At 65.1% G+C, this 83555-nt stretch carries 88 protein-coding genes (2 of these 88 cut by a window edge); 41 read left to right on the top strand and 47 right to left on the bottom strand.

Annotation, left to right across the window (positions count from 1 at the left end):
• Positions 1 to 106, top strand: partial view of a lipopolysaccharide biosynthesis protein gene (locus NUH86_RS14265; RefSeq protein WP_267250112.1) — the end only. The gene continues 1382 nt to the left of window position 1, outside the view; only the last 106 of its 1488 coding nucleotides appear in the window; its start codon lies beyond the left edge, outside the window; it ends in the stop codon at positions 104 to 106.
• A 6-nt stretch (positions 107 to 112) separates the two neighbouring features.
• Here NUH86_RS14265 and NUH86_RS14260 read toward each other — a convergent pair whose 3' ends face one another.
• Entirely contained in the window at positions 113 to 541 is a 429-nt protein-coding gene (locus NUH86_RS14260; RefSeq protein WP_267250111.1) for a CBS domain-containing protein, read from the bottom strand.
• Positions 542 to 615: 74 nt separating this feature from the next.
• Here NUH86_RS14260 and NUH86_RS14255 point away from each other — a divergent pair, with 74 nt between their 5' ends.
• A complete protein-coding gene (locus NUH86_RS14255; protein WP_267250110.1) occupies positions 616 to 915 on the top strand; it encodes a hypothetical protein in 300 nt (99 codons plus the stop codon).
• On the top strand, positions 908 to 1285 hold the full coding sequence (locus NUH86_RS14250; RefSeq protein ID WP_267250109.1) for an acyl-CoA thioesterase: 378 nt from the start codon (positions 908 to 910) through the stop codon (positions 1283 to 1285). The genes NUH86_RS14255 and NUH86_RS14250 overlap by 8 nt, the downstream gene beginning before the upstream one ends.
• A gap of 100 nt (positions 1286 to 1385) precedes the next feature.
• Here the strand turns inward: NUH86_RS14250 and NUH86_RS14245 are convergent, their stop codons facing one another.
• The 4 genes from NUH86_RS14245 to hisS all read right to left on the bottom strand — a co-directional run bounded on the left by NUH86_RS14245 (position 1386) and on the right by hisS (position 5766).
• The gene (locus NUH86_RS14245) at positions 1386 to 2168 is read right to left on the bottom strand and encodes a DUF4167 domain-containing protein (protein WP_267250108.1); all 783 of its coding nucleotides are present in this window, start codon (positions 2166 to 2168) and stop codon (positions 1386 to 1388) included.
• A gap of 319 nt (positions 2169 to 2487) precedes the next feature.
• The gene (prmC, locus tag NUH86_RS14240) at positions 2488 to 3318 is read right to left on the bottom strand and encodes a peptide chain release factor N(5)-glutamine methyltransferase (protein WP_267250107.1); all 831 of its coding nucleotides are present in this window, start codon (positions 3316 to 3318) and stop codon (positions 2488 to 2490) included.
• Positions 3319 to 3397: 79 nt separating this feature from the next.
• Entirely contained in the window at positions 3398 to 4489 is a 1092-nt protein-coding gene (gene prfA / locus NUH86_RS14235) for a peptide chain release factor 1 (protein WP_416365329.1), read from the bottom strand.
• The gene (gene hisS, locus NUH86_RS14230; RefSeq protein ID WP_267250106.1) at positions 4489 to 5766 is read right to left on the bottom strand and encodes a histidine--tRNA ligase; all 1278 of its coding nucleotides are present in this window, start codon (positions 5764 to 5766) and stop codon (positions 4489 to 4491) included. Before hisS ends, prfA begins: the two co-directional genes overlap by 1 nt.
• A 142-nt stretch (positions 5767 to 5908) precedes the next feature.
• Here hisS and NUH86_RS14225 point away from each other — a divergent pair, with 142 nt between their 5' ends.
• Positions 5909 to 7828 carry a M61 family metallopeptidase gene (locus NUH86_RS14225; RefSeq protein WP_267250105.1) on the top strand — a complete coding sequence of 640 codons (1920 nt, stop codon included), beginning with the start codon at positions 5909 to 5911 and terminating at the stop codon, positions 7826 to 7828.
• Positions 7829 to 7869: 41 nt separating this feature from the next.
• Positions 7870 to 8403 (top strand): inorganic diphosphatase, encoded by a 534-nt coding sequence (ppa, locus tag NUH86_RS14220; RefSeq protein WP_267250104.1) that lies wholly within the window; start codon positions 7870 to 7872, stop codon positions 8401 to 8403.
• 225 nt (positions 8404 to 8628) lie between these two features.
• Here the strand turns inward: ppa and NUH86_RS14215 are convergent, their stop codons facing one another.
• Positions 8629 to 8991: a response regulator gene (locus tag NUH86_RS14215; protein ID WP_267250103.1), complete on the bottom strand. Its 363-nt coding sequence runs from the start codon at positions 8989 to 8991 to the stop codon at positions 8629 to 8631.
• A gap of 77 nt (positions 8992 to 9068) precedes the next feature.
• On the opposite strand from NUH86_RS14215, the gene NUH86_RS14210 reads away from it, so the two are divergent.
• The 9 genes from NUH86_RS14210 (at position 9069) to NUH86_RS14170 (ending at position 17094) form a co-directional block, all read left to right on the top strand.
• Positions 9069 to 9365 (top strand): DUF3572 domain-containing protein, encoded by a 297-nt coding sequence (locus NUH86_RS14210; RefSeq protein ID WP_267250102.1) that lies wholly within the window; start codon positions 9069 to 9071, stop codon positions 9363 to 9365.
• A complete protein-coding gene (locus NUH86_RS14205) occupies positions 9362 to 10033 on the top strand; it encodes an HAD family hydrolase (protein ID WP_267250101.1) in 672 nt (223 codons plus the stop codon). The genes NUH86_RS14210 and NUH86_RS14205 overlap by 4 nt, the downstream gene beginning before the upstream one ends.
• Complete coding sequence (locus NUH86_RS14200) at positions 10030 to 10491, top strand: RidA family protein (RefSeq protein ID WP_267250100.1); 462 nt, start codon at positions 10030 to 10032, stop codon at positions 10489 to 10491. Before NUH86_RS14205 ends, NUH86_RS14200 begins: the two co-directional genes overlap by 4 nt.
• Entirely contained in the window at positions 10475 to 11200 is a 726-nt protein-coding gene (locus NUH86_RS14195; protein WP_267250099.1) for a glycerophosphodiester phosphodiesterase family protein, read from the top strand. Before NUH86_RS14200 ends, NUH86_RS14195 begins: the two co-directional genes overlap by 17 nt.
• The gene (locus tag NUH86_RS14190; protein WP_267250098.1) at positions 11193 to 12338 is read left to right on the top strand and encodes a GNAT family N-acetyltransferase; all 1146 of its coding nucleotides are present in this window, start codon (positions 11193 to 11195) and stop codon (positions 12336 to 12338) included. Before NUH86_RS14195 ends, NUH86_RS14190 begins: the two co-directional genes overlap by 8 nt.
• A gap of 421 nt (positions 12339 to 12759) precedes the next feature.
• The gene (locus NUH86_RS14185) at positions 12760 to 14049 is read left to right on the top strand and encodes an RsmB/NOP family class I SAM-dependent RNA methyltransferase (protein WP_267250097.1); all 1290 of its coding nucleotides are present in this window, start codon (positions 12760 to 12762) and stop codon (positions 14047 to 14049) included.
• Positions 14050 to 14093: 44 nt separating this feature from the next.
• Positions 14094 to 14579: a diguanylate cyclase gene (locus tag NUH86_RS14180; protein WP_267250096.1), complete on the top strand. Its 486-nt coding sequence runs from the start codon at positions 14094 to 14096 to the stop codon at positions 14577 to 14579.
• An 89-nt stretch (positions 14580 to 14668) separates the two neighbouring features.
• Positions 14669 to 15331 (top strand): ribulose-phosphate 3-epimerase, encoded by a 663-nt coding sequence (gene rpe / locus NUH86_RS14175; protein ID WP_267250095.1) that lies wholly within the window; start codon positions 14669 to 14671, stop codon positions 15329 to 15331.
• A complete protein-coding gene (locus tag NUH86_RS14170) occupies positions 15328 to 17094 on the top strand; it encodes a heparinase II/III family protein (RefSeq protein WP_267250094.1) in 1767 nt (588 codons plus the stop codon). The genes rpe and NUH86_RS14170 overlap by 4 nt, the downstream gene beginning before the upstream one ends.
• Before the next feature lie 91 nt (positions 17095 to 17185).
• Here NUH86_RS14170 and NUH86_RS14165 read toward each other — a convergent pair whose 3' ends face one another.
• The 3 genes from NUH86_RS14165 to NUH86_RS14155 all read right to left on the bottom strand — a co-directional run bounded on the left by NUH86_RS14165 (position 17186) and on the right by NUH86_RS14155 (position 18970).
• Complete coding sequence (locus tag NUH86_RS14165) at positions 17186 to 18085, bottom strand: UTP--glucose-1-phosphate uridylyltransferase (protein ID WP_267250093.1); 900 nt, start codon at positions 18083 to 18085, stop codon at positions 17186 to 17188.
• Positions 18086 to 18169: 84 nt separating this feature from the next.
• Entirely contained in the window at positions 18170 to 18598 is a 429-nt protein-coding gene (locus tag NUH86_RS14160; RefSeq protein ID WP_267252149.1) for a hypothetical protein, read from the bottom strand.
• A 198-nt stretch (positions 18599 to 18796) separates the two neighbouring features.
• Entirely contained in the window at positions 18797 to 18970 is a 174-nt protein-coding gene (locus NUH86_RS14155) for a DUF1674 domain-containing protein (protein WP_267250092.1), read from the bottom strand.
• A 105-nt stretch (positions 18971 to 19075) separates the two neighbouring features.
• Here NUH86_RS14155 and htpX point away from each other — a divergent pair, with 105 nt between their 5' ends.
• Positions 19076 to 19963 (top strand): zinc metalloprotease HtpX, encoded by an 888-nt coding sequence (htpX, locus tag NUH86_RS14150; protein WP_267250091.1) that lies wholly within the window; start codon positions 19076 to 19078, stop codon positions 19961 to 19963.
• A gap of 115 nt (positions 19964 to 20078) precedes the next feature.
• On the opposite strand, the gene NUH86_RS14145 is transcribed toward htpX, so the two are convergent.
• Positions 20079 to 21542 (bottom strand): PLP-dependent aminotransferase family protein, encoded by a 1464-nt coding sequence (locus NUH86_RS14145; protein WP_267250090.1) that lies wholly within the window; start codon positions 21540 to 21542, stop codon positions 20079 to 20081.
• Positions 21543 to 21631: 89 nt separating this feature from the next.
• On the opposite strand from NUH86_RS14145, the gene NUH86_RS14140 reads away from it, so the two are divergent.
• Together NUH86_RS14140 and NUH86_RS14135 are read left to right on the top strand one after the other, a co-directional pair.
• The gene (locus NUH86_RS14140; protein ID WP_267252148.1) at positions 21632 to 22234 is read left to right on the top strand and encodes a YczE/YyaS/YitT family protein; all 603 of its coding nucleotides are present in this window, start codon (positions 21632 to 21634) and stop codon (positions 22232 to 22234) included.
• 119 nt (positions 22235 to 22353) lie between these two features.
• A complete protein-coding gene (locus NUH86_RS14135) occupies positions 22354 to 22860 on the top strand; it encodes a DUF1993 domain-containing protein (RefSeq protein WP_267252147.1) in 507 nt (168 codons plus the stop codon).
• 163 nt (positions 22861 to 23023) lie between these two features.
• On the opposite strand, the gene NUH86_RS14130 is transcribed toward NUH86_RS14135, so the two are convergent.
• Positions 23024 to 23506, bottom strand: coding sequence for a hypothetical protein (locus NUH86_RS14130; RefSeq protein ID WP_267250089.1), 483 nt, complete (start codon positions 23504 to 23506; stop codon positions 23024 to 23026).
• Positions 23507 to 23591: 85 nt separating this feature from the next.
• On the opposite strand from NUH86_RS14130, the gene gyrB reads away from it, so the two are divergent.
• Genes gyrB through NUH86_RS14115 form a run of 3 tightly spaced genes read left to right on the top strand, consistent with a single transcriptional unit; the run spans position 23592 to position 27167 of the window.
• Complete coding sequence (gyrB, locus tag NUH86_RS14125) at positions 23592 to 26099, top strand: DNA topoisomerase (ATP-hydrolyzing) subunit B (RefSeq protein ID WP_267250088.1); 2508 nt, start codon at positions 23592 to 23594, stop codon at positions 26097 to 26099.
• Positions 26092 to 26664 (top strand): DNA-3-methyladenine glycosylase I, encoded by a 573-nt coding sequence (locus NUH86_RS14120; protein WP_267250087.1) that lies wholly within the window; start codon positions 26092 to 26094, stop codon positions 26662 to 26664. The genes gyrB and NUH86_RS14120 overlap by 8 nt, the downstream gene beginning before the upstream one ends.
• A 29-nt stretch (positions 26665 to 26693) precedes the next feature.
• Complete coding sequence (locus tag NUH86_RS14115) at positions 26694 to 27167, top strand: membrane-like protein (RefSeq protein WP_267252146.1); 474 nt, start codon at positions 26694 to 26696, stop codon at positions 27165 to 27167.
• A gap of 167 nt (positions 27168 to 27334) precedes the next feature.
• Here NUH86_RS14115 and NUH86_RS14110 read toward each other — a convergent pair whose 3' ends face one another.
• Positions 27335 to 29746 carry a ligase-associated DNA damage response DEXH box helicase gene (locus NUH86_RS14110; protein WP_267250086.1) on the bottom strand — a complete coding sequence of 804 codons (2412 nt, stop codon included), beginning with the start codon at positions 29744 to 29746 and terminating at the stop codon, positions 27335 to 27337.
• Between the two features lie 216 nt (positions 29747 to 29962).
• Here NUH86_RS14110 and NUH86_RS14105 point away from each other — a divergent pair, with 216 nt between their 5' ends.
• Positions 29963 to 31288: a cystathionine gamma-synthase family protein gene (locus NUH86_RS14105; protein WP_267250085.1), complete on the top strand. Its 1326-nt coding sequence runs from the start codon at positions 29963 to 29965 to the stop codon at positions 31286 to 31288.
• A complete protein-coding gene (locus NUH86_RS14100; protein ID WP_267250084.1) occupies positions 31285 to 32214 on the top strand; it encodes a 2-hydroxyacid dehydrogenase in 930 nt (309 codons plus the stop codon). Before NUH86_RS14105 ends, NUH86_RS14100 begins: the two co-directional genes overlap by 4 nt.
• Before the next feature lie 4 nt (positions 32215 to 32218).
• Here the strand turns inward: NUH86_RS14100 and NUH86_RS14095 are convergent, their stop codons facing one another.
• Positions 32219 to 32893, bottom strand: a complete 675-nt coding sequence (locus NUH86_RS14095) for an HAD family hydrolase (protein WP_267250083.1) — start codon at positions 32891 to 32893, stop codon at positions 32219 to 32221.
• A gap of 99 nt (positions 32894 to 32992) precedes the next feature.
• Between NUH86_RS14095 and NUH86_RS14090 the strand changes: the two genes are divergently transcribed.
• From NUH86_RS14090 to NUH86_RS14075, 4 genes are read left to right on the top strand one after another with little or no spacing between them, the layout of a single operon-like run.
• On the top strand, positions 32993 to 34102 hold the full coding sequence (locus tag NUH86_RS14090) for an MlaE family lipid ABC transporter permease subunit (protein ID WP_267250082.1): 1110 nt from the start codon (positions 32993 to 32995) through the stop codon (positions 34100 to 34102).
• A complete protein-coding gene (locus NUH86_RS14085; RefSeq protein WP_267250081.1) occupies positions 34102 to 34950 on the top strand; it encodes an ABC transporter ATP-binding protein in 849 nt (282 codons plus the stop codon). Before NUH86_RS14090 ends, NUH86_RS14085 begins: the two co-directional genes overlap by 1 nt.
• A 3-nt stretch (positions 34951 to 34953) precedes the next feature.
• Positions 34954 to 35916, top strand: coding sequence for an MlaD family protein (locus tag NUH86_RS14080; RefSeq protein ID WP_267250080.1), 963 nt, complete (start codon positions 34954 to 34956; stop codon positions 35914 to 35916).
• A 7-nt stretch (positions 35917 to 35923) separates the two neighbouring features.
• The gene (locus NUH86_RS14075) at positions 35924 to 36538 is read left to right on the top strand and encodes an ABC-type transport auxiliary lipoprotein family protein (protein WP_267250079.1); all 615 of its coding nucleotides are present in this window, start codon (positions 35924 to 35926) and stop codon (positions 36536 to 36538) included.
• Between the two features lie 49 nt (positions 36539 to 36587).
• Here the strand turns inward: NUH86_RS14075 and pepN are convergent, their stop codons facing one another.
• From pepN to NUH86_RS14040, 7 genes are all read right to left on the bottom strand, one after another.
• Entirely contained in the window at positions 36588 to 39185 is a 2598-nt protein-coding gene (gene pepN / locus NUH86_RS14070) for an aminopeptidase N (RefSeq protein WP_267250078.1), read from the bottom strand.
• A gap of 87 nt (positions 39186 to 39272) precedes the next feature.
• Positions 39273 to 40172 carry a ParB/RepB/Spo0J family partition protein gene (locus NUH86_RS14065; RefSeq protein ID WP_267252145.1) on the bottom strand — a complete coding sequence of 300 codons (900 nt, stop codon included), beginning with the start codon at positions 40170 to 40172 and terminating at the stop codon, positions 39273 to 39275.
• Positions 40173 to 40186: 14 nt separating this feature from the next.
• A complete protein-coding gene (locus NUH86_RS14060) occupies positions 40187 to 40969 on the bottom strand; it encodes a ParA family protein (protein WP_267250077.1) in 783 nt (260 codons plus the stop codon).
• Positions 40966 to 41607, bottom strand: coding sequence for a 16S rRNA (guanine(527)-N(7))-methyltransferase RsmG (gene rsmG, locus NUH86_RS14055; protein WP_267250076.1), 642 nt, complete (start codon positions 41605 to 41607; stop codon positions 40966 to 40968). The genes NUH86_RS14060 and rsmG overlap by 4 nt, the downstream gene beginning before the upstream one ends.
• Entirely contained in the window at positions 41604 to 43454 is a 1851-nt protein-coding gene (gene mnmG / locus NUH86_RS14050) for a tRNA uridine-5-carboxymethylaminomethyl(34) synthesis enzyme MnmG (RefSeq protein ID WP_267250075.1), read from the bottom strand. The genes rsmG and mnmG overlap by 4 nt, the downstream gene beginning before the upstream one ends.
• A 58-nt stretch (positions 43455 to 43512) precedes the next feature.
• Positions 43513 to 44793: a tRNA uridine-5-carboxymethylaminomethyl(34) synthesis GTPase MnmE gene (mnmE, locus tag NUH86_RS14045; protein WP_267250074.1), complete on the bottom strand. Its 1281-nt coding sequence runs from the start codon at positions 44791 to 44793 to the stop codon at positions 43513 to 43515.
• A gap of 21 nt (positions 44794 to 44814) precedes the next feature.
• Positions 44815 to 45075: a DUF6489 family protein gene (locus tag NUH86_RS14040; RefSeq protein WP_267250073.1), complete on the bottom strand. Its 261-nt coding sequence runs from the start codon at positions 45073 to 45075 to the stop codon at positions 44815 to 44817.
• A 161-nt stretch (positions 45076 to 45236) separates the two neighbouring features.
• Between NUH86_RS14040 and NUH86_RS14035 the strand changes: the two genes are divergently transcribed.
• The 3 genes from NUH86_RS14035 to NUH86_RS14025 all read left to right on the top strand — a co-directional run bounded on the left by NUH86_RS14035 (position 45237) and on the right by NUH86_RS14025 (position 48066).
• Positions 45237 to 45932, top strand: coding sequence for a dienelactone hydrolase family protein (locus NUH86_RS14035; RefSeq protein ID WP_267250072.1), 696 nt, complete (start codon positions 45237 to 45239; stop codon positions 45930 to 45932).
• Between the two features lie 15 nt (positions 45933 to 45947).
• Positions 45948 to 46916 carry a quinone oxidoreductase family protein gene (locus NUH86_RS14030; protein ID WP_267250071.1) on the top strand — a complete coding sequence of 323 codons (969 nt, stop codon included), beginning with the start codon at positions 45948 to 45950 and terminating at the stop codon, positions 46914 to 46916.
• Between the two features lie 130 nt (positions 46917 to 47046).
• Entirely contained in the window at positions 47047 to 48066 is a 1020-nt protein-coding gene (locus NUH86_RS14025; RefSeq protein ID WP_267250070.1) for a phytanoyl-CoA dioxygenase family protein, read from the top strand.
• Positions 48067 to 48085: 19 nt separating this feature from the next.
• On the opposite strand, the gene NUH86_RS14020 is transcribed toward NUH86_RS14025, so the two are convergent.
• Both NUH86_RS14020 and rho read right to left on the bottom strand, forming a co-directional pair.
• Complete coding sequence (locus NUH86_RS14020) at positions 48086 to 48808, bottom strand: YjbE family putative metal transport protein (protein ID WP_267250069.1); 723 nt, start codon at positions 48806 to 48808, stop codon at positions 48086 to 48088.
• 90 nt (positions 48809 to 48898) lie between these two features.
• Positions 48899 to 50155, bottom strand: coding sequence for a transcription termination factor Rho (rho, locus tag NUH86_RS14015; RefSeq protein ID WP_267250068.1), 1257 nt, complete (start codon positions 50153 to 50155; stop codon positions 48899 to 48901).
• Between the two features lie 258 nt (positions 50156 to 50413).
• Between rho and NUH86_RS14010 the strand changes: the two genes are divergently transcribed.
• Positions 50414 to 51370, top strand: a complete 957-nt coding sequence (locus NUH86_RS14010) for a retroviral-like aspartic protease family protein (RefSeq protein WP_267250067.1) — start codon at positions 50414 to 50416, stop codon at positions 51368 to 51370.
• A 65-nt stretch (positions 51371 to 51435) separates the two neighbouring features.
• Here NUH86_RS14010 and NUH86_RS14005 read toward each other — a convergent pair whose 3' ends face one another.
• From NUH86_RS14005 to NUH86_RS13980, 6 genes are all read right to left on the bottom strand, one after another.
• Positions 51436 to 53508 carry a transglycosylase domain-containing protein gene (locus NUH86_RS14005; RefSeq protein ID WP_267250066.1) on the bottom strand — a complete coding sequence of 691 codons (2073 nt, stop codon included), beginning with the start codon at positions 53506 to 53508 and terminating at the stop codon, positions 51436 to 51438.
• Between the two features lie 110 nt (positions 53509 to 53618).
• Entirely contained in the window at positions 53619 to 54023 is a 405-nt protein-coding gene (msrB, locus tag NUH86_RS14000) for a peptide-methionine (R)-S-oxide reductase MsrB (protein WP_267250065.1), read from the bottom strand.
• A gap of 45 nt (positions 54024 to 54068) precedes the next feature.
• Positions 54069 to 55094 (bottom strand): DNA polymerase III subunit delta, encoded by a 1026-nt coding sequence (gene holA / locus NUH86_RS13995; protein WP_267250064.1) that lies wholly within the window; start codon positions 55092 to 55094, stop codon positions 54069 to 54071.
• The gene (lptE, locus tag NUH86_RS13990; RefSeq protein WP_267250063.1) at positions 55091 to 55600 is read right to left on the bottom strand and encodes an LPS assembly lipoprotein LptE; all 510 of its coding nucleotides are present in this window, start codon (positions 55598 to 55600) and stop codon (positions 55091 to 55093) included. Before lptE ends, holA begins: the two co-directional genes overlap by 4 nt.
• 63 nt (positions 55601 to 55663) lie before the next feature.
• Positions 55664 to 58180 (bottom strand): leucine--tRNA ligase, encoded by a 2517-nt coding sequence (leuS, locus tag NUH86_RS13985; RefSeq protein ID WP_267250062.1) that lies wholly within the window; start codon positions 58178 to 58180, stop codon positions 55664 to 55666.
• An 80-nt stretch (positions 58181 to 58260) separates the two neighbouring features.
• Positions 58261 to 58710 carry a DUF3576 domain-containing protein gene (locus NUH86_RS13980; protein WP_267250061.1) on the bottom strand — a complete coding sequence of 150 codons (450 nt, stop codon included), beginning with the start codon at positions 58708 to 58710 and terminating at the stop codon, positions 58261 to 58263.
• A gap of 241 nt (positions 58711 to 58951) precedes the next feature.
• On the opposite strand from NUH86_RS13980, the gene NUH86_RS13975 reads away from it, so the two are divergent.
• Entirely contained in the window at positions 58952 to 59674 is a 723-nt protein-coding gene (locus NUH86_RS13975; protein WP_267250060.1) for a hypothetical protein, read from the top strand.
• Between the two features lie 261 nt (positions 59675 to 59935).
• Here the strand turns inward: NUH86_RS13975 and NUH86_RS13970 are convergent, their stop codons facing one another.
• Positions 59936 to 60496, bottom strand: coding sequence for a thiamine phosphate synthase (locus NUH86_RS13970; RefSeq protein WP_267250059.1), 561 nt, complete (start codon positions 60494 to 60496; stop codon positions 59936 to 59938).
• 23 nt (positions 60497 to 60519) lie between these two features.
• On the opposite strand from NUH86_RS13970, the gene NUH86_RS13965 reads away from it, so the two are divergent.
• A complete protein-coding gene (locus NUH86_RS13965; RefSeq protein ID WP_267250058.1) occupies positions 60520 to 61251 on the top strand; it encodes a YggS family pyridoxal phosphate-dependent enzyme in 732 nt (243 codons plus the stop codon).
• On the opposite strand, the gene NUH86_RS13960 is transcribed toward NUH86_RS13965, so the two are convergent.
• Together NUH86_RS13960 and pdeM are read right to left on the bottom strand one after the other, a co-directional pair.
• A complete protein-coding gene (locus tag NUH86_RS13960; RefSeq protein WP_267250057.1) occupies positions 61229 to 63985 on the bottom strand; it encodes a TonB-dependent receptor in 2757 nt (918 codons plus the stop codon). The two genes, NUH86_RS13965 and NUH86_RS13960, sit on opposite strands and share 23 nt — an antisense overlap.
• 218 nt (positions 63986 to 64203) lie before the next feature.
• Positions 64204 to 64863, bottom strand: a complete 660-nt coding sequence (gene pdeM, locus NUH86_RS13955; RefSeq protein ID WP_267250056.1) for a ligase-associated DNA damage response endonuclease PdeM — start codon at positions 64861 to 64863, stop codon at positions 64204 to 64206.
• Positions 64864 to 64916: 53 nt separating this feature from the next.
• On the opposite strand from pdeM, the gene NUH86_RS13950 reads away from it, so the two are divergent.
• Positions 64917 to 65765, top strand: a complete 849-nt coding sequence (locus NUH86_RS13950) for a rhodanese-related sulfurtransferase (protein WP_267250055.1) — start codon at positions 64917 to 64919, stop codon at positions 65763 to 65765.
• 64 nt (positions 65766 to 65829) lie between these two features.
• On the opposite strand, the gene NUH86_RS13945 is transcribed toward NUH86_RS13950, so the two are convergent.
• The 4 genes from NUH86_RS13945 to NUH86_RS13930 are packed head-to-tail and all read right to left on the bottom strand — an operon-like array spanning position 65830 to position 67874.
• Entirely contained in the window at positions 65830 to 66093 is a 264-nt protein-coding gene (locus NUH86_RS13945) for a hypothetical protein (protein WP_267250054.1), read from the bottom strand.
• Positions 66094 to 66097: 4 nt separating this feature from the next.
• On the bottom strand, positions 66098 to 66832 hold the full coding sequence (locus NUH86_RS13940) for a M48 family metallopeptidase (protein ID WP_416365328.1): 735 nt from the start codon (positions 66830 to 66832) through the stop codon (positions 66098 to 66100).
• Complete coding sequence (locus NUH86_RS13935; protein ID WP_267250052.1) at positions 66789 to 67214, bottom strand: YcgN family cysteine cluster protein; 426 nt, start codon at positions 67212 to 67214, stop codon at positions 66789 to 66791. The genes NUH86_RS13940 and NUH86_RS13935 overlap by 44 nt, the downstream gene beginning before the upstream one ends.
• Positions 67215 to 67217: 3 nt before the next feature.
• Positions 67218 to 67874 (bottom strand): SCO family protein, encoded by a 657-nt coding sequence (locus NUH86_RS13930; RefSeq protein ID WP_267250051.1) that lies wholly within the window; start codon positions 67872 to 67874, stop codon positions 67218 to 67220.
• 47 nt (positions 67875 to 67921) lie between these two features.
• On the opposite strand from NUH86_RS13930, the gene NUH86_RS13925 reads away from it, so the two are divergent.
• Positions 67922 to 68557, top strand: a complete 636-nt coding sequence (locus tag NUH86_RS13925; protein ID WP_267250050.1) for an ankyrin repeat domain-containing protein — start codon at positions 67922 to 67924, stop codon at positions 68555 to 68557.
• Positions 68558 to 68872: 315 nt separating this feature from the next.
• On the opposite strand, the gene NUH86_RS13920 is transcribed toward NUH86_RS13925, so the two are convergent.
• From NUH86_RS13920 to NUH86_RS13870, 11 genes are all read right to left on the bottom strand, one after another.
• Positions 68873 to 69376 (bottom strand): MmcB family DNA repair protein, encoded by a 504-nt coding sequence (locus tag NUH86_RS13920; RefSeq protein WP_267250049.1) that lies wholly within the window; start codon positions 69374 to 69376, stop codon positions 68873 to 68875.
• Between the two features lie 100 nt (positions 69377 to 69476).
• On the bottom strand, positions 69477 to 70124 hold the full coding sequence (locus NUH86_RS13915; protein ID WP_267250048.1) for a cell wall hydrolase: 648 nt from the start codon (positions 70122 to 70124) through the stop codon (positions 69477 to 69479).
• Between the two features lie 172 nt (positions 70125 to 70296).
• Positions 70297 to 70635, bottom strand: coding sequence for a DUF1491 family protein (locus NUH86_RS13910; RefSeq protein WP_267250047.1), 339 nt, complete (start codon positions 70633 to 70635; stop codon positions 70297 to 70299).
• On the bottom strand, positions 70625 to 71128 hold the full coding sequence (locus NUH86_RS13905; RefSeq protein WP_267250046.1) for a PaaI family thioesterase: 504 nt from the start codon (positions 71126 to 71128) through the stop codon (positions 70625 to 70627). Before NUH86_RS13905 ends, NUH86_RS13910 begins: the two co-directional genes overlap by 11 nt.
• Complete coding sequence (locus NUH86_RS13900) at positions 71088 to 71555, bottom strand: PTS sugar transporter subunit IIA (RefSeq protein WP_267250045.1); 468 nt, start codon at positions 71553 to 71555, stop codon at positions 71088 to 71090. The genes NUH86_RS13905 and NUH86_RS13900 overlap by 41 nt, the downstream gene beginning before the upstream one ends.
• A gap of 119 nt (positions 71556 to 71674) precedes the next feature.
• A complete protein-coding gene (gene hpf / locus NUH86_RS13895; protein WP_267250044.1) occupies positions 71675 to 72271 on the bottom strand; it encodes a ribosome hibernation-promoting factor, HPF/YfiA family in 597 nt (198 codons plus the stop codon).
• Between the two features lie 94 nt (positions 72272 to 72365).
• Positions 72366 to 73058 carry a DNA polymerase III subunit epsilon gene (gene dnaQ, locus NUH86_RS13890; RefSeq protein ID WP_267250043.1) on the bottom strand — a complete coding sequence of 231 codons (693 nt, stop codon included), beginning with the start codon at positions 73056 to 73058 and terminating at the stop codon, positions 72366 to 72368.
• A 33-nt stretch (positions 73059 to 73091) separates the two neighbouring features.
• On the bottom strand, positions 73092 to 73685 hold the full coding sequence (coaE, locus tag NUH86_RS13885) for a dephospho-CoA kinase (protein WP_267250042.1): 594 nt from the start codon (positions 73683 to 73685) through the stop codon (positions 73092 to 73094).
• 19 nt (positions 73686 to 73704) lie between these two features.
• Entirely contained in the window at positions 73705 to 74526 is an 822-nt protein-coding gene (aroE, locus tag NUH86_RS13880; protein WP_267250041.1) for a shikimate dehydrogenase, read from the bottom strand.
• On the bottom strand, positions 74523 to 75116 hold the full coding sequence (locus NUH86_RS13875; RefSeq protein WP_267250040.1) for a Maf family protein: 594 nt from the start codon (positions 75114 to 75116) through the stop codon (positions 74523 to 74525). The genes aroE and NUH86_RS13875 overlap by 4 nt, the downstream gene beginning before the upstream one ends.
• A gap of 2 nt (positions 75117 to 75118) precedes the next feature.
• Positions 75119 to 75940: a pyruvate, water dikinase regulatory protein gene (locus NUH86_RS13870; RefSeq protein ID WP_013848129.1), complete on the bottom strand. Its 822-nt coding sequence runs from the start codon at positions 75938 to 75940 to the stop codon at positions 75119 to 75121.
• A gap of 288 nt (positions 75941 to 76228) precedes the next feature.
• On the opposite strand from NUH86_RS13870, the gene hemE reads away from it, so the two are divergent.
• Together hemE and NUH86_RS13860 are read left to right on the top strand one after the other, a co-directional pair.
• Positions 76229 to 77290 carry a uroporphyrinogen decarboxylase gene (gene hemE / locus NUH86_RS13865; RefSeq protein WP_267250039.1) on the top strand — a complete coding sequence of 354 codons (1062 nt, stop codon included), beginning with the start codon at positions 76229 to 76231 and terminating at the stop codon, positions 77288 to 77290.
• Positions 77291 to 77294: 4 nt separating this feature from the next.
• A complete protein-coding gene (locus NUH86_RS13860) occupies positions 77295 to 77735 on the top strand; it encodes a CopD family protein (RefSeq protein ID WP_267250038.1) in 441 nt (146 codons plus the stop codon).
• 35 nt (positions 77736 to 77770) lie between these two features.
• Here NUH86_RS13860 and panC read toward each other — a convergent pair whose 3' ends face one another.
• Complete coding sequence (gene panC / locus NUH86_RS13855) at positions 77771 to 78616, bottom strand: pantoate--beta-alanine ligase (RefSeq protein WP_267250037.1); 846 nt, start codon at positions 78614 to 78616, stop codon at positions 77771 to 77773.
• 109 nt (positions 78617 to 78725) lie between these two features.
• Between panC and NUH86_RS13850 the strand changes: the two genes are divergently transcribed.
• From NUH86_RS13850 to ispG, 5 genes are all read left to right on the top strand, one after another.
• Positions 78726 to 79532 (top strand): division plane positioning ATPase MipZ, encoded by an 807-nt coding sequence (locus NUH86_RS13850; RefSeq protein ID WP_267250036.1) that lies wholly within the window; start codon positions 78726 to 78728, stop codon positions 79530 to 79532.
• Positions 79532 to 79969: a DnaJ domain-containing protein gene (locus NUH86_RS13845; RefSeq protein ID WP_267250035.1), complete on the top strand. Its 438-nt coding sequence runs from the start codon at positions 79532 to 79534 to the stop codon at positions 79967 to 79969. The genes NUH86_RS13850 and NUH86_RS13845 overlap by 1 nt, the downstream gene beginning before the upstream one ends.
• Positions 79970 to 79988: 19 nt before the next feature.
• Entirely contained in the window at positions 79989 to 81368 is a 1380-nt protein-coding gene (gene pgmG / locus NUH86_RS13840) for a phosphoglucomutase/phosphomannomutase PgmG (RefSeq protein ID WP_267250034.1), read from the top strand.
• 414 nt (positions 81369 to 81782) lie between these two features.
• Positions 81783 to 83087 (top strand): OmpP1/FadL family transporter, encoded by a 1305-nt coding sequence (locus NUH86_RS13835; protein WP_267250033.1) that lies wholly within the window; start codon positions 81783 to 81785, stop codon positions 83085 to 83087.
• Between the two features lie 116 nt (positions 83088 to 83203).
• Positions 83204 to 83555 carry the 5' end (the start) of a flavodoxin-dependent (E)-4-hydroxy-3-methylbut-2-enyl-diphosphate synthase gene (gene ispG / locus NUH86_RS13830; protein ID WP_267250032.1) on the top strand. 794 nt of this gene lie beyond the right edge of the window, so only the first 352 of its 1146 coding nucleotides appear in the window; its start codon is at positions 83204 to 83206; its stop codon lies beyond the right edge, outside the window.

Below are 83555 nucleotides of genomic sequence, written 5' to 3'. Positions count from 1 at the left end.
CGCCCTCGTCTTTCTGGCCGCACTGACGCTGTGCGCGCGCGGGACGCTGATGGAACTGGTCGCGCTGATCGTGCGGCGAGCGCCGCCGGTGCAGGCGCCCGCCTGAAACGGATCAGGCCGTCTGGATATAGTCGCGCAGGGAGGCCGCCTCCGATTCGATGCTGTCGATGCGGAACTTCACAAGGTCGCCGATCGATACCAGCCCGACCAGCGCGCCGTCGACCACGACGGGCAAGTGCCGAATGCGCCGCTTCGTCATCAGCGACAGGCAGTGGATGACGGGCGTCCGTTCATCCGTGGTGATGGCCGGGGCGGTCATGATCTCGCCCACCGGGCGTTCCAGCACCGCCGCGCCTTCCCGCGCCACGCGATAGACCAGGTCGCGTTCGGAGAAGATGCCGACCACCTTGCCGTCGTCCACCACCGGCACGCAGCCGATCCGCCGCTGGGCCAGCAATTGCACCACGGAAAGGACCGTGTCGCTCGATTGCGCCTGGACGACATCCTGTCCCTTGCGTTGCAAAATCACCGCGATCGTCATGATCCATCTCCCTCCCTGTCGACCAAATGCCTCAGTCCCTTGATGATCCCACTTTCACACCCCAAAGGAAAGGGATGACGCGCAAACAAGCCCTCGATGATCCGGAGATCGCAAGAACCGCCTGGCGGCGATTCCGCCGCATCATGGGATGGATGGCGCTGGGCGGCGCGCTGTGCGTGGGGGCGGCGTTGCTGTTCCTGCGCTGGTGGGCGGGGCCGATGCCGATCCACATGGTCATCGCGACCATATTGGGAGTCTGGTTGACCTTCATGCTGGGGACGGGTCTGATGGCGCTGGCATTTCTGTCCAGCGGGACCGGACATGACGAACAGATTCTGGACAGGATGAAAGACGAGGTTTCCACAGATGACTGAACAAAGGAGCGAAGTGGTGTTGCGGGTGGTGCCGCACATCACGGACATCAACGCCAACGGGCATATCTTCGGCGGCTGGGTGCTCAGCCAGATGGATATAGCGGGCGGCATCGTCGCCACGCGGATCGCGCAGGGGCCGGTCGCGACGGTGGCGATCGAAAGCATGACATTCATCGCCCCGATCCTGCTGGGCGATATCGTGTCGGTCTATGCCCATGAGGAGCGGCGGGGACGGTCGTCGGTCGCCATCCGGATCGATGTCGTCGCGACGCGGGGGCGGCAAGCCACGAAGGTCGAACTGACAAGCGGCCTGTTCACCTTCGTCGCCCTGGACGAAAAGCACCGGCCGCGTCCCCTGCCCACCGCCTGATCGCTCGGCGGCGCTGCCGAAGGCATGAAAAAGGGGACGGCGCGATGGCGCTGTCCCCCTTTTTTTTCACGCTCATCCCGCCATCGGGGCGGGTGGAGCCTTATTCGGCGGCTTCGGCCGCGGGCCGGGCGCGGCGGGTGCGCTTGCGCGGCGCTTCCGCGACAGGTTCGGCATCATTGTCGGCGCGCCCGATCGAGGGCGGAAGCACGGCGAGGTCCAGGCCGCGCTGTTCCCCCTCGTCCGTCGCCGCCGCCTTGCGCGGACGGCCGCGGCGGGCGCGAGGCTCCGCTTCGGTCTGCGGTTCCGGGGCGACCGGTTCGGCGGCCATCTGGGGCCGGGCCTGTTCCATGCCTTCCTCGGCCACCATTTCGTCTACCGGACGTTCCCGGCGGCGGTCGCTGCGATCATTCCGCTCGTTGCGATCGTTGCGGTCGCGCCGGTTGCGGTCGTTTCGACCCTCGCGATAATCGCGCGGCTCGTCGCGGCGGCGTTCGAAGTCCTGGGCGCGGTCGGGCGCTTGATCGACGCGAACATCCTCGCCGCCTTCATCGCCGGCGTAGAAATCGTCGAAATTCTCATCGAAATTCTCATCGCGGGGACGGAAGCGCTGTTGCTGCTCCTCCTGCCGGGCGCGGTTGTCGGCCAGGACACGGAAATAATGGTCGGCGAATTGCAGATAATATTCCGCATTCACCCGATCACCCGCCATCTGGGAATCGCGCGCCATATTCCTGTATTTTTCAAGGAGCTGGGCCGCATTGCCGCGTGCGCGGTTGTCGATCCGGTTGCCGTTGTCACCACCGCCCCGGTTGCCACCATTGGGACGTCCGCCATTATTGTTCCGGCCGCGATTCCGGCGGCCGGCCTGCCTGTTGTTGATCAAGAGCTGATCCTTGCGTTCACTTTGCCATCATTCACTGAAAACACCGTTCAGTCGCCATCCTTCAACACGGCCTGACCATCAGGGCCGGATAAGGCTCCGCCGGGCAGAGACCGAGCGATCGGTCTATGCCCTTGACCTGCCAGAGGCGCCTGCGCAGCAGCGCCGTCGTGACTTTGAAGGAGCGGGAAAACGGCCTTTTCTCGGCTACGCCCCACAGAGCAAATCCTCAGGATAGTGCCGTCCCTAAGCCCCATGTAGTGGCTTCCAGGGCATAAACCAAGCAATTTTAGCTTGTGCAGGCGCAAATCCGTTCATCCGGTCAAATGGGGGGAACCGGCGTTGCGACCAAACAGCGGTCATGCCCCGCCAGATCCCGGCGCGCCGCAACGCTAAGTCCTTGATCGGCAAGCAGGGCGGAGACGGAAAGGCGCTGGTCATAGCCGATCTCCATCGCGGCCATGCCGCCGGGCGACAACAGGCGCGGCAGCATGGGGGCGATGCGGCGATAATCGTCCAGCCCCTCCGCTCCAGCGAATAGGGCGCCGCCGGGTTCATGGAGGACATCGCCCGAAAGCGGGACGTCGCGGGCGATATAGGGCGGGTTGATGAGGATCAGGTCGAAGGGGCCGTCCAGCCCTTCCGCCCAGTCGCCGAGCCGGAAACCGGCGCGTTCGCCAAGGCCCAGGCGATCGGCATTGCCCTGCGCCACGGCAAGGGCGGCGGGGGAAATATCCACCCCCGTCCCTTTCGCCAGCGGCCATTGGCTGAGCGCGGCGAGCAGCAGCGCGCCGGAACCGGTGCCGAGATCGAGTATATGGGCGGGCCCCTTCGCGCCGAAATGGTCGAGGGCAGCCTCGATCAGCGTTTCGCTGTCCGGGCGGGGAATGAGGACGTCGGGCGTGACATGCAGGCTGATCGTCCAGAAATCGCGGGTGCCGGTGATATAGGCGATGGGTTCGCCGGTCAGGCGGCGTTCGATGAGGCTTTCGAAACCCGGCGGGACGCTGAGGTCGCGCTGGCGCATCAGCAGGTCGTTGCGGTCGATCTGGAGCGCGTGGGCAAGGAGCAGTTCCGCGTCGAGGCGCGGGGTGGCGCTGACAGGGGCCAGGCGTTCGGTGGCGGCGCGGAGGGTTTCGGGGATTGTGGTCATATTTTCCCGTTCCGCTGGCTCGCTTCGCTCGCTACCCACCCCCGGCCCCTCCCCGGAAGGGAGGGGAGGAAGGGAAGGGTCACGCCACGCCGTCCAGTTGGGCCAGGCGGGCGGCTTCGTCCTCCGCCACCAGCGCGTCGATGACTTCGGACAGGCCGGTCCCCTCCAATATTTCGGGCAGGCGGTGCAGCGTCAGGTTGATGCGGTGGTCCGTCACCCGGCCCTGCGGGAAATTATAGGTACGGATGCGCTCCGACCGGTCGCCCGATCCGACCATCGCCTTGCGCGCCCCGGCCTGTTCGCTCTGGGCGCGCTCGCGTTCCACTTCGTAGATGCGGGCGCGCAGCACCTGCATCGCCTTCGCCTTGTTCTTGTGCTGGGATCGCTCATCCTGCTGCGTCACCACGATGCCGGAAGGAAGGTGCGTGATGCGCACGGCGGAATCGGTGGTGTTGACATGCTGCCCGCCAGCACCCGAAGCGCGGTAGATGTCGATCTTGAGGTCGCCGTCGGCGATCTGGACGTCGACCTCCTCCGGTTCCGGCAGCACCGCGACGGTCGCCGCCGATGTGTGGATGCGCCCGCCGCTTTCAGTGACGGGGACGCGCTGGACGCGGTGGACGCCGCTTTCGAACTTCAGCTTGGCGAAGACGCCGACCCCGGTGACGCTGGCGACGACTTCCTTGAAACCGCCCACTTCGGATGCGTTGGCGGAGAGGAGTTCCATCTTCCAGCCCTGCGCGTCGGCATAGCGCTGATACATGCGGAACAGGTCACCCGCGAACAGGGCGGCTTCGTCGCCGCCCGTGCCCGCCCGGATTTCCAGCATGGCCGGGCGGGCGTCGGCGGCGTCCCTGGGCAGCAATTGCAGCGCGAGGGCGCGTTCGGCGTCGGGCAACTGACTCTTGATCAGTTGCATTTCCTCCTGCGCCATTTCGCGCATCAGCGGATCGGAGTCCGCATCCTCGCCGCCCGCCATAAATTCCAGCGCGCTCAGTTCCTGGCGGAGACGGCGGACCTCATGGGCGGCCTTCGCCACCGGCTCGATCTCCGCATATTCTTTCGACAGCCGCACAAACTCCTCCGGCGCGAGGTCGGCGCGCGTCATCGACGCCTGCACCTCGTCCCGGCGCGCCTCGATCTGCGCGATGCGTTCGGCGGAGATGTGCATCAGAGGGCCGTCAGCTTCCCGATCAATGCATCCAGGGCGACGGCTTCCTGCTCGCCCGTGCCGAGATTGCGGACAGCCGCCTCGCCCCGCGCCAGTTCATCGTCGCCCAGGATCACCGCCCAGGCCGCACCCGAAGCATTGGCCCGCTGCATCCGCTTCTTCATATTGCCGCGATAGCCCATGTCGCAGGCGACACCGGCACGGCGCAGATCGGCAACGATGCCAGTCGCCTTGACCTCGGCCGCTTCGCCCATGGGGATGACGGCAACGGTGGGGCCAGAAATCTCCGGCGAATCCACCAGCATCGCCAGCCGCTCGATCCCCGCCGCCCAGCCGACCGCCGGGGTGGAGGGGCCGCCGAGATTCTCGATCAGCCCGTCATAGCGCCCGCCGCCCAATACCGTGCCCTGCGCGCCGAGGCGGTCGGTGATGAACTCGAACGCGGTGTGGCGGTAATAATCCAGACCGCGCACCAACCGGGCATTGCGTTCCCACGCCACGCCCGCCGCGTCGAGGCCCGCCGTCACCTTTTCGAAGAAGCTGCGCGCTTCGTCGGTCAGATAGGCGTCGATGTCCGGCGCGCTGTCCGCCACCGGGCGGTCGCGGGGATCCTTGCTGTCCAGGATGCGCAGCGGGTTGCGGTGCAGGCGGTCGATACTCTCTTCCGACAATTCGCCGCGATGCGCCTCGAAATGAGCGATCAGCGCGGCGCGCCAGGCTTCGCGGCTTGCCGCGTCGCCCAGCGTGTTGAGGTTGAGCGTCACGCCCTCCGACACGCCCAACTCGCGCAGCAACTGGTCGGCCAGCACCAGCAATTCCACGTCCGCGCCCGGCTCGCCCGCGCCGATGATTTCGGCGTCGAGTTGGTGGAACTGGCGGAAACGGCCCTTTTGCGGGCGTTCGTAACGGAAGAGCGGACCGTGGGTCGCGACTTTCAGCGGCGCATATTGCTGCCAGCCTTCGGTGATATAGGCGCGGGATATGCCCGCCGTGAATTCCGGGCGCAGGGTGATGCTGTCGCCGCCGCGATCCTCGAACGTGTACATTTCCTTCGAAACGACGTCCGTGCTTTCGCCCAGCGAGCGGGCGAACACCGCCGTCGATTCGAAGACGGGCACCTCCACCCGCTGGAACCCGTAGAGCTTCCGCACCCTCTCGAAAGTCGCGACGACATGCGCGAAGCGTTCCTGGAACGCTTCGGCGGTGCCGCCCAGCATATCCTGCGTGCCGCGCACAGCATTGGGGGTCTTTGGACGCGGCGTTTCTGTCTTGGCCATGGGGCAGCGCCTTTAACGATAAAGATGGATCAAGGAAACGCGCTTTTTCATTGTAAAATAGTTGGGGGTGGACGCGGCCGTTTCAGGTCGCCATTCTGCTATTATACGGTCGTTCGACCGCAAAGCATTTTCGGAGACGTTCATGATCCGCAGCCTTGCTGCCGCCTTATTCCTTTCCACGGCCATTTCGGGACCGCTGATCGCGCAGGATGCGATCCGGTCCAGGCCCACCGCGCTGGCGGTCGACAATGCCGCGCCCATGCCGAGGGATGCCCCCTATCCCGGCGGAACGATCCGGCTGGAGGTCGACGCCACCGATACGGTGCAGCGCATCTTCCGCGTGAAGGAAACCATTCCCGTCGCCGCCGCCGGGCCGATGACCCTGCTGATGCCGCAATGGCTGCCGGGCAATCATGCGCCGCGTGGGGCGATAGAGAAGCTGACCGGCCTCAGCTTCACCGCCGACGGCAAGCCGCTGGCGTGGAAGCGCGATCCGCTCAACGTCTATGGGTTCGTGATCGACGTGCCGCAGGGGACGAAGCAGGTCGTCGCGACCTTCCAGTTCCTCTCCGCCACACAGCCCAATCAGGGCCGCGTGGTGGTGACGCCCAAGATGCTGAACATCCAGTGGGAATCGGTGTCGCTCTATCCGGCGGGCTATTATACGCGCCAGATTCCGATCCAGGCGACCGTCACCTATCCCGACGGCTGGCAGGCGGCGACGGCTTTGCGGGGGAAGAAGACGGGATCGACCGTCGCCTATGAGACGACCGATTATGAAGCCTTGCAGGATTCGCCGGTGTTCGCGGGGCTTTATTTCAAGCCGGTCGACCTTGGCCATAATGTGACGCTCAACATCGTCGCGGACGATGCCGACGAGCTGGACGCCAAGCCGGACCAGATCGCGAAGCACAAGAAGCTGGTCGACGAAGCGGGCGCGCTGTTCGGTTCCTATCATTTCGATCATTATGACTTCCTGTTCGCCATCACCGACGAGATGGGCGGCATCGGGCTGGAACATCACCGTTCTTCGGAAAATCAGGTCGAGCCGGGCTATTTCAAGAAATGGGGCGATGGCGACGCGCTGCTGGACCGCAACCTGCTGCCGCATGAATTCACCCATAGCTGGGACGGCAAGTTCCGCCGCCCGGACCTGCTTTGGACGCCCGATTTCAACGTGCCGATGCAGGATAATCTGCTCTGGGTCTATGAGGGGCAGACGCAATTCTGGGGCTATGTGCTGGGCGCGCGGTCGGGACTGTTTTCCAAACAGGAGACGTTGGACGCCTATGCCCATATCGCCGCCAAGCTGGACACGGCGCGGGGGCGCGAATGGCGGCCGATGGAGGATACGACCCACGACCCCATCATCTCCGCCCGGCGGCCCAAGGGCTGGTCTAGCTGGCAGCGGTCGGAGGATTATTATAATGAAGGGCTGATGATCTGGCTGGAGGCGGATGCGATCATCCGCCAGCAGAGCAAGGGCGCGAAGGGGCTGGACGATTTCGCGCAGGCATTTTTCGGCATCAATCCCGGCGATTGGGGGCAGGTCGTCTATAATCGCGGGGACGTGATCAGGACGCTGAACGGCATCGCGCCCTATGACTGGGCGGGCTTCTTCCAGAAATATGTGGACGGCACGACGAAGGAGACGCCCAAGGGCGGCTTCGCGCTGGGCGGCTACAAGCTGGTCTATGGCGACACGTCTGGCGCCATCACCAAGGCGGCGGAAGGATCAGGCAAATTCACCGACCAGAGCTTCGGCATCGGCCTGATCGTCAAGAATGACGGCGAGATTTCGAACGTCGTCTGGGACAGCCCAGCGTTCAAGGCGGGGCTGGCCATCGGATCGAAGATCGTCGCGATCAATGGCGACGAATATTCCGGCGAAGTGTTCAAGGCGGCGATCAGGTCCGGAAAGCCGCTCCAGATCATAGTGAAGCAGGACAAATATTATCGCACTTTGAGCCTCGCTTATTCCGGCGGCCTGCGCTATCCGCGCCTCGAAAAAATGGGAGAGGGTGAAGGCAGCCTGGACCGGCTGCTGAAACCGAAAACATAATCACCCACGAAGAGCAACGCGTTTACAAAGGCTTGAAGTCCATGAATATCGAACTGATTCCGGTCGGCGACGATCCGCCCAACAGCCTGAATGTCATCATCGAGGTTCCGGTCGGCGGCGAGCCCGTCAAATATGAGTTCGACAAGGCGTCGGGCGCGCTGTTCGTGGACCGCATCCTGCACACGCCGATGCGCTATCCGGCCAATTACGGCTTCGTGCCGCACACGCTGTCGCCCGACGGCGATCCGCTGGACGCGCTGGTGATCGCGCGCTCGCCCTTCGTGCCCGGTTCGGTCGTGCGCGCCCGTCCCATCGCCGTGCTGAACCTGGAAGACGAAGCCGGCGGCGACGAGAAGCTGGTCTGCGTGCCCGACAATAAGACTTTCCCTTATTATCACAATGTGGATGAGAAGGACGACCTGCCCGGCATCGTGATGGAGCAGATCGAGCATTTCTTCACCCACTATAAGGATCTGGAAAAGCAGAAGTGGGTGCGCATCGGCACCTGGGGCGGCGCGGAAGACGCCAAGCGCATCACCCTGGAGGCGATCGAGCGTTACAAGGCGAACAAGTAAGGCTGGTTGAGATGGTGAAAAGGGCCGCGTGGATATCCGCGTGGCCCTTTTTTTGTGCGGTTGGGGTGAGATTATCCTGTTCCTCCCCATCGGGAGATGGGGAGGGGACCGACCGAAGGCTGGTGGAGGGGAAAAGGCACGACCTGCGAAATTTCCCCTCCACCACTCGCTGCGCGAGCGGTCCCCCTCCCCATGCTTCGCATAGGGAGGATTTGGTGAGGGGGATTATAGCAGCGCGTTCACCTGCTCCACGAAGCGCAGCACCGAAATCGGCTTGGACACATAGGCCTGCGCCCCCGCCTCCCTTATCCGTTCCTCGTCGCCATGCCCGGCATAGGCGGTGACGGCCATGATCGGCACCGACGCCAATTGCGCGTCCGCCTTCAGGGACACGATCAGGTCCAGCCCGCTGATATGCGGCAGGTGGATGTCGGTGATCACCAGGTCCGGATGGAAGTCCCGCGCCTGCGCCAGCATGTCGCGCCCATCGCGCAGCGGCAGCACTTCACGCCCGTGCGCGCGCAGCAGGTCGCAAAAAAGTTTGAGATTGAGTTCGTTGTCCTCGACAACGAGCACGCGCTTTGCCACCACTCACCCGCGTTTGGAGAAATCCGCAACCATCATGGAAGCGCGCTTCCTAAGCCCGCCCCTTTCCGAGATCAATCATGCGTCCCGACATTAACCATGGCAAGCAACATAGTCCACGCGATACGCGAGAGCCATCCGTGCTGGCGCTGATGGCCCTCGCCTGGACGCTGGCGGACGACCGGCGGGCCGACCGGCTGCTGGCGCTGACCGGGCTGGACGCCGATGCATTGCGGGCAGGCGTGGACGATCCGGCGATATTGGGCGCGGTGCTGGCCTTCCTGGCCGATCATGAGCCGGACCTGATCGCCTGCGCCGAAAGCATCGACAGCACGGCGCAAGCCCTGATTGCCGCCAAGGAGTCCCTCATCGCATGAACCGCCCGTTGATCATCACCGATTGCGACGAAGTGCTGCTGCACATGGTCGTCCCTTTCCGGGAGTGGCTGGAGGAAAGCCATGATATCCATTTCGACATGCGGGACCGCGGCTTTGGCGAGGCGCTGCGCCACAAGGACAGCGGCCAGCCGGTGGAGCGCGCGCTGGTCTGGGAATTGCTGCTGGGCTTTTTCGAGACGCAGATGCATCGGCAGAAACCCATAGCCGGGGCGGTGGAAGCGATGGGCCGCCTCAGCCGGATCGCGGACATCGTCGTCCTGACCAACATCACCGAGCGGCATCACCGGCAGCGCGAGGAGCAACTGGCGACCCATGGCCTGCATATGCCGGTGCACTGGAACCAGGGCGGCAAGGGCGAGCCGCTGGCCGCCATACTGGCGGAGCGCCAGCCCGGCATCGCCCTGTTCATCGACGATCTGGGGCAGCATCATGCCTCCGTCGCGGAGCATGCGCCCCATGTCTGGCGTCTGCATATGGTGGGCGAGCCGGAGATTGCCGACAAGATTTCCGCAGCCCCCGACGCCCATGCGCGGATCGATGACTGGGCCGCCGCCGAAGCCTGGATCGCCGCCCGGCTGGCCGAGGGGCCAGCACCCGATATTTCGGCGCCTGAAACCATTTCGACCATCCATGGAGCATCCACATGAGCATCGAAGCCCGCCTTGCCGAATTGGGCATCGCCCTGCCCGCCGCCGCCGCGCCGGTGGCCGCCTATGTCGCGGCGGTGGAGGCGAACGGCCTGCTGCATATTTCCGGGCAAATCTCCCTGTCCGACGGCCAGTTGATGACGGGCCGCCTGGGCGAGGACCGCGACCTGGACTATGGCGTCAAGGCGGCGCGGGCCTGCGGCCTGAACCTGATCGCCCAGATGAAGGCGGCGCTGGGCAGCCTGGACCGGGTCGAACGGATCGTGAAGCTGGGCGCCTTCATCAGCAGCACGCCCGAATTCACCGACCAGCCCAAGGTCGCCAACGGCGCGTCCGAACTGATGGTGGAGGTCTTCGGCGACGCGGGCAAGCATGCCCGCAGCGCCGTGGGCGTGCCGGTGCTGCCGCTGGGCGCGGTGGTCGAGATCGACGCGATCGTCCTTGTCCGCCCGGCCTGACGCCTTTCCCTTCCTGACCGAGCGGCCCTTCGCCCATCGCGGGCTGCACGGGGGCCGGGTCAGCGAAAACGGCATGGCGGCCTTCACCGCCGCCATCGCCGGCGGTTTCGGCATCGAATGCGATGTCCGGCTCAGCCGCGACGGGGTCGCCATCGTCTTCCACGATGCTTCGCTGGAACGCATGACCGGGGAGAGCGGTGCGGTTGCCGACCATGATGCTGCCGCCATCGACCGGCTGATGCTGCCCGACGGCGGCGGCGTTCCGCGCCTGCGCGCCTTGCTCGACCTGTGCGGGACGGATATTCCCCTGCTTGTCGAGATCAAGGTCGACGGACGGCATGTCGCCCCGATCTGCGCGGCGGTCGCCGACGACCTGGCGCGGCGGCCCAAGACGCTGGCGGCGGTCATGTCCTTCAATCCCGTGGCGATGCGCTGGTTCAGGCGCCATCGGCCCATGGTCGCTTGCGGGCTGGTCGTCACCGGACAAGACAGGCGCGGCTGGCGCGGCGCAATGGGGCGCGCCCTTGCACTTTGGGCGGCGAAACCCGATTTCATCGCCTGTGATATTCGCGACCTGCCCTCACCCCTGTCCATCCGTGCCCGCCGGAGGGGCATGCCCGTGCTGACATGGACCGTGCGCGGCGAGGAGGAGCGCGCCCGCGCCGCGCTGCACGCGGACCAGATCATCTTCGAGCGGTCGCATGACTGAGTGCGTGGCGCGCCTGGCCCAAAGCGTGGCCGAATTGCCGCGCGATGAGTGGGACACCTGCGCCGGGAGCGCCAATCCCTTCATGAGCTGGGATTTCCTGGCCGCGCTGGAACGATCAGGCAGCGTCGGCGGCCATAGCGGATGGCAACCCCTTCCCCTGGTGATCGACGGACCGGATGGGCGGATCGCCGCCGCCGCGCCGCTGTACGGCAAGACCCACAGCCAGGGCGAATATGTGTTCGACCATGGCTGGGCCGACGCCTGGGAACGGGCGGGCGGCCAATATTATCCGAAAATCCAGATCGCCTCGCCCTTTTCCCCCGTGCCCGGACCCCGGCTGCTGCTGCGCGACGATGGGCTGGCCCCGGCGCTGGTCGCGGGGATAGAGGCTGTGGTCGAGCAGAACGGACTTTCCTCCGCCCATGCGACCTTCGTCGCGCCGGAACAGGTGCCGCTGTTCGAGGCGGCGGGCTGGCTGATCCGGGAGGATAGCCAGTTCCACTGGACCAATCGCGGCTATGGCGATTTCAGCGACTTCCTGGCCGACCTGTCGAGCGCCAAGCGCAAGAATATCCGCAAGGAACGCGAACGCGCCGTCGAGGGGCTGGAGATCATCCATCTGACCGGCGCGGCGCTGACCGAGGCGCATTGGGACATTTTCTGGACCTTCTACCAGGACACCGGCTCGCGCAAATGGGGGCGGCCCTATCTGACCCGCGCCTTCTTCTCCATGTTGGGGCAGGACATGGCCGACCGGGTCATGCTGGTGCTGGCCCTGCGTGAAGGGCAGCCTATCGCGGGGGCGCTCAACCTGATCGGCGCGGACACGCTTTACGGGCGCTATTGGGGCTGTACCGAGGACGTGCCCAACCTGCATTTCGAGCTATGCTATTATCAGGCGATCGACATCGCCATCGCCCGGGGGCTGAACCGGGTGGAGGCAGGCGCCCAGGGGGGCCACAAGCTGGCGCGGGGCTATGTGCCGGAACCGACCTTTTCCGCGCATTTCATCCCCAATGCCAGCTTCCGCCGGGCCATAGCCGATTTTCTGGAGGCCGAGCGGCAGGGCGTGCGGAGGGATCGGCTCTGGCTGACGGAGAGGACGCCCTTCCGCAAGGGCGAGGCGCGGTTGGGTTGAGGCCGGGGCGCGTGTGCGGCTTGGGTTCGAATGGGTGGAGAGCGGGCGTTCCAAATCCCTCTCCCTTGAGGGTCGGCCAGAGGCACGTGACTCTGGCCGAGGTTGCGCAGACTTGGCAGCTTGCTGCCTTAGTCGTAGCTGGGTGAGGGGAGCGAACAGGTCGATCATGCCCCCGGCATGATCTAAGGGCTGCGGGGCAGCCCTTACCTGTTCGCTCGATCCTGCGGATCGCGCGGGCCAAAGGCCCGCTCCCCCTCATCCAACTGCGCCTAGGCTCCTTCGTCGCCGAGGCTCCGTATCCTTCTCCCTCAAGGGAGAAGGAATGTCTTGGATTGGTCATAATCCAACCGCCACACCCCGACCTGACGCCCATGAACCGAACAAAGGTTACTTTCGCCCCATTTTGCCGTAGGCGCTCCCCATGCCTCGCCCATCCCGCCAAGAAGACGTCCCCGGCCTCCCCGCCCGCCGTGCAGCGCTCCGCCTGCTCGATGCCGTGCTGCGCCGGGGCGACCCGCTCGAACTCGCGCTGCACGGCGCGGCCCAGGGGCTACCCCCGGCCGACCGCGCCCTTGTCCACGCCATCGCCGCCGAAACGCTGCGCCACCTGCCCGATCTGGACGCCCTGATCGACAGCGCCACGCGCCAGCCGCTGCCCCATGACGCCAAGGCCCGCATGGTCCTGCGCATCGCGCTGATCCAGACCATCGCACTCGGCACCGCCCCCCATGCCGCCATCGCCACCGCCCTGCCGCTGGTCGACGGCGGCCCGCGCAAGCTGGTCCATGGCGTGTTCGGCACCCTGACCCGCGCGAACCCGACCCTTCCCTCTCCCCCCACCCTTCCGCCCGAAGTCGCCGCCCGCTGGGCCGGCCAATGGGGCGAGGCGATGCCAGAGGCCGCCGCGCAGGCCTATGCCCAACGCCCGCCCGTCGACCTCAGCCTGCGCGACGCCAGCGAAACCGCGCATTGGGCCGAACAACTCAGCGCCCGCAGCCTCGCCCCCGGCCATGTCCGCCTGCCCGAAGGCGCCAATATCCCCGACCTGCCCGGCTTCGGCGAAGGCGCCTGGTGGGTGCAGGACATCGCCGCCTCCATCCCCGCCCGCCTGCTCGGCAAGGGGGATGGCCGCCGCGTCCTGGACCTGTGCGCCGCGCCGGGCGGCAAGACGATGCAGCTCGCCGCCGCCGGATGGCGCGTCGCCGCCGTCGACCAGTCGAAAAAGCGCCTCGAACGGCTTGGCGAAAATCTCGGCCGAACCGGTCTTTCCGCAGAGATCGTCCAGGCCGATCTTCGCACATGGACGCCGGACAGCCCCGCCGACGCCATCCTGCTGGACGCGCCCTGCACCGCCACCGGCATCTACCGCCGCCACCCGGACGTGCTCCACCGCATCGGCCCGCGCCAGATCGCGGAACTGGCCGAACTGCAGGCCGAACTGCTGGATCGCGCCGCCCCATGGCTGACGCCCGGCGGCACGTTGATCTACGCGACCTGCTCGCTCGAACAGGCGGAGGGCGAGGATCAGGTCGCCCGGTTCCTGAGCGCCCATCCCGATTTCGCGCCGCTCCCCGCCAATGCCGCCGAACTGCCCGAAGGCATCGCCCCGACCGCGCAGGGCTGGGTGCGCACCTTGCCCGAAACGCTGGCGGAACAGGGCGGCACGGACGGCTTTTTCGTTGCGCGGCTCGTGCGATCCACTAAGCCTTAACCACAGCGCCCTATGGTGCGGCGCCGCCCCAGGAAAGACTCGCCTTGCGACCTACCGAGCCTCTACCCCTGCATCATAGCTGGCCGCTCTACGCCCTGCGCGAGCATCTGGCGCCGGTGATGCTGGACGACCGGCTGGCCCGCGACGACCAGGCGCTGGCGGAGCGGGGCCTGGGCCTGTGGCACTGCGATCTGGCCGACGACAGTCTGAACTGGACCGACGGGGTCTATGACATATTCGGGCTGGAACGGGGCAGCGTCGTGCCCCGCGCCCTTGCCGTCTCGCTCTATGCGCCGGAAAGCGGCGCCGCGATGGAGCGGTTGCGCGCCTATGCCATCCGCCACCGGCGCGGCTTCACGCTGGACGTGGACATCCGCCAGGCGGACGGCGGCGAATGCGCCATGCGCCTGATCGCCGCCCCCATAGTGCAGCAAAATCAGGTGGTTGCCCTGCATGGCGTCAAGCAGTTCCTGCCCAGGGGTACCGGCCCGTCCAGGGGGCTGGACCCCACGCTGTTCATCCTGTCCTGACCGCCGCTGTCCACAGCCCGCAAAAGCCTGTGAATAACGTTAATAGGACGTTGCCCTGGCCACCGGCCAAGGCTAAGGCCGAAGGTCAAATGACCAGCCCTATCCTGATCTCGCCCTCCATCCTGTCCGCCGATTTCGCTCGCCTGGGCGAAGAGGTCCGCGCCATCGACGAAGCGGGCGCCGACTGGATTCACATCGATGTGATGGACGGCCATTTCGTGCCCAACATCACCATCGGTCCCGGCGTGGTGAAGGCGTTGCGCCCGCATACCAAGAAGACCTTCGACGTCCATCTGATGATCTCCCCCGTGGACCAGTATCTGAACGCCTTCGCCGAAGCGGGGGCGGACATATTGACCGTCCATCCCGAAGCCGGTCCCCACATCCACCGCTCCATCCAGCATATCAAGTCGCTGGGCGTGCAGGCGGGCGTGGTGCTGAACCCCGGCACCCCGGCGAAGATGCTGGATTATCTGATCGATGACGTCGACCTGATCCTGGTGATGAGCGTCAACCCCGGTTTCGGCGGCCAGAGCTTCATCAACAACCAGCTTCGCAAGATCGAGGCGATCCGCAAGATGATCGAGAAGTCGGGCCGCGACATCCGTTTGCAGGTCGATGGCGGCATCGATTTCACCACTGCTCCGCTCGCCATCGAGGCGGGCGCCGACGTGCTGGTGGCGGGCACAGCGACCTTCCGCGGCGGCCCGACCGCCTATGCCGGCAATATCCGGACGCTGCGCGGCGGGTGAGCGACCGCCGCCGCCTTTCCCCCCATTCCGTCCCCCAAGAGGCCGGACCCGGCCCGGAAGACGGAATCGAGCAGGGCAAGCGGCTCATCCGCATCGCGGATGACAAGGGGCTTTCGCTGGCCCAGCGCATCGCCAACCATTTCTATCTGCTCAGTTGGAAGACACCGATTCACGGCCGCCGGCTGAAGGGCAAATATCCACTCAAGCTGCTCGCCGTTCCGGACGACGAGATTCCCGGCAACGCCCATGCGGGCCAGGCGATCCGCGCCGGTTATTTCCTGTTCCGGGGCCTGAAACAGCCGCTGGGCAAGCTGGATTTCGCCAATCCGGGCCTGACGCCCGGCTTTAGCGATTATCTGCACGGCTTCCACTGGCTGCGCGACCTGGCCACCGTCGCCACCCGCGAACAGGCCGCGCCCCTGGCCGAGGGCGTGATGCGCAAATGGCTGGACGCCCATGCAGAGACGCCCAGCGAACCTGCCTGGCGCGCCGACAATGCGGGCTGGCGCCTGCTCTTCTGGTCGGCCCATGCGCCGCTGATCCTGTCGTCCAGCGACCTCGTCTACCGTTCGCTGGTGCTGAACTGCATAGCCCGCACCGCCCGCCATCTCGATAGGGGCGCGGACAAGGCGCCGATCGGCCTGCCCCGGCTCGTCGCCTGGGGCGGCATCGTCGCGGCGTCGATGCTGCTGCCCGGCGGCGCGGCGCGCAAGCTGTTCGGGGAAGCGGGCCTGAAACGCGCGCTCGACAGCGGTCTTCATGCCGATGGCGGCATCATCTCCCGCTCGCCGCTCGACCAGTTGGAAGCGATCATGCTGCTGACCATGGTGAGCGCGGTCTATGAGGTGCGCCGCGAACAGACACCCCCTTTCCTGAAGGACGCGCTGGCCAAGGCGGTTCCGGCGCTGCTGGGCCTGACCCATGGCGACGGCGGCCTTGGCAACTGGCAGGGCGCGGGCGCGATCGACCCCGCCACCATCGAAGCGGTCATCCGCGCCAGCCGGGTGCGTGCCCGCCCGCTGCGGCAGGCCAATGGCTGGGGCTATCAGCGCCTGGCGGCCGGGGGCACGGTGGTTCAGGTCGACGCCGCCCCGCCGCCCGTCGCGCAACTGGCCGATGCGGGCTGCGCCTCCACCGGCGCGATAGAGATCAGCGACGGCCAGCAGCGGCTGATCGTCAATTGCGGCGGCGCGGCGCTGGAAGGCGCGTGGATGCCCCGCGACCTGTCGCAGGGCCTGCGCACCACCGCCGCGCACAGCACGCTGGTGCTGGACGACAGCAATTCCACCGCGCTGCTGCCCGACGGGACATTGGGCAAGGGCGTGACGGAGGTTGAGATCAACCGTCAGGAAACCGAAAGCGGCAGCCGCCTCGACCTTTCGCATGACGGCTATGTCCGCCGCATGGGCTATGTCCACCGCCGCCTGCTGCTGATGAGCGGCGACGGCAAGGAAGTGCGGGGCGAGGATATGCTGACCCCCGCCGCCCGCCGCCGCAGGCCGGTGAAACTGCCCGTCCATCTTCGCTTCCATCTGGCCCCCGGCGTGGAACCCACCCCCACCGCGGACGGCATGGGCGCGTTGCTGCGCATCGACACGGGCGCGACCTGGCAATTCCGCGCCAATGCGGGAAAGCTGGCGATCGAGGAAAGCCTCTGGACCGATGCCGAAGGCCGCCCCCATGGCACGCGACAGTTGGTCGTCACGACCGAAGCGCTGCCCGGCGGATCTACGATCGGCTGGCTGTTCAAGAAGGTCGGCTGACGGCGGACGTTGGCCGGTTTTGGGTGGATTTCCGTCGTTCCCCCTCCCGCAGGCGGGAGGGGAATATCTTGGTTTGGCCAAAAGCCAGCGCTCAGGCTGCGGCGGCGATGTCGCTGACGCCCAGTTCCGCCAGCGCGAACTTCCGGATATGTTCGCCCAGATCTTCCCGGCCCAGCGCCAGCGCCAGATTCGCCTCGATATAGCCCGCCTTGGACCCGCAATCGAACCGCCGCCCGTCGAAGGTCACGCCGTGGAAAGGCTGCGTCCCGATCATCGACGCCATGGCGTCGGTAAGCTGAATCTCCCCGCCCGCGCCCTTTTCCTGCGTCTCCAGGATTTTCATCACTTCCGGTTGAAGGATGTAGCGGCCCGGCAGGATCAGGTTGGACGGCGCCGTACCCGGAGCCGGCTTTTCCACCAACCCCTTCACCTCGGTCAGCGCGCCGTCGCGCTTGCCCGGATCGATCACGCCATAGCTCGGCGTGTCCGCCATCGGCACTTCCAGCGCGCAGACCAGGTTGCCGCCGACCCGCTCATAGGCGTCGACCATCTGCTTCAGGCAACCGCTTCCGGGCTTGCCCTTCATGAATTCGTCGGGCAGCAGGATCGCGAACGGTTCATCGCCCACGATGTCGCGCGCGCACCAGATGGCATGGCCCAGGCCCAGCGGTTCCTGTTGGCGCAGGAACACCGCGTTACCGGGCAGCAGGCGCGTGCCGTCCAACGCCGACAGGTCCTTGCCCCGCTCGCGCTGGGTGGCCTCGGCCTCGAACGCCATGTCGAAATAATCCTCGATCGCGCCCTTGCCGCGACCGGTGACGAAGATCATCTGCTCGATCCCCGCCTCCCGCGCTTCGTCCACCGCATATTGGATCAGCGGGCGGTCCACGACCGGCAGCAATTCCTTGGGCACCGATTTGGTCGCCGGAAGGAAGCGCGTGCCAAGACCCGCGACAGGGAAAACGGCTTTGCGAATCGGTTTGTAGGACATGAGGCTCCTGTTTTTCGCTAGGCGCGCGGAAAGGCTTCGCTCTCCGCCGCGTAAAGATCAAGCATGGAAGATGGCTTACCCCGTTCAGACGGCCAGCAGGCGCTGCGCCACCCCTTCGAGGGAGTCGATCTCCGCTTCGAGTTGTTCAAGCGAGACATGCGTCTGGTTATTCCGCGCATCGCGGCACGTAAAGCCGCCGGGCGCGGGCTGCTGAAAGCCGCCGACGATGAGCGACCGGAACCGGTCGATCCTCTGCATGTCGCGCTCGATATTCGATATTTCCATCAACGCGCCGGCATTGCGCCGGTCGCGCATCGACACCATGGTCCGCAATTCGGTCATCAGCTTCGTCATCCCCGGACGAGTCCGGGCGCCCACGGTCCGCACATCCCCCATGGCTTCCCGCATCGTCGCGATTTTTGCCTCCAGGCTCTGTTCCAGCATCGTCCAGGCACAGACCAGACGACCCACTGCACACAGAAGCGCCGCATCCTCCGGCGCGTAATCCGACACTGATCTGGGATTGACCTCAGCAACCACGTTCACTTCATCCGCGCCCCGGTATATTCCTGCTTTCCGCTCGAACGGAACCTGCCCGTTTTGCAGCGCAAAAGGCTAGGGGTGCGGGGCGGGGCCGCTCGCAGCAGCGGCACAGGCCATCGCCAACTGTGCCCAAACAGCGATGAGCCGTTGATGCGCCTTGCGGCCGGATCAAAAATCGATAGCGATTCCCTTGCGTTCCCAGTCGCCATAGCGAACCGGGCTCAATTCCTCCTTATGGGCGGAGGGCTGGTCGATCGGGTCGGGCTGCGGCACCGGCGGGCTTTTCGACAGGTGCGCGGGCGGCTTCACATGCGCGGGGCGCTTGCCGTTGAAGGTTCCCATCGATCCATCCTTTCGATTGCGGGCGCGTCATCGCCACCCCATATTCAGGGCCACCCCATATTCGGAGTCAGGCCGCTATCTGGGCCGCAAAGGAGATTTACGCAAGTGAGTGGTTTTCGCACGGTGATGCTGTTGTCGGCGCTGACGGCGCTGTTCATGGCATTGGGCTATACGCTGGGCGGCAGCGGCGGGGCGGTGATCGCGCTGCTGGTCGCGGCGGGCATGAACCTGTTCACCTTCTGGAACGCCGACAGGATCGTGCTGTCGATGCACCATGCGCGGGAAGTGGACGCGGCCAGCGCGCCGGAATATTACAATCTGGTCGCGGAACTGGCCCGGCGCGCCGGACTTCCCATGCCGCGCGTCTACCTGATCGACGAGCCGCACCCCAACGCCTTCGCCACGGGCCGCGATCCGGAACATGCCGCCGTCGCCGCCACCACCGGGCTGCTTTCGATGCTGAGCCGGGATGAAGTGGCGGGCGTGATGGCGCATGAACTGGGCCATGTGCGCAACCGCGACACGCTGATCATGACGATGGTCGCGACCATCGCTGGCGCGATCTCCATGCTCGCCAATTTCGGGCTGTTCTTTCGCGGCGGCGACAATGAGAACGGCCATGGCAATATCGCCGCGACCCTGCTGGCGGTGATCGTCGCGCCCTTCGCCGCGATGATCGTGCAGATGGCGATCAGCCGGACCCGCGAATATGGCGCGGACAAGGCGGGCGCGGAAATCAGCGGCAATCCCCGCGCCCTCGCCTCCGCCCTCGCCAAGATTTCCGGCCGGGCGGAAACCATCCCCAACCCGGTGGCAGCGCGCAATCCCGCCGCCGCCCAGCTCTACATCGTACCGGTGCATGTGAGCGAACTTTTCTCCACCCACCCGGCGACGGAAAAGCGGATCGCCGCGCTGGAGGACATGGCGCGCAGCACGCCCGCCACCCCCCGGACGCGCAGGTCCAGCGCCCTCGATCCCCTTCGCCGCGATTAGCAGGCCTGCCGCCTAGAGCGATTTCCAGTCAGATGGCATCATCTGACGTTTAAGAAATCGCGGTAAAACAAAGGAATAGAGCGGTCGATCTGATTCAATCAGATCGAGAACCGCTCTAGATCAGGCGGTCGGCCTCCAGCGCGGCGGCCAGCGAATCGCGGCCACGCGGCAGGCGCGCGTGAAGCCGCGCATCGGCCTCGGCCAGCCGCTCGACGCCTGCCGTCAACTGCTCTTCCGGCAGGGTGAAGGGCAGGCGCAGGAAGCGTTCGAACGCCCCGCTGACGCCGAAGCGCGGTCCGGGAGCCACGCGCACGCCGTGGCTTTCGGAGATGGCGGCCAGCGCCGTCGCCTCCCCACGCGGCAGTTCCGCCCAGAGCGACAGTCCGCCAGCGGGCGATTCCACGCGCCAGTGCGGCAGATGCCGTTCGATCAGCCCCAGAAGATGATCGCGACGCCCGCGCAGCATCTCCGCCCGCGCGCCCAGCCCCTCATCGCTGTCGATCAGATGCGCGACGGCAAGCTGCTCCACCACCGGACTGGCCATGTCCATCGTCGTGCGCAGGCGGCCCAGCGCCGCGACGGTCTGCGGATCGGCGCGAATCCAGCCGACGCGCAGCCCGCCCCAGAAGATCTTGCTGGCCGAACCCAGGGTGATGACCTGCCGCCCCGAAGGATCGTGCACCGCGACGGGGGGCGGGGGCATATTGTCCAGCCCCATCGCCGCCATCGTCTCATCGATGATCAGCGGCGTGTGGGTGCGGGCGGCGGCGGCCACCAGCGCGCGGCGCGTGGCCGGGTCCATGCTGCGCCCGGTGGGATTGTGGAAATCGGCGATGATATAGGCGAAACGCGGGCTGGTCTGGCGGAAGGCCGCCTCCATCGCGTCGATATCCCACCCCTGTATGGGCAGGCCCACCGGAACCGGCACGATATGGGCGCGCTGCAACGCCTGGATCGCGTTATGATAGGTGGGATGGTCGATCACCGCCCGGTCGCCCGGTCCCGCCAGCCAGTGCAGCAGCAGCGACAATCCCTGCTGCGCGCCGTTGGTGACGATGATCTGATCCGGACTGGTCGGACATCCCCGCCGCTCATAATAGGCCGCGACCGCCCGGCGCAACGGCGGCAGGCCCAGCGGATCATAGCCCAGTTCGCCCAGAAAGGCGGGCAGGGCCTGCACCGCCGCCTGATAGGCGCGGCCGACGCCCGGCGCGGCGGGCAGCGCGGCATGGGTCCAGTTCAGGATATTGCCGTGGCTGACCGTGTCGATGTCCGGCAGATCCTGTTCCATCCGGCCCGGCGGCAGGCGTGTGACGCTGCCCGAACCCTGACGGCTTTCCAGGAACCCCTCATCGCGCAGCCGGTCGAAGGCGGCGGCGATGGTCGTGCGGCTAAGGCCCAGCGCGGCGGCCAGTTCCCTTTCCCCCGGCAGGCGGACGTTCAGGCCGACGCGCCCGTCCAGCACCAGCATCCGCAACGCCTGCGCCAATTGGCGATAGGCGGGTTCGGCGCTGTCCTCTGCGCGCCAGGCGCCCAGCAGGCGAAGCAGGGAAGGTGGCCGCAACAGGGAAGTGGACATGGCAATCAATTCCAATCCGAAGAATGAAGAGGCCAATTATCGAATAATGGCTGTTTTGTAAAAGGCCATTTTGGGTGATTTCCGCACCCATGATGATGCACCGCCGCCTGTTTCAGCTTTTCTGGGGCCTGGGCCTCTATGGTTTTTCCATGGCGCTGATGCTGCGCGCCAATCTGGGGCTGGACCCCTGGGACGTGCTGCATCAGGGGCTGGCGCCGCGACTGGGGCTGAGCTTCGGCATGACCGTCAATCTGGTCGGGGCGGCCGTGCTGCTGCTCTGGTGGCCGCTGCGCCAGAGGCCCGGCATCGGCACGGTCTGCAACATAGTGGTGATCGGCACCGCGGTGGACTTGAGCCTCCTGGTCCTGCCGGTGCCGGAGGGTTATGGTCTGCGCTTTGCCTGGCTGGCGGCGGGGATCGTCCTCAACGGCATAGCGGGCGGCGCCTATATCGGCGCGGGCCTGGGTCCGGGGCCGCGCGACGGGTTGATGACCGGATTCTGCCGCCGCACCGGATTGCCGGTCAAATGGGTGCGCACCGGGATAGAGATTGGCGTGCTGGCGATCGGCTGGCTGCTGGGCGGCACGGTCGGCCTGGGCACGCTGCTCTATGCCGCGACGATCGGCTGGATCGTCCACCACGCCCTGCCCTTCTTCACCATCGCGCCCCGCGAGCGCGCCGCCCTGACCTGATCCGGTTGCCCCCTGACCGGCCGGCATGGAGTTCGCCGGCCGGTCCTTTTATTCGGCAGGGGATCGACAGGGGCTATCCTCCCATGAATATGGGTCCACCCAACCATGAGGAGAAGCCGGTGGCAACCGACCTGTACGACCTGACCGTTCCCGTCTTCCTGCGCGGCCTCCGCAATCTGTCGGCGATCCTGGACAAGGGCGCCGCCTTTGCCGCCGAAAAGGGGATCGATCCGCTGACGCTGACGCAGGCCCGGCTGATCCCCGACATGGCGCCGCTGACCGCGCAGGTGCAATATGCCAGCGACACCGCCAAGGGCACATTGATTCGCATCGGAGCGCTCGACCCGGTGCCGATGCCCGACACCGAACAGAGCTTCGCCGATCTGCAGGAGCGGATCGCCAAGACCATCGCCTTCGTGGAATCCGTGCCCCGCGAACGGATCGACGGACGGGAGGATGTCGAGGTGACCCTCAAGACTCCGCGTGGCGATTTCAGCTTCACCGCCCGCAACCACGTGCTGGGCTTTGCCCTGCCCAATTTCTATTTCCATGTGACGACCGCCTATGCGCTGCTGCGGCAGGCAGGCGTGCCGTTGGGCAAGATGAATTATCTCGGCGGGATTTAGCGACTACCAAAGGAGGGGATGAGCAATTGCGGACCTTCAATCCTCCCCACGCAAAGCGTGGGGAGGGGGACCGTGCGAAGCGTGGTGGAGGGGAAGTTGCGGAGGTCGTGCCCCATTCCCCTCCACCGCCTGACGGCGGTCCCGGATAGGTCCGCACTCTACCCTAGCCCGCGATCAGCCTGATCGCGGCGCTCGATACCCAGCCGCTGAGGCAGGGGCCGTCATAGGGTCGCTTGCGGTCCACAGGTTCTGCGACGCCGCAATCGGCTGGTTCGACCGCATTGTCCGCAGGGGGCGATGGCGCGATCACCACTCCCAACCATTTCTGATCGAGGCTGCGGGTGCAGACCCAGGCGCGACCGCCCTCCCCCATGCGGGCGATTTCCCGCGCATCGGCGAATGGGGCGGCGCGCACCGCCAGCCCCCTGGCGCCGACCCCCACCGCCTGCCCCATCGTGCCGCATGCGTCGAGGCGCTGGCCATCCTCCCCGATCGTCACCGGGCGGGCCAGCGTCGATTCCAGCCGGGTGTCGGGCACCTCCTCCCGCGCCGCGCCAGCCAGTGAACTGTTGGGCAGTTCCTCCAGCACGTCGCTGCTTTTCGAACAGGCGGCGAGCATCAGGACCAGGGCAAGAACAATGCGCATAGCTGCCTGATAGACCCTGCTTTCCATGGGCGGAAGCCGCCATGTTTCGCTTTAGTTTCGTGGCCGCTTTCCCTATATGCTCGATATGAGCGAGGAAAGTCAGAACAACCCCAACAGCAACGCCTATGGCGCCGACAGCATCAAGGTTCTTAAGGGACTGGATGCCGTGCGGAAACGGCCTGGCATGTATATCGGCGACACCGACGACGGTTCGGGCCTGCACCATATGGTGTTCGAAGTCAGCGACAACGCCATCGACGAGGCGCTGGCCGGGCATTGCGACCGTATCCTGATCACGCTCAACCCCGACGGGTCGGTCAGCGTGGAAGATAATGGCCGCGGCATCCCCACCGGCATCCACAAGGAAGAAGGCGTGTCGGCGGCGGAGGTCATCATGACCCAGCTCCATGCCGGGGGCAAGTTCGAGAACACGTCCGACGACAACGCCTATAAGGTGTCGGGCGGCCTGCACGGCGTGGGCGTTTCGGTGGTGAACGCGCTCAGCGAATATCTGGACCTGAATATCTGGCGGGACGGCAAGGAGCATTATATGCGCTTTGCCTATGGCGACGCCGTGGCGCCGCTCAAGGTGATCGGGGACGCTCCGGAAGGCAAGAAGGGGACGAAGGTCACCTTCCTCCCCTCGACCGAGAAAGTGCCCGGCGACGGCGGCACCTTCAAGAATCATACCGAGTTCGATTTCGAGAAGCTGGAGCATCGCTATCGCGAGCTGGCCTTCCTGAATTCGGGCGTGCGGCTGTTCCTGGCGGACGCCCGGCATGAGGAAAAGAAGGAAGTCGAGCTGTTCTACGAAGGCGGCATCGCGGCCTTCGTGAAATATCTGGACCGCAACAAGACTCCGCTGATGCCCGATCCCATCGCGATTTCGGGCAGCCGCGACGATGTGACCATCGACGTCGCGCTGGAGTGGAACGACTCTTATTATGAAAATGTCCTCTGCTTCACGAACAACATTCCGCAGCGGGACGGCGGCACGCATCTGGCCGCCTTCCGCGCGGCGCTGACCCGGACTCTGAACAATTATGCCGACAAGTCCGGCATGTTGAAGAAGGAGAAGGTCTCGCTGACCGGCGAGGATATGCGCGAGGGGCTGACCGCCATCGTGTCGGTGAAGCTGCCCGATCCCAAATTCTCGTCCCAGACCAAGGACAAGCTGGTTTCCTCCGAAGTCCGCCAGCCGCTGGAAAGCCTGATGGCCGACAAGATGGCGGAATGGCTGGAGGAAAACCCCCAGCACGGCAAGATGATCGTCCAGAAGGTGATCGACGCCGCCGCCGCGCGCGAGGCCGCGAAGAAGGCGCGCGAACTGACCCGGCGCAAGGGGGTGATGGACATCGCCTCCCTGCCCGGCAAGCTGGCCGACTGTCAGGAACGCGACCCCGCCAAGTCCGAACTGTTCCTGGTCGAAGGCGACTCGGCAGGCGGTTCGGCCAAGCAGGGGCGCAACCGGCATAACCAGGCGATCCTGCCGCTGAAGGGCAAGATATTGAACGTGGAGCGCGCCCGGTTCGACCGGATGCTCTCTTCCAAGGAAGTCGGCACCCTCATCCAGGCGATGGGCACCGGCATCCGCGACGATTTCAACCTGGAAAAGCTGCGCTACCACAAGATCGTCATCATGACCGACGCGGACGTCGACGGCGCGCATATCCGCACGCTGCTGCTGACCTTCTTCTACCGCCAGATGCCGCAGATCATCGAGGCGGGGCATCTCTATATCGCCCAGCCGCCGCTCTACAAGGCGACGCGGGGGCGTTCCGAAGTCTATCTCAAGAACGAAGCGGCGCTGGAAAATTATCTGGTCGACAATGGCGTTGATTTGATGGCGCTGGAAACGACCGAAGGCATGCGTTCGGGCGAGGATCTGCGCCATCTGATCGAACATGGCCGGCGGATGCGGGCGGTGATGCGCTATGTGCCGCGCCGCTATAATCCGGCGATCATAGAGGCGCTGGCGATCAACGGCGCGCTCGATCCGGAACTGAGCCAGGAGGCGCAGGCGCAGCGGCTGACCAACAGCGTCACGTGGATGGACGCCCAGGACGAAGAGGGAAGCTGGAGCGGCCGCATCGCCGAAGAAGGCGGCTTCCATTTCGAACGGCTGTGGCGAGGCGTCACCGACCATCACATGATCGAGGCGGGTTTCATCGGATCGGCCGAGGCGCGCAAGCTGCACAGCATCGCCGCCGAGGAAGCGGACAGCTATCGCACCACCAGCCGGCTCGTCACGGCCAAGGCGGCGGCCGCCGCCGAGGAAGCCGGGGACGACGATCTGCCGGTCGTGTCCAAGGGCGCCGTCACCGTCACGCGGCCCAGCGAATTGCTGGAGGCGATTCTGGCGTCCGGGCGCAAGGGGCTGGCGATCCAGCGCTATAAAGGCCTGGGCGAGATGAATGCCGAGCAATTGTGGGAAACCACGCTGGACCCGGACAATCGATCCATGCTGCGGGTCGAGGTCGAGCAGGCGGACGTGGCCGACGAAATCTTCACCCGCCTGATGGGCGACGTGGTCGAACCGCGGCGCGAGTTCATCCAGGACAATGCGCTGAACGTCGCCAATCTGGATGTCTGATCCGGTGGAACCGGTCCGTTGTAGCTGGGCCGGGACCGACCCGCTCTATTGCGCCTATCATGATGAGGAATGGGGCGTGCCGGAGCGGGATTCGCGCATGCTGTGGGAAACGCTGATGCTGGAGGGGTTCCAGGCGGGCCTTTCCTGGATCACCATCCTGCGCAAGCGGGAGACGTTTCGCGCAGCCTTCGCCGGTTTCGATCCGGACAAGGTGGCGGCCTTTGGCGAAGGCGATGTCGAGCGGCTGATGGGCGATCCCGGCATCATCCGGGCGCGGGCGAAGATAGAGGCGACGATCCGGGGCGCGCGGATTTTCTGCGAGATGCGCGAGCGGGGTGAGGATTTCTCCGCCTATGTCTGGGGCTTTGTCGGCGGCGATCCGATCCGGAACGACGGCTTGACCTTTCCGGCGAAGACCGATCTGTCCGAGGCGATTTCCAAAGACCTCAAGAAGCGCGGCTTCAAATTTGTGGGGCCGACCATCGTCTATGCCTGGATGCAGGCGGTGGGGATGGTGAACGATCATGCCGCGACCTGTTTCCGGCAGGATCAGGTTCTCGCGTGAGACGGCTTCCACTTCTTGCCTTCGCCCTGATGGTGGCGGGGTGCGGCGGCGAGAAGGAAGTGCCCGCCGCCAATGTCGCGCAGCCCCAGGCATCGGCACCGATCGTCGTTCAGAACGAAACGGAGAACCAGGCTGCTGGGAATGTTTCGGAACCGGTTTCGCGTGAAGGGGCGGCCCGGCCTGCGCCCGCCCCTGCCCCCGAACGGCCGGACGGCGACCGTTATCGGGCGATCGGAACCGAACCCTTCTGGGCGGTGACGGTCAAGGGATCGACCGCTACGCTGGATCGGCCGGACAAGGCGCCGGTCCGCTACGCCGTCTCGCGCCATGACGATAAATGGGCGATCCGTTATCTGGGCGATGGCTTTTCCATGACCATCACCGAAGGCCCATGCAGCGACGGAATGAGCGACGCCGTCTGGTCCGACCGCGTGGCGCTGGCCTTTGGCGAGGGAACGCTGAACGGATGCGGCGGATTGCGGGACGATCAAGGGACGCCTTGAGGACGGAAATGGGCATCCCAAGACATTTCTTCTCCCTTGAGGGAGAAGGATACGGAGCCTTATCGAGCGGAGCGAGGTTAGGCGCAGTTGGATGAGGGGGAGCGGGCCTTCGGCCCGCGCGATCCGTTGGATCGCAACCCCCTCACCCAGCTACGACCAAGGCAGCATCAATCCGCCCGCATCGCCTCCGCCACCAGCGTTTCGGCTTCGATCAGCAGCGCGTCCTCCACCTCATGCTGGGCGACCTGTTCGCGGCCGATGAGGATCAGCACCGGCACGGCAAGCGGACTCACCCGATCCAGATCGATATGCAGCATGGTGGAGGAAGCACGGTCGATCAGGTCGCCCAGACGGCCCACATCGGTCATCCTGGCGCGGGCATCGGCCCAGGCGGCTTTCAACAACAGATGGTCGGGCTGATATCTGCGCAGCACGTCGTAGATGAGGTCGGTGGAGAAAGTGACCTGCCGCCCGGTCTTGCGCTTGCCGGGATGCTGGCGCTCGATCAGGCCGGATATCACCGCCACGTCGCGGAATGCCCGCTTGAGCAGGCTCGACTGTTCGACCCAGTCGATAAATTCATGGTCCAGTATGTCGGCGGAAAAGAGGCTGGCCGGGTCGGTGACGGGCTTCAACCCATAGACGGCCAGCGCATAGTCGTTGGAGACGAAGCCCATCGGCATCAAACCCTGCGCGTCCATGCGCCGGGTCAGCAGCATGCCGAGCGACTGGTGCGCGTTCCACCCTTCGAAACTGTAGCAGACGAGATAGTGACGCCCCTCATGGGGAAAGGTCTCGATCAGCAATTGCCCCGGTTCGGGCAGGGCGGAACGATATTTCTGCATTTCCAGCCATTCGCGGACATCCTCCGGAAAGCGGCTCCATTGATCGGGTTCGGCCAGGAAATGGCGCACCCGGTCGGCCAGGCGCGTCGACATCGCCATGCGGGTGCCGCCCCAGGTGGGAATGCGCGCCTGTTTCGACGTGGCGCGGACGACAAGGTCGCTGGTGTCCATCCGCACCGCCTCCAACGCCATGCCGGAGAAGAAGAAGCTGTCGCCGGGCCGCAGCGTGGCGGCGAACCCCTCCTCCACCGTGCCCAGCTTGCGCCCGTTGGCGAAGCGCACGTCCAGCACCGGCTGATCGACGATGATGCCCGCGTTCAGGCGGTGTTGCTGGATGAAGCGGGGATGGGATACGCGCCAGGTGCCATCGGGATCATGGGTCAGCCGCTTGAACCGGTCATAGGCGCGCAGGGCATAGCCGCCGCCCTCGATGAAATGAAGGACGTTGGCGAACGCCTCCTCCGTCAGCGCGCCATAGGGCATGGCGGAACGGATTTCGGCCAGCAACTCCTCTTCGCGAAAGGGCGCGGCGCAGGCCAGGCCCATGATATGCTGGGCAAGAACATCCAGGCTGCCGGGGCGGAAATCGTCGGTGTCGCGTTCCCCCGCTTCGACCGCGTCCAGGGCGGCGCGGGCCTCCAGATATTCGAAGCGGTTGCCGGGGATGAGGATGGCTTCGCTGGGCGTGTCCAGCCGGTGATTGGCGCGGCCGATGCGCTGGAGCAGGCGTGACGATCCCTTGGGCGCGCCCATCTGGATCACGCAATCGACATTGCCCCAGTCGACGCCAAGGTCGAGCGAGGCGGTGGCGACCAGGGCGCGCAGCTTTCCCACCGCCATCGCCGCCTCGACCTTGCGCCGCGCCTCGATCGACAGGCTGCCATGGTGGATGGCGATGGGCAGGTTCGCTTCGTTCACCGACCAGAGCGACTGGAAGATGAGTTCGGCCAGCCCCCGCGTGTTGCAGAAGACCAGCGTGGTGGCGCGGCGCTCAATCTCCTCCATCACCTGCCGGGCGGCATATTTGCCGCTATGGCCGGACCAGGGGATGCGCCCCTCCGGGATCAGAATGGCGACATGCGGATCGGCGCCCTGCTCGCCCATGACCGGGGTGACGGCGTCTATGTCGCCGTCCGGGGCCAGCCAGGCGCGATAGGCGTCGACATCCGCGACCGTGGCGGACAGCGCGACGCGGCGAAGGCCGGGATTGATCGTCTGCAACCGGGAAAGCGACAGGTTGAGCAGGTCGCCGCGCTTCTGCGTGGCGAAGGCGTGGACTTCGTCGATGATGACGGTCTTCAACCCTGGGAACATCAGGAAACTGTCGGGATAGCTCAGCAGCAGCGAGAGCGATTCAGGCGTGGTGAGCAATATCTGCGGCGGGCGGGCGCGCTGGCGCGCCTTGCGGTCGGAAGGGGTGTCGCCGGTGCGGGTTTCCACCCGGATCGGCAGGCCCATTTCCTCTATCGGCGTGAGAAGGTTGCGGCGGACGTCGACCGCAAGAGCCTTGAGGGGCGAGACATAGAGGGTGTGAAGACCGTCCGCCGGATTTTCGATCAGGTCGGCAAGGGTCGGCAGGAAACCGGCGAGCGTCTTTCCTGCGCCGGTCGGGGCGACCAGCAGCGCGTGCCTGCCGGACCGGGCGGCGGTCAGCATGTCGGTCTGGTGGCGGCGGGGCGTCCAGCCGCGGGCGGTGAACCAATGCTCCAGCAGTTCGGGTAGGCGTCGGTTCATGGGGAGAATGTAGGCGGAAAAAGGGTGAAGACCATCCCCTTCAACGCCTTTGCTCCCCCGAAGGCCGGAAGCCGGTTCGAACCGCTGTGTAATTTAAGTTTGATCATGTGAAATAATCTTATCGAACTTCTCTGGCCCCTTCCCCTCGAAAAGCGTTACACTCCTTCCCATCGGAGCGGCGCAGCAGATGCCGCCAAAGACTTGCAGGAGAATATAATGACCGGCGAAACCGAAGCCGACCTCACGGGCGTCGAACCCACCCACAACCGGCGGCGCCCCAAGCAGCCGATCATGGAGATCGAAGGCCGCAAGCTGAAACCCGCGACGCTGATGATGGGGCATGGCTATGACCCCACCCTGTCCGAAGGATCGCTGAAACCGCCGATCTTCCTGACATCCACCTTCGCCTTCGAAAGCGCGGCGGCAGGCAAGCGGCATTTCGAAGGGGTAACGGGCATCAGGCCCGGCGGGGCGGAGGGACTGGTCTATTCCCGCTTCAACGGCCCCAATCAGGAAATTGCCGAGGACCGGCTGTCGGTCTGGGAGGAGGCGGAGGACGCCCTGCTCTTTTCCAGCGGCATGTCCGCCATCGCGACGACGCTGCTCGCGCTGGTGCAGCCGGGCGACGTGATCGTGCATTCCGCGCCCCTCTATGCCGCGACCGAATCGCTGATCGGGCGCACATTGGGCAAGTTCGGCGTGCAATGGCTGGATTTCCCGGCGGGCGCGACCGAGGAAGAGATCAGCGCGGTGATCGAAAGGGCCAAGGGGCTGGGCCGCGTCGCGATGATCTATCTGGAAAGCCCGGCCAATCCGACCAATGTGCTGGTCGATCTGGAGGCGGTAGTTGCGCGGCGCGACTTTTTGTTCGGAGGCGAAGAATATCACCCGCCCATCGCCATCGACAACACCTTCCTAGGCCCGCTCTGGCTTCATCCGCTGAGTCATGGGGCCGATCTGGTCATCTACAGCCTCACCAAATATGCGGGCGGGCATAGCGATCTGGTCGCGGGCGGCGTGCTGGGGTCCAACGCGCTGATCAACACCATCCGGCTGATGCGAAACACCATCGGCACCATCCTGGACCCGCATTCCGCCTGGATGCTGCTGCGGTCGCTGGAGACGCTGGAACTGCGGATGAGCCGCGCGGGCGAGAATGCGGCCAAGGTCTGCGCCTGGCTGAAGGACCAGCCGCAGGTGGAGAAGGTCGTCTATCTCGGCTTTCCGGAGACGGAGCGGCAGGCGGATATCTATGCACGCCATTGCACCGGGGCGGGATCGACCTTCTCGCTATACCTGAAGGGTGGCGAAGCGGAGGCCTTCGCCTTTCTGGATGCGCTCAAGATCGCGAAACTGGCCGTCAGCCTGGGCGGGACGGAGACTTTGGCGAGCCATCCGGCGGCGATGACCCATTTGTCCGTACCCGCCGAGCGAAAGAAGGCGCTGGCGATCAGCGACAATATGGTGCGCATCTCCATCGGCTGCGAGGATGCGGGCGATCTGATCGCGGACTTCGCCCAGGCCCTGCGGGCGATAGGATGACGGGCCGGCCGCTGATCCTGGTGGCGCAGCCGCATCTGGCGCCGTTGCTGGATGTGCTTTCCTCCCGATATGACGCCATGCCCCTGTGGGAGGAAAGCGGAAAGGCGCGGCTTGCGAAGGCCGAGATTCTGGTGACGGCGGGCGAGTTCCGGCTCGATCCGGCGATGCTGGAACAGATGGCCGCGCTGCGGCTGATCGCCTGTTTCACCGTGGGCTATGACGGGGTCGACCTGGACTGGGCGCGGGCGCGGGGCGTGGCCGTGACCCATGCGGGGGACGCCAATGCGGAGGATGTGGCGGATCATGCGCTGGGCCTCATCCTCGCCCATCGGCGGCGGATCGTGTCGGGCGACCGGCAGGTGCGGTCGGGCGAATGGACAGCAGGCGCGAAGATGCTCACCCGGTCGATGGCGGGTGCGCGGGTCGGGATCGTCGGCATGGGCAGCATCGGGATCGCCCTCGCGGAACGGGCCGGGGCGATGCGCATGCGGGTCGGCTGGTGGGGACCACGGGAAAAGCCGGAACTGGGCTGGGCGCGGGCGGAAAGCCTGGAGATGCTGGCGCGGGACAGTGACGTCATGGTGGTCGCGGCGAAGGCGACCGAGGAAAATCGCGGGATGATCGACGCTTCGGTGATGGATGCGCTGGGGCCGCAGGGGCTGCTGGTGAATGTCGCGCGCGGCCAGTTGGTGGATGAGGATGCGCTGATCGCTGCCTTGCGGGAGGGGCGGCTGGGCGGAGCGGCGCTGGACGTCTTCGAAAGCGAGCCTACCCCTGCCGCGCGTTGGGCCGATGTGCCGAATATGGTGCTGACGCCGCATATGGGCGGCGCGACCTATGAAGCCGTCGGGCGGATGCGGGATATGCTGCTGGCGAACCTTGGGGCCTATTTTGCAGGGGAGCCGCTGGTTTCGCCGGTCGTCTGAACGCTCAGTTCCAATCCACCCTTTTCCACCCCCGCTCCGCCGCCAGTTTCGCCAGCGGCTTGTGCGGGTTGGACGCGAAGGGCAGGTCCGCATATTCCAGCATCGGCGCGTCCGACACATGGTCGGAATAGGCGCGGATATGCGCTTGGCGGCGGTCGATCGCTTCTGCGGCCATCCACGCCTTGATCATGCGCAGTTTCCCGGTGTCGTAGCAATTCTCGCCCGCGATCTTCGCCCGGACATAGCGCAGATCCTGCGACAGATGATCCGTCGCGATCACCGCGTCGAAACCCAGCCGCCGGGCGATCGGCTCGACATAAAGGCGGTAGGATGCGGTGGCCAGCACCAGCCTGCAGCCGTCCGCCCTGTCCTTCGCGATCTGCGCCAGCGCGCCGGATCGCACATTGCGGTCCACCACCTTCGCCGCATAGCTTTCCACATGCGGCATCAGCCTGGCGCGTTCGACGTTGAACCCGATCATCAGCGCCTGGTTCAACTCCTTCAACCGCTGCCGGCTGATCAGCTTCAGCACATAGGCCAGCATCAGCAGGATCACGCCGGGGAACAGCGCCAGACGCCAGGGCGCCATGCCTTTGGCGACGTGGATCAGAAAGCCGGTATAGGTGCCGGTGAACGTCACCGTGCGGTCCATATCGTAGATTGCGAGCCTGTGCGTCATGCCATGTCCGAAACTTTTTGGGTCGCCCCTTCGTTTGATCGTGCGGATGGGCCGTTTCGGCTTGCCGTGCAACCGATAATGGACCACATCTCCGCCTTGATGAACAAAGCCGCTGATCTTGCTCAGGAAGTCCGCGAGGGCAGGACGGTCATTCGGCTTTCGGGCAATCTGTCCATCGCTTGCCTACACGACCTGCCCGACAGGCTGGATGCCATAGCGGGGCCGGTCGACCTGCTCGACCTGTCGGGCGTGGACCATATGGACACGATCGGCGCATGGGTGCTGCACCGCGCGATCAAGCGGCTGGACTGCAAGATCACAGGCGACAAATGCGATGCGGAGCGGCTGATCGCGACGGTCGGCCAGGTGGACGAGCCGGTCAATATCCGCCCGGACCATGAACCGCCCCTGCGGCGGGTGGTCGGCCAGATCGGCGAAGCGGTGGTCAATTCCGCCACGACCCTGCTGGGCCTGCTCGGCTTCTTCGGCGGCACGCTGGTCGCGACGTGGAACGTCATCCGCCATCCCCGCCGCTTCCGCATCAACGCCGTGGTGCAGCGTTTTGAGGTGGTGGGCGTGTCCGCGCTTGGCATCATCGGGCTGATGAGCTTCCTGATCGGCATCGTCATCGCGCAGCAGGGATCGGTGCAGCTTCGCCAGTTCGGCATGGAGATGCTGACCATCAACCTGGTCGGCCGCCTCACCTTCCGGGAACTGGGCGTGCTGATGACCGCGATCATGGTCGCGGGCCGGTCCGGCTCCGCCTTCGCCGCGCAATTGGGGACGATGAGGCTGACCGAAGAGGTCGACGCCATGCGCACCATCGGCGTGTCGCCCATGGAGGCGCTGGTGCTGCCGCGCACGCTGGCGGTGGTGGTGATGATGCCGCTGCTCGGCTTCTATTCCTCCATCGTCGCGATCATCGGCGGCGGGTTCCTGTGCGCGGTGTCGCTCGACATCCCGCCCATCACCTTCATTCAGCGGCTGCGAGAGGTGGTGCCGATCCATGACCTGTGGGTGGGCCTGATCAAGGCGCCGGTATTCGGCGTCATCATCGCATTGGCGGGCTGCTTTCAGGGCATGCAGGTCAAGGGCAATGCAGAGGAAGTCGGCCTGCGCACGACGGCCGCGGTCGTGCAGGCGATCTTCCTCGTCATCGTGCTCGACGCCATGTTCGCCGTCCTGTTCACCTGGGTGGGCTGGAACTGATGGCCCCCGAAGAGGAAATGACCGCGGAGGAAGCGCGGGTCGAAAAGGCCGTGCAACGGGACGGCATCGCCATATCCGTCCGCAACCTGCGCAACAGCTTCGGCGATCAGGTGGTGCATGAAGGGCTGAACCTGGACGTGCGCAAGGGCGAGATTCTGGGCGTGGTCGGCGGATCGGGCACCGGCAAGTCGGTGCTGATGCGATCGATCATCGGCCTCCAGACGCCGGACGAGGGCGAAATCCACGTCTTCGGCGAATCGATGATCGGCCGTCTGGACGATGAGGCGCTGGCCATCCGCAAACGCTGGGGCGTGCTGTTCCAGGGTGGCGCGCTGTTTTCGACGCTGACCGTGGCCGAGAATGTCGAAGTGCCGATCCGCGAATATTATCCCAATATCGGGCCGAAGCTTCGTGACGAAATCGCCGCCTACAAGATCCGCCTGACCGGCCTGCCCGCCGAGGCCGGACCCAAATATCCCGCCGAACTGTCGGGCGGGATGAAGAAGCGCGCGGGGCTGGCGCGGGCGCTGGCGCTGGACCCGGACCTGCTGTTCCTGGACGAACCGACGGCGGGGCTGGACCCGATCGGCGCGGCGTCCTTCGACGAACAGACCCGCAAATTGCAGCAGACGCTGGGGCTGACGGTGTTCCTCATCACCCATGATCTCGACACCCTCTATTCGATCTGCGACCGGGTGGCGGTGCTGGCGGACAGGAAGGTGACGGCGGTCGGCACCATCGATGAACTGCTGGCGACCGACCATCCGTGGATTCAGGAATATTTCAACGGCCCGCGCGGGCGCGCCGCGACGGCGGCGGTCGATCGCGAAAAGAACAAGAGGCGATAGAATATGGAAACCCGCTCCAACCATGTGCTGGTGGGCACGGTCACGCTGCTGTTGCTGGTGGCGATCATGATCGCGGCTTTCTGGTTCTCGCGCCTCTCGCAGGGCAATAATATGGAATATGACATCTTCTTCAAACAGGCGGTGAACGGCCTCGCCAAGGGGTCGAGCGTCAACTATGCGGGCGTCCCATCCGGCCAGGTGGAGAAGATCGAGCTGTGGAAGCGCGATCCCAGCTTCGTGAAGGTGCGCATTTCCGTGAAGGAGGGCACGCCTGTCCTTCAGGGCACCACCGCGACCATCGCGGGCGTGGGCTTTACCGGCGTCAGCGAGATCGTGCTGGACGGCGCGGTCAAGGGGGCGCCGCCCATCGTCTGCCCTGCGGAAAACACGCTGGCGGTCTGCCCCGACGGCGTGCCGGTGATCCCGACCAAGCCCGGCGCGCTGGGCGAACTGCTCAACAATGCGCCGCAACTGCTGGAGCGGCTGTCGACGCTGACCGAACGGCTGACCGAATTGCTGAACGACAAGAATCAACAGTCGATCGCCGGCATCCTCGCCAATGTGGAGCGGATTTCCGGTTCCCTGGCCGACCGCAGCCCGGAAATCGCCGCGACCCTGGCCGAAGCGCGCATCGCCGTGCAGCGCACGGGCATCGCCGCCGAACAGATCGGCAAGCTCGCCGCGTCCACCGACGCCATGGTGAATGATGAGGGCCGCCCGCTGCTGGCCGACCTGCGCAAGAGCATCCAGTCGGCCACGCGCAGCATCGACACGCTGGACAAGACCATCGCGGAGGCGCAGCCGGGCGTCCGCGCCTTCAGCAACCAGACCATGCCAGAGGTCAATCAGCTCGTCCGCGACCTGCGGGAAATGTCGCGATCCTTCCGCGGCGTGGCCGAAAAACTCGATCAGCAGGGCGCGGGGTCGATCGTCGGGTCGCCCAAGCTGCCCGATTACAAGCAATAAGAGGGACATGATGATGTTTCACAGGAAACTGGGCCTGATGCCGGTGGCCCTCGGCACGCTGATGCTGGCCGGTTGCGTGTCCTTCGGGGGCAAGCCACCCGAGCGGCTGCTGTCGCTGAACGCCACGCAGAAGGTCGCGCCGGGCACGCTGCGCAGCGCTTCCTCCGGCGCGGCCATCACGGTGGCCGATCCCGAAGCGCCCAAGATGCTCGACACGGTGCGGGTGCCGGTGATCACCTCCCCCACTTCGGTCGCCTATGTGACCAAGGTGCAATGGGCCGACACGCCGCGTCACCTGTTCCAGAAGCTGCTGGCCGAAACCATCGCCGCCACCAGCAACCGCATCGTGCTCGATCCCGGCCAATATTCGGCCGATGCAGGACAGCGGCTGATGGGCGAACTGGTCGATTTCGGCCTGGATGAGGCGAGCAACAGCGCCGTCGTGACCTATGACGCGCTGCTGGCCGGGCCGGGCGGCACGGCGATCGCCAAGCAGCGTTTCACCGCCAGCGTGCCGGTCGGCGGCAAGATCGCGGCGGACAGCGTGGGCGCGCCACTCAATGCGGCGGCGAACAAGGTGGCGGCGGATGTCGCGGCATGGGTGGCGGCCAGCGGGCGGTAGAAATCTTGCACCATGTGCTCCTGCGAAGGCAGGAGCACATGGTGGTCAGTCACTCCAGACTCTTGCTTACCTGCTCGGTGACGTCCTTCGACAGCCCCGGCACCGCCAGGATGCGCTGCAACTCCGCCCGCATCAGCGCCGCGCGCCCCTCATCGAACCGCTTCCAGCGCCCTAGCGGCGGGACCAGCCGGGCGGCGGTCTGCGGATTGAGCTTGTCGAGGGCGATGATGCAGTCGGCCACCAGCCGATAGCCCTTGCCCGACTTGTGGTGAAACGCCCATTGATTGCCCGCGAAGGCCCCATAGAGCGACCGCACGCGATTGGGATTGGCCAGGGTGAAATCCTTGTGCCGGCCCAATTCCTCGACCAGGTCGACCGTGTCGGGATGGAAGGCGAAGGCCTGGGTCTGGAACCATTTGTCCAGCGTCAGCGCATCGTCCCGATAGCGGTTGTAGAAGATGTCCAGCGCCGCTTCCCGCTCCGCGCTGGCGCCGTTCGCCAGGGTCGCGAGCGCCGCCTGACGCTCCGTCATATTGTCGGCCTCGCTGAACTGTCCGAAGGCGACGGTCGCGCCATCCCCCGCGCCTGACGCGGCGAGATAGAGCAAGGCGGTGTTGCGCAGCTTTCGCGCTCCCTTGGCGGCGGGCGACAGGGCGAAGGCATTGGCCTTCGTCTTGCCGTGAATGTCGCGCCACAACGGCTCCAGTTCGGTGCCGATCCGCCGTTGCAGCGCGTCGCGGGCGGCATGGATCGCGTCGGGATCGACCACCGCCATCTGGTCGCCCAGATAGGCCTCGCTCGGCAGGCGGATCGCCTCGGCGACAAAGGCCGGATCGAGCAGCGGATCGGTGGCGGTGTGGCGGATCGCGGCGATCACCGCATCGTCATCCACCACCTGCCCGCCGATCCGGCCGACCAGCACATTGACGATGAGCTGCTGCATCGCTTCATAGCGGGCGAAGGGGTCGTCGTCATGGGCGGACAGAAAGGCGAGATCGGCCTGACTGCGATTGGTTTCCACAATGACCGGCGCGGAAAAGCCCCGGTTGATCGACAGGATCGGGGCCGTGGTCCAGCCGTCGAAGGTGAAGCTCTGCCGGGCCTGCGTCAGCAAGAGCAGTTCGTCGCCCCGATTTTCGCCGGTTTCCGGGTCGAACAGGGCCGTGCGCAACGGGATCGCCATGGGCTGCTTTTCGGGCTGGCCAGGCGTCGGCGGAACGGTCTGCTCCAGCAGCAGGGTCACGGCTCCAGTGGCTGGATCGTGATTCAGCAGCGCCCGGACATGCGGCGTGCCGGCCTGCTCATACCAGCGGCGAAATTGGCCAAGGTCGATCTCCCCGCCCTCTTCCATGGCGCGGACGAAATCCTCGCAGGTGACCGCTTCCCCGTCATGCCGGTCGAAATAGAGGTCGGTCCCGGCGCGAAAGCGTTCCGGACCCAGCATCAGCGCCATCATGCGGATCAGTTCCGCGCCCTTGTTGTAGATGGTGGCGGTGTAGAAGTTACTGATTTCCATATAGGATTCCGGTCTAACCGGATGCGCGAGCGGGCCGCTATCCTCCTGGAACTGGGCAGCGCGCAGGATGCGGACATCCTCGATCCGCTTCACCGCATGCGACCCCATGTCAGCCGAGAAATTCTGGTCGCGGAAAACGGTGAAGCCTTCCTTCAGGCTCAGTTGGAACCAGTCCCGACAGGTGACGCGATTGCCTGACCAATTGTGGAAATATTCATGCGCCACCACGCCTTCGACGCCGTCATAATCGATGTCGGTCGCAGTTTCAGGATCGGCCAAAATGTAGCGCGAATTGAAGATGTTGAGGCCCTTATTCTCCATCGCGCCGAAGTTGAAATCCGCCACGGCGACGATGTTGAACACGTCCAGGTCATATTCCCGGCCATAGACCCGCTCATCCCAGGCCATGCTGTTCTTGAGCGCCTGCATGGCATGGGCGGTGCGCGGCAGGTCCGCTTCCTTGACCCAGATTCCCAGTTGCACTTCCCGCCCGCTGACCGTCACGAAACGGTCGGCATTGCAGGCAAGGTCGCCCGCGACCAGGGCGAAGAGGTAGCAGGGTTTGGGGAAGGGATCATTCCAGCGCGCCCAATGGCGGCCATCGGCCAAATCGCCCTGCTCGACCGGATCGCCATTGGCCAGCAGCACGGGATAGAGCGCCTTGTCCGCCGCCATCCGCACCGAATAGCGCGACAGCACATCGGGCCGGTCGGGGAAGAAGGTGATGCGGCGAAAACCCTCCGCCTCGCACTGCGTGCAGAGCAGGCCGCCGCTGGCATAAAGCCCCATCAGCTTGCTGTTGCCCTGGGGCGCGATCTCCACCAGCGTTTCCACCTGATGCGCGGAAGCGGGAAGCGGAATGACCAACATGCCGCCGTCCAGCGACCATTGCCCGGTCGTGAGCGGCGCGCCGTCGACCCTGATTTCCAGCGGCGACAGCCCGTCCCCGTCCAGCTTCAACGGCCGGTCATGATCGCCGTTGCGGGTGACCGATAATGTCGCGCGCACCCGTGTGGCGGCGGCATCCAGGTCGAAATCCAGCGCGATATCGGGAACAAGCCAATCGGGTGGGCGATAATCTTCGCGACGGACAATATGGGGCGCGACGGGGAATGAAGAATGATCTGCCATGCGCGCAGGCTAGGCCGTCGATAGGAAAAAGGCCAGTGCCCCCCGGCAATTGAGAGCTGTTACCGGCCTTTTTCGTTGTCGAAACCGTTAGATGCGCTCGCCCGACAAGCGTTGGCAGAGCATGTCTAACTGGTCGAGCGTCGAATAATGCAGCTTCAATGTGCCGCCGCCGCCCCGGCCATAATCGATATTCACTTTCAGCCCCAATATGTCGGCCAGATGCTGTTCCAGAGCCACGATATCGGGATCATTTTCCTGGGCGGCGGCGCGCTTCCGGCTGGGCGCGTCATCCCCCTTCCTGGCGCGGCGGACCAACTGCTCCGTATCGCGAACGGACAGGCCCTTGGCTTCGACAGTCCGGGCGAGATTCTCGCAGTCGGGCGCGCCGATCAAGGCGCGGGCGTGGCCCATGCTGAGCTTCTGTTCGATCACCTGCTGCTGAACCGGCGCGGGCAGATCGAGCAGGCGCATCAGATTTGCAACATGACTGCGCGACTTGCCGACCAGGCGGCCCAAAGCTTCCTGGCTGTGGTGGAATTCCGCGATCAGCTTGCGATAGGCTTCCGCTTCCTCGATCGGATTGAGGTCTTCGCGCTGGATATTTTCAATGAGCGCGATTTCCAGCGTTTCCGCCTCATCGAAATCCCGGACGATGGCGGGAATGCGGTGAAGCTGGGCGCGCTGGGCGGCGCGCCAGCGGCGTTCGCCCGCAACGATCTGGAACCCGCCGCCATGGGGACGGACGATGATCGGCTGAATCACGCCCCGCTTGGCGATGCTTTCGGCCAGTTCCTGCAACGCTCCTTCATCGAAATGGCGGCGCGGCTGTTCCGGATGGGGCTGGATCAGCGCCACTTCGATACTCTGGATCGTCTTGGTCGACGGCGGGGTGGCGGCGGTCGGCGCGACGGGTTCTTCCCGCGCGACATCCCCCAGCAGCGCCGAGAGACCCCGGCCCAGGCCATGGGGACGCTTGGCGGACTTCATCACATTTTCGTTGCTCAAGCAGCGACCTCCTGTCGGGGCAGGCGCGCGATCAGTTCGCGGGCCAGACGCATATAGGCTTCCGACCCCGAACAGCGGAAATCATAGATCAACGCCGGAACGCCATGGCTGGGCGCTTCCGACAGGCGAACATTGCGGGGAATGACGGTGGAAAAGACCAGATCGCCCAGGCAGGCGCGCACATCGTCCGCCACCTGATCGGTCAGGCGATTGCGCCGGTCATACATGGTAAGCGCCACGCCCATGATCGAAAGGCCGGGGTTGAAGCGCCCGCGAATGCGTTCGACCGTCTGAAGCAATTGCGACAGCCCCTCCAGCGCGAAAAATTCGCACTGCAACGGCACCAGCAGCGATTGCGCCGCGACCATGGCGTTGATGGTCAGCAGGCCCAGCGAGGGCGGGCAGTCGATCAGGCAGATGTCCCAGCGGCCCGGCTGCCCCTCCGACAGGACGCGCTCCAGCCGATGGGTCCGCTCCTCATATTCGATCAGTTCGATTTCCGCGCCCGACAGATCCTGCGTGGCCGGCACGATATCCAGCTTCGGAACGCGCGTAGTGATGATCGCATCTTCCAGGGCGCAATTGCCCATGAGCAGGTCATAGCTGGATTGCTTGCGATCCGCGTGATTGACGCCCAGGCCGGTGGAGGCATTGCCCTGCGGATCGAGATCGACCAGCAAGACGCGCAATCCCGTGGCGGCCAATCCGGTGGCCAGATTGATGGCGGTGGTGGTTTTTCCGACGCCGCCCTTCTGATTGGCGATGGCAATGCGGATCATCCTCGGCCTTTCCTGCTGACGGACCGGACCGCCTGTGCGACGACGATGGCGCTGTCCGCGTCAGTCACACTGCGTTCCACGTGGAACGCACCTTGCCATGATCGACTCGCGGCCTCCAGTTCATTCTGCGCATTTCTTCCTTTTGGCAGCACCCAGATCGTCTTTTCGTCGGACAGATGCATTGCCGATGCCAGCAACTTGGGCAAAGGCGCATAGGCGCGGGCGCTGATCACGGCAGCGCGGGCGTCAGGCACCGTCTCTACGCGCCCGCCGAAAACGCTCGCGCCAGACAGGCCGAGTTCAGCGATGACATCGTTCAGGAAATCGATCCTCTTGCGCCGCGATTCGACCATCTGAACCGGCCGATCCGTCAGGATCGCGACGACGATACCGGGCAGGCCGGCCCCCGATCCCAGATCGATCCATTGCCCCTCTCCCGCCCGTGCCGCCAGAGGGATAAGCTGGGCGGAGTCGACGATATGCCGCGCCCATATATGGGGCCGGGTCGATTCAGCGATCAGATTCTGGCGATCCATCTCCGCCAGAATGATGGCGATATAGCGTTCCAGCCTGTCCCATGTTCCACGTGGAACATCGAAGTGCGTCTCCAGCCATCCCCGCGCCTCTTCCTCGGTCACGCGGCGCGCCGCCGGATATGCACGAGGACAGCCGCCAGCGCGGCGGGCGTGATTCCCCTTATCCGTCCCGCAGCAGCCAGCGTATCGGGCCGCGCCAGATTCAGCCGCTCGATCATTTCCGTCGACAGACCGCCGACCAACGCGAAATCGAAATCGGCGGGAATGGCGACCCGCTCATTCCGGCGCATTTCCGAAATTTCCGCATCCTGCCGCTCCAGATAGGGCGCATAATGCGCATCCTCCAAAATCTCGTCGCGCACATCGGGCGATATTTTCGAAAGCGCTGGCGCGAGGCTGTACAGCATGTCGCGGCCCACCTCCGGAAAGCGCGCCCATTCGAACAGGGTGCGGCGCGCCCCGTCCTGCCGGACCGCCGCACCCGCCCTGGCCATTTCAGTCGCGGACAGGGACAGGTTCAATGCGCCTTCGGCCTTTTGCCGCTCCGCATTCCGGCGGGCATAATGAGCGGCGCGCTCCGCACCCAAAATGCCGTGGCGATGCCCGACGGGAGCCAGCCTGGTGCCCGCATTGTCGGCCCGCAACCGCAGGCGATATTCGGCCCGGGCCGTGAGCATGCGGTAGGGTTCGGTCACGCCCTGCAGGACCAGATCGTCGATCATCACGCCGATATAGCTGCTGGCCCGATCCAGGATCAGCGGCTCCTCCCCCCGCGCATGGGCGGCGGCGTTGACGCCCGCGACCAGACCCTGGGCAGCGGCCTCTTCATAGCCGGTCGTGCCGTTGATCTGCCCGGCGCAAAAGAGGCCGGGTATCGCCCGCACCTCCAATGTCGCGTCCAGCGCACGCGGGTCGATATGATCATATTCCACCGCATAGCCGGGCACGACGATCTCCGCCCTTTCCAATCCTGCCATCGACCGGATCATCGCCCATTGCACATCGGCGGGAAGCGAGGTGCTGATGCCGTTGGGATAGACGAGGGCGTTGTCCAATCCCTCCGGCTCCAGGAAAATCTGATGCCCGTCTCTGTCGCCGAAACGGATCACCTTATCCTCGATGGAAGGGCAGTAGCGCGGGCCGCGCCCCTCGATCGCGCCGCTGAACAAGGGCGAGCGCCCCAATCCTTCCCGGATGATGGCATGGGTGCGGTCATTGGTCCGGGTGATCGCGCAACTCAGTTGGGGCAGGATACGAGTGGAGGAGAGCGCCGACATGGTCCAGCTTCCGCCGTCCGACGGCTGCTCCTCCAGCCGCGCCCAGTCGATGGTGCGCCCATCGATGCGCGGCGGCGTACCGGTCTTCAGCCGCCCGATGGGCAGTTCGAGAGCGCGAAGCTGCACCCCCAGGGTGGTGGCCGCCCGTTCTCCCGTTCGACCACCGGCCGTCGTTTCCTCGCCCCGGAACAATTTGCCGCCAAGGAAGGTGCCTGTCGCCAGCACCACCGTAGGCGCATGGAGCGCCCTCCCGTCAGCCAGCGCCAGCCCGGCAACCTTGCCTTGCGAAAGGAGCAATTTCGCCGCCTCGCCCTCTACGATGTCCAGTCCGACCTGGGCATCCAGCAAGCGGTGAATCTCGACCCGATAGCGTTTGCGGTCGGCCTGGATTCGCGGCCCCTGCACCGCCGCGCCCTTGCTGCTGTTGAGCATGCGATAATGGATCGCGGCGGCATCGGCGGCGCGCCCGATCAATCCATCCAGCGCATCGACCTCCCGCACCAGATGACCCTTGCCCAACCCGCCAATGGCGGGGTTGCAGGACATGGCGCCGACCGTCGCCTTTTCAAAGGTCAGCAAAGCGACGGACGCGCCCTTGCGCGCCGCAGCAGAGGCCGCCTCGCAGCCCGCATGGCCGCCGCCGACCACGATCACATCATAGCTTGTTCGCATGCGCGCCCCTTATCAGATATGGGGCGCTCCGGTCAAAACTGTTCCACGTGGAACAAGCCTATTTGCCGATGCAAAATCCGGAAAAGAGATGGTCGAGCATATCCTCGGTACTTGCGCGCCCGGTCAGTTGATCGATGGCGTTCCGGGCCTGCCGAAGCTCCTCAGCCACGATCAGCAGGTCGCCGCTTCCAGATGCCAATGCCAGATGTCCATGCAGAAGGGCGGCGGCATCGCGCTGTCGCCGGTGCAGGGCATAGTCGCCTTCGCCGGGAAGCAGGCGGGCCGCCCGGTCGAGCAGGATCGCGATCAGCGCCTGCATCCCCTCCCCCGTGAGCGCGGAAAGGCGCAGGCCGGGACGATCATCGGCTCCCCGGTCGCATTGCGCGGCGACCATGATGGCGTCGGCGCGCGGCAATTCCTCCGCCGGTCCCAGCCACAGGATGATATCGGCTGCATCCAGCGCGCCCCGCGCCCGCTCCATGCCGATCGCCTCTATCGCGTCGCTCGTCTCGGCGCGCAGGCCCGCCGTGTCGGTGAAGAGGAAAGCGACGCCACCCAGCGCCGCGGGAACCTCTATCCGATCCCTGGTGGTACCGGCTATGTCGGAGACGATGGCCGCTTCCCGCCCCACCAGATGGTTGAGCAATGTGGATTTGCCCGCATTGGGCGGCCCGGCCAGAACCACCCGAACGCCATCGCGCAACCGCTCTGCCGAGGGGGCCGCAAGCACGGCTTCGACGTCGTGCGCCAAGGTCCGGATGCCTTGGCCGATCCGCGCCTCTATCCCCTCGTCGGGCACGTCGTCCTCGTCGGAAAAATCCAGCGCCGCCTCGGTCATCGCGGACAGATCCAGCAGGCTATGGCGCCATCCCTCCACCCGCCGGGAAAAATGGCCCTCCGCCATCAGCAGCGCGGCGCGGCGTTGCTGTTGCGTCTCGGCGGCGAGAAGGTCGGACAGGCCCTCCACCGCATTCAGGTCCATGCGCCCGTTGGCGAAGGCGCGGCGGGTAAACTCCCCCGCTTGCGCCCGGCGCAATCCGGGCAGCGTGCCAAGGGCATCCTCAATCGCGGCGATGACCGCCCGCCCGCCATGGCAGTGCAATTCGGCCAGATCCTCGCCAGTCACCGTGGAGGGACCGGGAAACCACAGGATAAGGGCGCGATCCAGCAAGGCGCCGTCCCTGGGATCGGTCAGCGATGACAATCGCGCCCGGCGCGGCGTGGGCAAAGCCCCGGCCAGGGCGAGCAACGCCGAACCCGCCGAAGGACCGCTGATGCGGATGACCCCGATGCCGGCAGGGGGCGCGCCGCTCGACAGCGCGAAGATGCTATCCGTCACGGCGCGGCCTTGGACAAATGGTCAGCCCGACGCCTTGTCGCCATTCTTGCCCGGCATTCCGGCAAGGCCGATATCCATCATCTGCTTGAACAGCCGCATGCCCGCATCGCCCATGGGCGAGAAGCTTTTGAACAGCGTCTCCATCTGCTCGACATTGGCGACGCCGTCGAAGCTATCGAGCATCGTCTTCACATATTTGTCGTGAATGGGGGTGACATCCGGCAGGCCCAGGAAAGCCCGCGCCTCCGCAGGAGTGCAGTCGACGTCCACACTTACCTTCATATCTCGCTACCTTTTGCCGTGGGCACCCTTTACAACGCCTCATGCCGCAACAAGGGCGCTCAACGCAAATTTTTTGACGGCAAGGACGGTTGCACTCGGCCCGGCAAGCGCCATTATGCCGTTGACCAACCATCTCCCCATAATCACGGAAAGGATATCCCATGGCATTCACATCCATCTCCACGCTGGAAGGCGACGCGCAGTTCGACGTCTATGTCGCCCGGCCGGAGGGAAAGCCGAAGGCCGCCATCGTGGTGATCCAGGAAATCTTCGGCGTGAATGAAGGCATCCGCCGCAAATGCGACGATTGGGCGGCCAAGGGTTATCTGGCGCTGGCGCCCGACCTTTTCTGGCGGGAAAAGCCGCATATCGAACTCGACGCCGATATCCCCGACGATTTGCAGGCCGCCTTCGGCCATATGCAGAAGTTCAACCAGGACCAGGGCATCCGCGATATCGAAGCCACCATCAAGGCGGGTCGCGCCGAACTGGGCGATGGCGGCAAGGTCGGGCTGGTGGGCTATTGCCTGGGCGGGCGGTTGGCCTTCATGTCGGCCTGCCGCACCGATGGGGACGCCTTCGTCGCTTATTATGGCGTCGGCATCGACGGCCTGCTGAACGAACAGCATGCCATCGGCAAGCCCGTGCTGCTGCATGTTCCCACCGCCGACGGCTTCGTGCCCGCGGAGGTGCAGCAAAAGATGCATGAGGGGTTGAAGGACAACCGCCATGTCGTGCTGCACGATTATGAGGGGCTGGATCACGGCTTTGCCGCGGAAATGGGCGCGCGGCGGAATGAGGCGGCCGCCCAACTGGCGGACGGCCGCACCGCCAATTTCTTCGCCACCAATCTCTGACAGGGAAGCGGCGACATGGCGCAGGCATGGCGGATGGTGGCGTTGAACCATGGCGGACCCGACGTGATCGCGCGGGAGGATTTCGATCCGGGCCTGCCGGGCGAAGGCGAACTGCTGATCCAGCAGGACGCCGTCGGGCTGAACTTCATCGACACCTATTACCGCACCGGCCTCTATGCCGCGCCGCTGCCGACCCCGCTTGGGGCGGAGGGCGCGGGCCATGTCGCCGCCATCGGTCCCGGCGTGACCGATTTTGCCTTGGGGGACAAGGTGGGTTGCGCCGCCGGGCTGGGCGCCTATGCCACCCACCGCATCGTGCGGGCGGAACAGGTCGTGAGGATTCCCGACGGGGTCAGCACGCGGGATGCCGCCGCCATGATGCTGAAGGGCATGACCGCCTGCTATCTGGCGGAGGACATCGTCACCCTGCAAGCCGGTCAGGTCGCCCTGGTCCATTCGGCGGCGGGGGGCGTCGGCTCCGCGCTGGTGCCTTGGCTGCGGGACAAGGGCGTTGTCGTGATCGCCCATTGCGGCTCGGCGGAAAAGGCGGCGCAGGTGGATGCGGACCATCGGCTGCACGGCGCCTTCGACAGCCTTGCCGCGACCGTGCGGGAAATCACGGCAGGGCGCGGGGTGGATGTCGTCTATGACGGCGTGGGCAAGGATAGCTGGAGCGCGTCGCTGGCCTCGCTCAAGCGGCGCGGGTTGATGGTCAGCTATGGCAATGCGTCTGGCGCGGTGCCGCCGATCAGCCTGCTTGAGCTTAGCCGGGGCGGATCGCTTTACGTCACCCGGCCCACGCTGTTCGACTATGTCGCCACGCCCGAAGAATTGGCCTGGACCGCCGAACGGCTGTTCGACCGCATGGCGCGCGGCGTGGTGAAGGCGGTGGTCGGCCAGAGCTTCGCCCTGAGCGACGCCGCCAAGGCTCATCGGGCGCTGGAAGCCCGGCAGACCACGGGAAGCACGCTGCTGATCCCCTGAAGCGGCACGGGGCGCGGGGGCAGCGTCGAACCATGACATTGTTCGTCACATCGTTGAAAATGATAAATATTTTTGAACGATCGGTATATTATGCTCGACCGGCGCAGGCCGGAATGGCAAGGCGCAGCCGATGAACGCATTCGCGCCCCTTCTTGCGCCTTTCTGGTTTGCCCAGCTTTTTACGGGCGCCAAATCCTTCATCGACAACCCGCTGATCGGTTCGCCCCGGCTGAACGCGCGGGGCCTGCATGCCGGGCGCGTGCGGCTGGCGCAGGCGATGACGGCGCGGCGACGCAGGCGGCTGGCCGACGCCGTCGATCCGGCGGACCGGGCGGCGTTCGACAGGGACGGCGTGGTCGAGATTCGCGACTTCCTGCCCGCGGCGACGTTCGGAGCCTTGCAGCAGCAGCTTTTCGCCTATCGGGGTCCCGCGCGGGAAATGGTGCAGGGCGACACGATCACGCGGCGGCTGGCGCTGGACCCCGCCGCCCGTCGCGCTATCCCGGCCTTCGAAGACTTTTGCCGCGATCCCCGCTGGCGGGCGCTGGCCCGCTATGTCTCCGGCTTCGACATAGAACCGCTGCTCTACGTCCAGTCGATCCTGCCGCAGCGGCATGACGCCCCGCCCGATCCCCAGATCGCCTTCCACGCCGATACTTTTTATCCGGCGATGAAGGCATGGCTGTTCCTGGAGGATGTGGCGGTCGAAACCGGACCTTTCGCCTATGTGAAGGGTTCGCACCGGCTGACGCCGCAGCGGCTGGCATGGGAAAAGCAACGCAGCCTGAGCGCCCGCGACGGCGATTGCCGCCTGTCGGCGCGGGGATCGCTGCGGATAGACACCAGCGAACTGGCGGCGCTGGACCTGCCGCAGCCGACCATATTCGCCGTGCCCGCGAACACCCTGCTGATCGCCGATACGTTCGGCTTTCATGCGCGCAGCCCGGCCAGCGTTCCGGCGACGAGGGTGGAGATCTGGGCCTATGGCCGCCGCAATCCGTTCCGCCTGGCCAAGGGATGGGATGTCTGGAGCCTGCCCGGCATCGCCGAGCGGCGCATTCCGATACGCTGGTGGCTGGGCGACAGGATTGCCGGTCCGGCCAACCAGCCCTGGCGGCCGGTGGGCCTCAAAAGCGCGGCGGACGGCTGAACCGTCCGCCGCAACAGGTTCAGACGAAGAGCGTCAATATGCCGACCTGATGATCCACGACGCCGTCATAGATCATCTTGATCGCAACATAGATGATCACCGCCAGACCCAGATAGGCGATCCAGCGGAAGCGTTCGATATATTTGGCGATCAGGTTCGCGGCGATGCCCATCAGCGCCACGGAAAGAACAAGCCCGATGATCAGGATGCCCGGATGGTCGCGCGCCGCGCCAGCGACGGCCAGCACATTGTCCAGGCTCATCGAAACGTCCGCGATCGCGACGGCCCAGGCCGCTCCGGCAAAGCTCTTGGCGGGGCGCAGGCCCGACACGTCATCGTCGCTGATATCATCGGGCGTGTCCCCGCCCCGCTTCGGGTGCAGTTCACGCCACATCTTGAACGCGACCCAGAGCAGCAGCAATCCGCCCGCCAGGATCAGGCCGACGATCTGCATCAACTGCGTCACCACCAGCGCGAAGCCGATGCGCAGCACCAGCGCGGCGATGATGCCGATCAGGATGACCTTCTTGCGCTGTTCCGTCGGCAGTCCGGCGGCCAGCGCGCCGACGACAATGGCGTTGTCCCCGGCCAGAAGCACGTCGATCATCAGCACCTGGCCAAAGGCGGCCAACGCGGCGGGCGAGCCGATATTGCTGAAATCATGGACGATATGCGCCCAAATGTCGGCAGGCGAGCCAATTCCCTGCGCTGCTGCGGCGGCGGTGGCGATAAGATCGAGCATGACGGCCTTATAATCCCCTGATTTACGGGCCTGAAAACATGGCCGCCAGACTGAAAGCCCGGCGGCCCGAAACGCAAACCGTCCAGCCGCTTACTGGTTCATCGAATCGAAGAAATCTTCGTTGGTCTTGGAATCCTTCATCTTGTCGAGCAGGAATTCCATGGCGTCCACCGTGCCCATCTGCATCAGGATACGGCGCAGCACCCACATTTTGGACAGCTTGGCCTTGTCGACCAGCAGTTCTTCCTTGCGGGTGCCCGACTTGCCGACGTCCAGGGCCGGGAAGATGCGCTTGTCCGCGACCTTGCGGTCCAGCACGATTTCGGAGTTGCCGGTGCCCTTGAACTCTTCGAAGATGACCTCGTCCATGCGGCTGCCGGTATCGATCAGCGCGGTCGCGATGATGGAGAGCGAGCCGCCCTCCTCGATATTGCGCGCCGCGCCGAAGAAGCGCTTGGGACGCTGGAGCGCGTTGGCGTCGACGCCGCCGGTCAGCACCTTGCCCGACGAAGGCACCACCGTGTTGTAGGCGCGGCCAAGGCGGGTGATCGAATCGAGCAGGATCACCACGTCCTTCTTGTGTTCCACGAGGCGCTTGGCCTTTTCGATCACCATCTCGGCCACCTGCACATGGCGCTGCGCCGGTTCGTCGAAGGTGGAGGAGACGACCTCCCCCTTCACGCTGCGCTGCATGTCGGTGACTTCTTCCGGACGCTCGTCGATCAGCAGGACGATCAGGAAGACTTCGGGATGGTTGTCGGTGATCGCCTTGGCGATGTTCTGGAGCAGCACGGTCTTGCCGGTGCGGGGCGGCGCGACGATCAGGGCGCGCTGGCCCTTGCCCTGGGGCGAGACGATGTCGATGACGCGGGCCGACTTGTCCTTGACCGTCGGGTCGGTCGCATCGAGCGTCAGCTTCTGCGTCGGGTAAAGCGGCGTCAGGTTATCGAAATTGACGCGGTGGCGAACCACTTCGGGATCGTCGAAATTGACCGAGATCAGCTTGGTCAGCGCGAAATAGCGCTCGCCATCCTTGGGCGCGCGGATTTCGCCTTCCACCGTGTCGCCGGTGCGCAGGCCGAACTTGCGGACCTGGTTGGGCGAAACATAGATGTCGTCGGGACCGGCGAGGAAATTCGCTTCCGGGCTGCGCAGGAAGCCGAAGCCGTCGGGCAGCACCTCTATCGTGCCCTCGCCCATGATCTGCTCGCCATTTTCGGCCTCTACCTTGAGGATCGCGAACATCAGGTCCTGCTTGCGCAGGGTCGATGCGCCTTCGACGCCCAGTTCCTCCGCCATGGTCACCAGTTCGGCGGGGGCTTTTTTCTTGAGATCCTTAAGGTGCATTCGCGTGGAGTCCGATGGAATGAGAGACGAGGGAAGATGATGGGGGGAAAGCTGACCCGGCAATGACTCGGGAGAACCCGCGCCGGACGGGCGGGATGGAATGTCTGGCGTTTAGCGATCTGCCCTAGGCCAAGTCAAGGTGGCTGAGTCGGTCGGATGGATAGAAATTGCCTGTCTGCGTCCTGCCGCGAAGGAAATGGGATGGGCGGAACAGGCCCGCTCATGCTATACAGGAATAAAATAGGGAGGATATGGGAGATGGGACGCCTGCGCGCCGCTCTGAGCATCGCCGTCGCGATCGCCAGTCCTTCCTTCGCCGCGCAGGATGGCCCGGCGCTGGACCCCGGCGACCCGCCCGCAGTGGTCCGCACCGTGCCCGATTCCGACGCCCGCATCACCATTCCGATCCGGATCGACGGCAAGGGGCCGTGGAATTTCATCGTCGACACCGGGTCGCAACGGACCGTCATTGCCCGCGATCTGGCCGAACGACTGGCGCTGCCGGTGCGGGAACGGGTGACCGTGATCAGCATGACCGGCCGGGCGGAAGTGAATACGGTCGCGGTGCCGCGCCTGGGCTTCGGCAAGAGCGTGGTGGACGATATCGAAGCGCCCGTGTTGGAGGGCGAGAATATCGGCGCGCCGGGGCTGCTGGGCCTGGATGGCTTGCATGCCAAGCGGCTGCTGCTCAATTTCCGCACCGGCCGGATGGAAATCAGCAACAGCAAGCAGAGCTGGCGCGATCCCAATGCCATCATCGTGGAGGCGCGGCGGCGCCGGGGCCAGTTGATCCTGCTCGATTCCGACGTGAACGGGTCGAAGGTCAACATCATCCTGGACACCGGCACGTCGATCAGCGTGGGCAATATGGCGCTGATGAACAAGCTGGTGCGCAAGAAGAAGGCCCCGGCGCTGAAGCTGGCGACGCTGACCAGCGTGACGGGCGATACGCTGTCCGGCCAGTTGGGGCTGATCGACCGGGTGCGCATGGGCCAGGTGACGCTGCGGGACATTCCGGTCATGTTCGCCGATGCCCGGCCCTTTGCGGAACTGGACCTTCAGGACAAGCCGGCGTTGCTGCTGGGCATCGATGCGCTCAAGGTGTTCGACCGGGTGGCCATCGATTTCGGGCGGGGGAAGGTGGATTTCCTGCTGCCTGACATGGGGCATCTGGAACGGGCGCGCTTCGCCGCGGCGCGGAGAGACGCGGGGTAACAACATTCTCCTCCCGTTCGGGCTTCGACAAGCTCAGGGCGAACGGGGAGGGATGAAGTCCGTCCTCAATGTTGCGGCGGTTGCTGCTGCCGGTTGCGGCCCAGCACATTGTCGATCCATTGCTGGTCCAGGCGCGGCGGCTGCGGACGGTCAGCGGGATTGGGAGTGGCCTGGCCGCCATCGTCCGGCTGCGTATCATCCTCTGGCTGCTGCTGGCCGCGCTCTATCGGCAGGCCATTCTCATCGACCATCATGCCGCCATCCGTTCCGCCGTCGGGCTGGCCGTAATAGGCCTCCTCATCCGGCTCCAACTGCCATTCGGGCAGCGTCACCTGGGTTTCGAACTGTTCGACCGGGCGTTTGGCGACGGCGACCTTCATATAATCGGCAAAGGCATGGGCCGGCGCGCGCCCGCCCTGCAGCACGCCGACGGCGCGGGCATCGTCCCGGCCCATCCATACGCCAGTGGTGATGCCGCTGGAAAAGCCCAGGAACCAGCCGTCCTTGTTGCTGCTGGTGGTGCCGGTCTTGCCCGCGACGGGACGGCCGATCTGCGCCGCCCGGCCGGTGCCGGTGCTGACGGCGGTCTGCATCAGGTCCGTCATGCCCGCCGCGACCCAGGGCGCGACCAGCACGCGGCTGGTGTCGTCCTGATGCTCATAGAGCAGGCGGCCTTCGGCGGTCGTCACCCTGGTAATGCCATAGGGCGTCACCGCCACGCCCTTGCGCGCGATGGAGGCGAAGGCGCGGGTCATGTCGATCAGCCGCACGTCGGACGTGCCCAGCACCATCGATGGATGGGTGTTGATCGGCGTGGTGACGCCGAAGCGGCGGGCCATGTCCGCGACCGTCGGGAAGCCGACTTCGACGCCCAGCTTCGCCGCCACGGTGTTGACCGAATAGGCGAAGGCGGTGCGGATATCGATGTCGCCGGAAAAGCGGCCATTGCTGTTGCGCGGCTTCCATCCGTTGATGTCGACCGGGCTGTCGGTGACGCCGGTGTCGGGGGTATAGCCCGCCTCCAGCGCCGCCATATAGACGAATATCTTCCAGGAAGAGCCGGGCTGGCGCGTCGCGGTGGTGGCGCGATTATAGTTGGAACTCACATAATCCAGCCCGCCGACCATCGCCCGCACCGCGCCGTCGCGGTCGAGCGAGACCAGCGCGCCCTGCGTCCCGCTGGGCACATTGGCCTGGATCGCCGCGGTCGCCGCCTTCTGCATGTTGAGGTCGATGGTGGTGTAGACTTCCAGCGGCTCGTTCGGCTCATCAATCAGCGTGTCGAGCTGCGGCAGCGCCCAGTCGGTGAAGTAACGCACGCTGTTCTGCGGCGGCTCCGGCGCCATCTTCACGTCCTGGAGATTGGCGGCGGCGCGCTCGGCCGCGCTGATCTTGCCATTTTCCTGCATCAGGTCCAGCACCACGCCCGCGCGGCCGATGGCGGCTTCGGCGTCGGCGGTCGGGGAATAGCTGGAGGGGGCCTTCACCAGGCCGGCGATGATCGCGGCTTCGGGCAGGTTCAGGCCGGTCGCGGGATGGCCGAAGAATTTGCGGCTGGCCGCGTCGATGCCATAGGCGCCGCCGCCGAAATAAACCTTGTTGAGGTAAAGTTCGAGGATCTGCCGTTTCGAGAATTTGCGCTCCAGCGCGAGGGCCAACACCATCTCCCGGACCTTGCGGCCCCAGCTATAGCTGTTGTTGAGGAAGATGTTGCGCGTCACCTGCTGGGTGATGGTGGACGCGCCCTGCCAGCGGCGGCCGCTGCCGCGCCGCTCCATCGCCACCCAGGCGGCGCGGGCCATGCCGATGGGATCGACGCCGGGGTGCAGATAGTAACGCTTGTCCTCGGTCGAGACCATCGCGTCGACCATGACATTGGGAATCTGGTCATAGCTCATCCAGCGGCCGAAGCTGGGGCCGAGCGAGACGATGACGCTGCCGTCCGCCGCATGGACGCGGATCATCTGCCCGTTGGGCGATGATTTCAGCGATTCATAATCGGGCAGCGACTGATAGGCGATCACCACCGCCACGACGAGCGCGACCGCCGCGCTCAAAAAGCCGACAAGGCCGATTTTCAGGCCCCGCATCAGCCATTTCTTCACCTTGCCCCGCGGTTGCCTGCTCGATTTTGCCATGGTTCGCCCGGATATGCGCTAATCAGGAAGGCGGCCAGCGGAAAAGCCGTGCAGGCCGCATGAATGTTGAGCAATCTCAAGAGAAGCGGCGGTTTACCGGCGATGAACGATCATTCGACCTCGTCGCGGGATTTGAAATCCAGCGACGCGCTGTTCATGCAATAGCGCAGGCCGTTGACCCCCGGCCCGTCGGGGAAGACATGGCCCAGATGCCCGTCGCAATTCGAACAGCGGACTTCGGTGCGGATCATGCCATGGCTGGTGTCGCGGATTTCATCGACCGCGTCGATGTCGACCGGCGCGGTGAAGCTGGGCCAGCCCGATCCGCTGTCATATTTTTCTTCCGCGTCGAACAGTTGCGCGCCGCAGCCCGCGCAGAAATAAAGGCCGTCGGCCTTGTTGCTGTTATATTTGCCGGTGAACGCCCGTTCCGTGCCGCCCTCCCGCAGGACATGATATTGTTCGGGGGAAAGGCGCTCGCGCCATTCGGCGTCGGTCAGGTTGAGCTTGTCCATGCGCGCAATATGGCGATGGGTGGACGTGCGATCAAGCGGTTAGCATCATCGTTCCCGCGCCGCCTGACGGGCGATGGCCAGCAATTCGTGGCGGACCATCAGGTCGCCCAGCCCCCTGCCCGACCGGCTGGCGCGTTCGGCCTGGGCCAGCCGCTGGATGACGCGGGCGATTCCGGGCGCGTCCCAGATGCGGACCTGGCGGGTGACGACGCCCTTTTCCTTCCAGAACACCGCCTTGCCCGCCGCCTCCACCGCACCCTCCAGCCGTCCGCTATCGTCGAAATCGGCGCGGATGTTGGCGAGCAGCATGGCGCGGGTCAGCAAGGGGCGCAGCACCGCCGCCATCGCGGTCCCGGCTTCGGCCAGACGCCCCAATTCGCGATGCATGCCGCGCAGGTCGCCGCCCAATACCGCATTCACCAGCGGCGCGGCGTCGCTGTCGGGATTGTCGGCGGACAGCGCGTCCAGCGCTTCCTCCGTCCCCTCTCGCGGGCGGTCCGGCGCGGCGTCGAGATAGAGGATCAGCTTCTCCACCTCCCCCGCCATCAGGGCGCGGTCGCCATTGGCAAGGTCGGCGATGCGGCGGCCAAGGTCGGACGAGAGGCGAAGCCCCCCTTCCCGCGCAATGGCGATGGCGATCTGTTCCGCCTCCCGCGCATCGGGCTGATAAGAGGCGAAGGCCATGGTCTGCTTATGGTCGAGCGCGAGCTTGAGCAGCTTCGACGTGCCCTTGAGCGCGCCTGCCATGGCGATGACAGGATTGCCCGCCGCTTCCGCCTCCAGCAGCGCGGTCAGCGCGGGCAGCGATTCCTCGCCCATGCCGTTGATCCGGATCCAGCGCTTGTCCCCGAACATGGAGAAGGCCGCCGCCTCATCCGCCAGCCGCGCCGGATCGTCGCGCAGCGTCGAACCGTCCAGGTCGATCCGCTCCGCGTCCGGCCCCATGGCGCGCTCCAGCCGCTTGGCCAGGGTGGCGCTGCCCGCCTCATCGGGGCCGTAGAGCAGGAAGAAGCGGCAGTCGGCGGGCGGCGCGTCGAGCGCCTTTTCGATCTGGCCGCGATTGGCCTTCAACGGGATTTGTCCCGCGCCTGTTGGCCCTGGGCAAAACGCGCGAGCCGGGCAACGATCTGGTCGGCGATGGTCTGCGACAGGCGTTCCAGCGCCGTATCCTCCGCCGCGATGGTCGCATATTCGCTGGAAACCACGTCGATGCCGACGTCCGATCCGGCGGTGTCGTCCAATATCTGCGCGCCGGTGGCTTCGTCGACAAGCTGATAGCGAGCGCGCAGGGTCCGCCGCTCGCGCGTGACGGCGGCGTCGGAACGCAGACCGAAGCCGCTGATATCGTCGTCCAGCTTCACCACCAGCTTGTAGCCGGGACCGGTGCCGCGCATCGCCGCCAGCCGGTCGTTCAGCGCGTTGCGAACCAGCCAGCCGCCCTTGCCCTCGATCGGCTGCACCTCGACATTGCCCAGCGCCTGGGCCACCGCGCCATGGCTGCCCCCGCTATAGACGGGCCGAAGGCCGCAGGCGGAGAGCAGGACGGTGAGGCAAAGCAGGGGCAAAATGCGCTTCATGAACAACCCTATATCCGTTCGCCCTGAGCTTGTCGAAGGGCAAGCCCGAACGGTTGTTTTCAACTAGACGACCAGGTTCACCAGACGATCCGGCACCACGATCACCTTCTTGGGCGTCGCGCCATCCAGCGTCCGGACCACATTGGGCGCGGCCAGGGCCAGCTTTTCCAGTTCGTCCTTCGGCGTGCCCTTGGGAACGGTGATGGTGTCGCGCAGCTTGCCCATCACCTGGCAGGCGATGGTCACTTCATCCTCGACCAGCAGCGCGGGATCGACGGCGGGCCAGGCGGCCTCCGCGATCAGGCCCTGCTCGCCCATGTCGGCCCAGGCCTCTTCGGCCAGATGCGGGGTCATCGGCGCGACCAGCAGCGCCAGCGCCCGGATCGCCGCGCTGCGGCTGGCGGAGGGCTTGGCCTTTTCGACCGCGTTGGTGAGTTCGTAGATCTTCGCCACCGCCTTGTTGAAGGACAGCGCCTCGATATCCTTCGCCACGCCGTCGATGGTCTGGTGCAGCTTGCGGTCGAGGGTCTTGTCCTGGCCCTCGGCGCCCTTGTCGGCCTCCCCGAACAGCCTCCACAGGCGGTTGATGAAGCGCCAGGAGCCTTCGATGCCCGCCTCGGTCCAGGGCAGGTCGCGTTCCGGCGGGCTGTCGGACAGCATGAACCAGCGCACCGCGTCAGCGCCATATTGGGCGATGATGTCGTCGGGATCGACGACATTCTTCTTCGACTTGGACATTTTCTCGACACGGCCGAGCGTCACCGGCGCGCCGGTTCCGACCATGACGATCCTGTCCCCCTGCCGCTCAACATCCTGCGGGGCGAGCCAGGCGCCTTCGGGCGATTTATAGGTCTCATGCGTCACCATGCCCTGGGTGAACAGGCCGGTGAACGGCTCGGCAAAGCCGATCTGTCCCATATGCTGAAGCGCGCGGGTCCAGAAGCGGGCGTAGAGCAGATGCAGGATCGCATGTTCCACGCCGCCGATATATTGGCCGACGGGCAGCCATTTTTCGACGGTTTCCCGGTCGAACGGCTTATCCTTGGGCTGGCTGGCGAAGCGGATGAAATACCAGCTTGAATCCGCGAACGTGTCCAGCGTGTCGGTCTCGCGCCGGGCAGGCTTGCCGCATTGGGGGCAGTCGACATGCTTCCACGTCGGATGCCGGTCCAGCGGGTTGCCGGGAATGTCGAAGCTGACATCTTCCGGAAGGACCACGGGCAACTGGTCCTTGGGCACGCCCACGGGGCCGCAATCCTCGCAATGGATGACCGGGATCGGCGTGCCCCAATAGCGCTGGCGCGAAACGCCCCAGTCGCGCAGGCGAAAAACGGTGGTGCCGGTGCCCCAGCCCTCGCTCTCGGCGCGGCGGATGACCTGCTCCTTGGCCTCTTCCACGCCCAGGCCGTCGAGGAAATCGGAGTTCACCAGCCTGCCGGGGCCGGTATAGGCCTCTTCCCCGATACCCTTCGCCTCGTCGCCCTCGGCGGCGACGACACGCTCCACCGGCAGCATATATTTGCGCGCAAAGTCCAGGTCGCGCTGGTCATGGCCGGGAACCGCCATGACGGCGCCCGTGCCATAGTCCATCAGCACGAAATTCGCGACGAACAGCGGCAGCTTGCGTCCCGTGAAGGGGTGGATCACCGACAGGCCGGTGTCATAGCCCTTCTTCTCCTGCGTCTCGATCTCCGCGGCGGCAGTACCCGTCTGGCGGCACTCATCGGCGAAGGCCGCGAGCGCCGCATCCTGTTTCGCCAGCGCCAGCGCGATCGGATGATCCGCCGCGACCGCCGCGAAGCTCGCGCCGAAAATCGTGTCGGGCCGGGTGGAGAAAACCTCCAGCTCGCTTATCCCGCCCACGGGCGCGTCCAGCTTGAAGCGGAATTGCAGGCCGACCGACTTGCCGATCCAGTTTTCCTGCATCAACCGGACCTTTTCGGGCCACTGGTCGAGCGTTTTCAGGCCCGCCAGCAGATCGTCGGCAAATTGCGTGATCTTGAGGAACCATTGGGAAAGCTTGCGCTTCTCGACCGGCGCGCCGGAACGCCAGCCCTTGCCGTCGATCACCTGCTCATTGGCCAGCACGGTCATGTCGACCGGATCCCAGTTGACCGCCGATTCCTTGCGATAGACCAGGCCCGCCTCCAGCATGTCGAGGAACAGCGCCTGTTCATGGCCGTAATAGTCGGGGTGGCAGGTCGCCACTTCCCGGCTCCAGTCCAGCGCGAAGCCCAGTTTCTTGAGCTGCGCCTTCATGTTGGCGATATTTTCATAGGTCCATTTGCCGGGATGGACCTTCTTTTCCATCGCGGCATTTTCCGCCGGCATGCCGAAGGCGTCCCAGCCCATGGGATGCAGCACCTCATGCCCCGTCATCCGGCGGAAACGCGCCAGCACGTCGCCCATCGAATAGTTGCGCACATGGCCGATATGGATGCGCCCGGACGGATAGGGGAACATCTCCAGCACATAGCTGCGCGGCTTTTCGCTGCTGTCCGACGCCTTGAACGTCTGCTTCTCGTCCCAGGCGGCCTGCCAACGGGCATCGGCCTCAAGCGGGTTGAAGCGCCTTTGCATGGAATGGGTCCTCAAAATGCATTCGGGCTGAGCTTTGTCCAAGCCCAGCCCCGTTGTTCAACAAATCGGCGGAAAAGGGCTTAACCCGCAATCGCCATGCGGCGCAGGTCGCGGGCCTTGGTCAGGATGATCTCTTCCAGCTTCTGCACGGTCGCGGCCTGCACCGGGGCATCGACCCACTGGCCGTTCTGGCTCACCTGACGGCTGGCGGCCACGCGCAGCGCGTCGGCGCGCAGATCCTGGTCAAGGATGGAGACGGTCAGCTTCATCCGTTCATTGGGGCTGTTCGGATTGGCGTACCAGTCGGTGACGATCACGCCGCCGTTCGAATCCGTCTGCACCATCGGCATGAAGGACAGGGTGTCGAGCGTGGCGCGCCACAGATAGGCGTTGACGCCGATAGTCGTCACCTTCGACGCGGCGATGTCCGCCTTCGGGCGGTCCTTGGCCCCGCCCCCGCAGGCGGCAAGCGGCAGGAAAGCGGCCAGCAGCAGACCGGCGGAAAGGGTTTTCGGAAGGCGGCGGACCATCGATCTATGTCCCATCAAACAAGAAAAACGCCTCGCTTCTATAGAGAAGCCGCGCCAATCGGCAAGGGGGAGTCGGGCGGTGCCGGGGGATGGGCGGTCACGCTTCGCCGCCGCAGCGAACAAGTTCCTGTGTGTTCCATGCAACAGCCCCGACAAAATTGCGGCGGCGCTCTACCAATTTCAGAGTCTTGCGTGTAGAAGCAACAGTAGAAAATTTGTCGGTGGGGAAGAGACTCGGAACATGCGCCTGAAAAGGGGACATATCGCATTGGCAGGCTCGGCAGTTGCCGTGGCCGGCTTCATGCTGTCCCCCGCAATCGGCGCGGCGACCGACCTTGTCCGTCTGCGCGCTGAAGCCCCGGTATCGCTGGGCGCGCTGGGCAGCATCTCCTCCTTCACCCCGACGACCAAGGATCCGCGCCTGGCCGCCGCCTATGCGAAGATCGCGGCGTCCGCCAGTCGTCAGAATTTCCGCTTCACCCCCACCAGCGGTTCGCTCAGCGGGCAGCGGTCGGTGACGGTCATGGTGCGCGCCGCCGATCTGGTCACCGTCAGCCGGACGATCGATCCGGTGAATATCGCGCCGGTCGCGTTCAGCCTGAACAACGCGCACAACTGGCGCAAGTTCGCCCTGCCCGATGCGGTGGGCCGCAAGGAACTGGACCCTGTGGCGGTCGAACCGATCGCGGGCGCCAGGAATTTCTCGCTGGATCAGGACCGCAAGGACCGCTTCAGCACGAAGGTGCTGATCGAAAGCCGCCGCGAACCGGCCGCGGCAATCCGCAATCCGAGCGCGGACAAGGATTATTCGCTGGATCTGGCGAGCAGCTATTCGCTGACGCGCAACCTGAACGTCACCGCGGGCGTGCGCTATAATAACAGCTTCGCGGGCCGTCTGGCGCCGATGACCGACGACCGGCAGGACGCCCAGGCCGTCTATCTGGGCACGATCTTCAAATTCTAAAGGCGGCGGCTTAGAAGAAGCCTCTGCATGCTGCCCAGGCGGTTTGTCTGGGCTTGGCTTTGTGTGTTTCTGGCCAGTAGCTGACATTAGATATCCGTTCGCCCTGAGCGGAGGCGAAGCATGGAAGCCTCGCTCCGCTCGGCTGAAGGCTTCGACTTGCCGAAGGCAAGTTTATCCTGAGCGCCTGCCCTGGCAGGCAGTCGAAGGGCTCAGCCCGAACGGAAAACTGAACGTCCGCCCTCCACCCAAAACCGGCCAACGTCACCCCTCAACCGACAGGCCATCAATCGCTGCCCAGCCCGATGCACCGATTCCCTTCAACATAGGTCGATGCGCCGCGCGCACGCCGCCCAGCGCAATCACCGGCATATCGGCCCGCCGCGCCAAAGCTGCGAATCTTGCCCGCCCCAACGCCCGCCCACCAGGATGCGAGCGCGTCGGGAACAGCGGCGAGAGAAAAACGAGGTCCGCCCTACGGCGCAATGCGGCGATCATCTCCCGCCCGTCATGAACCGGCCTGCTGTGGAGCAGCGCCTCGCCAACCCGCCGCCCATCCCCCCCGTGCCAGCCATCGGCGCGCCAGCCCCGCGCCTGACGCGCCGTTCCGCCGAGCATCAGCACCAGCCGCCGCCTTCGCGCAATCCGCGCCACCCGATCGAACAAAGCCCGGCGCTCCTTTGCCGCCGTGCGATAATGTCGGAATATGATCCCGGCCTTCCCCTTCGGCAGCCTCGCCACGGCGGCCAGCAGGGCGGCGTCCCCCACACGTTCATCGGTCATCAACCAGATCATCGGCAGCTTTTTGCGGTGGCGGCGTTGCATGGCCCTCGCCTATAGCAGCCCTTATGACGACCGACAGCATCGAAGCCGCAGACCGGCTGGCCCAAGTGCGCGACGCCATGGGGCGCGCCGCGCGCCTTACCGGCCGCACCGCCGACGCCATCACTCTGATCGCCGTGTCCAAGACCCAGGCGACAGAGGCCATCCGCCCGCTGATCGATGCGGGCCAACGGGTCTTCGGCGAAAATCGCGTGCAGGAGGCGGAAAGCAAATGGCCGGCGTTGCGGGAGGATTTTCCCGGCCTCTCATTGCATCTGGTCGGCCAGCTCCAGTCGAACAAGGCCGCCGATGCGGTCGCGCTGTTCGACGTCATCCATTCGCTGGACCGTCCCTCGCTGCTGACGGCGCTCGCCAGGGCGATGGACGCGGCGGACAAGCGCGTCCCCTGCTACATTCAGGTCAATATCGGCGCGGAGGAGCAGAAAGGCGGTTGCGCCATCGCCGATACCCCCGCCTTGATCGCGGCGGCGCGATCAGCCGACATTCCGCTGCTCGGCCTGATGTGCGTGCCGCCCGCGAACCTCGAGCCTGCGCCCTTTTTCGCGCTGCTCGCCAAAATGGCGCGGGATGAAGGGCTGGAACGGCTCTCCATGGGCATGTCGGGGGATTTCGAGACGGCTATCATGCTGGGCGCGACCGACATCCGCGTCGGCACGGCCCTGTTCGGGGAGCGCCCTGCCGCCCGCCCGACACCGGGGAGCGGCAGGGGCATGATCAGAAACTCCCGCGCAGGGTGATGCCGTAGGTGCGCGGTTCCGCCAGATAGGCGGAGATCAACTGGTTCGCCATCACATTGCCCGGCCGCCCGAACTGGCCGATTGTGGATTGATCGGGGCTGCTCGACTGGAGCGGGCTGCTGAAGGCGACCTGGGTATAGTCCTGGTTGAAGATATTCTGGCCCCAGAATTCCACCGCCCAGCGCTGCTGCGGCCCACGAATGCCGATGCGGGCGTTGAACAGGGCATAACCGTCCTGCCGCTTTTCCGGGAACAGGTCGGAACCGGTGTTGAAGTCGCTGCTCATGCGTCCGTCGACATAGAAGAGCGCTGTCAGGCCGCTGCTGCCCAATGGCGGCGTCCAGGATGCGCTGACCGTTGTCACCACCTCCGGCGCCTGGGAGTTGATCGATCCCGGCAGCAGGAACAGCGCCGGATCGAGCGGCACCGCCCCATTACCGCTGCCGACCAGCCGGTTGGCGAATTTGGCGCGGGCATAGGTGAAGCCGCCAGCGAAGCGGACGTTGCGCACCGGCGTCGCCGACAGTTCCAGCTCCACGCCCTGGCTGATCAGGCCCGGCCCGACATCGCCGCTGTCGCAGGTCCGCGCCGCCGTCAGCGCGCTGTCGCAACCGTTGATGTTCTGGACGACGAAGCTGGTGCCGTTGAAGGTGTTCAACTGGAAATTCTTGAACTCCTGCCGGAAGGCGGCGATGTTCGCGCTCCATTTGGGCTGGTTGTATTTCAGCCCGATTTCGAAGGCGTCGACCTTCTCCGCCGCGAAGCGCAGGCTGGTCACGTCGGCATCGGTGCGCGGCGCGAACACGGCGGGAACCGCGTTCAGGCCCGTCGATCCCAGTTGGAAACGATCCAGATTATAGCCGCCCGCCTTATAGCCCTTCGAATAGCTGCCATAGAGCAGCAGTTCGTCGACCGGCTTCCATGACAGGACGGCGGTGCCGGAAAATTGACCGTCGCTGATCTTGTCGCGAAGGTTGAGGGCGTTGAGGCTGGTGGAACCGTTGCCCAGGCAGCCCAGGGTCAATATGCCCCGTGCTAGGTTGACGGCGTTGGCGGTGGCAGCAGGCGTCGATGCGTTGATGGAAACGGTAGCCAAGTCGACCAGATCATTCAGACCTGGATTATTATTACGCGTCTGCAGAGCCGCACACGTATCATTATTGTTGCTGAAATCCGACGAGAATTTCTTCGTTTCATGAGTGTATCGCAGCCCAAGAGTCAAATCGATCCTGTTCGTGATATGCACAATATTGTGCGTAAAGAGCGCCCAGTTTTCACTCTTCTGCCGATAGATAGAGGCTTGATCACCAGCCCCGCTCGGAATGCCAGCCAAGGCCTGCAATCCTGAAAGTAAGATCGGGTTTGCGCCTGCGGAGGTCAAGGGAATCGCGGCCTGCAACGCCGTCGCATTATTACAGGGCAGGGCGTTTTCCGCGCCCGTCGAAGGCACGCTTGCACCAGCCAACAGGCGGCAGGTGGCGAATGCGCCATAATCGGCACCGAAGCGGATATTATCCTCCAGCGTCAGCTTTTCATGGGCATAATAGCCGCCCACCAGCCAGTCGAGCACGTCATGGAAAGCTGTCCCCTGCGCCCGCAATTCCTGGGTGAAGGTTCTAAACTGGCGATAGGTGTTGGGATCGCGATAGAGCAGATCGGCCCCGCTATAGTCGTAATCGCCATAATCCTGGCTCTTATAGTCGCGATAGGCGGTGATGCTGGTCAGCTTGGCATCGCCCAGATCATAGTTTATTTCGCCCGAAACGCCCCAATCCTCAAGCTTGCTCACATAATTGCGGCCGGGCGTGATGGTAAGGTCGCGATCATAGGGGTCGGCGGCGAAGACGCTGCCCTGACCGGCCAATATCGCTGCGATCCGGTTGAAGGGCGCGGTGCTGTAGCCCCCACCCGCCACCGGGCGGCGCTCCCGCGTTTCGATATAGGCCGCGCCGCAGCAGCTTTCGTCGCGGTTGGTATAATCCCCGATCAGGCGGATGGAGAGCGCGTCCGTGGGTTCCAGCAGCGCCTGTCCGCGCAGGAAATAGCGGTCGCGATCATTGGTGTCCCCGACCTTGTTTCCGCTGGTGTCGACCAGATCGTAAAAGCCGTCCCGCTTCGACCAGACGCCGTCCAGGCTGAGCGCCAGCTTGTCGGTGACCGGCCCGGTGATGCGGCCTGCCAGGCGCCAATAATCATAATTGCCGTAGGTGACTTCCGCTTTTCCGCCCAGCGTGAATTCCGGCGCCTTGCTGATGATGTTGATCATGCCTGCGGAGGCGTTCCGGCCGAACAACGTGCCCTGCGGCCCGCGCAGCACCTCCACCCGCTCGATCTCGCCCAGTTCGTTGAGGCCCGCGCCGGTGCGTGAACGGTAGACGCCGTCGATGAACACCGCGACGGAGCTTTCCAGCCCCGGATTGTCGCCCACCGTGCCGATGCCGCGGACGCGCGCCGACGCATTCGCCTCGCTGCCCGTGGAGGACAGCAGCAGCGATGGCGCCAACTGGTTGAGAGAACGGATGTCGGTGGCGCCGCTATTCTGCATCGCCTGCGCCGTCACGGCGGACACGGCGATCGGCACGTCGGACAGCGGGCTGGCGCGCCGCGTGGCCGTGACGATGATGTTGATGCTCTCCGGATCGGCGGTGGTGGCGCTTTCCTGCGCCCATGCAACGGGAACATTGCTGCCCAATGCGATAGCGCCGACAGAAATCATCCAAAGGCTTTTATGCATGATGATGGTCCCTCTCCTCATCCGCCCAACTTTTCGTCGTGTCGGCATTAGCTTCCGACTATGAAGATATGGCAGGACGAAGGCAAGAATAGCCTTTATTTTTTAAGCCCTTGACCGCCCGTCACGACCGGATTTTCCTTTGCTGTTGCTTAATGGATACAGCTTAATTTCCGGTTTCCGTTACGTCCTTTTTGCTTTTTGGCCTTTCGCTCCGATCGTCATGCTATGGGAAATCGCAGCAGGCGGCCCGCCACCGGCACCAATGCGGTCGCGCCCGCGCCCATGACGCGCCGGATTTCACCATGTCCCACATCGAGGCCCCCGGTCAGCGCCCCCAATGCGGGCAAAATCAATTTGGTGCGCGATCCGACGAAGCAGCGCCGCGAGACATGGCGTCCGCGCACCGACATCCGGAATTTCGGATGGAAATGCCCCGATATTTCGGGCCGGGGATCGGCAGGGTCGGCCTCATGCCGCAACCAGATGCCGTCGACCTGCATGTCGGCGCGGCGTTGCCCGCCCGGCATATCCGCCATGCCGACATCGTGATTGCCGGTGATCCAGACCCAGTCGAGCCGGTCCGTCAGCGCCGCCAGCCGCGCCCGCGTCATCGGATCGAGCCGCGCCGCGCCATCGGCATCGTGAAAACTGTCGCCCAGGGACCAGACCGCCGTCGCGCCCGTCCGCTCCACCAGCGCCTCGATCATGTCCAGTGTCGCCCGGCTGTCATGCGGCGGCAGGAACTGGCCGAAACGGGCATACCAGCTCGCCTTCTCGAAATGCAGGTCGGCCACCAGCAGGGCCGACCGCGCCGGCCAGAACAGCGCGGCTTCCGGCAGCGCCAGAAATTCGTGACCCGCGAACGAAAGGGGAACCATGACCTGCCTATGCGCCCTTGCCCTCCGGCTTTCAAGAGGGCGGCGAAGCGGCTATGGGCGCAGCCATGGAATCCGCTTTCACGATTGCCGCGCTCTACCGCTTCGCATCCTTCCCCGATCCGGATGCGATTGCCCGCGATTTGCGCACGGTCTGCGCCGATCTTGGCACGTGCGGCACGCTGATCGTCGCGGGTGAAGGAATCAACGGCACCGTCGCGGGGGGCGAGGCGGCGATCAAGGCGCTGGTGGCGCATATCCGCACCCTGCCCGGCTGCGCCGATCTCGACGTCAAATATGCCCAAAGCGACGACGCCCCCTTCGCCCGAATGAAGGTGAAGGTGAAGACGGAGATCGTGACTTTGGGCGCGGGCGACCTGGATCCGGCGAACCAGGCGGGCGCCTATCTCGATCCGGCGGACTGGAACGCGCTGATCGCCGATCCCGACACGGTGATCATCGACACGCGCAACGCCTATGAAGTGGCGGTCGGCAGCTTCGAAGGCGCGATCGATCCGGGCACCCGCTCCTTCCGCGATTTTCCCGGCTGGTTCGACGGTTTTGCCGAAAAATTGCGGGAGGAAGGCCGCACGCCCCGCATCGCCATGTTCTGCACGGGCGGCATCCGGTGCGAGAAATCGACCGCGCTGGTCCGCGCACGCGGCTTTGAGGAGGTCTATCATCTGCGCGGCGGCATATTGCGCTATCTGGAGGAAATGCCTGAAGCGGACAGCCGCTGGCAGGGCGATTGCTATGTCTTCGACGAGCGGGTGGCGGTGGGCCATGGGCTGAAGGCAGGCGATTACGTCACCTGCCGCGGCTGCGGGCTGCCGCATTTGCGCGATGCCGCCCATGATTGCGCAGCGGACGGGTCTGGCGTCTGGCCACACAGGGCAGGGCGCTAACTTGGGCCGCGCCCCAAAGGAAAGCCAGGCCTGTCACGGGACTGGCCCCCGCCCATGGCGCACTTCATTCAACCGGCGTCTCGACCAGTTCCGCTATCTCGAACGCATAGCTTTTCCACCCGCGCATCCTGGCGCCATCCTCCGCCGCGCCCCGCTTCTTCTTCGCCTCCGCCAGGGAGCGCGCATGGCCCCAGAAGACCTCCGTCCTGCCATTTTCCAATATCGCGACGATCCGCCAATAATGAGTGAAGGCGTCCGCCGTCGGCCCGATGGTCTTCACATAGCCGTCCGGCATGGTGGCCGTCAGATAGCGCTTCTTCCTGCCCATGCGCCTAGCCCACAAAGCGATGCAGCGCAGTCCCATGGGCGCGCAGCCACGCCCGCGCCGGTCGGGGATCTTCCCCCAATATCCGCCTGTGCACCGCGTGGAAGGCCGGGCTGTGGTCCATGTGCAGCAGATGCGCCAGTTCATGCGCCACGGTCGCCCGGCGCACCTCCGGCGGGCAGAGGATCAACCGCCAGCTATAGCGGATCGCGCCGCTGGATGCGCAACTCGCCCAACGGCTGCGCGGATCGCCGATGCCGACCGATGCCACGATCAATCCATTGTCCCGCGCCATCGCATGGCTTTCGGTCTCCAGCACGGCCTTCGCCCGCGTCTTCAGCCAGCGCAGCACCCGCGACCCCACCGATTCCGCCGCGCCGCCGAGCAGCAACCGGTCGCCCTCCAGCCGGATCGTGCGGGGCGCGCCCTCGACCCAGCAGATGCGCACCTCCCGCCCCTCCAGCGGAAAGACGATGCCGTCACCCAGCGTCACCAGCGCCGGTTGCCGCGCCATTTGCGACCGGACCCAGCCCTCATGCCCCTGCGCCCAGCCGAGCGCGCGCTTCAGATTGGCGCGTGTAGGCAGCGAGAGCCGCAATTCCCCTCGCGCCTGATCCAGCGACAATCGATAGGCCTTGGCCCGCGCCGACCGGCGGACCCGTACCGGAACGGCGACGCCGTCGACGACGAGAACGGCGTCAGAGCTCTCTGTCGACAAGATGGTTTTCCCAATCGCCCGCATCGGCCTCCGCAATGGTCCAGCCCCGCACGGATTCCTTCGCCCGATGCACCGCTTCCCGGTCGCCGCAGATCAGATAATGCCATTCCGGCAGCGGCTTGCCCTCGCCCCGCAGCCGATAGGCGCAGGTGCGCGGCAGCCAGCTTATCGTCCTGACCTTGGCAGGCGTCAGCCGCACGCAATCGGGCACGAAGCGGCGGCGTTCCCTGTAATTGATGCATTGCCCGCTATGCCGGTCGAGCAGCCGGCAGGCGACATTGGTGGGGTAGATGCGCCCCGTATCCTCATCCTCCGCCTTGTGCAGGCAGCATTTGCCGCAACCGTCGCATAACGCTTCCCATTCGGCGCGGTCCAGCTTGTCGAGGGGCTTTTCCCAGAAGTCCAACCGTCATTTAATCCATTTTTCGAGGAAGGCGATGACCTTGGCAGGGTCGCCCTCATCCACGTCCGGCGTCGCCGGATCGTCCACCGGCACCAGCGCGACCGGCGCGCCATCGGTCCCGAAGAGATAGGGCGTGCGGCTGTGGCTGACCAGATAGTCGCTCGCGCCCTTCGCCTCTTCCTTGTTATAGATCACGACGAAATCCTTGGCCACCCTGGCGATCTCGTCCGGCGTGCCGGTCAGGCCGATTAGCCGGGGGTGGAAGGCGGCGACATAGGTTTTGAGGACGGCGGGCGTGTCCCGCTCCGGATCCAGGCTGATCAGGATCGGCTGGACCTTCGCGGCCAGGGCGGGCTTGTCCTTCTCGAACCTGGCGAAGCCCTGCATGATGCGTTGCAGGTCGACCGGGCAGACATCCGGGCAATAGGTATAGCCGAAATAGACCAGCCGGTACTGGCCCTTGAAATCGTCCCAGCGGACCTTTTTGCCCGATTGATCGGTCAGGGTGAAGGGCGCGCCGATGCTCGCCCCATGCAGGTCGCCCCGGGCGCTCTCATCCCCGCTTGATGCATTGCCTCCCGTTCCCATATTACAGGCTGCCAGCAGGGCGATGAGCGGCAGGGCGAGCGAAATCAGCGCTTTGTTCATGGCGCCGCCAGCCATGCCCTGCTATGGCCCGATTTGCAAATCCCAACGGGGCTATGGACAAAATGACAGGACGTTTTCCGGCTTGGATGGGCGTTGGCCGTGCCGCCGCTCTGGCCCTGGCGCTGTTGTCGCCGGTCGCGGCGCCGATGGCCGCACACGCGCAGTTTTCCGACAATTACAATTTTCTGAAGGCGGTCAAGGATGCCGACGGGCAGAAGGTGACCGACCTGATCCAGAAGCCCGGCTCCACCGTCATCAACAGCCGCGACGTGACCACGGGCGACACCGCGCTGCACCTGGTGGTCGCCCGGCGCGACAATACATGGCTGACCTTCCTGCTGGCCAAGGGCGCGAACCCGAACCTGACCGACAATGGAGGCAACACGCCGCTGATGGACGCCGTGCAGGCCCGGTTCGAGGAAGGCGCGCGCAGCCTGCTCACCTATAATGCGCAGGTGGACAAGGCCAATGGCAGCGGCGAAACCCCGCTGATCCGGGCGGTGCAGCTTCGCGATGTGGGGCTGGTCCGGCTACTGGTGGCGCAGGGGGCCAATCCCGACAAGCGCGACACGATCGCCGGCATGTCGGCGCGGGACTATGCGGAACGCGACGGCCGCACGCCGGGGCTGACGGAAGCGCTGAGCGCGGCGAAGACGACGGCCGCGCCCAAGGGACCGGTGCAAGGGCCGGTATTCTGATTTTTGGGTAACCCAAGACATTCCTTCTCCCTTGAGGGAGAAGGATATGGAGCCTTGCTGAGCGGAGCGAAGCTAGGCGCAGTTGGATGAGGGGGTGCGGGCCTGCGGCCCGCGCGATCCTGTGGATCGAGCGAACAGGTAAGGGCTGCCCCGCAGCCCTTAGATCATGCCGGGGGCATGATCGACCTGTTCGCTCCCTCACCCAGCGACGACCAAGGCAGCAAGCTGCCAAGTCTACGCAGCCTCGGCCAGAGTCACGTGCCTCTGGCAGACCCTCCAGGGAGAGGGGTAAAAGAATGACGGCTAACCACCCAATCAGCCGAAATTACCGCCTAGTTCCGCCGCATGATCGGGGTCGGCCAGCGCCGTCAGCCGCCGCGCCGCCCTTCGGGCGAAGCGCAGCGTCTCCGCCTTGCGCCGCGCCGCCGCCAGTGGTTCCATGGGCGCAGGGCGCACCAGTTCGGCATCATATTGGTCCGCGACGATCAACCCCGTCCGCCCCGGCCACAGCGCCTCGCTCTCGAACAGCGACAGGTCGAAGCCTGACGGCACCGCCCAGAAATAGCGGTCGCAATAGTCGAAATAATCCGGCCATTTCATGTCGCCCAACAGGTCGGCGCGGCTGCACTTGATCTCCACGATGGTGATCCGCCCCGCCCCGTCCAGCGCCATGATGTCGGCGCGCCGCCCATTGGGCAGCGGCACCTCCAATATCCCGCTCATGTCGTGGCGGAAGAACAGGCGCAGCGTGCCCCGCGCCACGGCCAGCGCCGTGCCGTCGGTCAAGGGCGAACAACTGTCGGAAAGATCGGAGTCCATTCCCGGTTCTTAGAACAGGAAGGGAACAAAAGGAAAGGGCCGATTCAGGAAACTCCCGAACCGGCCCTTCTTCACCCCCTGCGCGCTCGGCGCGAAAGTGTCAGCGATAGAAGATGTGGTTGTCGATGGCGGCCAACTGGCGCTTGCCCCAGCCCGGCGAGACGCGGCGGGCATGGAAATAGAGCGCGCCTTCGGCCTGGCTGTCCCAGCTATCTTCCATTGCGATCTGGGCGATGGCGACGGCTTCGCGCCAGCTTTCGCTGCCCATGCGGATCGACGGCATGCCGTTGCCGCGCACGAAGCTGAACTGGCCCGGCTGATAGACGACCCCGCACAGGCTGTCGGCGAAGCGGCCGGACCGGGCGCGGTTGATGATGACGCGGGCGACGGCCAACTGGCCTTCCAGGCTTTCGCCCTTGGATTCGAAATAGACGGCGCCGGCCAGGCACTTCATGTCGCCGGAAACATCCTCGGCCATGCCTTGCGCATCCACGAGGGCGGCGAGATTGTCGGCCTTCACATCGGCGCTGTCGGAAAGGGGAGCCAGCGACTGCACGACTTCGCGCGGCGCGGCAAAGGTGACGGCGGGCTTCGCGCCGGCCGGAGCTGCATTCAGCTCAGTGGTTCCCGGAAGGGGCAGGACCGACGGAGCCGCTTCGGAAGCGCTCGACATGTCGGCCGTATTCAACGCCGCAGCGGCGGAAAGGGAAAATGCCGCGACGATCGCAGCCTTCAGACGAAAACTCATTATTGCTCAAAATCATGCGGTTCTTGGCCGGGACGTCAAAACCCAAAACACCGACGTCCGGCCGCCCCCCGTCTGCGTGTTTACCTGCATCCGCCCCCCATGGACGAAACCGGCAACCTGCGCGTTGAAAGCGTCGGGGGCCTGTGCCCGCGCGCGCAAGGGGAGTCAACGGTTAACAGATCGTTTCAGCGGCGAACCGTTCCGCATCCGCGATATCAAGCTCCAAAACCCACAGATCGGGGTCCGAAGCGCGGCGTCGCGCAAGATATTGGGCCATCGCCTCCGTCCCCTTGTCCGGGTCCGGGCCACAGCGGGTCAGGCTGAAACCGCCCGCAAAATTGGAAACGCGCTCGAACAGGCCCAGTTCCCGCCCTTTTTCAAGCGCCTGGATCAATATGACGCCGCTGATTTCATCGCCCTTGACCAGCACAGTGGCAAAACCCCCGGCAGCGGCGCAGCGCCGCACCAGCGCGTTGACCAGCAGCGCGCTGGTCAAGCGATCAGTCGGCATAGCCCGGCAGCGAGGAAAGCGGGAATTGCGATCGCATGAAGGTGCCGGTTCCCCGCCCGACCTCCTCCCCTTCGGCGTCGATCAGGCTGGCTTCGGCGACATAGACGCGCCGCTTGCCGCTGATCCAGCGCCCTTCGGCGCGGATGCGGCCCGGCCCGATCGGCCGGGTGAACAACAGGTTGAAGCTGGTGGTCAGCAGGAAACGGTCGCTGACCAGGCTGTTGGCGGCGTAGAAGGCCGCATCGTCCAGCATCTTGAAATAGACGGTGCCGTGTATCGCGCCGGCGGCATGGAACTGCGTTTCGTCCACATCGAAATGGATGATCGACCGACCCTCCACCGGGATCGTCAGTTCCGACCGGAACAGCCGGTTGATCGGCGCCGAACGGTAGAGATTCTCCAGCGCCCGGAAATGCGCCGCCTCCCCGCTGGGCGAGGCTTCGGCGCCGGAATCAGGCAGCGTCACGCGCCTCGCCACCGGCGAGCAGGGCATGAAGCGCCGCCGTCGACTTCGCGCCGCGCAGCCGGGCGACCTGCCCCTCATCCCGCAGATAGCGCGACACCCGCGCCAGCGTCTTCAAATGCTCGGCCCCGGAATCGATCGGGGAAAGCAGCGCAAAAACAATGTCGACCGGCGCTTCGTCCACCGCGTCGAACTGCACCGCCGGATCGAGCAGGACGACCACGCCGCACATCTTCTTCAGGTCGGGAATCTTGGCATGGGGAATCGCGACGCCGCCGCCGAAACCGGTGGACCCCAGCTTTTCGCGCTCCAGCAGAGCATCCGCCACCAGATCGGCGTTGAGGCCATATGCTTTCGCCGCGAGCGCCGCGACCTTCTGAAACAACTGCTTCTTGCCGTTGACCGAAAGAGCGGTGCCCAACGCATCCGGTGCGACGATATCGTTGAAATGAACCATGCCGAATCCCAGCCGAGCCGCGCCCAGCTTCGGAAAAATGACGCAATGCCCGGATCTTTAAAGTCTGGCCCCATAGGCCGCCCGCAGACCAAGGTCAACCGGCGGCCAGGGGGCGGTGATCAGCCCAGGCGCGGCTCCACCCAGCCGATGGTCCCGTCATGGCGGCGATAGACCATGTTGTAGGCAGCCGTCCCGGCATTGACGAACAGCAGCGCGTTGGTGTTGCGCAGGTCCAGCATCATCACCGCGTCGGAAACGCTGGCTTCGGGAATGTCGACGCGGGTTTCCGCCACGATCAGGGGCGCTTCGGCCGGTTCCTCTTCATCGGCCAGGGAGGCGAAAATCGTATAGCCCGCCCCGTCCAGTCCATCCGGGCCGAACCCATTGGCCCGGTTGGCTTCGGCGGCGGCCGTCTGGGCGCCGCGATCCTTCAGGCGGCGCAGATAGCGGCGCAACTGCTTTTCGATCCGTTCCGCGGCCTGTTCGAAGGCGGGGTGCGCCTCCTGCGCCTCACCCGCGCCTTTCAGGATCAGGCCGGTCATGACATGGCAGACGATGTCGCAATGGAAGGCGCCGTGCGGGGCTGGCCGGAATGTCACCTGGGCGGAAAGCGCGCGGGAGAAATATTTCTCGGCCATGGCCTCCAGACGGGTCCAGACATGCTGCTTGAGCGCGTCGCCCGTATCGACCTGATGCCCGGAAACACGAATATCCATATGCCTTCTCCTTATTCTTGCCGGACCGCCCGGGATGGCGATCCGTCGGCATGGAGGCTTGAAGGCAGCGCATCCCGGAAGGGGACGGCTGTCATCAGGCCTCTTCAAGCCAGAGCGGCTTGTCCAGCGTCGCGACGAACGCTGCGTGCCTCTCCAGCTCCTCCGCGCTGGCCACGAAGACGCGCGCGGGACGAACAGGGCGAACCGCGGCTTTCGCCGCAAGTTCCATATTTATAATGAGTTTCTCTTCCTCCTGTGCAAGACCAAGGCCGATCTGACGGCCGCCGGTCAGTTCGATGTAAAGCTGGGCCAGCAATTCGGCGTCGAGCAACGCGCCATGCTTGATGCGATGGCTGCGGTCGATGCCGTAACGGGTGCAGAGCGCATCCAGGCTGTGCTTGGCGCCGGGGTGAAGCTGCCGGGCGATGGCGACGGTGTCGATCATCCGTTCCATCGACACTTCGGGCAGGCCGCAGAGCTTCAGTTCATGATTCAGGAAGCCGAAGTCGAAGCGCGCATTATGCGCGACCAGATGGCTGTCCTCCAGAAAGGCCAGCAATTGCTGGACGCCGTCGGAAAATAACGGCTTGTCCCTCAGGAAACCGTCCGACAGCCCGTGCACGGCTTCGGCGGCGGCGGGCATCGCCCGCTGCGGATTATAATAAGCGTGGAAGGTGCGGCCCGTGGGCACCCGGTTGAAGAGTTCAATACATCCGATTTCGACCAGACGATCGCCTGAGCCAGGGTCGAAGCCAGTCGTTTCGGTGTCGAAAATAATCTCGCGCATCGCCCTCTTCAACGACTCTTTCGGGACTGTCCCTTATCGGCCTGTCTTCGCCCCAAGGCAAGCGACCAAGCGGCGAACCTGGCTGCGGGTCTTGGCGAAGGTCGTCCCGGTATGGATGATATAATCCGCCCGCCGCCGCTTTTCAGCATCGGCTGTTTGCAGATGGACGATCCGGCGGAATTTTGCGGCGGTCATGCCGGGCCGGGCCAGCACGCGCTTGCGCTGCTTCCAGCCGGGGGCGGTGACGACGATGACGCCCGCCAGCTTCCGATGGCCATGAGTCTCGAACAACAGCGGAATGTCCAGCACGACGAATTTGCGCGAGCGATGACGGCGCAGAAACGCGCTGCGGCTCTGTTGCACGGCGGGATGGACGATGGCTTCCAGCGCCTTCAACTCCTGCGGATGGCCGAACACCGCCGCGCCCAGCTTCGCCCGGTCGACGCCCCTGGGACCGGTGGTGCCGGGAAAGCGGGCCTCTATGGCGGGCAATAACGGTCCGCCCGGCCCTTGCAGCCGGTGGACTTCGGCATCCGCGTCGAACAGGGGCACGCCCTCCCGCCGCAACATGGCGGCCACGGCGGACTTGCCCATGCCGATGGAGCCGGTAAGGCCGTAAATCTTCATGCCGTCATCTTCATCGCTGTCAGGCGGCGAGCAGCAAGGCGCGCAATTCCTCGTCCCGCTCACGCGGCGCTTCCGCATCGAAGAAGATGTCGAAGGCCAGCGCCGCCTGCCCGATCAGCATTTCCAGCCCATCCAGGGTCTTCAAATCCCTCGCCCGCGCCGCCTTGAGCAAGGGGGTCTCCAGCGGCGCATAGACGATGTCGTAGACGGTCGCCTCGTCCGCCAGCGGCGTCAGGTCCAGATCCAGCAACGGCTGCCCCACCATGCCGAGCGAACTGGTGTTGACCAGCAGATCGGCCCTGGGCAGCGTGTCGGTCATGCCGATCACCCGGCCCTTGACCCCGGCGCGGTCGAGCAGCGCCTGCCCCTTCGCCGCGTCGCGGACCATGACGCTGATGTCGGGCACGCCCAGGCTGGTCAAAGCGAACAGGATCGCCCGCGCCGCACCGCCCGCGCCGACCAGCACCGCGCTCTGCCCCTTCCACTTATCGCGCAGCAAGGGTTGCAGGAATCCGCCCGCATCGGTGTTGGTGCCGATCAGCGGCCCGCCGGTTTCGCTGGCGATGGTGTTCATCGCCCCGATCCGCTCCCGCACGCCGCCCGGATCGTCGGTATAGTCCATCACCGCGATCTTGTGCGGAATGGTGACGTTGCATCCCAGCCAGTCGGGATCGGCCCGCCGCGCCAGGAAATAGGCGGACAGCCCTTCGCTGGTCACATGGGTCTTCTTATATTCCGCCTCTATCCCCAGCGCATCGAGCCAGAAGTTATGAATCAGCGGCGATTTGCTGTGCGCGATGGGATCGCCGATCACCTCGGCATAGGGGAGCTTGTCGGTCATGACGCCAGAACGCCCCGGACACGCAAAAAGTCAAGCAGAGGCAGCAGGGGCAGGCCCTGGATCGCGAACTGGCTGCCCTCCACCCTGGCGAAAATCTGCGCGCCCGGCCCCTCGATCCGGTAACAGCCGACGCACCAGCGGCATTCTTCCCAATCGCCGTCGAGATATTGGGCGATGAAGGCGTCCGACAAGGGCCGCACCGTCATCCGCACCCGCTCGATATGCCGCCAGATCGGCTCGCCGTTGAGCGCAATCACCGCCGCGCTGTGCAGATGATGCACCCGGCCCGACAGCAGCTTCAATATGCGTTCGGCATCGGCGCGGTCGACCGCCTTGTCGATCATCGCGCCGTCTTCCAGACTGAGAGTCTGGTCGCACCCCAGCACCAGCCCGCCCGGCACCCGGCGCGACACGCGCAGCGCCTTCAACTCCGCCAGCGCGTCGGCCAGTTGCCGCGCATCCAGCCCGTCGGCGCGCAGCGCTTCCTTCGCCGCTTCCTCATCGACGCCGGGCGACAGCGCCTCGAACGGCACCCGCGCCGCTTCCAGCAGCGCCCGGCGGCTCGCGCTTTGCGATGCCAGCACGATCATGATCAGGCTCCTTCCGCCAGCACGCGGTCGTTGAACAGGTTGATGATGGCGGCGGCGGCTTCCTCGATGGACCGGCGGGTCATGTCGATCACCGGCCAGCCATTGTCCGCGAACATGCGCCGGGCGAAGGCCAGTTCCTCCTGCACCTTGTCCAGATTGACATAGCTGGTTTCGGGCGCCTGGTTCAGCGACAGCAGCCGGTTGCGGCGGATCTGCACCAGCCGTTCCGGGCTGACGGTCAGCCCCACCACCATCGGATGCTTCAGCACATAAAGCGCTTGCGGCGGCGGCGACTGGATCACCAGCGGGATATTGGCGGTCTTGTACCCGCGATTGGCGAGATAGATGGAGGTTGGCGTTTTGGAGGCGCGGGAAACGCCCGCCAGCACGATATCGGCCTCCTCCCAATTTTCATGCCCCACGCCGTCATCATGGGCGATGGTGAACTGGATCGCCTCGATCCGAGCGAAATAGGCTTCGTCCAATATATGCTTGCGGCCCGGCCGGTTGCGGGTTTCCTGCCCCAATATGTTGGACAGCGCGTCGGTCACGCTGTCCAGCGCCGCGACATGGGGCAGGCCCAGCGCCCGGCAGCGCGTCTCCAGCCGCCGCCGCAACTGGTGGTTGGACAGGGTGAACAGCACCAACCCCGGATTGGCGGCGATCTCCTCCATGATCCGGTCGAGATGGACGTCGGACCGCACCATCGGCCAGAAATGGCGCACCGCCTCGACATTTTCGAACGCGCCGATCGCTGCCTTGGCGATGTTTTCCAGGGTTTCGCCGGTGGAGTCCGATAGCAGGTGGAGATGGATGCGAGACATGAAGCATATCTCTGTGGGGAGGCTGTGGATAAAGCAAGGGATAGGTTGCGGGGAAAATCAAGCGCTTATCGCCCTCCTCGATTCCGGGACTCTTGTCCACAGCCCGCCAACAGATGGGGATTTATACCCACAGCCTGTGGATAAGGGGGATAAGTGGACTGAATCGGACCGGAATCGCGGCCCTTGAAGAGTCAAGTTGTTGGCAAATCGGGGCACAGCGCATAAACCCCGCTGCCAACCGCCCCTACTATCTCCATCATCCTTTTGAATCTAAATATAAGAGAGTTTATGACGGGATCCGATGCCGGCCTTTCGAACGGCCTAACGCCCAAGCCCTTGCTTTCGGTCCTGAAGGGCGCTTGCCCCGCTGTGCCGCCCCTATGGCTCATGCGCCAGGCGGGGCGCTATCTTCCCGAATATCGCGCCTTGCGGGCGGAAAAGGGCGGATTCCTCGAACTGGTCTATGACAGCGCGGCGGCCGCCGAAGTGACTCTCCAACCGCTTCGCCGCTTCGGTTTCGACGGGGCGATCCTGTTCTCCGACATATTGATCGTGCCCTATGCCATGGGCCAGAATCTCTGGTTCGAGGCCGGGGAAGGCCCGCGCCTGGCGCCGATCCTGGCCGAAACCGACCTGTCGGCCCTGAAACCCGATTTCAGCCGCTATGAGGCGGTGTATGAGACGGTCCGGCAGGTGAAGGCCGCGCTGGACCCGAATGTGACCTTCCTGGGCTTTGCAGGCAGCCCCTGGACCATCGCCACCTATATGGTCGCGGGTCAGGGCAGCAAGGACCAGGGCGCCGCCCGCCGCATGGCCTATCAACAGCCTGAAAAGTTCGGCGCGATCATCGACGCGATCGTCGATGCGACGGTGGTCTATCTCTCCGGCCAGATCGAGGCCGGGGTCGAAGCCGTGCAGCTTTTCGACAGTTGGGCGGGTAGCCTGGCCCCGCTGGAGTTCGAGCGCTGGGTGATCCGGCCCAACCGGCGGATCGTGGAGAGGTTGAAGGCGATCCATCCGGACATTCCGGTGATCGGCTTCCCCAAGGGCGCGGGGGCGAAACTGGCCGATTATGCGGCCGGGACCGGCGTCGATGCGATCGGCGTCGACGAGACGGTCGATCCGCACTGGGCCAATCGCGTGTTGCCGCAGGGGCTGCCGGTGCAGGGGAATCTCGATCCGCTGGCGCTGATCGCCGGGGGCGTCGCGGTGGAAGAGGCCGTCGACAACATCCGCGCCGCCTTTGCCGGGCGGCCGCATATCTTCAACCTGGGCCACGGCATTCTCCCCGACACCCCCATTGATCATGTCGAAGCGCTGCTTAGCTATGTGCGGACAGCGGGAGACTGAACTTATGCCTTATCTGGGAGCAGCCTATTTGTGGGTCAAAGCCGCGCATGTCATCTTCGTCATCTTCCTGATGGCGGGCCTGTTCATGATGCCGCGCTTCTTCGTCTATCACCAGCAATGCCCGGGGGGATCTGACGAGGACAAAAAGTGGATCGACCGGGAACGGCGGCTGCTCAAGATCATCCTGAACCCGTCGCTGGTTTTGGTCTGGGTCTTTGGCCTGATGCTGATGGTGGAGATCGGCGCCTGGCATTTCGGCTGGTTCCACCTGAAACTGCTCTTCGTTCTGGGCCTGTCGGGCTATCATGGCTGGATCGCGGGCTATGCGAAGAAGCTCGCAAGGGGCCTGCGCCCGCTCAGCGAAAGGCGGTTGCGGCTGCTGAACGAGATTCCCGGAATCGCCGCCGCCGTCATCGTGATCGCGGTGATCGTGAAGCCGTTTTAACGTCGTCATCCCAGCGAAAGCTGGGATGACGGAACTTAAATCGGATCAACCGGAATATTGTCGATCAGCCGCGTCTTGCCCAGCTTCGCCGCGCCCAGCAGCCTTGCCGGGCGGTCCAGCACGGTCATCGGTTCCAGAGTCACCGCGTCGCACAGCGTCACATAATCGATGGGATCGAAACCATGCGCCGCGAGCAGGGCGATAGCCTTGGCGATGGCAGACTCGACGGTCGCCCCCTTTTCCATCTGCCGCGCGGCTTCGCCCAGCGCACGGGGCAGGGCGAGCGCATCCTTGCGCTCCTGCTCCGACAGATAGGCGTTGCGCGACGACAGCGCCAATCCATCCTCGGCCCGCTGGGTGGGCACGCCGATAATCTCGATGGGAACATCCAGATCGCGCACCATCTGCCGGATCACGGCGAGCTGCTGATAATCCTTCTCCCCGAACAGGGCGACATCCGGGCGGACCTGGTTGAACAGCTTCGTCACCACCGTCGCCACGCCGTCGAAATGGCCGGGCCGGGCCGCGCCATCCAGCCCCTCGGTCACGCCGGACACCGAAATATTGGTGGCATAGCCCGCCGGGTACATGACATCGACCGTCGGCGCCCAGAGAATGTCGACTCCGGCCGCCTGCAGCATCTGCGCGTCCTTCGCCTCCCGCCGGGGATAGGCGTCCAGATCCTCATTCACCCCGAACTGGCGCGGATTGACGAAGATCGACACCGCCACATGCCCCGCATGGCGCCGCGCTTCCTCCACCAGCGCCATATGCCCGTCATGCAGCGCGCCCATGGTAGGCACCAGAGCCAGCGGTTTTCCGTCGCTTTTCAGCGCATCGACGGCGGCGCGCAGCGAAGGCAGGTCACGGAGGGTTTGCACGACAGGAGTGGCTCCGATAAGGGCATCGACAGGGGTATATCCTGCTAAGGCACGACCGGTTCGAGCGGTCAACATGCAATGCGACAATCAACGGGGTAATAAAGGTCCGATGGCGAACGCCCAAACGCACCATATCGTCTTCGCCAATGAGAAGGGCGGAACCGGCAAGTCGACGACCGCCGTGCACACGGCCATCGCGCTGACGGCATTGGGGAACCGCGTCGGCATGATCGACCTCGACCCGCGCCAGCGCACCATCACCCGCTATATGGAGAACCGGGCAGAGACCGCCCGCCGCCGCGGCATCGACCTGCCGACTCCGGACTTCGCCGTGTTCAACGGCGACAGCGTCCAGGCGCTGGAGGAACAGGCCGCCGCCATGGCGGAGGGCAAGGATTTCCTGGTCATCGACACGCCCGGCCGCGACGACGATTATGCCCGCCACATGGCCGCCCGCGCCCATACGCTGGTGACGCCGATGAACGACAGTTTCGTCGATTTCGACCTGATCGGCCAGGTGGACGCCGAAACCTTCAAGGTGAAGCGACTCTCCTTCTATTCGGAACTGATTTTCGAGGCGCGCAAGACCCGCGCCAAGGCGGACGGCATCACCATCGACTGGGTGGTGCTGCGCAACCGCGTCCAGCATCATGACGCCCGCAACAAGAAGCGCGTGGGCGACGCGCTGATGGAACTGTCCCGCCGCGTCGGTTTTCGCGTGATTCCGGGCCTTTCGGAACGGGTGATCTTCCGCGAACTCTTCCCGTCGGGCCTGACCCTGCTGGACAAGGGGCATCTGGGCGAACTGGGCGTCAGCCACATCGCCGCGCGGCAGGAATTGCGGGAGATGGTGTCGGGCCTCGCCCTTCCATCCCGGATCGAGACCGCGCCGCTGGATCTGCTCGGCGCGGCCTGATGGGTCTGCTCGCCTTGGCTTTGATCGGGCTTGCGGCCTGGCTCATCTGGACGGGACGGTTGCAACGCATGAGCGCGAAGGATGGCATGGCGCTGGGCGCCGCCCTGGTGGGCGCGGTCGTGGCCGCCAAGGGCAAGACCTTGCTGGGCGCGCCGTTGCTGCTGGGCGCCACCTGGTTCTTCTTCGCCCGGAGCTGGCCGCGCAAGGCGAAGGCCAGGCCGGGCAAGCCTGTCCCGCAGGCCGCCGCGCCCCAGGCGGTGATCGAGGCCCGCAAGTTGCTGGGCGTCGGGCCGGATGCGGACGCCCGCGCCATCCGCGCCGCGCATCGCCGTCTCATCGCCTCGGTCCATCCGGACAAGGGCGGCACCGAAGCGCTGGCGGCCCAGATCAATGCGGCCCGCGACCTGCTGATCAGGGAAACCGCGCCGCGCGACTGAAGCCAAGGGAGAGCATGCCATGGCCCATCGCTTCCATCCCACGCTCCTGCGCGAATATGACATTCGCGGGGTGGTCGGGCAGACTCTGGGAGAGGCGGATGCCTATGCCGTCGGGCGCAGTTTCGGGACCGTCGTCAAACGGGCGGGCGGATCAAGGGTCGCGGTCGGCTATGACGGGCGGCTGAGTTCCCCGGCGCTGGAACAGGCCGTCGTGCAGGGCCTTCAGGATTCGGGCGCCGATGTCGTGCGCATAGGCCTCGGCCCGACGCCCATGCTCTATTATGCCGAAGCGGTCCTGGATGTGGACGGCGGCATTCAGATAACCGGCAGCCACAATCCCACCGACCATAATGGCTTCAAGCTGGTGCTTGGCCATAATGCCTTTTTTGGGCCGGACATCGCGAATCTGGGGGCCATGGCTGCGGCTGGCGACTGGATCGAGGCCGGGAGCGAAGGCAGGGGCCGGGTCGGGACCGTCGCCATCATGGACCGCTATGCCGCCCGGCTGGTGGAGGGATTCGACGGCGCCGCCTGGCGCATCGGCTGGGACGCGGGCAACGGCGCCGCCGGTCCTGTGGTGGACAAGCTCGTCAAGCTCCTGCCAGGTGAGCATCATGTGCTTTTCACCCAGATAGACGGACATTTTCCCCATCATCACCCCGATCCCACTGTCGAGGCGAATCTGGCCGACCTGAAGGCGCTTGTCCGCTCCAAGAAGCTCGATTTCGGAATGGCTTTCGACGGGGACGGCGACCGGATCGGCGTGGTCGACGGCAGGGGCCGGGTGATCTGGGGCGACCAGTTGCTCGGCATCTTCGCCGAACTGGTGCTGAAAAACCGCCCGAATGCGACGATCGTCGCGGATGTGAAGGCCAGCCAGGCCTTGTTCGACCGCATCGCCGCGCTGGGCGGACAGCCGCTGATGTGGAAGACCGGCCACAGCCTCATCAAGTCCAAAATGAAGGAGATTGCCGCGCCGCTGGGCGGGGAGATGACCGGCCATATCTTCTTCGCGGACGAATATTACGGCTTTGACGACGGGCTTTATGCGGCGGTGCGCCTGATCCGGGGTCTGACCCGGCTGCGCCGCAGCGTCACCGCCCTGCGCGACGAAATGCCGGACATGGCCAACACGCCGGAAATCCGCTTTCCGGTGGAAGAGAGCCGCAAATTCGCCGTGGTGGATGAAGTGCGCGCCCGACTGGCGGCGGCCGGGGCGACGGTCGATCAAACCGACGGTCTGCGGGTGAGCACCGCCGATGGCTGGTGGTTGCTGCGTGCCTCCAACACGCAGGATTCGCTCGTTGTACGGGCCGAGGCGAAGGATGCGCCGTCGCTGGAGCGGCTGATCACGGCCATCGACGCGCAATTGGCCGATTCGGGCGTGATTCGGCCCTGAAAGGCGTTTCGATGGCCCAGGCGTCCCGAAAAATGCCAGGATCGGACGCCGCTTTTCCTTTACGGAAATCAGGCATGAGCATGACGATTGCATGAAACGCAATTGTCCATGAGCATTTCGCATTTGCGGGAATTATCGTTGCACCGCAAAAGGAACGGGCCTTTCAGGCATCCTCTCCTAAAACTTTCAAGCCGTCCTCCGGGGCGGCTTTTTTTTTGCCTTTCGCAAAGCGCCGTTTCCGCTTCATGCCGTAGCGTCGTTGCGCCTTTGGGCGCGCAGCCTGCGGAAACCCGCGCAAATTAGGGCTTTCCGAACGATTATTTAACCATAATGCTTATAAGGGCATGGCTCACGGGGGATCATTCTCTGGCGGAAGCCACTTTGCCTAAATCGCGTTTCAGAAGAGGAATCATCATGCCTTTGCGCCGTCCCATCATCGCCAGTCTGTTGCTATCGGGTGCATTGGCGGTGCCTGTTCCGGCTTTTGCGGGCGGATTCTACCTGCAGGAACAGTCGCCCAAGGAAACCGGCCGCGCGCTCGCCGGGGCGGGCGCGGCGGCGGATGATCCGTCCGCCATCTATTTCAACCCCGCCGCCATGACGGAGTTGCCGGGCGTCCAGACCTCCATCGGCGGCATCGCGCTGATGGCGTCGGCGCATCAGGCCAATCGCGGCACCTATCGCACCGTCCCGACCCTGCCCGGCGCTCGGCTGCCGGTGACGGGCAATGACGGCGGCCAGCCGTTCGAAAAGGTCATCCCTATCCCCAGTCTCTATGTGACGGCGCAGGCGACCGACCGGCTGTGGCTGGGCCTGGGCGTCAACGCGCCCTTCGGCCTGAAGCTGGACTATGACGACGGCTTTTTCGGCCGCTATGACTCGCTCTACACCAACCTCAAAACCTATAATATCCAGTCCAGCGCCGCCTATAAGCTGAACGACAATGTCTCCATCGGCGGCGGCGTCGACGTGCAATATGTGAAGGCGACGCTGACCAACGCCCTGCCGCAGCTTTCGCCCCTGGCCCCGGTCGACGGCTTCGCCCGGTTGAAGGGCGACGACTGGACGGTCGGCTGGAATGCGGGCCTGTTCTACACCAACGGCGTCACCAATGTCGGCCTGTCCTACCGCTCTGGCGTCAAGCACAAGCTGACCGGCACGCAGAGCATTTCCGGTCTTCTTGGCCCCATCGCCACGGCCAATGCCGATCTCGCCGCCTCCGCGCCGCTCGACCTGCCCGATATCGTGACGGTCGGCTTCATGCACCGCCTGACGCCCAGGCTGCGCGCCATGATCAGCGGCCGCTGGTACAATTGGTCGAAGTTCAAGGGCATCGCCATCACCTCCGCAGCCGGGACCAGCAACAAGGAACTGGATTACAAGGACAGCTACAGCGTCAGCCTGGGCGGCGAATATGATGTCAGCCCGGCCCTGACCCTGCGCGCCGGCACGATGTTCGACCGCTCGCCCACCAATCCGCAGCATCTGACGACGCGGGTTCCCGACGGCGACCGCACATGGCTGTCGGCTGGCGCGACCTACAATATCTCGCCCGCCTTCGCGCTGAACCTCAGCTACGCGCATAATTTCGTGGAAAAGGCGAACATCATCCGTCCGGACAGCTATTATCCCGCCCCCGCGACGGTGACGGCGACCACCCTGTCGCAGACCAGCGGCAATGCGGACCAGATCGGCGCGTCGCTCACCGCACGCTTTTGATGGGAGCGAGGGCCGGTGCCGCACGTTTCAGCAAAGCTGAAACGCAAGACAGCTCACGCTTCTAACTGACGCAATAAATCCCTATAGGGGCTTCATCATCACGGAGCCCCTGTTTCATGTCCGACCATAATCCCGGCCTGCGCCCCTGGCGCGACATCGCCCGCAGGCAATGTCGCCAGATCATGGTCGGCAATGTTCCGGTCGGCGGCGGCGCCCCGGTCACGGTGCAGACCATGACCAACACGCCGACCGATGACGTCAGGGCGACCGTCGACCAGATCCGCCGCTGCGAGGAGGTGGGCGTGGACATCATCCGCGTCTCCTGCCCCGACGAGGCGTCGACCGCAGCGCTCAAGCAGATCGTCCGCGCCGCCCGCGTCCCCATCGTCGCCGACATTCATTTCCACTATAAGCGCGCGCTGGAAGCCGCCGATGCGGGCGCGGCCTGCCTGCGCATCAACCCCGGCA

It is taken from the genome of Sphingobium sp. JS3065 (assembly GCF_026427355.1).
Classification (GTDB): domain Bacteria; phylum Pseudomonadota; class Alphaproteobacteria; order Sphingomonadales; family Sphingomonadaceae; genus Sphingobium.
The sequence above is the reverse complement of the archived record's forward strand: the minus strand, read 5'-3'. Positions and strand labels throughout refer to the sequence as shown.

Coding starts and splice junctions, on each gene's coding strand:
- NUH86_RS13980 (WP_267250061.1), bottom strand. CDS start 58,710: ATGGTCCGCCGCCTTCCGAAAACCCTTTCCGCCGGTCTGCTGCTGGCC.
- rpe (WP_267250095.1), top strand. CDS start 14,669: ATGACCAGCCCTATCCTGATCTCGCCCTCCATCCTGTCCGCCGATTTC.
- hemE (WP_267250039.1), top strand. CDS start 76,229: ATGACGGGATCCGATGCCGGCCTTTCGAACGGCCTAACGCCCAAGCCC.
- pdeM (WP_267250056.1), bottom strand. CDS start 64,863: ATGGTTCCCCTTTCGTTCGCGGGTCACGAATTTCTGGCGCTGCCGGAA.
- NUH86_RS14035 (WP_267250072.1), top strand. CDS start 45,237: ATGGCATTCACATCCATCTCCACGCTGGAAGGCGACGCGCAGTTCGAC.
- NUH86_RS14155 (WP_267250092.1), bottom strand. CDS start 18,970: ATGGGAACCTTCAACGGCAAGCGCCCCGCGCATGTGAAGCCGCCCGCG.
- NUH86_RS13960 (WP_267250057.1), bottom strand. CDS start 63,985: ATGCATAAAAGCCTTTGGATGATTTCTGTCGGCGCTATCGCATTGGGC.
- prmC (WP_267250107.1), bottom strand. CDS start 3,318: ATGACCACAATCCCCGAAACCCTCCGCGCCGCCACCGAACGCCTGGCC.
- NUH86_RS13915 (WP_267250048.1), bottom strand. CDS start 70,124: ATGAGTTTTCGTCTGAAGGCTGCGATCGTCGCGGCATTTTCCCTTTCC.
- NUH86_RS14250 (WP_267250109.1), top strand. CDS start 908: ATGACTGAACAAAGGAGCGAAGTGGTGTTGCGGGTGGTGCCGCACATC.
- NUH86_RS14095 (WP_267250083.1), bottom strand. CDS start 32,893: ATGACGCACAGGCTCGCAATCTACGATATGGACCGCACGGTGACGTTC.
- NUH86_RS14020 (WP_267250069.1), bottom strand. CDS start 48,808: ATGCTCGATCTTATCGCCACCGCCGCCGCAGCAGCGCAGGGAATTGGC.
- prfA (WP_416365329.1), bottom strand. CDS start 4,489: ATGCACATCTCCGCCGAACGCATCGCGCAGATCGAGGCGCGCCGGGAC.
- NUH86_RS14260 (WP_267250111.1), bottom strand. CDS start 541: ATGACGATCGCGGTGATTTTGCAACGCAAGGGACAGGATGTCGTCCAG.
- NUH86_RS14060 (WP_267250077.1), bottom strand. CDS start 40,969: ATGATCCGCATTGCCATCGCCAATCAGAAGGGCGGCGTCGGAAAAACC.
- NUH86_RS13900 (WP_267250045.1), bottom strand. CDS start 71,555: ATGGTTCATTTCAACGATATCGTCGCACCGGATGCGTTGGGCACCGCT.
- NUH86_RS13845 (WP_267250035.1), top strand. CDS start 79,532: ATGGGTCTGCTCGCCTTGGCTTTGATCGGGCTTGCGGCCTGGCTCATC.
- NUH86_RS13920 (WP_267250049.1), bottom strand. CDS start 69,376: ATGGACTCCGATCTTTCCGACAGTTGTTCGCCCTTGACCGACGGCACG.
- NUH86_RS14085 (WP_267250081.1), top strand. CDS start 34,102: ATGGCCCCCGAAGAGGAAATGACCGCGGAGGAAGCGCGGGTCGAAAAG.
- hpf (WP_267250044.1), bottom strand. CDS start 72,271: ATGGATATTCGTGTTTCCGGGCATCAGGTCGATACGGGCGACGCGCTC.
- NUH86_RS13850 (WP_267250036.1), top strand. CDS start 78,726: ATGGCGAACGCCCAAACGCACCATATCGTCTTCGCCAATGAGAAGGGC.
- NUH86_RS14185 (WP_267250097.1), top strand. CDS start 12,760: ATGCCTCGCCCATCCCGCCAAGAAGACGTCCCCGGCCTCCCCGCCCGC.
- NUH86_RS13940 (WP_416365328.1), bottom strand. CDS start 66,832: ATGCGGGCGATTGGGAAAACCATCTTGTCGACAGAGAGCTCTGACGCC.
- NUH86_RS14030 (WP_267250071.1), top strand. CDS start 45,948: ATGGCGCAGGCATGGCGGATGGTGGCGTTGAACCATGGCGGACCCGAC.
- NUH86_RS14075 (WP_267250079.1), top strand. CDS start 35,924: ATGATGATGTTTCACAGGAAACTGGGCCTGATGCCGGTGGCCCTCGGC.
- NUH86_RS13950 (WP_267250055.1), top strand. CDS start 64,917: ATGGGCGCAGCCATGGAATCCGCTTTCACGATTGCCGCGCTCTACCGC.
- NUH86_RS14080 (WP_267250080.1), top strand. CDS start 34,954: ATGGAAACCCGCTCCAACCATGTGCTGGTGGGCACGGTCACGCTGCTG.
- NUH86_RS14010 (WP_267250067.1), top strand. CDS start 50,414: ATGGGACGCCTGCGCGCCGCTCTGAGCATCGCCGTCGCGATCGCCAGT.
- NUH86_RS14130 (WP_267250089.1), bottom strand. CDS start 23,506: ATGCGCATTGTTCTTGCCCTGGTCCTGATGCTCGCCGCCTGTTCGAAA.
- coaE (WP_267250042.1), bottom strand. CDS start 73,685: ATGAAGATTTACGGCCTTACCGGCTCCATCGGCATGGGCAAGTCCGCC.
- NUH86_RS14200 (WP_267250100.1), top strand. CDS start 10,030: ATGAGCATCGAAGCCCGCCTTGCCGAATTGGGCATCGCCCTGCCCGCC.
- NUH86_RS13975 (WP_267250060.1), top strand. CDS start 58,952: ATGCGCCTGAAAAGGGGACATATCGCATTGGCAGGCTCGGCAGTTGCC.
- mnmG (WP_267250075.1), bottom strand. CDS start 43,454: ATGCGAACAAGCTATGATGTGATCGTGGTCGGCGGCGGCCATGCGGGC.
- NUH86_RS13925 (WP_267250050.1), top strand. CDS start 67,922: ATGACAGGACGTTTTCCGGCTTGGATGGGCGTTGGCCGTGCCGCCGCT.
- NUH86_RS14105 (WP_267250085.1), top strand. CDS start 29,963: ATGACCGGCGAAACCGAAGCCGACCTCACGGGCGTCGAACCCACCCAC.
- NUH86_RS14120 (WP_267250087.1), top strand. CDS start 26,092: ATGTCTGATCCGGTGGAACCGGTCCGTTGTAGCTGGGCCGGGACCGAC.
- NUH86_RS13970 (WP_267250059.1), bottom strand. CDS start 60,496: ATGCAACGCCGCCACCGCAAAAAGCTGCCGATGATCTGGTTGATGACC.
- NUH86_RS14065 (WP_267252145.1), bottom strand. CDS start 40,172: ATGAAGTCCGCCAAGCGTCCCCATGGCCTGGGCCGGGGTCTCTCGGCG.
- dnaQ (WP_267250043.1), bottom strand. CDS start 73,058: ATGCGCGAGATTATTTTCGACACCGAAACGACTGGCTTCGACCCTGGC.
- NUH86_RS14100 (WP_267250084.1), top strand. CDS start 31,285: ATGACGGGCCGGCCGCTGATCCTGGTGGCGCAGCCGCATCTGGCGCCG.
- NUH86_RS14140 (WP_267252148.1), top strand. CDS start 21,632: ATGATGATGCACCGCCGCCTGTTTCAGCTTTTCTGGGGCCTGGGCCTC.
- NUH86_RS13905 (WP_267250046.1), bottom strand. CDS start 71,128: ATGCCCTGCTCGCCGGTGGCGAGGCGCGTGACGCTGCCTGATTCCGGC.
- NUH86_RS14145 (WP_267250090.1), bottom strand. CDS start 21,542: ATGTCCACTTCCCTGTTGCGGCCACCTTCCCTGCTTCGCCTGCTGGGC.
- NUH86_RS14005 (WP_267250066.1), bottom strand. CDS start 53,508: ATGGCAAAATCGAGCAGGCAACCGCGGGGCAAGGTGAAGAAATGGCTG.
- NUH86_RS13860 (WP_267250038.1), top strand. CDS start 77,295: ATGCCTTATCTGGGAGCAGCCTATTTGTGGGTCAAAGCCGCGCATGTC.
- NUH86_RS14110 (WP_267250086.1), bottom strand. CDS start 29,746: ATGAACCGACGCCTACCCGAACTGCTGGAGCATTGGTTCACCGCCCGC.
- pepN (WP_267250078.1), bottom strand. CDS start 39,185: ATGGCAGATCATTCTTCATTCCCCGTCGCGCCCCATATTGTCCGTCGC.
- pgmG (WP_267250034.1), top strand. CDS start 79,989: ATGGCCCATCGCTTCCATCCCACGCTCCTGCGCGAATATGACATTCGC.
- NUH86_RS13945 (WP_267250054.1), bottom strand. CDS start 66,093: ATGGGCAGGAAGAAGCGCTATCTGACGGCCACCATGCCGGACGGCTAT.
- NUH86_RS13910 (WP_267250047.1), bottom strand. CDS start 70,635: ATGCCGACTGATCGCTTGACCAGCGCGCTGCTGGTCAACGCGCTGGTG.
- NUH86_RS13835 (WP_267250033.1), top strand. CDS start 81,783: ATGCCTTTGCGCCGTCCCATCATCGCCAGTCTGTTGCTATCGGGTGCA.
- ppa (WP_267250104.1), top strand. CDS start 7,870: ATGAATATCGAACTGATTCCGGTCGGCGACGATCCGCCCAACAGCCTG.
- NUH86_RS13870 (WP_013848129.1), bottom strand. CDS start 75,940: ATGTCTCGCATCCATCTCCACCTGCTATCGGACTCCACCGGCGAAACC.
- rho (WP_267250068.1), bottom strand. CDS start 50,155: ATGCACCTTAAGGATCTCAAGAAAAAAGCCCCCGCCGAACTGGTGACC.
- leuS (WP_267250062.1), bottom strand. CDS start 58,180: ATGCAAAGGCGCTTCAACCCGCTTGAGGCCGATGCCCGTTGGCAGGCC.
- NUH86_RS14090 (WP_267250082.1), top strand. CDS start 32,993: ATGAACAAAGCCGCTGATCTTGCTCAGGAAGTCCGCGAGGGCAGGACG.
- NUH86_RS14255 (WP_267250110.1), top strand. CDS start 616: ATGACGCGCAAACAAGCCCTCGATGATCCGGAGATCGCAAGAACCGCC.
- gyrB (WP_267250088.1), top strand. CDS start 23,592: ATGAGCGAGGAAAGTCAGAACAACCCCAACAGCAACGCCTATGGCGCC.
- NUH86_RS14190 (WP_267250098.1), top strand. CDS start 11,193: ATGACTGAGTGCGTGGCGCGCCTGGCCCAAAGCGTGGCCGAATTGCCG.
- lptE (WP_267250063.1), bottom strand. CDS start 55,600: ATGAAGCGCATTTTGCCCCTGCTTTGCCTCACCGTCCTGCTCTCCGCC.
- NUH86_RS14115 (WP_267252146.1), top strand. CDS start 26,694: ATGGTGGCGGGGTGCGGCGGCGAGAAGGAAGTGCCCGCCGCCAATGTC.
- NUH86_RS14205 (WP_267250101.1), top strand. CDS start 9,362: ATGAACCGCCCGTTGATCATCACCGATTGCGACGAAGTGCTGCTGCAC.
- msrB (WP_267250065.1), bottom strand. CDS start 54,023: ATGGACAAGCTCAACCTGACCGACGCCGAATGGCGCGAGCGCCTTTCC.
- NUH86_RS13965 (WP_267250058.1), top strand. CDS start 60,520: ATGACGACCGACAGCATCGAAGCCGCAGACCGGCTGGCCCAAGTGCGC.
- NUH86_RS13875 (WP_267250040.1), bottom strand. CDS start 75,116: ATGATCGTGCTGGCATCGCAAAGCGCGAGCCGCCGGGCGCTGCTGGAA.
- NUH86_RS14165 (WP_267250093.1), bottom strand. CDS start 18,085: ATGTCCTACAAACCGATTCGCAAAGCCGTTTTCCCTGTCGCGGGTCTT.
- NUH86_RS14225 (WP_267250105.1), top strand. CDS start 5,909: ATGATCCGCAGCCTTGCTGCCGCCTTATTCCTTTCCACGGCCATTTCG.
- NUH86_RS14040 (WP_267250073.1), bottom strand. CDS start 45,075: ATGAAGGTAAGTGTGGACGTCGACTGCACTCCTGCGGAGGCGCGGGCT.
- NUH86_RS13930 (WP_267250051.1), bottom strand. CDS start 67,874: ATGGCTGGCGGCGCCATGAACAAAGCGCTGATTTCGCTCGCCCTGCCG.
- NUH86_RS14025 (WP_267250070.1), top strand. CDS start 47,047: ATGAACGCATTCGCGCCCCTTCTTGCGCCTTTCTGGTTTGCCCAGCTT.
- aroE (WP_267250041.1), bottom strand. CDS start 74,526: ATGACCGACAAGCTCCCCTATGCCGAGGTGATCGGCGATCCCATCGCG.
- NUH86_RS14210 (WP_267250102.1), top strand. CDS start 9,069: ATGCGTCCCGACATTAACCATGGCAAGCAACATAGTCCACGCGATACG.
- hisS (WP_267250106.1), bottom strand. CDS start 5,766: ATGGCCAAGACAGAAACGCCGCGTCCAAAGACCCCCAATGCTGTGCGC.